This is a genomic window from Roseateles sp. GW835-FHT13E02 (assembly GCF_058794035.1).
The window spans coordinates 1-110,291 of sequence record NZ_JBXAGJ010000022.1 but is presented as its reverse complement, the minus strand read 5'-3'; the positions used below and the strand labels follow the sequence as shown (position 1 = coordinate 110,291).

86 protein-coding genes, 2 tRNA genes and 1 other RNA gene are annotated in these 110,291 nt (G+C 66.2%); 46 read left to right on the top strand and 43 right to left on the bottom strand.

Annotated elements, in window-relative coordinates:
• From AC1Q6P_RS19690 to AC1Q6P_RS19645, 10 genes are all read left to right on the top strand, one after another.
• Positions 1 to 329 (top strand): hypothetical protein (locus tag AC1Q6P_RS19690; RefSeq protein WP_492663043.1); only part of this gene is annotated, 329 nt, incomplete at its 5' end.
• Positions 330 to 402: 73 nt separating this feature from the next.
• Positions 403 to 1,389: an MBL fold metallo-hydrolase gene (locus AC1Q6P_RS19685; RefSeq protein WP_492663044.1), complete on the top strand. Its 987-nt coding sequence runs from the start codon at positions 403 to 405 to the stop codon at positions 1,387 to 1,389.
• 11 nt (positions 1,390 to 1,400) lie between these two features.
• The gene (locus AC1Q6P_RS19680; protein WP_492663045.1) at positions 1,401 to 3,314 is read left to right on the top strand and encodes an FAD-dependent monooxygenase; all 1,914 of its coding nucleotides are present in this window, start codon (positions 1,401 to 1,403) and stop codon (positions 3,312 to 3,314) included.
• Positions 3,311 to 4,600 carry a homogentisate 1,2-dioxygenase gene (gene hmgA / locus AC1Q6P_RS19675; protein WP_492663046.1) on the top strand — a complete coding sequence of 430 codons (1,290 nt, stop codon included), beginning with the start codon at positions 3,311 to 3,313 and terminating at the stop codon, positions 4,598 to 4,600. Before AC1Q6P_RS19680 ends, hmgA begins: the two co-directional genes overlap by 4 nt.
• Positions 4,601 to 4,643: 43 nt before the next feature.
• Entirely contained in the window at positions 4,644 to 5,975 is a 1,332-nt protein-coding gene (fahA, locus tag AC1Q6P_RS19670; RefSeq protein ID WP_492663047.1) for a fumarylacetoacetase, read from the top strand.
• Positions 5,976 to 6,622: 647 nt separating this feature from the next.
• A complete protein-coding gene (locus AC1Q6P_RS19665; RefSeq protein ID WP_492663048.1) occupies positions 6,623 to 9,247 on the top strand; it encodes a TonB-dependent receptor in 2,625 nt (874 codons plus the stop codon).
• A 176-nt stretch (positions 9,248 to 9,423) separates the two neighbouring features.
• Positions 9,424 to 10,788 carry a sugar MFS transporter gene (locus AC1Q6P_RS19660; RefSeq protein WP_492663049.1) on the top strand — a complete coding sequence of 455 codons (1,365 nt, stop codon included), beginning with the start codon at positions 9,424 to 9,426 and terminating at the stop codon, positions 10,786 to 10,788.
• A 204-nt stretch (positions 10,789 to 10,992) separates the two neighbouring features.
• Complete coding sequence (locus AC1Q6P_RS19655) at positions 10,993 to 11,445, top strand: BlaI/MecI/CopY family transcriptional regulator (protein WP_171827882.1); 453 nt, start codon at positions 10,993 to 10,995, stop codon at positions 11,443 to 11,445.
• A 32-nt stretch (positions 11,446 to 11,477) separates the two neighbouring features.
• The gene (locus tag AC1Q6P_RS19650) at positions 11,478 to 13,013 is read left to right on the top strand and encodes a M56 family metallopeptidase (protein WP_492663050.1); all 1,536 of its coding nucleotides are present in this window, start codon (positions 11,478 to 11,480) and stop codon (positions 13,011 to 13,013) included.
• Positions 13,014 to 13,294: 281 nt separating this feature from the next.
• Positions 13,295 to 14,518, top strand: coding sequence for a serine hydrolase domain-containing protein (locus AC1Q6P_RS19645; protein ID WP_492663051.1), 1,224 nt, complete (start codon positions 13,295 to 13,297; stop codon positions 14,516 to 14,518).
• A gap of 82 nt (positions 14,519 to 14,600) precedes the next feature.
• Here the strand turns inward: AC1Q6P_RS19645 and AC1Q6P_RS19640 are convergent, their stop codons facing one another.
• From AC1Q6P_RS19640 to prfB, 12 genes are all read right to left on the bottom strand, one after another.
• Positions 14,601 to 14,942 carry a YciI family protein gene (locus AC1Q6P_RS19640; RefSeq protein ID WP_492663052.1) on the bottom strand — a complete coding sequence of 114 codons (342 nt, stop codon included), beginning with the start codon at positions 14,940 to 14,942 and terminating at the stop codon, positions 14,601 to 14,603.
• A 20-nt stretch (positions 14,943 to 14,962) separates the two neighbouring features.
• Positions 14,963 to 16,510, bottom strand: coding sequence for a tryptophan halogenase family protein (locus AC1Q6P_RS19635; protein ID WP_492663053.1), 1,548 nt, complete (start codon positions 16,508 to 16,510; stop codon positions 14,963 to 14,965).
• A complete protein-coding gene (locus tag AC1Q6P_RS19630; protein WP_171827877.1) occupies positions 16,507 to 18,114 on the bottom strand; it encodes an ATP-binding protein in 1,608 nt (535 codons plus the stop codon). Before AC1Q6P_RS19630 ends, AC1Q6P_RS19635 begins: the two co-directional genes overlap by 4 nt.
• On the bottom strand, positions 18,104 to 18,820 hold the full coding sequence (locus AC1Q6P_RS19625) for a response regulator (RefSeq protein WP_102767334.1): 717 nt from the start codon (positions 18,818 to 18,820) through the stop codon (positions 18,104 to 18,106). Before AC1Q6P_RS19625 ends, AC1Q6P_RS19630 begins: the two co-directional genes overlap by 11 nt.
• On the bottom strand, positions 18,817 to 20,181 hold the full coding sequence (locus AC1Q6P_RS19620) for an ABC transporter substrate-binding protein (protein WP_492663054.1): 1,365 nt from the start codon (positions 20,179 to 20,181) through the stop codon (positions 18,817 to 18,819). The genes AC1Q6P_RS19625 and AC1Q6P_RS19620 overlap by 4 nt, the downstream gene beginning before the upstream one ends.
• A 640-nt stretch (positions 20,182 to 20,821) precedes the next feature.
• Positions 20,822 to 21,145 carry a hypothetical protein gene (locus tag AC1Q6P_RS19615; protein WP_102767332.1) on the bottom strand — a complete coding sequence of 108 codons (324 nt, stop codon included), beginning with the start codon at positions 21,143 to 21,145 and terminating at the stop codon, positions 20,822 to 20,824.
• 233 nt (positions 21,146 to 21,378) lie between these two features.
• On the bottom strand, positions 21,379 to 25,653 hold the full coding sequence (locus AC1Q6P_RS19610) for a PAS domain-containing hybrid sensor histidine kinase/response regulator (RefSeq protein WP_492663055.1): 4,275 nt from the start codon (positions 25,651 to 25,653) through the stop codon (positions 21,379 to 21,381).
• 48 nt (positions 25,654 to 25,701) lie between these two features.
• A complete protein-coding gene (locus AC1Q6P_RS19605; protein WP_243392735.1) occupies positions 25,702 to 26,067 on the bottom strand; it encodes a VanZ family protein in 366 nt (121 codons plus the stop codon).
• Between the two features lie 303 nt (positions 26,068 to 26,370).
• Positions 26,371 to 26,446: transfer RNA gene (locus AC1Q6P_RS19600), tRNA-Thr, on the bottom strand.
• Positions 26,447 to 26,471: 25 nt separating this feature from the next.
• Entirely contained in the window at positions 26,472 to 27,485 is a 1,014-nt protein-coding gene (locus tag AC1Q6P_RS19595; protein ID WP_492663056.1) for a class 1 fructose-bisphosphatase, read from the bottom strand.
• Positions 27,486 to 27,575: 90 nt separating this feature from the next.
• A complete protein-coding gene (gene pepN, locus AC1Q6P_RS19590) occupies positions 27,576 to 30,272 on the bottom strand; it encodes an aminopeptidase N (RefSeq protein WP_492663057.1) in 2,697 nt (898 codons plus the stop codon).
• Positions 30,273 to 30,379: 107 nt separating this feature from the next.
• Positions 30,380 to 31,484, bottom strand: a protein-coding gene (gene prfB / locus AC1Q6P_RS19585; RefSeq protein WP_492663240.1) for a peptide chain release factor 2 whose coding sequence is annotated in 2 segments (ribosomal slippage) — positions 30,380 to 31,402 and positions 31,404 to 31,484 — 1,104 coding nt in all. Because the reading frame shifts where the segments join, the coding sequence is not laid out codon by codon here.
• 211 nt (positions 31,485 to 31,695) lie between these two features.
• On the opposite strand from prfB, the gene AC1Q6P_RS19580 reads away from it, so the two are divergent.
• On the top strand, positions 31,696 to 32,001 hold the full coding sequence (locus AC1Q6P_RS19580) for a DUF4212 domain-containing protein (RefSeq protein WP_171827872.1): 306 nt from the start codon (positions 31,696 to 31,698) through the stop codon (positions 31,999 to 32,001).
• 18 nt (positions 32,002 to 32,019) lie between these two features.
• Here AC1Q6P_RS19580 and AC1Q6P_RS19575 read toward each other — a convergent pair whose 3' ends face one another.
• The gene (locus tag AC1Q6P_RS19575; RefSeq protein ID WP_492663058.1) at positions 32,020 to 32,985 is read right to left on the bottom strand and encodes an alpha/beta fold hydrolase; all 966 of its coding nucleotides are present in this window, start codon (positions 32,983 to 32,985) and stop codon (positions 32,020 to 32,022) included.
• A 123-nt stretch (positions 32,986 to 33,108) separates the two neighbouring features.
• On the opposite strand from AC1Q6P_RS19575, the gene AC1Q6P_RS19570 reads away from it, so the two are divergent.
• On the top strand, positions 33,109 to 33,597 hold the full coding sequence (locus AC1Q6P_RS19570; protein ID WP_492663059.1) for a GNAT family N-acetyltransferase: 489 nt from the start codon (positions 33,109 to 33,111) through the stop codon (positions 33,595 to 33,597).
• Between the two features lie 16 nt (positions 33,598 to 33,613).
• Here the strand turns inward: AC1Q6P_RS19570 and arsC are convergent, their stop codons facing one another.
• The 7 genes from arsC to AC1Q6P_RS19535 form a co-directional block, all read right to left on the bottom strand.
• On the bottom strand, positions 33,614 to 33,982 hold the full coding sequence (gene arsC, locus AC1Q6P_RS19565; protein WP_492663060.1) for an arsenate reductase (glutaredoxin): 369 nt from the start codon (positions 33,980 to 33,982) through the stop codon (positions 33,614 to 33,616).
• Between the two features lie 28 nt (positions 33,983 to 34,010).
• Positions 34,011 to 34,814, bottom strand: a complete 804-nt coding sequence (locus AC1Q6P_RS19560) for a hypothetical protein (protein ID WP_492663061.1) — start codon at positions 34,812 to 34,814, stop codon at positions 34,011 to 34,013.
• An 82-nt stretch (positions 34,815 to 34,896) separates the two neighbouring features.
• Positions 34,897 to 35,574: a hypothetical protein gene (locus AC1Q6P_RS19555; protein ID WP_171827868.1), complete on the bottom strand. Its 678-nt coding sequence runs from the start codon at positions 35,572 to 35,574 to the stop codon at positions 34,897 to 34,899.
• A complete protein-coding gene (locus AC1Q6P_RS19550; protein WP_102767322.1) occupies positions 35,571 to 35,819 on the bottom strand; it encodes a helix-turn-helix domain-containing protein in 249 nt (82 codons plus the stop codon). Before AC1Q6P_RS19550 ends, AC1Q6P_RS19555 begins: the two co-directional genes overlap by 4 nt.
• Complete coding sequence (locus AC1Q6P_RS19545; protein ID WP_492663062.1) at positions 35,819 to 36,415, bottom strand: DUF2975 domain-containing protein; 597 nt, start codon at positions 36,413 to 36,415, stop codon at positions 35,819 to 35,821. Before AC1Q6P_RS19545 ends, AC1Q6P_RS19550 begins: the two co-directional genes overlap by 1 nt.
• 132 nt (positions 36,416 to 36,547) lie before the next feature.
• Positions 36,548 to 37,141 (bottom strand): GNAT family N-acetyltransferase, encoded by a 594-nt coding sequence (locus AC1Q6P_RS19540; protein ID WP_492663063.1) that lies wholly within the window; start codon positions 37,139 to 37,141, stop codon positions 36,548 to 36,550.
• A gap of 8 nt (positions 37,142 to 37,149) precedes the next feature.
• Complete coding sequence (locus AC1Q6P_RS19535) at positions 37,150 to 38,076, bottom strand: dienelactone hydrolase family protein (RefSeq protein WP_492663064.1); 927 nt, start codon at positions 38,074 to 38,076, stop codon at positions 37,150 to 37,152.
• A gap of 219 nt (positions 38,077 to 38,295) precedes the next feature.
• On the opposite strand from AC1Q6P_RS19535, the gene AC1Q6P_RS19530 reads away from it, so the two are divergent.
• The 4 genes from AC1Q6P_RS19530 to AC1Q6P_RS19515 all read left to right on the top strand — a co-directional run bounded on the left by AC1Q6P_RS19530 (position 38,296) and on the right by AC1Q6P_RS19515 (position 41,755).
• Positions 38,296 to 38,877, top strand: a complete 582-nt coding sequence (locus AC1Q6P_RS19530) for a GbsR/MarR family transcriptional regulator (RefSeq protein WP_223696784.1) — start codon at positions 38,296 to 38,298, stop codon at positions 38,875 to 38,877.
• A gap of 4 nt (positions 38,878 to 38,881) precedes the next feature.
• The gene (locus AC1Q6P_RS19525; protein WP_492663065.1) at positions 38,882 to 40,255 is read left to right on the top strand and encodes a cytochrome ubiquinol oxidase subunit I; all 1,374 of its coding nucleotides are present in this window, start codon (positions 38,882 to 38,884) and stop codon (positions 40,253 to 40,255) included.
• Between the two features lie 11 nt (positions 40,256 to 40,266).
• Entirely contained in the window at positions 40,267 to 41,286 is a 1,020-nt protein-coding gene (locus AC1Q6P_RS19520; RefSeq protein ID WP_492663066.1) for a cytochrome d ubiquinol oxidase subunit II, read from the top strand.
• Positions 41,287 to 41,458: 172 nt separating this feature from the next.
• Positions 41,459 to 41,755: a hypothetical protein gene (locus AC1Q6P_RS19515; RefSeq protein ID WP_171827861.1), complete on the top strand. Its 297-nt coding sequence runs from the start codon at positions 41,459 to 41,461 to the stop codon at positions 41,753 to 41,755.
• Between the two features lie 89 nt (positions 41,756 to 41,844).
• On the opposite strand, the gene AC1Q6P_RS19510 is transcribed toward AC1Q6P_RS19515, so the two are convergent.
• On the bottom strand, positions 41,845 to 42,369 hold the full coding sequence (locus AC1Q6P_RS19510; RefSeq protein ID WP_171827860.1) for a GNAT family N-acetyltransferase: 525 nt from the start codon (positions 42,367 to 42,369) through the stop codon (positions 41,845 to 41,847).
• A 417-nt stretch (positions 42,370 to 42,786) separates the two neighbouring features.
• Here AC1Q6P_RS19510 and AC1Q6P_RS19505 point away from each other — a divergent pair, with 417 nt between their 5' ends.
• On the top strand, positions 42,787 to 43,287 hold the full coding sequence (locus AC1Q6P_RS19505) for an SET domain-containing protein (RefSeq protein ID WP_492663067.1): 501 nt from the start codon (positions 42,787 to 42,789) through the stop codon (positions 43,285 to 43,287).
• 66 nt (positions 43,288 to 43,353) lie between these two features.
• Here the strand turns inward: AC1Q6P_RS19505 and AC1Q6P_RS19500 are convergent, their stop codons facing one another.
• Both AC1Q6P_RS19500 and alaS read right to left on the bottom strand, forming a co-directional pair.
• Positions 43,354 to 44,076: a UPF0149 family protein gene (locus AC1Q6P_RS19500; protein ID WP_492663068.1), complete on the bottom strand. Its 723-nt coding sequence runs from the start codon at positions 44,074 to 44,076 to the stop codon at positions 43,354 to 43,356.
• 82 nt (positions 44,077 to 44,158) lie between these two features.
• A complete protein-coding gene (gene alaS / locus AC1Q6P_RS19495; RefSeq protein ID WP_492663069.1) occupies positions 44,159 to 46,801 on the bottom strand; it encodes an alanine--tRNA ligase in 2,643 nt (880 codons plus the stop codon).
• A 162-nt stretch (positions 46,802 to 46,963) separates the two neighbouring features.
• On the opposite strand from alaS, the gene AC1Q6P_RS19490 reads away from it, so the two are divergent.
• Positions 46,964 to 48,454 carry an NAD-dependent succinate-semialdehyde dehydrogenase gene (locus AC1Q6P_RS19490; RefSeq protein WP_271008781.1) on the top strand — a complete coding sequence of 497 codons (1,491 nt, stop codon included), beginning with the start codon at positions 46,964 to 46,966 and terminating at the stop codon, positions 48,452 to 48,454.
• A 131-nt stretch (positions 48,455 to 48,585) separates the two neighbouring features.
• On the opposite strand, the gene AC1Q6P_RS19485 is transcribed toward AC1Q6P_RS19490, so the two are convergent.
• Positions 48,586 to 51,870: a TonB-dependent receptor gene (locus AC1Q6P_RS19485; protein WP_271008782.1), complete on the bottom strand. Its 3,285-nt coding sequence runs from the start codon at positions 51,868 to 51,870 to the stop codon at positions 48,586 to 48,588.
• A gap of 778 nt (positions 51,871 to 52,648) precedes the next feature.
• Here AC1Q6P_RS19485 and AC1Q6P_RS19480 point away from each other — a divergent pair.
• Positions 52,649 to 54,229, top strand: a complete 1,581-nt coding sequence (locus AC1Q6P_RS19480; protein WP_171827853.1) for a bifunctional metallophosphatase/5'-nucleotidase — start codon at positions 52,649 to 52,651, stop codon at positions 54,227 to 54,229.
• Positions 54,230 to 54,323: 94 nt separating this feature from the next.
• Here the strand turns inward: AC1Q6P_RS19480 and AC1Q6P_RS19475 are convergent, their stop codons facing one another.
• From AC1Q6P_RS19475 to AC1Q6P_RS19465, 3 genes are all read right to left on the bottom strand, one after another.
• Positions 54,324 to 54,536: a hypothetical protein gene (locus tag AC1Q6P_RS19475; RefSeq protein ID WP_492663070.1), complete on the bottom strand. Its 213-nt coding sequence runs from the start codon at positions 54,534 to 54,536 to the stop codon at positions 54,324 to 54,326.
• Positions 54,537 to 54,758: 222 nt separating this feature from the next.
• Positions 54,759 to 54,832: transfer RNA gene (locus AC1Q6P_RS19470), tRNA-Gly, on the bottom strand.
• A 72-nt stretch (positions 54,833 to 54,904) separates the two neighbouring features.
• Positions 54,905 to 55,777: a dioxygenase family protein gene (locus AC1Q6P_RS19465; protein WP_492663071.1), complete on the bottom strand. Its 873-nt coding sequence runs from the start codon at positions 55,775 to 55,777 to the stop codon at positions 54,905 to 54,907.
• Between the two features lie 165 nt (positions 55,778 to 55,942).
• On the opposite strand from AC1Q6P_RS19465, the gene AC1Q6P_RS19460 reads away from it, so the two are divergent.
• Entirely contained in the window at positions 55,943 to 58,552 is a 2,610-nt protein-coding gene (locus tag AC1Q6P_RS19460) for an ABC transporter permease (protein WP_492663072.1), read from the top strand.
• A gap of 150 nt (positions 58,553 to 58,702) precedes the next feature.
• Here the strand turns inward: AC1Q6P_RS19460 and AC1Q6P_RS19455 are convergent, their stop codons facing one another.
• The 7 genes from AC1Q6P_RS19455 to AC1Q6P_RS19425 form a co-directional block, all read right to left on the bottom strand.
• Positions 58,703 to 60,742 (bottom strand): methyl-accepting chemotaxis protein, encoded by a 2,040-nt coding sequence (locus AC1Q6P_RS19455; RefSeq protein WP_492663073.1) that lies wholly within the window; start codon positions 60,740 to 60,742, stop codon positions 58,703 to 58,705.
• Between the two features lie 51 nt (positions 60,743 to 60,793).
• Positions 60,794 to 62,989 carry a methyl-accepting chemotaxis protein gene (locus AC1Q6P_RS19450; RefSeq protein ID WP_492663074.1) on the bottom strand — a complete coding sequence of 732 codons (2,196 nt, stop codon included), beginning with the start codon at positions 62,987 to 62,989 and terminating at the stop codon, positions 60,794 to 60,796.
• Positions 62,990 to 63,086: 97 nt separating this feature from the next.
• Positions 63,087 to 63,617 carry a chemotaxis protein CheW gene (locus tag AC1Q6P_RS19445; protein WP_102767287.1) on the bottom strand — a complete coding sequence of 177 codons (531 nt, stop codon included), beginning with the start codon at positions 63,615 to 63,617 and terminating at the stop codon, positions 63,087 to 63,089.
• 59 nt (positions 63,618 to 63,676) lie between these two features.
• Positions 63,677 to 65,530, bottom strand: coding sequence for a methyl-accepting chemotaxis protein (locus tag AC1Q6P_RS19440; protein ID WP_492663075.1), 1,854 nt, complete (start codon positions 65,528 to 65,530; stop codon positions 63,677 to 63,679).
• Positions 65,531 to 65,577: 47 nt separating this feature from the next.
• On the bottom strand, positions 65,578 to 67,704 hold the full coding sequence (locus AC1Q6P_RS19435; protein WP_102767285.1) for a chemotaxis protein CheA: 2,127 nt from the start codon (positions 67,702 to 67,704) through the stop codon (positions 65,578 to 65,580).
• Between the two features lie 25 nt (positions 67,705 to 67,729).
• Positions 67,730 to 68,092, bottom strand: a complete 363-nt coding sequence (locus AC1Q6P_RS19430) for a response regulator (protein WP_102767284.1) — start codon at positions 68,090 to 68,092, stop codon at positions 67,730 to 67,732.
• A gap of 49 nt (positions 68,093 to 68,141) precedes the next feature.
• Positions 68,142 to 68,597: a hypothetical protein gene (locus AC1Q6P_RS19425; RefSeq protein WP_333780326.1), complete on the bottom strand. Its 456-nt coding sequence runs from the start codon at positions 68,595 to 68,597 to the stop codon at positions 68,142 to 68,144.
• 293 nt (positions 68,598 to 68,890) lie between these two features.
• Between AC1Q6P_RS19425 and AC1Q6P_RS19420 the strand changes: the two genes are divergently transcribed.
• The 5 genes from AC1Q6P_RS19420 to AC1Q6P_RS19400 all read left to right on the top strand — a co-directional run bounded on the left by AC1Q6P_RS19420 (position 68,891) and on the right by AC1Q6P_RS19400 (position 74,832).
• On the top strand, positions 68,891 to 70,036 hold the full coding sequence (locus AC1Q6P_RS19420) for a hybrid sensor histidine kinase/response regulator (RefSeq protein WP_102767282.1): 1,146 nt from the start codon (positions 68,891 to 68,893) through the stop codon (positions 70,034 to 70,036).
• Positions 70,033 to 70,680, top strand: a complete 648-nt coding sequence (locus AC1Q6P_RS19415) for a response regulator (RefSeq protein ID WP_102767281.1) — start codon at positions 70,033 to 70,035, stop codon at positions 70,678 to 70,680. Before AC1Q6P_RS19420 ends, AC1Q6P_RS19415 begins: the two co-directional genes overlap by 4 nt.
• A gap of 156 nt (positions 70,681 to 70,836) precedes the next feature.
• Positions 70,837 to 72,255, top strand: a complete 1,419-nt coding sequence (locus AC1Q6P_RS19410; RefSeq protein WP_492663076.1) for a diguanylate cyclase domain-containing protein — start codon at positions 70,837 to 70,839, stop codon at positions 72,253 to 72,255.
• Between the two features lie 82 nt (positions 72,256 to 72,337).
• Positions 72,338 to 74,302 (top strand): TonB-dependent receptor plug domain-containing protein, encoded by a 1,965-nt coding sequence (locus tag AC1Q6P_RS19405; RefSeq protein WP_492663077.1) that lies wholly within the window; start codon positions 72,338 to 72,340, stop codon positions 74,300 to 74,302.
• A gap of 38 nt (positions 74,303 to 74,340) precedes the next feature.
• Complete coding sequence (locus AC1Q6P_RS19400) at positions 74,341 to 74,832, top strand: YfiR family protein (RefSeq protein ID WP_223696783.1); 492 nt, start codon at positions 74,341 to 74,343, stop codon at positions 74,830 to 74,832.
• A gap of 40 nt (positions 74,833 to 74,872) precedes the next feature.
• Here the strand turns inward: AC1Q6P_RS19400 and murI are convergent, their stop codons facing one another.
• Positions 74,873 to 75,718 carry a glutamate racemase gene (gene murI, locus AC1Q6P_RS19395; RefSeq protein WP_492663078.1) on the bottom strand — a complete coding sequence of 282 codons (846 nt, stop codon included), beginning with the start codon at positions 75,716 to 75,718 and terminating at the stop codon, positions 74,873 to 74,875.
• A gap of 176 nt (positions 75,719 to 75,894) precedes the next feature.
• On the opposite strand from murI, the gene AC1Q6P_RS19390 reads away from it, so the two are divergent.
• From AC1Q6P_RS19390 to AC1Q6P_RS19375, 4 genes are all read left to right on the top strand, one after another.
• Positions 75,895 to 76,647, top strand: coding sequence for an electron transfer flavoprotein subunit beta/FixA family protein (locus AC1Q6P_RS19390; RefSeq protein WP_102767278.1), 753 nt, complete (start codon positions 75,895 to 75,897; stop codon positions 76,645 to 76,647).
• A 31-nt stretch (positions 76,648 to 76,678) separates the two neighbouring features.
• Positions 76,679 to 77,611: an electron transfer flavoprotein subunit alpha/FixB family protein gene (locus AC1Q6P_RS19385; RefSeq protein WP_271008792.1), complete on the top strand. Its 933-nt coding sequence runs from the start codon at positions 76,679 to 76,681 to the stop codon at positions 77,609 to 77,611.
• A 101-nt stretch (positions 77,612 to 77,712) separates the two neighbouring features.
• Positions 77,713 to 79,506, top strand: a complete 1,794-nt coding sequence (locus AC1Q6P_RS19380; RefSeq protein WP_492663079.1) for an acyl-CoA dehydrogenase — start codon at positions 77,713 to 77,715, stop codon at positions 79,504 to 79,506.
• 14 nt (positions 79,507 to 79,520) lie between these two features.
• Positions 79,521 to 80,474, top strand: a complete 954-nt coding sequence (locus AC1Q6P_RS19375; RefSeq protein ID WP_492663080.1) for an NAD(P)H-dependent flavin oxidoreductase — start codon at positions 79,521 to 79,523, stop codon at positions 80,472 to 80,474.
• A 101-nt stretch (positions 80,475 to 80,575) separates the two neighbouring features.
• On the opposite strand, the gene ffs is transcribed toward AC1Q6P_RS19375, so the two are convergent.
• From ffs to AC1Q6P_RS19350, 5 genes are all read right to left on the bottom strand, one after another.
• Positions 80,576 to 80,672, bottom strand: an RNA gene (ffs, locus tag AC1Q6P_RS19370) — signal recognition particle sRNA small type.
• Positions 80,673 to 80,759: 87 nt separating this feature from the next.
• Positions 80,760 to 81,959: a serine hydrolase domain-containing protein gene (locus AC1Q6P_RS19365; protein WP_492663081.1), complete on the bottom strand. Its 1,200-nt coding sequence runs from the start codon at positions 81,957 to 81,959 to the stop codon at positions 80,760 to 80,762.
• An 81-nt stretch (positions 81,960 to 82,040) separates the two neighbouring features.
• Entirely contained in the window at positions 82,041 to 83,483 is a 1,443-nt protein-coding gene (locus tag AC1Q6P_RS19360; protein WP_492663082.1) for a sensor histidine kinase, read from the bottom strand.
• Entirely contained in the window at positions 83,480 to 84,145 is a 666-nt protein-coding gene (locus AC1Q6P_RS19355) for a response regulator transcription factor (protein ID WP_492663083.1), read from the bottom strand. Before AC1Q6P_RS19355 ends, AC1Q6P_RS19360 begins: the two co-directional genes overlap by 4 nt.
• Positions 84,146 to 84,220: 75 nt before the next feature.
• Entirely contained in the window at positions 84,221 to 85,354 is a 1,134-nt protein-coding gene (locus tag AC1Q6P_RS19350; protein ID WP_171827837.1) for an AIR synthase related protein, read from the bottom strand.
• Positions 85,355 to 85,434: 80 nt separating this feature from the next.
• On the opposite strand from AC1Q6P_RS19350, the gene dnaX reads away from it, so the two are divergent.
• From dnaX to AC1Q6P_RS19330, 4 genes are all read left to right on the top strand, one after another.
• Positions 85,435 to 87,750 carry a DNA polymerase III subunit gamma/tau gene (dnaX, locus tag AC1Q6P_RS19345; RefSeq protein ID WP_492663084.1) on the top strand — a complete coding sequence of 772 codons (2,316 nt, stop codon included), beginning with the start codon at positions 85,435 to 85,437 and terminating at the stop codon, positions 87,748 to 87,750.
• A gap of 85 nt (positions 87,751 to 87,835) precedes the next feature.
• The gene (locus AC1Q6P_RS19340) at positions 87,836 to 88,162 is read left to right on the top strand and encodes a YbaB/EbfC family nucleoid-associated protein (protein WP_102767270.1); all 327 of its coding nucleotides are present in this window, start codon (positions 87,836 to 87,838) and stop codon (positions 88,160 to 88,162) included.
• A 10-nt stretch (positions 88,163 to 88,172) separates the two neighbouring features.
• Entirely contained in the window at positions 88,173 to 88,775 is a 603-nt protein-coding gene (recR, locus tag AC1Q6P_RS19335; protein ID WP_492663085.1) for a recombination mediator RecR, read from the top strand.
• Between the two features lie 64 nt (positions 88,776 to 88,839).
• Positions 88,840 to 89,238 (top strand): MAPEG family protein, encoded by a 399-nt coding sequence (locus AC1Q6P_RS19330; RefSeq protein WP_492663086.1) that lies wholly within the window; start codon positions 88,840 to 88,842, stop codon positions 89,236 to 89,238.
• 82 nt (positions 89,239 to 89,320) lie between these two features.
• Here AC1Q6P_RS19330 and AC1Q6P_RS19325 read toward each other — a convergent pair whose 3' ends face one another.
• On the bottom strand, positions 89,321 to 91,003 hold the full coding sequence (locus AC1Q6P_RS19325; RefSeq protein ID WP_492663087.1) for a transglycosylase SLT domain-containing protein: 1,683 nt from the start codon (positions 91,001 to 91,003) through the stop codon (positions 89,321 to 89,323).
• Positions 91,000 to 91,830 (bottom strand): hydroxyacylglutathione hydrolase, encoded by an 831-nt coding sequence (gloB, locus tag AC1Q6P_RS19320; RefSeq protein ID WP_492663088.1) that lies wholly within the window; start codon positions 91,828 to 91,830, stop codon positions 91,000 to 91,002. The genes AC1Q6P_RS19325 and gloB overlap by 4 nt, the downstream gene beginning before the upstream one ends.
• 177 nt (positions 91,831 to 92,007) lie before the next feature.
• Between gloB and AC1Q6P_RS19315 the strand changes: the two genes are divergently transcribed.
• The 4 genes from AC1Q6P_RS19315 to AC1Q6P_RS19300 all read left to right on the top strand — a co-directional run bounded on the left by AC1Q6P_RS19315 (position 92,008) and on the right by AC1Q6P_RS19300 (position 97,813).
• A complete protein-coding gene (locus tag AC1Q6P_RS19315) occupies positions 92,008 to 92,805 on the top strand; it encodes a class I SAM-dependent methyltransferase (RefSeq protein WP_271008805.1) in 798 nt (265 codons plus the stop codon).
• A 75-nt stretch (positions 92,806 to 92,880) separates the two neighbouring features.
• Complete coding sequence (rnhA, locus tag AC1Q6P_RS19310; RefSeq protein ID WP_102767264.1) at positions 92,881 to 93,375, top strand: ribonuclease HI; 495 nt, start codon at positions 92,881 to 92,883, stop codon at positions 93,373 to 93,375.
• 144 nt (positions 93,376 to 93,519) lie between these two features.
• Positions 93,520 to 94,740 (top strand): efflux RND transporter periplasmic adaptor subunit, encoded by a 1,221-nt coding sequence (locus AC1Q6P_RS19305; RefSeq protein WP_492663089.1) that lies wholly within the window; start codon positions 93,520 to 93,522, stop codon positions 94,738 to 94,740.
• A 13-nt stretch (positions 94,741 to 94,753) separates the two neighbouring features.
• Complete coding sequence (locus tag AC1Q6P_RS19300) at positions 94,754 to 97,813, top strand: efflux RND transporter permease subunit (protein WP_492663090.1); 3,060 nt, start codon at positions 94,754 to 94,756, stop codon at positions 97,811 to 97,813.
• A gap of 673 nt (positions 97,814 to 98,486) precedes the next feature.
• Here AC1Q6P_RS19300 and AC1Q6P_RS19295 read toward each other — a convergent pair.
• Positions 98,487 to 99,218, bottom strand: a complete 732-nt coding sequence (locus tag AC1Q6P_RS19295) for a TetR/AcrR family transcriptional regulator (protein WP_442953001.1) — start codon at positions 99,216 to 99,218, stop codon at positions 98,487 to 98,489.
• Between the two features lie 193 nt (positions 99,219 to 99,411).
• On the opposite strand from AC1Q6P_RS19295, the gene AC1Q6P_RS19290 reads away from it, so the two are divergent.
• The 9 genes from AC1Q6P_RS19290 (at position 99,412) to AC1Q6P_RS19250 (ending at position 110,084) form a co-directional block, all read left to right on the top strand.
• Positions 99,412 to 101,025, top strand: a complete 1,614-nt coding sequence (locus AC1Q6P_RS19290; protein WP_492663091.1) for a carboxyl transferase domain-containing protein — start codon at positions 99,412 to 99,414, stop codon at positions 101,023 to 101,025.
• A gap of 119 nt (positions 101,026 to 101,144) precedes the next feature.
• Positions 101,145 to 102,317 (top strand): dienelactone hydrolase family protein, encoded by a 1,173-nt coding sequence (locus AC1Q6P_RS19285; RefSeq protein ID WP_492663092.1) that lies wholly within the window; start codon positions 101,145 to 101,147, stop codon positions 102,315 to 102,317.
• Positions 102,314 to 103,114, top strand: a complete 801-nt coding sequence (locus AC1Q6P_RS19280; protein ID WP_492663093.1) for an enoyl-CoA hydratase/isomerase family protein — start codon at positions 102,314 to 102,316, stop codon at positions 103,112 to 103,114. Before AC1Q6P_RS19285 ends, AC1Q6P_RS19280 begins: the two co-directional genes overlap by 4 nt.
• 19 nt (positions 103,115 to 103,133) lie before the next feature.
• On the top strand, positions 103,134 to 104,591 hold the full coding sequence (locus tag AC1Q6P_RS19275; RefSeq protein ID WP_492663094.1) for an aminotransferase class III-fold pyridoxal phosphate-dependent enzyme: 1,458 nt from the start codon (positions 103,134 to 103,136) through the stop codon (positions 104,589 to 104,591).
• Positions 104,581 to 105,810 (top strand): 8-amino-7-oxononanoate synthase, encoded by a 1,230-nt coding sequence (gene bioF, locus AC1Q6P_RS19270; RefSeq protein WP_492663095.1) that lies wholly within the window; start codon positions 104,581 to 104,583, stop codon positions 105,808 to 105,810. Before AC1Q6P_RS19275 ends, bioF begins: the two co-directional genes overlap by 11 nt.
• Positions 105,807 to 106,505: a dethiobiotin synthase gene (bioD, locus tag AC1Q6P_RS19265; RefSeq protein ID WP_492663096.1), complete on the top strand. Its 699-nt coding sequence runs from the start codon at positions 105,807 to 105,809 to the stop codon at positions 106,503 to 106,505. The genes bioF and bioD overlap by 4 nt, the downstream gene beginning before the upstream one ends.
• 24 nt (positions 106,506 to 106,529) lie before the next feature.
• On the top strand, positions 106,530 to 107,606 hold the full coding sequence (gene bioB, locus AC1Q6P_RS19260) for a biotin synthase BioB (protein WP_492663097.1): 1,077 nt from the start codon (positions 106,530 to 106,532) through the stop codon (positions 107,604 to 107,606).
• Between the two features lie 89 nt (positions 107,607 to 107,695).
• Complete coding sequence (locus AC1Q6P_RS19255; RefSeq protein ID WP_102769865.1) at positions 107,696 to 107,989, top strand: hypothetical protein; 294 nt, start codon at positions 107,696 to 107,698, stop codon at positions 107,987 to 107,989.
• A 97-nt stretch (positions 107,990 to 108,086) separates the two neighbouring features.
• The gene (locus AC1Q6P_RS19250; protein ID WP_492663098.1) at positions 108,087 to 110,084 is read left to right on the top strand and encodes an ATP-binding protein; all 1,998 of its coding nucleotides are present in this window, start codon (positions 108,087 to 108,089) and stop codon (positions 110,082 to 110,084) included.
• Positions 110,085 to 110,291 lie beyond the last annotated feature (207 nt).

The window sequence follows — 110,291 nt, the reverse complement described above, 5'->3', positions numbered from 1 at the left end:
GCCCGCCGACGGGCGATTTGTGCGCGGCCGAGGGCGCAGCGGAGCGGCTCAGGCGCGCGTACTCGCGCGCTTCAAGCACTGACTCGGCGCCACTGTTTGACCACAGTGAGCGCAGCGAACGGAGGGAGTTTGGCGCCGCTGAGCCGGGCAGTGAGCACCGAGGGAAGTCGGCTCACAGAGCCGACCCGCGAACCATGAGCCCGGCGGCGGGCCGAGCCACCGCAGCGAGAAAGAACAACACAGCCGAGGTCTGCAATGAGCCGAATCTTGCCCATCATGAATTTGATTTGCGGTTGCTGAATTTGTTAAATATAGACAAATTCATTTGACTTTGGTTAAATCGAGGCCTGCCGCTTTGTGCTGTTCCGGCGCCTGCGATGGCCCCTCACCGAGACCTTTGTCATGAGCCACCCGAACTCGACGAGCCCCAAGACCTTTGCTTCGCAAGCCGATCTGGAGGTCAAGAAGGTCAGCTTTGACCAGCTGTCGCCGCATGCCTACGCCTACACGGCCGAGGGCGACCCGAACACCGGCATCGTCATCGGCGATGACGCGGTCATGGTGATCGACACCCAGGCCACGCCGGTGATGGCGCAGGACGTGATTCGCCGCATCCGCGAGGTGACGGACAAGCCCATCAAGTACGTGCTGCTCAGCCATTACCACGCCGTGCGCGTGCTGGGCGCCAGCGCCTACCGGGCCGAGGGCTGCGAGCAGATCATTGCCAGCCAGGACACTTACGATCTGATCGTCGAGCGTGGCGAGCAAGACAAGGCCAGCGAGATCGGCCGCTTCCCGCGCCTCTTCAATGCCGTGGAGTCGGTGCCGCCGGGCCTGACCTGGCCGACCCTCACTTTCACCGGCAAGATGACGCTCTGGCTGGGCACCTTGGAAGTGCAGATCCTGCAACTGGGCCGTGGCCACACCAAGGGCGACACGGTGGTCTGGCTGCCGCAGGACCGAGTGCTGTTCTCGGGCGATCTGGTCGAGTTCGATGCCACGCCCTATGCCGGCGACGCTTACTTCCAGGACTGGCCCGCCACCCTCGACCGCCTGGCCGCGCTCAACCCCGCCAAGCTGGTGCCGGGACGCGGCGCCGCCCTGCAAACGCCCGAGCAGGTGCAGGCGGGACTGAACGGCACACGCGCCTTTGTCAGCGAGCTCTACGGAAGCGTCAAGGCCGGCGCCGCCGCGGGCCTGGACCTCAACGCCGTCTACCGCGAGACCTATGCCCGCTTGGCAGCGCGTTATGGCCACTGGGTGATCTTTGCCCATTGCATGCCTTTTGATGTGACCCGGGCGTTTGATGAGGCCAGCGGCCACGCCGACCCGCGCATCTGGACGGCCGAACGCGATGTGGCCATGTGGAAGGCGCTGGAAGGCGTCTGAGGCTCAAGCCCATGCGCGATCCCTACGTCTACCCGCAGTACGAGGCGCACATCAGCGCCGACGAACTGCACTGGCGCGCCACCGGCGAGGCGGTGCGCCGCCCGGTGGTGATCGTCGGCGCCGGGCCGGTGGGCCTGAGCTTGGCGCTTGATTGCGCGGCACGTGGCTTGGCCGTCGTGCTGCTGGACGACAACAACAGCGTCAGCATCGGCTCGCGCGCGGTCTGCTATGCCAAACGCACGCTGGAGATCTGGTCGCGCCTGGGCCTGGCTGAAGACTTGGTGGCTCAGGGCGTGAGCTGGCGTTTGGGCCGTGTCTTCCATGGCGAGGGCCTGGCCTACGAGTTCGACCTGTTGCCCCAAGCCGGCCACGAGCAGCCGGCCATGATCAATCTGCAGCAGTACCACCTGGAAGAGCGACTGGTGGCTGCCTGCATGGCCGAGCCGCGGATCGATCTGCGCTGGAAGCACAAGCTGCTGGCGCTGGCTGAAGAGGCTGGGGACGCCAGCGAGGAGGGCGGCCCGCTGCGCCTGCGCATCGAATCGCCTGAGGGGGAGTTTGAATTGCTCGCCGATTGGCTGCTGGCCTGCGACGGCGCCAGCAGCGATGTCCGCCGCATGGTGGGCGCGGAGTTCAGCGGCAAGGCCTTCCAGGACCGCTTCCTGATCGCCGATGTGCACATCCCCGAGGCCCTGGGCTTCCCGACCGAGCGGCGCTTCTGGTTCGACCCACCGTTCCACCCCGGCCAATCGGTGCTGCTGCATCGGCAGAGCCGCAACATCTGGCGCATCGATTTCCAGCTCGGCTGGCAGGCCGACCCCGAGCAGGCACGCCAGCCCGAGAACGTGCAGCGCCTGGTGCGTGCCATGCTGGGCCCGGACGTGCCATTCGAACTGGAGTGGGTCTCGGTCTACCAGTTCGCCTGCCGCCGCATCGACCGCTTCCGTCATGGCCGTGTGCTTTTCGCCGGCGATGCCGCGCACCAGGTCTCGCCCTTTGGCGCACGCGGCGCCAACAGCGGCGTGCAGGATGCCGACAACCTGGCCTGGAAGCTGGCCGCCGTGCTGCAAGGCTGCGCGCCCGAAGCCCTGCTGGACAGCTACCACGGCGAGCGCGCGGCCGCCGCTGACGACAACCTGCGCCAGTCCACCCGCTCGACCGATTTCATCACCCCCAAGACCGCCACTTCGCTGCAACTGCGCAATGCCGTGTTGGAGCTGGCCCGGCGCGAGCCGCTGGCCCGACCCCTGGTCAACAGCGGCCGGCTCTCCATGCCCACGGCCTACCGCGGCTCACCCTTGAACACGCCTGATGAGCCGGGTAGGTTCGATGCCGGCCCGGCACCGGGTGAGCCCGTGTCCGATGCGCCAGTGCGCTGTGCCGGCCAGCCCAGCTGGCTGCTGCGCGAACTGCACCGGGCGGGGGCGGGCTTTGTGCTCCTGAGCTTCGGCGCGGTGGCCGCGACAGGGGTGCCGGCTGAGTGTCATGCGCTCGTGGTGGGCGAAGACTTGATCGACGCCGAGGGCCTGCTGGCCGCCCGACTGGACGCCCGACCTGGCACCGTCTACCTGATCCGCCCCGACCAGGTGGTGGCGGCACGCTGGCGCAACTTCGACGCGGCGGCTGTGGCGCAGGCCCTGGACCGCGCCCTGGCGCGCAGCCCTGCGCCTGCACCGATCGCGTCACCCGCTGCGTCGACCGCGACTTTGAAACGCCAACCGAATCTGCAAGACCCCGACGGTTTTTACGAACACCTGATCGCCGCCCAGAGCGATCTGGACGAGGGCCAGGCCCAGCGCTTTCTGGCCAAGCTGAGCTTGATTCTGGCCAACCAGATCGGCGACAGCGCGCTGCTGCGCGAGGCGATCGAACTGGCCCGCGAACCCGAATCTCCGACTTTGACTTCCATCGAATCTGCACCATGAGTGAAGCCCTGAACTACCAAGCCGGTTTCGGCAACCAGCATGTCACCGAGGCCGTGGCCGGCAGCCTGCCCGTGGGCCGCAACAGCCCGCAGCAGGTGGCCCATGGCCTGTACGCCGAGTTGCTCTCGGGGGCGGCCTTCACCGCGCCGCGTGCCGAGAACCTGCGCACCTGGATGTACCGCCGCCAGCCCTCCGTCGTGGTGGGCAGTTATCAGCCCCTGAGCCATGACTTTCTGAAAACCGGTGCGGCCGAGGGCCAGGCCGCTCCGCCGGACCCGCTGCGCTGGGCGCCGACCGCCATCCCCGAGGCTCGCAGCGATTTCGTTGCCGGCCTGCGCACCCTGGTCGTCAACGGCGACCCCGATGCGCAAGTGGGCATGGCTGCGCATCTCTACCTGGCCAATGCCTCGATGGAGCGCAGCGCCTTCGTTAACGCCGACGGTGAGCTGCTGATCGTGCCGCAGCAGGGTGCTCTGCGCATCACCACCGAGCTCGGTCGCCTGGATGTGAAGCCGGGCGAGATTGCGCTGATCCCACGCGGCCTGGCTTTCAAGGTGGCGGTGGACGGCCCCTCGCGCGGCTATATCTGCGAGAACTACGGCGCGCCCTTCCGCCTGCCGGAGCTGGGCCCGATCGGCTCCAACGGGCTGGCCAATCCGCGCGACTTCCTGGCCCCGGTGGCGCATTTCGAAGCCGAGGCCGGCGCCTACGAGATCATCAAGAAGTTCGGTGGCAAGCTCTGGCGCGCCGAGCAGGGGCACACGCCCTTCAATGTGGTGGCCTGGCATGGCAACTTGACGCCCTACAAGTACGACACCGCGCATTTCATGACCATCGGCTCGATCAGCTTCGACCACCCGGATCCGAGCATCTTCACCGTGCTGACCTCGCCCAGCGACACCGCCGGCTGGGCCAATGTGGACTTTGTGATCTTCCCGCCGCGCTGGATGGTGGCCGAGGACACCTTCCGCCCGCCCTGGTACCACCGCAATGTGATGAGCGAGTTCATGGGCCTGGTGCTGGGCCAGTACGACGCCAAGCCCGAGGGCTTCAAGCCCGGCGGCTCCAGCCTGCACAATGCCTACGTGCCGCATGGCCCGGACACCGAAGCTTTTGCCAAGGCCAGCAGCGTGGACTTGGCGCCGCACAAGCTGGACCACACCCTGGCCTTCATGTTCGAGACCCGCTGGCGCCTGCTGCCCACCGAATTCGCCCTGAACGGTGGCGCGCTGGAAGCCAGTTATGCCCAGTGCTGGAGCGGCCTGCAAGACCGTTTCAGCGCCTGAACCGACTGCAGCAATATTGACCGATAGTTTGAGAACATCCTCCATGAGCTTGATCGACCACACCCACAGCCCCAGCGCCCAGTCCTGGGTGGACAGCGCCAATGCGGCCGACACCGACTTCCCCATCCAAAACCTGCCCTATGGCCTGTTCCGCCGCGCCGGCAGCAATGAGAGCGCCCGCGTCGGCGTGGCCATTGGCGAGCAGATCCTCGATTTGCGCTTGGCCGCCGCCGCCGGCAAGTGGAGCAGCAGCGTGCAGGTGCTGCTGCAGCCCCTGGCCGATGGCAATCTGAATGCCTTCATGGGCCAGCCCTCGGCCGCGCGCCTGGAGCTGCGCCATGCCTTGTTCGATGCCCTGCTGACCGGCTCCAAGCAAGAGGCCGCCCTGCGCGCCTGCCTGCTGGCCCAAGCCGAGGCGCAGATGGCCGTGCCCTGCCGCATCGGCGACTACACCGACTTCTACACCGGCATCCACCACGCCACCACGGTGGGCAAGCTGTTCCGTCCGGACAACCCGCTGCTGCCCAATTACAAATGGGTGCCCATCGGCTACCACGGCCGCAGCTCGTCCATCGGCGTGAGCGGCGGCACGGTGCGCCGCCCGCTGGGCCAGCTGAAAAGCCCCGATGCTGAAGTGCCGGTGTTGGCGGCTTGCAAGCGCCTGGACTATGAGCTGGAGCTGGGCGTCTTTGTGGCCAGCGGCAATGAGTTGGGCACCCCCATCCCGATGGAGCAGGCCGACGAGCACCTGTTCGGCGTGACCCTGCTCAACGACTGGTCGGCCCGCGATGTGCAGGCCTGGGAATACCAGCCGCTGGGCCCCTTCCTGGCCAAGAACTTCGCCACCACCATCTCGCCTTGGATCGTGACCATGGAGGCGCTGGAGCCGTTCCGCGTGCCCTTCTCACATCCGGCCGAAGACCCGCAACCGCTGGCTTACATCGATTCACCGCGCAATCGCAGCGAAGGCGGCTATGCGATCGAACTCGAGGTTTGGATCCAGACCGAGAAGATGCGCGCCGCCGGCGAGCCCGCCACACGCCTGATGCGCTCCAACTTCAAGCATGCCTACTGGACCCTGGCTCAGATGCTGACCCACCACGCCAGCAATGGCTGCAATCTGCAGCCGGGCGACTTGATGGGCACGGGCACCCAGTCCGGCCCCGATGCTGCGGAAGGCGGCTCGCTGCTGGAGCTGTCGCTGGGCGGCAAGCAAGCCCTGACCCTGCCCAATGGCGAGACGCGCACCTTCTTGCAAGATGGCGACTGCATCAGCCTGCGCGGCTATGCCGAAACCAGCAGCCTGGCCGGCGGTGCCCGCCGCATCGGCTTCGGTGACTGCTGCGCCACCATCGTGCCGGCGCCGCAGCTCTGAGCCTTTGCAGCTCAATCGGGGAGGGCGGTGTCGCGAGGCGCCGCCCTCTTTTTTACTGTTGGTGGGGAAGTTCAGGGTTTGGCTTGCCGGTTTCGGCACAAAGCAGTCGCTCAGATTGGGCTGTTGCCAAGGGTCGCCTGGCAAGTGCTTCCGCTCATGTCCCCCGGTCCGCGCTGCGCGCGGGCCTCCTCCTTAACTTCGCTTCAGCACTCACCCGACACCCCTTGTCATTTCAACCGGTCGGCGTCTTCGTCGAAGGGGCAAGGCCTTGCTGGATCGGGGCGGCTGGGTGCTCTGCGAAGTGAAGTAAAGGAGGAGGCGCCCGACACAGTCGGGCGACGGGGGACATGAACGGAGCAGAGTGCCCAGTCGGCCCGATCGCCGCCCAATTTGAGCGACGGCTTTGTGCCGCTTCCCGCCCTTCAAACCGCGGGTATCCCCGCGCTTCCGTCTTGCATCAGCCCCTGCTTTGTAAGACTGGTGCAATGAAGTCCTGCAAAACGCAACGTGCTGATCTGGCGCTGCGTCGGGCCGCTAAATTGCCGAGGTCGAAGCATGGGCCTGCCCGGCTTGCTGCGCTTTCATCGCAGCGGACTGATTCAACTTCATCAAGCAAGACGCAAAAGAAACTCTCGGAGACCTGTTCCATGAACCAGCCCTTGTCGTTCCAGAAGAAACTGCTGCCCCAACTGATCAGCGCTGTGATTGGCACGCTGGCCTTGCAAGCTGCCCATGCGGCAGATGAGCCGGCCAAGACCAATGAGCTGGAGAAGGTGGAGATCCGCGGTATCCGCGCCACGCTGAACAAGAACCTCGTGGAGAAGCGCGAGAACTCCAGCATCGTCGATTCGATTTCGGCCGAGGATGTGGGCAAGTTCCCTGACAAGAACGTGGCCGATTCGCTGCAGCGCGTGCCGGGCATCTCGGTGGACCGCAGCTGGGGCGAGGGCAAGGCCATCTTCGTGCGCGGCACGGACAAGAACCTCAACATGACCCAGCTCAACGGCCAGGCCGTGTCGAGCTCGGAGTGGTGGCTGAATGAAGCCCAGACCCGCAGCTTCAACTACGACGTGTTGCCGTCTGAAATCGTCGGCAGCCTCGATGTCTACAAGAGCCCCTCGGCCGATCTGGATGAAGGCAGCATCGGCGGTCTGGTCATCGTCAAGACCCGCAAGCCCTTGGCCTTCAAGGATGCGCTGACCCTGCAAGCCTCGGCCGAGGCCATCTACAGCCAGCTGCCGGGCAAGACCGATCCGCAGGCCTCCGGTTTGCTGAACTGGAAGAGCGCCGACAAGACCTTCGGTGTGATGCTGGCTCTCAGCAAGCAAACCCGAACCATGCGCCGCGATGGCCTGGAGATGTTCGATGACGGCAAGTACGAGGTCCAGCCGGTCGACAAGAACAATGTGCCCACCGGCGCGGCCTCGACCAAGGCCTATGCCGCATGGGGTGGCGGCTCGGCCATCTTCCGCCAGGATCGCGATCGAACCACCGGCAACCTGGCCCTGCAGTTCCAGCCCAACCAGCAGACCGAGATTGTCCTGAATTACATGAATTCGGACATGAAGATGGACAACAGCAACCAGAACTACCTCTGGCAGGCCAGCGGTCAGGCGGTGGATGGTGTCATCAAGGTTCAGAACCCCAGCTTCATCACCACCTCGGACGGCACCAAGGCCCTGGTCGGCGGCTCGATCGGCCCCACCAATGTGTCCTTTGAGCCCATCTACCGCGAGTCCTATGTGAAGGCCAAGGTGCTCGATCTGGACGGTACCTTCCGCACGGATCGCTGGACCTTCCACGGCCAGGCGGGCACCACCTCGTCGGAAGGCGGCAGCCGCCATGACCGGCATTTCTGGATGGAAGGCAATGCCACGGCCACCATCGATATGGGCCTGGACAAGTACGGCGTCAAGTACGACATGGACCCGCTGAGCTACAAGGGCCTGGTGCTCAAGCCCGGCGGCGGCACCAGCGATCGCGTTCGCCGCATGGAGAGCAAGGAGAACTATCTGCAGGGTGATGTGACCCTGGATGTGGACAATGGTTTCATCACCACCGTCAAGTTCGGTGGCAAGCACCGCGACAGCACGCAGCAGAATTTCCGCAGCCAGGGGACGGCCAACGGCGCCGCCGCCAGCTGGCAAAACCTGACCCTGGGCGATCTCTCCACCGGCCCATCGCCCCAGCTGAGCCAGGCCGCTGCTTCGCCCGGTGCGCTGACCCAGTACCTGTGGTTTGATGATGCGCTGGTGGCCAGCAAGGCCATTCCCATGTTCGACAAGAACATGACGTATGCCGACGTGCTGAACGAGCATTACAAGATCAAGGAAAAGATCTCGGCCGCCTATGTCAAGGCAGACTTCTCCAGCGGCAAGTGGCGCGGTGATTTTGGCGTCCGCTTCGTCAAGACCCAGCAGACCTCGAACGGTTTTGCCCAGGCGGCCGACAAGACCTTCAAGCCGATCAGCCAGGACAACAACTACACCGACACCTTGCCCAGCCTGAACGTCGCGTACTCGCTGCAGAAGGACCTGATCCTGCGTGGCGCCATCTCCAAAGCCATGGCACGCCAGACTTTCGACGTGCTCAACCCGGGCCTGACCCGCGACGGCACCGTGCTGACCAAGGCCAAGGCCGGCAACCCGCTGCTCAAGCCCATCCACTCCAACCAGGCCGAGCTGGGCGCCGAGTGGTACTTCGAGGAAGGCTCGCTGCTCTCGGGCACGGTCTTCATCAAGAAGCTGGACACCTTCAACTACACCGACACCAAGCAGGAAACCATCAACGGCGAGGTGCTCAATGTCTCGCGCCCCTTGAATGCCGACAACGGTGCCGACATCAAGGGCTTCGAGCTGCAGTGGCAACAGGCCTTCGGCCGCAGCGGCTTCGGCGCCACGGCCAACTACACCTTCACCGATGCGAAGGCGGGTGCTGTGGCCGGCCAGCCGCGCCTGCAGGTCGTGGGCAATTCGCGTGACCAGTACAACGCCAGCGTGTACTACGAGCGCGATGGCATCAGCGCCCGTGTGTCCTACAACTACCGTTCCAAGTCTTACGGTGGTACGAAGATGGGCGGTCAGGAAGTCAACAGCGCCTACGGCCAGTGGGATGCCTCGGCCAGCTGGGACATCACGCCCAAGGTCTCGCTGTTTGCCTCGGCGGTCAACCTGGGCAACGAGCTGGTGCGCAGCAATACCAGTGATGGCCTGCCCTTGGGCGTGTACGAGAACGGCCGCCGCTTCGGCATCGGTCTGCGCGCCAAGTTCTGACGGGCGTCGAACGCGCCTGAGCGTGCCCGCTCTGCCGGGCGGGCACGCTGGGGCCGTCGCAACGGGCCTCCCACCTTCAGCGGAGGGAGGCCTGTTGCCTTGTGGGCGGCCCTCGACGGGCGGCTTGATGCGGGGCGAAAGCGCCCGCAGCCTCTTGTGATCACCTGGATACCTTCATGAACCAGCAGCAGACCTCATCCGCCTCCCGCGCCGGCTCCACTGCCAGCAGCGTGGTTCTGGCCATGCTTTTCATCGGCCTGATGTTCTTCATCCTCGGCTTCGTCACCTGGCTCAATGGCTCGTTGATCCCTTTCCTCAAGATTGTTTGCGAGCTCAACAATTTCCAGGCGCTCTGGGTCACCTTTGCCTTCTACATCGCCTACACCGTGATGGCGCTGCCCTCGGCCGCCATCCTGGCGCGCACCGGCTACAAGCGCGGCATGACGCTGAGCTTGGCGGTCATGGCTGTGGGCGCTTTGCTCTTCATCCCGGCCGCCAAGGTCGGCCATTACGGGCTCTTCCTGTTGGCGCTGTTCACGCTGGCCTCGGGCATGACGCTGATGCAGACGGCCATCAACCCCTACATCGTCTGCATCGGCGCGCGCGAGAGCGCGGCCATGCGCATCAGCATCATGGGCTTGTTCAACAAGGGCGCCGGCATCGTCGTCCCCCTGGTGTTCTCGGCACTGATCCTCTCCGGCTTCGACCAGAAGGCGGCCGTCGACCTGGCTGCGTTGGAGCCTGCGGCGCGCGCCCTGGCCCGCGCTGAGCTGGCCTCGCGCCTGATCACGCCCTATCTGGTGATGGCCGGTGTGCTGCTGGTGTTCACCGCGGTCATCCATTTCTCTTCACTGGCCGAACCCGATCTGGACGACGCAGGCGACAGCGCGCCGGTGCGCCTGGGCGAGGTGTTTCGCTTCCCGCAGGTGGTGCTGGGTGCCTTGAGCCTGTTCGTCTACGTGGGTGTCGAGGTGATCGCTGGCGACACCATCGGCCTGTACGGCCAGCAGCTGGGGGTGGCGAACTATGCCGTGTTGACCAGCTACACCATGGCCGCCATGGTGATGGGTTACCTGGCTGGTGTGCTCTTGATCCCGCGTTTCATCTCGCAGAAGACGGCCTTGCAGGCCTCGGCTGCGCTGGGGGTGCTGCTGTCTGCGGCAGTCGCTCTGAGTTCCAGCCAGGACAGCGGGTTTTCACAGTTGTTGCTGGGCTGGGCTGGCGTGCCGGCCGTGCCCAACACCGTGTTCTGTCTGGCGGCTTTGGGCTTGGCCAATGCCTTGGTCTGGCCGGCCGTCTGGCCTCTGGCCTTGCAAGACCTGGGCCGTCACACCGCCAGCGGCTCGGCCTTGCTGATCATGGGCATCGCCGGCGGCGCCCTGTTACCCATGGCCTACGGCCATTTTGCGGACGCCAGTGGCCCGCAAAGTGCCTACTGGGTGATGCTGCCGTGCTATGTATTCATCTTGTTCTACGCCACCCTCGGCCACAAGCTGCGGCACTGGGGGGATGGGTCAGAGCGCGCGCTCAAGCGCGCCTGATCGAGCGGGGCGGAGCGCATTTCAGCCGGATCGTGGGGCGGGTCGCATCGACACCGCCCCTTTTCATTGGCCCGGGCGCGCCCCTCTGCGGACTCTTGCGGGTTCCATGGTCTGGAGCCGAGTTGCATTTCAATACTAAAGAATTAGTTGTCAGGATGACGTCTTTGAGCCAGAATAAAACTAATTAATTAGTAGGAGCGCTTCATGGCCCGCCCCAAGTCCACCGAACTGACCCCCGCAGAGCAGCGCATCATGCAGGTCCTCTGGCGCGGGCGTGCCATGACGGTGCGCGAGATTGCGGCGGAGCTGTCGACTGAGCATGAGCTTGCCTACACCACGGTTCAGACCCTGTGCCGCATCCTGTTGGACAAGGGGCATGTCAGCTGCGAGAAGCAGGGTAAGGCCTTTGTCTACCAGGCGCTCACGGTGCAGCAAGAAGCCCGAAGCCAGGCCTTGCTGGGCTTGTTGAAGAAATTCTTTGGCGGCTCGCCGACCTTGCTGGCCCAGCATCTGCTGAACCAGGAGGCCTTGTCACCTGAGGTGGCCAGTCAGTTGCAGGCCCAGATCGATCGGGCTGCAGCGCAAGCCGCGGCGCAGGATCCCTCTGCAGCCACCGCGGCCCAGCCTCAGCTCCACGCCAAACGCCCCCGCGGCTGAGGCCGCAACACAAGGCGGCGAGGAGGCGCGCGATGGATGCCACGGGCTGGGGTCTGTATGTCTTGTTGCACGGCTTGTTGAGCCTGGCGCTGCTGCCCATCTTGGGGTGGAGCCGCCGGCTCCAGGGGCGCGTGTCGCCGGGCGGCATGCTCGGCCTGTGGTGGCTTTGGGCCGGGGCCCTGTTCCTGCTGCCCTTGCTGATGTTGCAGCCTTGGGCCATGGATCGGCAATTGCTGCCCTGGTTTCATGCCAGTGTGCAGCCCTTGGGCGCTACGTCTTCAGCGCTTCCAGGGCCAGAGGCGGTTCTGGACCCCTTGGCCCCGCTCGCGATCAGCTGGCCTTTGAGTTCCGAGCTCCTGGCGAGGCTGGCTCCGCCGACCTGGTTGTGGTGGCTGCTGCCGATGGTGAGTGCTTTCAAGGCCGTGCGTCTGGGGCAAAGCTATCGCCGGACTCGCGCTCTGCGCCAGCAGGCCCTGAATTGGAAGGAGGCGCCGGCAGGCTGCCCTGTGCCTGTGCGGGTTCACCCCGGCGTGGACAGCGCCATGCTGGTGGGGCTGCGTCAGCCGGAAATCCTGCTGCCAAGCGCCTACCTGCAGCATCTGAATGCCGCGCAGCTGACCCTGATCGTGCAGCATGAGCTCTGCCATCAGCAGCAGGGTGATCTGCGCCAGCATGTGCTACAGCAAGCCTTGAGCTGCTTGTTCTGGTGGAGCCCGGCCTGGCGGATCGCGGCGCAAGAGCTGAGTCGCTGGCGCGAGCTTCGTTGTGATGCCCTGGTCAGCCGCCAGCAGGCGCAGCCGCATCGCTACGCACAAACGCTTCTGGATTGCGCTCTGCTGCAGCAGAAGCAGCCGGGGGATCGGGGACCGGGGCGCGCGCTGGCCCAGCGCTGGTGGCATGCGCCACTGCTTGCCTTGCGCATTGACGCAGTGCTGCGGCAGGAACAGCGCCCGCAGTGGCTGTGGCAGGGCGGGCTGCTGGCGCTGCTGCTCTTGGGCAGCAGCCTGTTTTTGACCCAGCACTTGCAGCTGGCCGACCTGCCGGCTCGCCATGCGCAGGTGAGCGTCAGCGAGCTGGGCCGATTGAGCGTGCTGCTGGAGCGCGTGGCGAGCCAGGATGTGCCGGGAGTGCAATCACTGCTGGCCGAGGGCGCGCCCTTGAATCTGGCCCGGCCTGGCGACGGAACGCCGCTGATGATGGCGGTACGCCGCCAGTCCCTCGCGTTGGTGGAACTGTTGCTCAAGGCCGGTGCCGACGCCAATATCAGCAGCCGGGGCGACGGCAATGCGCTGATCCTGGCTGCTCAGGGTGGCCAGCTGTCCATCGCCCAGCGCCTGCTGGACGCCGGTGCCGATGTCAATGCCGCCGTGCTGGGCGATGAAACGCCTTTGATCCAGGCCGCACGTCGGGGCGACCTGGCCATGGCCCAGTTGCTCCTGGCGCATGGCGCCCTGATCAATCTGCAGGTGCAGACCCCGATGTCCGATGGTCGGGTCTGGCGTTCGGCCCTGAACCAAGCGTCGACGCCCGCCATGCGCGAGCTGCTCTTGCAGCGAGGAGCACGCTGATGCTGCTGCTACCCCGCGTCCGAGGCCCCTGACTCCGGGCTGTGTCGGGCCGCGCAGGCATGCGCGGCGCTCCCGACCTTTGCCTCCCCGTCCTGTTCATCACCCTCGCGCAGCTTCGTGAGTGCGCCCATGGTGCCGCCGGCCGCCAGGGAGGCCTGCTGCCCAGTGTTCCGCCTTGACGCCGCGCCCTTTGTTGTTGTTCTGTCGACCCGGCCGCTTTTTCCTGAGTTCTCAACGTTCTCCTCAGTCTTCTCTTCTCTTCAACCCTCAAGGAACCCGTGATGCTGAAATTCAAACTCCGAAGCCTGGGCCTGCTGCTCTGTGTCGGCCTCGGTGGCTGCCAGCTGTTCCCTCGGGCGCTGCCTGTCCCTGCCGAGGCACCGCAGCAGTCCGAGGTCTATCAGCCGCAGTTCGCAAAAAGCGCGACCGAGGCCACCCAAGCGCTCGCGCAAGCGCGCACACAGCAGCGCTGGCCCGCCTTCACGGCGGCGGTGTCCTGGCGAGGCGATCTGGTCTGGGCGGCGGCGAGCGGCTATGCCGATCTGGAGCGCCAGGCGCCGGCAACGATTGAAACCCAGTTTCGCGTCGGCAGCACCTCTAAGGCCGTGACCGCCACCGCCATGGCCCGGGCCGTGACTCGATCCGAGCTGACCATGGACACTCCGATTGGGCAGTACAAGGCCGATCTGCCCAACCCTGCATGGCAAGCGATGACCCTGCGTCAGCTCATGTCTCATACCGCGGGGATGCCGGCTTATGCCGAGAACACGGATTGGTCAGGCAAGCTGCAAAGCTGGCTCAAGTGGGGGCGCTACACCGATGTGAATGAGGCCTTGGGCTTGTTTGACGACGCCCAGCTGCTCTCCGCCCCCGGGCAACGCTTCCACTACAGCTCCTTCGGCACGGTCCTGGCCAGTGCCGTCTTGCAGAGCGCCACCGCTCAGCCCTTTCTGTCCTATCTTCATGCCCAGGTCAGCGAGCCCTTGGGCCTGAGCTCGCTCGCAGCGGCAGAGCAGCCGCATGAACAGCAAGCGCGTTTCTATGAGACCCGCGGCGGCGTGGCGCGCCTGCACCGGCCGGTCGATCTGAGCCAGAAATGGGCTGGAGGCGGCCTGGCGGCCAGTTCGGTGGATCTGGCGAAGCTGGGCGCTGCCTGGTTGCGCCCGTCCTTCATTGCAACGCCGGTTCGGCAGGATTTCTGGACGCCCCAGCGACTGGCCGATGGGCGCGAGAACGAACAGTCCTACGCCTTGGGTTGGCGCCACTCCAACTTGCAGCACCTGTACTGCGACCGAGCCCATCCGCTCCAATCCGCCGTCAGCTATGTGCATCACGGCGGAGTGTCCGATGGCGCGCAAAGCTTGCTGATCATCTATCCGCAGTGGGACCTGGTCGTGGCCGCCAATATCAACACCCAAACGGCCGACTGGTGCGACTTCGCCCGCGAGGTCAGTCAGCTGACCAAGCCCTTCCTGCGTCAGCTCGCACCTGATTTGCTGAACTGAAGGCCCGGGGCTGCTCCTGATCTGCCGTGCCGCACGGTGTCTGGCCAAGGCGCCGCTGCCTGGCTCGACGCGGCAAGCGGGCTCAGGACTCCGGGTCGAACATGAAGACCCGCAGCTCCTGCTCGCAGCGGCAGGCGGCGGCCAGCCGCGTCGCCCAGGCCAGCGCGGCCTCACGCGAGGGCAGCTCCAGCACCGCAAAACCGCCGTCCAGCGTCGGGCTCGTGCTGCCCGCGCCTTCTCGAACCGAGCCATCGCTCGTCACCCGCAGCGGCGCCACGGCCGCGTCAATCCCACCCGCGAACACATACACCCCCGCTGCCTTGGCCTCGCGAATCACGGCATGGGCGGCCTCGGCCACCGCCGGCAACTCCTCGGCGGGCACAAGCATGGCTGCGGCGGGGAAGGAGATCAGGTACTTGCTCATGGGGCGCTTTCCTTGCGTGGTCAGGCGCTGGTGGCCAGCCGCCGCAAAGCTTCGCGGTGTGGCAGGAAGTGCTTTCGCGCCTGATCCACCAGGGAGGCCCGCGCCTGCAAGCCGCTGAGTGCCAAGGCCTGCGAGGGCGCCGCCCTGTGGCCAGGCGCGCTCGTCGGGAAGCGGCCCATGCCTGCCAGCAGGCAGTACCAGGAGGGCCGCTGGTACATCAGCGCGGCCTCATGCCGGCCCAGGGCCGCATCGAAGTCGGCGCCGGCGTCCCAGCTGGCCAGCAGCTCCGCCAGGCGATCCGAGCCGGGCTTCATCGCGCGGTTGGCGCGCCAGTACTCGGTGTCTTCGCGGCTGTTGAGCAGGTAGTGGGTTTGCACGTAGTCGCACACACCGTCGAACATGCGGTTGATCTCGGCGTTGTAGCGCTCACGCAAGGTCGCCGGGTCGTCGCCACCGGTTTGCAGCGCTTCGATCAAGTGCTGCACTGAGAACTGGATCAGCATCAGCGCGGTCGCTTCCAGCGGCTCGATGAAGCCCTGGGACAGGCCGATGGCCACGCAGTTGTGGCGCCAGTGGCGCGCCACGCGGCCCACGCGCATCTTCAGGCGCCGGGCAATGGCGCCCTCGGCCGCCGGGCCGAGGTGGGCGCGCAGCGCGGCTTCTGCCGCGTCATCGCTGATGAACTGAGAGCTGTAGACATAGCCGTTGCCGTAGCGATGCGTCAGCGGAATCTGCCAGGCCCAGCCGTGGCCCAGGGCGGTGGAGGTGGTTTCTGACGCAATGTCCTGATCCGGCTCCAGCGGCGTGGGGATGGCGATGGCGCGGTCGTTGAAGAGCCGGTCGCCCCAGGGGATGAAGGGCTCGCCCAGGGTTTCGTTGATCAGCAGGCCGCGAAAGCCGCTGCAGTCGATGAAGAAATCGCCCTCCAGGCGCTGGCCGCTGCTCTGCAGGCGCAGGGCGGTAATGTCGCCGCTCTCGGCGTGGCGTTCCACCGCCGCCACGGTGTCCACGCAGTGCTGCAGGCCCAGCCGCTCCTGCGCGTGGCGCTTCAGGAAGCTGCCCAGCAGGCCCGAGTCGAAGTGGTAGGCATAGTCGGTGGCCGGGTGCTGAGCCGGATGGACGTAGTGGGGCGCGCGGCGCTGACGCGCCAGTTCAGCGGCAAGAAAGAAATCTGCCGGGTTGGCATCCACATCCTCGCCGCACCGGCGCTGATTCGCTTGCTGGATGAAGGCCTGGCCCAGCGGACGGTCGGCCTCGTTGAAGAAGGGGTGGACGTAGCTCTCATAGCCCGGATGCGTGGACCAGCCGGGAAAGCGGATGCCGGCCTTGTAAGTGGCGTGGCAGGCCGGCATCCAGTCGCGCTCCGCCAGGCCGAGCTGGCGGAAGAAATCGCGCAAATAGGGTGTGGAGCCTTCGCCCACGCCGATGATGCCGATGTCGCTGGACTCGACCAAGGTGTAGCGGCAGGCCGGCCCCAGCTGGCGCGCCAGGAGGCAGGCGCTCATCCAGCCGGCCGTGCCGCCGCCGACGATGACGAAGTGGGGGGAGGCGGGGGGCGCGGAAGTCATGAAGCAGAGGATGCGGAAGAAGTAGCTGCCGCCGAATCGGCGCTGTCAGGCGGAGTCGCCAGGTCCGGCGGCGCCGCAGCGGCATGGCCAGGCAGGGCCAGCCTCACCTCAAAGCCGCCCTGCGGATGGTTGCGAAAGCGCAGGCTGCCGCCGTGGTCGGCCACGATGTCGCGCACGATGGACAGGCCCAGGCCCAGGCCTTCGCCGCGCAGCTTGGAGCCATGATCCAGCCGGGTGTAGGGTTGGCCCAGCTTGGCCAGGGCGCTCTCGGGCACGCCGGGGCCGTGGTCGCGCACGGTCAGCAAGACCTGACCCTCTTCTGCGCTGCCGGGCTCGCCCGAGGCCATCTCCAGCTCGGTGCGGTGCTGCTGGGCGCCGGCGCCGTAGAACATGGCGTTGTCCAGCAGATTGCCCAGTGCGCGCTTGAGGGCCAGCGGCTTGCCGAACACCGTCAGGGGCAGCTCTTTCAGCTCGATCTGCTGGCCGGTCATGCGGGCGTCGCGCACCATTTTCTGCAGCACCAGGTCGATGCGCACGGGCGCGCGGTTCTCGTGGATGTCGGTGTCCTTGACGATCTGCAGGGCGGTCTTGACCATCATGTCCAGCTCGTCCAGATCCTCGTGGAACTCGTCCTGCACGGCCGGGTCGTCCAGCAGCTCGCTGCGCAGGCGCAGCCGGGTGATGGGTGTGCGCAAATCGTGCGAGATGGAGGCGAACAGGCGCTCGCGGTCGCTGAGGTAGCGGCGGATGCGTTCCTGCATGTCGTTGAAGGCCTGGATGGCACGGCGCACCTCCGAGGTGCCGCTCAGGCGCAGCGGCTGCGGCGTGGTGCGGTGGCCCACCAGGGCGGCGGCCCGGCTCAGGCCGCGCAGCGGGCGGGTCAGCGCGCGCGCGGCGATCACGGTCAGGATCAGGGCCAGGCACAGGGTCAGCAGCTGCGGGGCTAGGCGTTGCCAGGTGAAAAAGTCCAGCTGCTCCAGAAAGTAGGGGTCGGGCATGGCGCTGGTCAGGTAGAGCCACTGGCCCGGCTCCGTCTCCACCTGGATCACCAAGAACGGCGCCGGCCGTTCACTGGCCAGCAGCGAGGGGTCGACCCAGCTGTCGGGCAGGTCGGCCAGCAATGCGCCGCTGGGCGCCACCTTGAGCCCTTGCGGTGAAGCCAGGGCGACCCGGATGGGCGTGCCGGGTGCCAGCTGGGCGCCGATTTCCTGGCGCACGATGGCTTCCACCGAGCGCGCCAATGGCAGATCGGGCAGGGCCCGGGTCGGCACCTCGCCCTTGTTGAGAAAGACCAGAAAGCGCGTGCCGCCCATGGTGCGCAGCTGCTCGATCACCAGCGGCCGGTAGGGCGCCGGCAGCTCGCGCAGGGCGCGCAGCGCGCCCAGCACGCCGCTGGCCACATGGTGGGCGGCCAGCTCGGCCTGGCGGCGCGTGCGCAGCTCGACCTGGCGATACCAGAGCAGATTGACCAGCAGCTGCACGATCACCAGGCCGGCCAGCATGGCCAGGGTGAAGCGGCCCTGCAGGCTGTCGAACCAGAAGCCCAGGCTGCGCCGCGGCCAGCTCTGGGTTTCTCCGCTCAGGCCCTGGGCCTCAAAGCGCATGCGAGGCGCTGACGGTGGTGGCAAAGACATAACCCGAACCCCGCACGGTCTTGATCAGGGCCGGCTGTTTGCCGTCGTCATGCAGGCGCTGGCGCAGGCGGCTCACCTGCACATCGAGCGAGCGGTCCAGGGGGCCGAGATCGCGGCCGCGCGTCACCTCGGCCAGGCGGCTGCGGTCCAGCACCTCGCCGGGGTGCTCCACCAGCAGCTTGAGCAGCTGGAAGTCCATGCCCGAGAGGGCCGAGGCCGCGCCTTCGGGGTCGATCAGGCTGCGCTCCAGCACATCGAGGGTGAAGCCGTTGAAGCGGAAGTAGCGCGGCGTCTGGCTGCGCTCCTGGCCGCTGCGGCGGTGGATGGCCTTGATGCGGGCCAGCAGCTCGCGCGGGTTGAAGGGCTTGCCGATGTAGTCGTCGGCGCCCAGCTCCAGGCCGACGATGCGGTCGGTTTCCTCGGCGCTGGCGGTCAGCATGATGACGGGCACATCGGAGCGGCGGCGCACCGCCTGGCACAGGGCAAAGCCCTCGGTGTCGGGCAGCATGACGTCGAGAATGCACAGGCTGATTTCGTCACGGAAGCGCTCGAATTCGGCCATGAAGCTGGCGCCGTCGTGGGCCAGGCGCACCTCGTACTGGTTTTTCTCGAGGTAGGTCTTGAGCAGGGTGCGGATCTTCTGGTCGTCGTCGACGAGCAGGATGGTGCGGGTCATGGCAAGGCTTTCGGGGGGCGCGGGCCGAGCGCGCGCAGCAGGGCCTGCAGGCGGCGCTGCGCGGCGGCGGGGGTCTGGTTGGGGTCGAGGGCAAAGCGGTGCACGGTCTCGATGAAGGCGTTCTTGCCGACTTCATCGAACGCCATGCGGTGCACCAGGCTGGGCACGCGCGGCGTGCCGGGGTTGGCGAACAGGCGGTAGGAGCGCTGGGCGCAGACATCGAGCTCGTCCACCGGCACATCGCGGCGCACCGGCACCGAGCCCTTGATGCGGTTGTAGCTGATCTGCAGCGTGGCATTGCCCAGCAGCTCGGCCATGCGCTCCTGCGCCGCCTGCTTGGCGTTGTCGCCGGCCAGCATGGCCAGGGTGTCAATGCTGAAGAGATGGGCTTGCGCTGTGCCAGGCACGGCCTTGCATTCGAAATCGCGCCCGCCTTCCTGGCCGAGCGCGCCCAGCTCGCCGCGCACCCAGTCGCCACTGATCAGCATGGCCGTGCGGCCGGCGGCAAAGTCGGCCACCAGCTCGGTCCAGCGGCGTTCGCCGGGGTTGGCGTTGCCGGGCTGGCTGCCGCTGCCTCCGGCGGCGCTGACCGGTGCGGCCAGATTGCGCCATTCGCGCAGGCGTTTGAAGCTGCGCTCCAGGGCCGGGTCGTCAAAGGCCTGGAGGTCGCGCTGCACCACCATGCGTTGGTAGAGGGCCGGGCCGGCCTCGCCCAGCAGCATGGCTTCGAACACCGTGGCCACCTGCCAGGGCTCGTCGCTGAAACCCACGGGCGTGATGCCGGCGGCGCGCAGGGCGCTGGCCGCCCGCATCACGCCGGCCCAATCGCTGGGCGGCTCGATCTTGAGCTGGCGGAACAGGGCCAGGTTGAGGTAGAGGTTGTTGATGCGATGGATGCCCAGGGGCGCGGCCACCACATGGTCGCGCACATTGAGTTGGCTCATCACCTGGGGGAAGAGGGTGCCGCGCCAGTCGCGCCGCTGTGCCACACCGTCCAGGCGCAGCAGCAGGCCCAGTTCGGCCCATTCGCGCAAGGCCTGGCCGTTGAGCTGGGCCACCTGCGGCGCCTGGCCGCGCAGGGTGCGCTCGTTCAACACCTTGATGGCACCGCCGCCGCCGCCGCCGGCCACGGCGCCATCGATCCAGCGCAGGCCTTGCTCGGCCATGCGAGCGGCCACATGGTCGGCCGCGGCCCGCTCGCCGGCCGAGGTCCACCAGTGCAGCACGTTCAGCTCTTGATTCAGCGCTGCATTGCTGGCATTGCCGGCACTGCTGCTGCCCGTGTTGCCGGATGCCGCGGGCGGCGCCGCCGGCACCGACACCGGCTGCAGCAGGGCGAGTGAGGTGACCAATGCAAGCATGGCCGGCATCTTGCCTCGCAGGGGCAGGCGCGGGGCCAAGGATTTGTTGGACTTCGGTGAGCTTGTGTAAGGCACGGGCGGACAGCGCGGAGAGGCTTGTGACAATTGTTCAGGCCCTCTGCGCACTTGGCGATTGGGGCTTTCGCGGCATCGGTCGCAGAGCGCCCGTGCGCCGGGGCTTGTGGCCACGTTAAATAACGTAACACGCGAAATCGGCGCCACGATGTCGACTCGCGCGCCGCTGCTCGATGACGCCAGGGCGAGCGCATATTCCTGCCCTGTTGCAGGCGGTTCGGGGTCGATGCCGGCGGGGAATTGCGTTACATGGCCTGCGGCCCTATCGTCGGGCCTGTGCCTTGGGGCAGGGTGGCTGCTGACGCAGCGCCGCCGTGCCCCATGCGGCGACAAGGCGTGCAGCGCGCATGCCAGGACCCGGGCCAGGGTGCGCTGGATGAGTCGTGCCGAGCCCGTGCTTCACAGGACTGCTCCTTGCCTGCGAGCGCCTCCCCCGCCAATGCGGAGGTGCTCGCAGGATCTTCTTTTCCTGGCCGCGCAGTGCTGGATTGGGCGGGGTTGCCCTCGGTGCTCGCCCAGCGAGGCAGCCGGGTCATCACGGCCCGGGCCGCGGTCCGCGCAGAGCTTACTGGGCGTGGTCTTGTCCTTCTTCGCCCTCGTCTTCGGGCTCCAGGTACTCGTCTTCGAGCTCGTCGTTGTCCAGCGTGGCGACTTCGGCGTATTGCACCCCGTGCAGCTGGTGGCGGTAGGCCAGATGGGCGTGGCGGGCGGTGGCTTCGTGCTCGCCGTCTTCGGCTGCTGCGGCGGCGGCCAGGTGGTGGTCGGCCGCGGCGGAGAAGTGTCGGGCAGCCAGGCGGTGGTAATCGGCCACGGTTTCGAAATCGTCCTCGTCCAGCAGTTCCTGGGTGACGCCTTCGGGCAGGTCTTGGAGGTCTTGGGCTTGGCTCATGGAAATCGTCTCTTCCTTCGTTCGTGCGCCCGAATCGGGGCGCGGTGGATGGAGCGTGAATGGCCGCTGGGCTCATGGGCGCTGCCGCCCGGGCCTGGGCTCAGACGGCAGCGCAGACCCAGCATCACCGCGGGCCGTGAAGCCTTGGTGACAGTGCGCGCGGTCTGTTTGGGGCGAACGAGGAGCGCGGAGCCGTGGTGGAGGTAAAAAAAGGGCGCTGAGGGCGGGCCGCGTCAGGCCGTGTCGGCGAGATAGTCCAGGGCGGCCTGACGGGCAGCGTCGAAGGCCAGACGAAAGTGTTGCAAGGCCTGCGCATAGGGCTGCTCGCCCTCGCTGCACAGCTGTTCCAGGGCCAGCGCGGCTTGGCTCAAGTCCTGCATGCCGAGGTAACCGGCGGGTGTCCCTGTGGCGTGGCCGAGTTGGGCCCAGCCCGCGCGGTCGCCGTCATCCAGGGCGTGCATGCGCACCTGGGTGTCGCTGAGGAAGCGCTGCAGCAGGCCTTGGAACTGGCCTGGCTGGCGGAATGCGGCCCGGCCTCGCTCGGCGTCGAAGGACGGCTTGGCCTCGGTGCCCGGCGGCGAGCTTGCGGGAGTTTCGGCCGGCGTGGCTGCCTCGCTGCTCCGGAGGCCCCCGGGTTCCGCGGCGTCGCCGTCGGCGCTGCGCCCCAGCAGGCGGTTGATGGTGCCGACCAGCTCATCCACATTGAAAGGCTTGGCGACGAAAGCATCCATACCAGCCGCCAGCGCGGCCTGGCGTTGCTGCTGGAAAGCGCCGGCGGTGAGGGCCACCACCTTGAGCCGCTGCAGCTGCGGCGTGGCGCGGATCTTCTCGGTGGCGGCATAACCGTCCATCACCGGCATCTGCACATCCATCAACACCAGGTCGATGGCTTCGCCTTCGCCGAGCAGGCGATTCAGGGCATCCAGGCCATCGACGGCCTGCAGCACCTCGGCGCCTTCGCCGCGCAGGATGTCCTGGGCCACATCGCGGTTGATCTCGCTGTCATCGGCCACCAGCAGGCGCAGGCCGCGCAGGCGCTGCTGTTGCTGCGGCGGCTGCAGGGCGTTGCCGAGCAGGGCGCCGCGCCGGCTCTTGGCCTCCAGCACCACGTTGTAGAGCGCCGAGGCGGTGACGGGCTTGGTCAGCACTGCATCCACCGCCTGGGCGCCGGGTTCGTCGCGCAGGTGGTCGCGGTCGTAGGCGGTGACCATGACGATGATGGGCGCGTCGGGGCGATCGCTGCCATCGGCGTCCTGATGCTGCTGCTCCCGGATCAGCACGGCTGCCGCCAGGCCATCCACCACCGGCATGCGCCAGTCGAGCAGGATCACGTCGTAGGGCAGCTGCGTGGCACGTTCGTGCACCAGCTTCAGGGCCTGGCCGGCCGAGTCGGCGGCATCGGCATGCCAGCCCAGGCTCTTGGCCGTGCTGCACAGCACCTGGCGGGCGATGGCGTGGTCGTCGGCGATCAGCACGCGCTGATGGACCATGGCGGGCAGTGAGTTTTCTGCCGGCTCGCTGAGCTGGAAGGGCAGGCGCACGGTGAAGGTGCTGCCCTGGCCCAGCCGGCTTTGCACGGCGATGCTGCCGCCCATCAGCTCGGCCAACTGGCGGCTGATGGTCAGGCCCAGGCCTGTGCCGCCGAAGCGGCGGGTGGTCGAGCTGTCGGCCTGGCTGAAGGCATGGAAGATATCGGCCAGCTTGTCTTCGGGGATGCCGATGCCGCTGTCCTGCACGCTGAATTCCAGGGTGATGAAGTCCGGGCCGCGCGGGTCCGGCAGGTCGAGCTTGCGCACCGCCACCACCACCTCGCCCTTGGGCGTGAACTTGATGGCGTTGCTCGCCAGATTGGTCAGCACCTGGCCCAGGCGCAGCGGGTCGCCCTTGAGGAAGAGTGCGCCGGCCGGCGCAGCACCCACCAGCACCTCGACCGGCTTGTTGCCCACGGCCGAGGCCATCAGGGAAGCCAGCTGGTCCAGCACATCCTCGAGCCGGAAGGGCATGTTCTCGATGTCCAGGCGGTGTGCCTCGATCTTGGAGAAGTCCAGGATGTCGTTGATGATGGTCAGCAGGCTGCTCCCCGATTGTTCGATCTTGCGCACCATCTGCAGCGTGCCGGCTTCCAGGGGCTGGCGTTGCAGCAGGTAGCACATGCCCAGGATGGCGTTCATGGGCGTGCGGATCTCATGGCTCATATTGGCCAGGAATTCGCTCTTGGCCTGGTTGGCCGATTGCGCTTGTTCGCTGCGTTCCAGCAGTACCAGGTTGAGTTCCTGCAGGCGCAGCTGGGCCTGCTTGAGGGCGCTGACATCGGTGATGAGCACAAAGAAGCCACGCACCTTGGCGGGCGGGCTGACGCCCTCGGCGTCGGTCTCCGGCTTGGCTGCGAGCTCCAGGTCGGGGATGAAATGGATCCAGGCCTCGCTGTGCCGGCCGTCGGCATGTTCGATACGACGCTCTGTCTGCTGGCTTTCGCCGCGCAGGGCGCCATCGACAAAGGGCTGGAACCAGGCCGAGCGTTCGGGCCCCAGCAGCTCGGCCATGGGCCGACCCTTGAGCTCCGCTTCGCCCAGGCCCAACCAGTTCTTGAAGGCGGCGTTGGCAAAGGCGCAGAGTCGATCGGGCGTGCAGTACAGCATCATCCCTGGAACGATGTCGAGCAGCGAATGCAGAAAGCGCTCGTTCTGCTGCAACTGCTGGCGCTGCTGGGTCAGCTCAGTGATGTCGTTGACGACGACGTAGAAGCCCTGCACCTCACCGTCGACCCAGTCGGGTAGGTACTGGGTCAGCGAGTGGCGCGAGCGACCGTCGAGGCTCTTGATGGTGCGCTCAAAGGTCTGCGCTTGTCCTTGCAGCGCCGCTTCGATGTGGCGGCGGTTGGCTTCGAAGAGCTCGGGCCCGAGCAGGGCCTGCAGGCTGCGGCCAGGCAGCTGTAGCGGGTCAATGCCGAACCAATCGGAATAGGCGTGGTTGGCCACCTGGTTGATCAGCTGCTTGTCCCAGTACCCGATCATGGAGGGCACGCCGTCCAGCACATTGCGCAGGCGGCGGCGTGCGGTTTCCAGCTCCTGGGTGCGCTCTTGCACCTGGCCCTCCAGGCTGGCGTTGAGCTGCAGGATGCGGGCCTCGGCCTGCTTTTGTTCGGTGATGTCGCGCGCGATCTTGGCCGCACCGATCACCTGGCCTTGAGCATCGTGGATGGGCGACACCGTGACCGAAACATCAACCCGGCTGCCGTCGGCTCGTTGGCGCACGGTGATGAAGTGGGGCACCCGCTCCCCTTTGGCGATGCGGCTCAGGATGTTGTGTTCTTCATCCTGCAACTCTGGCGGAACAATCAGTTCACCCAAGGGCCGATCCATGGCTTGTTCGGCGCGGTAGCCGAAGATGGCCTCGGCCGCCGGGTTCCAGCTGGTCACGCGTCCTTGCAGGTCCTTGCTGACGATGGCATCGCTGGAACCCGCCACGATGGTGGCCATGTGCGCGGCATCGGCCGCGGCCTGGCGGCGGCGCTGGCGGTTGCTGGCCAGCGAATGCAGCAACAAGGCCAGCAGGGCCGAGACCCCGGCTATGCTGATGCCCACCCAGGTGGGATTGAGCTGCGGCTGAAGCGCCAGAAAACCGGGCTGGGCACGCACTTCGACCAGCCATTGGCGGCCATAGAGCTGCAAGGGCAGGCGCAAGCTGAGCCCGGCCAGCGCTGGGGCACCGGGCCTGGAATCGAAGAAGGGCAGGGGTTCGGCCTGGTTGTCGGCATCCAGCAATCGCAGGGCGGCGCTGTCCTGACGCAGGTCCAGGCCGTTCAGCATTTCTTCCACCAGCAAGGGCGCGTAGGCCAGGCCCTGCACCTCGGCCTGACGCAGGGCCAGGCTTGTGGGTGTGCTGCCGCTGCGATAGATGGGCAGCATGAAGAGCAGGCCCTGGCCTGGTTTGCCGCTGGCTTGCAGCAAGGTGATGGGGCGAGTCAGGGTCGGCTGACCACTGTTGAGCGCGGCCAGCATGGCTTCGCGCCGCGAGGACTCGGAGGCGATGTCCAGGCCCAGGGCTGCGGCGTTGGGTGCCTCCGGTTCGATGAACTGGATCACCCAGCGCTCCTCGCGGTGAGGGCTCAGCGATTGGATGTGGAAGTCGGGTCGGATTTCCTGCTTCAGTCTGCGCAGAAATGCCGCTTCCTGCTGTGGCTGGATGCGGCGGATCAGGCCGAAGCCGCGTGCGCCGGGGAACTCGCGTTCCAGGTCGCGCGAGCGCATGTACTCCCGAAAGCCTTCGCGGCTGAGCTGATCCAGCCCCGCCGCCAGGGCTGCACCGCGGGCGCCACGCAGGCCGTATTCGTAGCTGCGCATGCGGGCTTGCACCTGCCCCAGGGTTTGCTGGGCCAAATCGGCGAAACGCCGTTCGGTTTGAGCCTCTTGCTGCCGCTGCAAGGCCAGGGTGGTGGCAAAGGCCAGCACGCAGCCTCCCAGCAGCACCGCCAGAGCCCAAGCTCCGGACTTGCTGCCTTGCTTCATGTGCGCTCCCTGCGGTCGGCCCGGGGAGGCGACCGCTTTGGAGCGAGACTAACCCATTTCCCGCGTAGCGGGCGCGCGCTGTGGGCGCCAGAGTACGCGGGCCGCGCGCTGCAGCGCAAAGGCCAGCAGCAGGCCCAGGGCCAGGCCCGCGCTGTCGGCCAGCAGGTCGGCCCACTCGCCGCTGCGCCCGGGCACCTGGCTTTGCAGGATCTCGATCGCGCCGCCGTAGGCCAGCAAACCGATCCACAGCGCCACCCTGCGCCGCGGCCAGGCCAGCAGGCCGACCGTGCACAGGCCCGCAAACGCGCTGGCATGGTTGAGCTTGTCCCAGCCCAGGGTCGCTTGCTTGGGCGGAGCCGGGCTCAGCGCCAGAAAGGAAATCACCGCGAGCATCAACAGGAACAATCCCAGCAAGGCGCGATGGAGCCAGGGCTGTTGCCAAAAATCCGGCTCGCCGAGGGGCGATGCGTGAGAAGCTGAGGCGGTGGCCAGAGGATCAGGTCGTGTCACGATGCGGCGCGAATTCAGTGAAGCCGGGAGTGTCGCCCGACCGGCATTGCATCGTGGCAGCTTTGTGTGACGCGCTGACAGGGCCGGACTGGCTTGCCACGTCGGCGCAGCCGCCTGCGTGTCCCGGCCGGCTGTGCGTGCAATCCCGTTCCAGCCCAGAAACAACAAAGCCCAGCTCTCGCGAACTGGGCTTTGCAGATTTTTTGATGGTGCCGGAGAGATGAATCGAACACCCGACCTTCTCATTACGAATGAGCTGCTCTACCGACTGAGCTACACCGGCATCAAGCCTTAAATTCTAGCAGGAATTATTTGGCCGAATCAAGATGGTAGGCGGTGACGCGCTCCACCTCGTTCTTGGAGCCCAGCACCACGGCCACGCGCTCATGCAATTGCGTAGGGGTCAGGTCCATGATGCGCTGGCGGGCGTTGGTGGCCGCGCCGCCGGCCTGCTCGACCAGGAAGGCCATGGGGTTGGCCTCGTACATCAGGCGCAGCTTGCCGGCCTTGTTGGGCTCGCGCCGGTCCCAGGGGTACATGAAGACGCCGCCGCGGGTCAGGATGCGGTGCACATCGGCCACCATGGAAGCGATCCAGCGCATATTGAAGTTCTTGCCGCGCGGACCTTCTTCGCCGGCCAGGCATTCGTCGATGTAGCGCTTCACCGGCGCATCCCAGTGGCGCATGTTCGACATATTGATGGCGAACTCCTTGGTGTCCTCGGGGATCTTCACGCCTTCTTGCGTCAGCACAAAGCTGCCTTGCTCGCGGTCCAGGGTGAACATGGCCACGCCGGCGCCGAAGGTCAGCACCAGGGTGGTTTGCGGGCCGTAGACGCAGTAGCCGGCGGCCACCTGCTGCTTGCCCGGCTGCAGGAAGTCGTCTTCCGACACGCCCTTGCTGCCTTCGGCTTTTTTGAGCACCGAGAAGATGGTGCCGATGGAGACGTTGACGTCGATGTTGGACGAACCATCCAGCGGGTCGAACATCAGCAGGTATTCGCCCTTGGGGAAGCGGTTGGGCACCAGGTAGATGCCTTCCATTTCCTCGGAGGCCATGGCCGCCAGATGGCCGCCCCATTCGTTGGCCTCGATCAGCACCTCGTTGGCGATGATGTCGAGCTTCTTCTGGATCTCGCCCTGTACGTTCTCGCTGCCGGCCGTGCCCAGCACCTCGCCGAGCGCACCCTTGGTGACGCTGATGGCGATGCGCTTGCAGGCGCGCGCCACCACCTCGATCAGGAGGCGCAGCTCCTGTGGGATGTGGCCATGCTGGCGCTGTTGTTCGATCAGGTATTGAGTCAGGCTGATGCGACGTGTCATGGTGACGGTCTTTCTCGGGGAAGTAAAAAAACGGGTCAGAACGCGGCAGACGAAGAAAAGGGGCCTCGCGGCCCCTTGTCATCTGCCCGTTCAGGCGGCGGCGTCGGCCGACTTGTCAGACTCCAGCGCGCGGTCGATGACCTCGCGCACATCGCTGGACAGGTCGGGCTTGGCGGCCACGCGGCGGATCGCTTCCAGGGCGGCGCTGCGGTAGGGCTGGGCCAGGGTGGTCCAGCGGTCCATGGCCCGCGCCAGGCGGCTGGCGATCTGCGGGTTGATGGCGTCCAGAGCCAGCACCTGCTCGGCCCAGAACACATAACCCGCTGCATCAGCGCGGTGGAAGGCGGCCGGGTTGAACATGCACAGCGAGGAGATCAGGCTGCGCGCGCGGTTCGGGTTCTTGAGCGTGAAGTCCGGGTGCTGGGTCAGCTGCTTGACGCGGGCGAAGCTCTTGCCATCCAGCTCCGGCGTGCGGCCTTGCAGGGCGAACCACTTGTCGATGACCAGGGCGTCGTCCTTGAACAGCTCATGGAAGCGGGCCAGGGCCGGCTCGGCCAGCTCGGCATGGGCGTTGACCAGGGCGCTCAGGGCGCCGAGGCGCTCGGTCATATTGACGGCGTCCTTGAAGCGCTGGTAGGCGCGGCCGGGCCAGACCGTGTCGCCGCTGCGGGCAGCGTCCAGCACCAGCATGCTCAGGGCCAGATTGGCCAGGGCGCGCTTGCCGGAGGACACCGGATCGGGCGTGTAGCCGCCCTGGATCTGGTTGGCCTCGAAGGCTTCGATCCAGTCCTCACGCAGGGCTTGCGCCAGTTGGCTGCGGGCGGCCTCCACGGCGGCGTGGATGGCTTGCGGGTCCACCACCTCCAGCTGCTCGGCGATATAGCCTTCGCCGGGCAGGGTCAGGGCCAGGTCCTTGAAGGCGGCGTCCAGCTCGGGATGGCGCAGCACGGCGCGCATGGCCTCGATGAAGGCGCTGTCCAGCTGCAGGGCGCTGCCGCTGCGTACGGCCGCGAGGATGCGGTTCAGCGCCAGGCGCTGGCTGGCTTCCCAGCGGTTGAAAGCATCGGCATCGTGCTGCAGCAGCACCAGCAGGTCGGCATCGCTGAGGCCGTCATCGAGCACCACCGGGGCCGAGAAGCCGCGCAGCAGTGAGGGCACGGGCTGGCTGGCCAGGTTGGTGAAGACGAAGCTCTGTTCGGCTTCGTCCAGCACGATCACGCGCTCCAGGCCGGCGGCTTGGTCTTCGCCCTGCAATTGCAGAGGCAAGGCCTGACCCTCAGCGCTCAGCAACCCCAGGGCCACCGGGATCACCTGGGGCAGCTTGTGCTCCTGGCCCGGGGTGGCGGGGTTGTGCTGCTTGAGCGTCAGGGTGTAGGTCTGGGCGGCCGCGTCGTACACGCCGCGGGCCTGCACGCGCGGCGTGCCGGCTTGCGAGTACCAGCGCTTGAAGTTGTCCAGGCGTGTGCTCAGGGCCGAGCCGGGGTTGGCGTCGGCGATGGCGGCGGCGAAGTCGTCGCAGGTCACGGCCTGGCCGTCATGGCGCTCGAAGTAGAGCTTCAGGCCCTTCTCGAAGCCGGCGCGGCCGACCAGGGTCTGGTACATGCGCACCACTTCCGAACCCTTTTCGTAGACGGTGGGGGTGTAGAAGTTGTTGATCTCGACGAAGGTGTCGGGGCGCACCGGGTGGGCCATGGCGCCCGAGTCCTCGGGGAACTGGCTGGCGCGCAGGGCGCGCACGTCCTGGATGCGGCAGACCGCGCGGGCGCTGGCGCCACCGGCCATGTCCATGCTGAATTCCTGGTCGCGGAAGACGGTCAGGCCCTCTTTCAGAGAGAGCTGGAACCAGTCGCGGCAGGTGACGCGGTTGCCGGTCCAGTTGTGGAAGTACTCGTGCGCGACGATGGACTCGATGCGGGCGAAGTCAGCGTCCGTCGCGGTGGCCGGCGAGGCCAGCAGGGCGCTGGTGTTGAAGATGTTCAGGCCCTTGTTTTCCATCGCGCCCATATTGAAGTCGGACACGCCGACGACCATGAAGCGCTCCAGATCCAGGGGCAGGCCGAAGCGCGCTTCGTCCCAGACGATGGAGGCGATCAGCGAGTTCATCGCGTGCTCGGTCTTTTCCAGGTCACCGCGGCGCACGAAGACTTGCAGCAGATGGTCCTTGCCTGCACGGGTGCGCACGCGCTGTTCGCGCGCCACCAGATCGCCGGCCACCAGGGCGAAGAGATAGCTGGGCTTGGGGAAGGGGTCGTGCCATTTGGCGAAGTGGCGACCGTTGTCCAGGTCGCCCGAGTCCAGCAGATTTCCGTTGGACAGCAGCACCGGGAACTTGGCCTTGTCGGCGCGCAGCAGCACGGTGTAGACCGCCATCACATCGGGGCGGTCCAGGAAGTAGGTGATGCGGCGGAAGCCCTCGGCCTCGCACTGCGTGAAGAAGCTGCCACCCGAGGTGTAGAGGCCGCTGAGCGCGGTGTTCTTGTCGGGCGCGCAGGTGTTGCGGATCTCGAGCGCGAAATCGGCATCGGGCACGTTGTCGATGATCAGCTCATGGCCTTCCTGGCGGAAGGACACGCTCTCGCCATTGATCAGCACGCGCAGCACATTGAGCTCTTCGCCGTGCAGGCGCAGGGCGCCGTGGGCGACGGCGGCATTGCGCTCCAGCTGCATCTTGGAGGTGACCAGGGTCTTGGCCGGGTCCAGATCGAAAGTCAGGTCGACGGTACGGATCCAGAACGCGGGCGCGCAGTAGTCTTCGCGGCGGATCAGGGTGGCAGTGCCTTCACGCATGGCGGGCATCCTTGGGTGGCAAGAGGTTTGAAGCCCCGCGCGGGTGGCGCGGGGTCAGAGGCAAGGCGGGGAACGGTCAGGGAAAGAGCCGGGCGGGCGTCTGGGTCTCAGACGCCTTGCTTCAGGCTCTCGGTGATGAAGGGATCGAGGTCGCCGTCCAGCACCTTCTGGGTGGCCGAGGTTTCGTAGTTGGTGCGCAGGTCCTTGATGCGGCTCTGGTCCAGCACATAACTGCGAATCTGGTGGCCCCAGCCCACATCGGTCTTGGTGTCTTCCAGCTTCTGCTGTTCTTCCAGGCGCTTGCGCATTTCATGGTCGTACAGGCGCGAGCGCAAGCGTTTCCAGGCCACGTCGCGGTTGGAATGCTGGCTGCGGCCGTCCTGGCACTGGACCACGATGCCGGTCGGGATGTGGGTCAGGCGCACGGCCGAGTCGGTCTTGTTGATGTGCTGGCCGCCGGCGCCGGAGGCGCGGAAGGTGTCGGTGCGCACATCGGCCGGGTTGATGTCGATCTCGATCGAGTCATCGACTTCCGGGTAGACGAACAGCGAGGCAAAGCTGGTGTGGCGGCCGCCCGAGCTGTCGAAGGGGCTCTTGCGCACCAGGCGGTGCACACCGGTCTCGGTGCGCAGCAGGCCGAAGGCGTATTCGCCCTCCACCTTGATGGTGGCGCTCTTGATGCCGGCCACGTCGCCGTCGGTCTGGTCTTCCAGCGTCGCCTTGAAGCCCTTGCGCTCGGCGTACTTCAGGTACTGGCGCAGCAGCATGCTAGCCCAGTCGCAGGCTTCGGTGCCGCCGGCGCCGGCCTGGATGTCGACAAAGCAGTTCAGCGGGTCGGCCGGGTTGTTGAACATGCGGCGGAATTCCATCTGCTCGACGATCTCCGTCAGCTTGGCCGCATCGGCCTCGATGGCTTCCAGGCCCGCGAAATCATCCTCGGCCTTGCTCATCTCGTAGAGCTCGGCGTTGTCGGCCAGATTGCTCTCGAGGTGGTCGACGGTGTTGACCACGTTTTCCAGCGTGCGCTTTTCCTTGCCCAGTTCCTGGGCGCGCTTGGGCTCGTTCCAGACGCTGGGGTTCTCCAGCGCGGCATTGACTTCGTTCAGTCGCAGTGCTTTGCGGTCGTAGTCAAAGATACCCCCTTAGCGCGGCAGTCCGCGCTGTCAGGTCGGCCAGGGTGCTACCGATGGTGTTGATGCGTTCGATGTCCATGTTCTTGGTTCCCAAGGAGTGCTTGCGGTGGGATGCGTGCGGTCTGGGGCGCACCGTGCGGGGCGCCTGGCGGGCCCCGCCACTTGCAGGACGCGGCCAAGCCCGGGTGCTCGCGCATCCGAACCCGCTATTTTCACATGCCGGCGCGCGCTGGCAGCAAAGCGCTTGCCCCAGGCCGCCTTCCGGGGGAAATGCTGCACACTGCCCAGCCATGAATCTGCATGATTTCGACCGCCCTGCGCCCCTGCCGGGATCGCTGCCGCACGCGCCGCCCAGCGCGCAGCAGCTGCGCTACTGGCAGCGCACCCGCCGCCTCACCGGTGTCTTGCTGCTGATCTGGCTGGGCGTGGCTTTCGGACTGAGCTACTTTGCCCGCGAGCTGAGTTTCGATTTCTTTGGCTGGCCCTTCAGCTTCTGGGTGGCCGCCCAAGGGGCGCTGCTGGTGTTCTGCCTGATCGTGGCCGTGTATGCCTGGGCCATGCACCGGCTGGACCAGCTCCATGCCGGGCCGGGCTGATCGGCCCCTGAGCTCGCTTCAGGCGAGCAGAAAGTCTTCCAGGCAGCGCGCCAGCGCCTCGGGTTGGTCGTGGTGCAGCATGTGGCCGGCCTCGGCAATGCGGTGTTTTTCCAGCTGGGGCACGGCGCTGAGCCGGGCTTCGAAATCGGCACGCGGGTAGCGGTCGCCCCAGAACTGGCTCAAATCGCTGGCTTCGCCCTCGACCCAGAGTGTGGGCGCGGTGATCAGCTTCCAGCCGGCCACGATTTCATCCTTGCGGTAGAGGATGGGGTTGGCGCGCTTGTGCGCCGGGTCAGCCAGCAGCTGCCAGCTGCCGTCGGCCTGCTGGCGCGACCAGTGCGGTGCCAGCCAGGCGGCCTTGTCCGGGCTCAGGCGCGGGTTGGTCTTCATCAAGCGTTGAGCCACGGCCTCGACGCTGGCGTAGGGGCGCAGCTGCGGTGCTTCCTTCAGCTCCTTCAGCCAGGTGGCCAGACGGCCCGGGGCCTGCTCGGGCTTGGCTTCCGGCAGGCCGAAACCTTCCAGATTGATCAGCCGCCGCACCCGCTCGGGCCGCACGCCGGCATAGCTCATGACGATGTTGCCGCCCATGCTGTGGCCCAGCAGATCGACCGGGGCCTCGGGGCTGAGTCGGTCCAGCAGGGCGTCGAGATCGGCCAGGTAGTCGGGGAACCAGTAGTTGCTGCCCGGGGCGTTGTCGCTGAGGCCGAAACCGCGCCAGTCCAGGGTCACGATGGGGCGGCGGTCGTTCAGCGCACTCAGCGCGTCGACCACGAACTGGAAGGAGGCGCCCACGTCCATCCAGCCATGGACCATCACCAACAGTGGCTGCGCGCTGGCGGTCGAATGCTCGCTTGCGGCCTCGCTGCGCCAGTGCATCAGGTGGTGGCGCAGGCCGCGCAGCTCCAGGAACTCGCTGCGGTGTGCGCGCTGCACCTGGTAATAAGGCTTGCGATCGGCGGCTTCGGTGCTTGGAGGGGGCGTCATGGCGTTCATGGCCTGCACTGTAGGCCGAATGGCGCTGCGCCGATGTAGCTGGCGCGACAGCGGGCGCTCAAGTGCGCGATCAAACGGCCGGGCCGCAAGACCTGCCCCCATTCCCCGGGCAGAATGGGGCGCATGATTTCATACACCTTGCGTTCCGCCGAGCCCCGAGATGTGCCGGCCATTGTGGGCCTGGTCAAGGAGTTGGCCGAGTTCGAGAACCTCAGCCATCTGCTGGAGCTGACGGCCGACAAGCTGCAACTGCACCTGTTCGGCCCCAAGCCTGTGGTCGAGGCCCTGGTCGGCGAGATCGGCGGTGAGGTGGTGGGCTATGCCCTGTTCTTCACCAACTTCAGCACCTTCCTCGGCAAGCCGGGCCTCTATCTGGAGGACCTGTACGTGCGCTCGGCGCACCGCCGCAGCGGCCTGGGCCAGGGCATCTTGACCCGCTTGGCGCAGATCGCCGTCGAACGCGACTACGGCCGCTTCGAGTGGACCGTGCTGGACTGGAACGAAGACGCGATCCGCTTCTACGAGCGCATGGGCGCCCATGTGCTGCCCGAGTGGCGCATCTGCCGCCTGGCCGGCCCCGATCTGCAGCGCTACAAAAAGTAGGCCGCAGCCTTCTTCTTCAGCCGAGCAGGGCCTTCAGCCGCTCGGGCGGCCGGGCGATCACGGCGCGCTGGCCATCGCTGACGATGGGGCGTTGCAGCAGCTTGGGATGAGCGGCCAGCGCCGCCAGCAGCTCTGCCTCCGTCAGTTCAGCCCTGCCCAGTTCGAGAGTTTGGTACTCCTCTTCACCGCTGCGCAGCAGTTCCCGGCCGTTGAAGCCCGGTTCGGCGGCGCGCAGCTGGCTCAGCAAGGCCTGCAGTGCGGGCAGGTCCAGCGGTGTTTTTTGATAGTCGGTCACCTCGACCTGGCGGCCGCTGTGTTCCAGCAGGGCCAGAGCTTCGCGCGATTTGGAGCAGCGCGGGTTGTGGAGCAGATGCAATGGGGTCATGGTTTCAGTGTAGAGGTGCGGCGCGCGCTCATTTAATGGAGAGGCCCTTGACGCTCAGTCGCGTATCGGCCGGAGCGATCAACCGCGCCTCATCTGGCCAGCTTTCTTGGCCATTCAAACTGGTGCAGCTGCGCGGTGGCTCGCCAGCCACGGCATCGGGGTCTTTGTCCTTGGGGTCAGCGCTCAGTGGCAGGCCCACGAGCTGACCTTTCTCTCGCCATTCGAGTTCCCAGGCCGGTTTGCTGCTGCAGATGCGAACGCCTTCGAACTGGGGGAACATAGGCTTCAAATACCAGGGCAGCAGTTCACTGCGCAGCTTGTGGGCTAGGCGTGTGATGCGTCGCACCTGGCCCATGGTCAACTGCTCGGCGCGGGTGGAAATACGCAGAGAACCCTGGATGCTGGCGCTGCCGCGCTTCCAGTTGCGCGCCAGATCGGCATCCTTGCCGAGTTCCAGTGGCAGCACTGGCAGGGTGAAGGTGCCGTCGGCGGCGATCGTGATGGGTACCGAGCCTTCGTTGTGGTACAGCGCCAGCTTGGGCGCGAAGCCGGCCGGTTTGGCTTCCTTGAAGCTGAGCTTGAACTCCATGTAGAACTGGGCTTCGCCATACTTTTGCATCAGGCTCAGGATCTCATTCATCTTGCCGTAGGGAATCAGCGATCCGTCGCGCTGCAGCGTCATGGAAACGGTCTCCAGCTGCACCGGGGTGCTGGCCGCATCGGCGGGCGGCGTTGTTAGGGCTTGGGCCTGGACCTGCAGGGCAAGCGCGCTCAGCGTGATCAACAGGGCCGCGGAGCGGCGAGAGAGCGGGGTTGCAGAGGTTTGGTTCATGGGCTTGTGGGCGGCGGATGTCTGTGAATGGAGCGTGGCGCAAGTGTGGGTCTGGTCCGGTGCGGCGTGACTCATTGCTTGCTTACTTCTTGCACGAGGACACCAACTTGGGTGCGCCTCGGGCCATCGGGTCGAATGCAAACAGCTGGCTGACGCGAGCGTCTTGCACGTCGTAGCAAGAGCTGCCTTGGCGGATGCGGGTGTGGCCGGGCGCAATCTGTTCCTCGGTCTGTTCGGGGGAGCCCAGCGCGCTGGCGATGCGCTCGCCCACATCGGGCCGGCGGGTGTTGCTGCGCGGGTCGAGGCGCGCCATCTCGGCGGGGCTGATCGCTGCGCCGATGGCCTGGCGCAGCGGGAGCTTGAGCTTCAAAGGCTCAGGGCTGCTGGCCGCGGGTTCGGGCGGCGGCGCCTGCGCCGCGAGGCGTGTGGTGATGGGCTCCTTGGGCGCTGTGATCGGAAGGGCTTGAGGCGTGGCGCTCTGGGCTTGGCGCGGCAAGCGGCCCGGCATTCGGATCTCGGGCGTCATGCGTTCTGGCTTTTTCTTCTTCTCCAGTTCTTGCGGACGCAGCGAGGGCCGATTGAACAAGCGCATGGTGACCCATCGCGCCTGCGGTTCGGCCTTCGCCGCGGCGTTCAGGCTGCTCTGGCGAGCCTGCAGAAACAAGGCGAGCAGCAACAGGTGCAGCAGGGCCACACCGAACCAGGCCCAGCGCCGGGTCGGGCTGCGCGGGTGGAGAAAGTCGGGGTGAGCGCGCTTCACGATTCGGCCTCGGCACCGTCGGGATCGGTGCCGGTCTCGGTGCCGGGCTCATAACGCAGCAGATCACCGGGCTGGCAGTCCAGGATGTTGCAGATGCGGCTCAGGGTGTCGAAGCGCACGCCGCGCACCTTGCCTGATTTCAGCAGCGAGAGATTGGCCTCGGTGATGCCCACCCGCTCGGCCAGCTCGCGCGAGCGCATCTTGCGCCGTGCCAGCATCACGTCCAGGGTCAGAACGATGGGCATCAGATGAACTCCGCGTTCTCTTCGGCCACCGCCTGCGCCTGCTGCATGACCTGGGCGATGCCCCAGATCACCAGGCCGATGAACAAGCTGATGAAGTGCTCGAAGCCCAGGCCCAGCACCAGCTGGCGCTGACCGGCCGGATTGCCCAGGGTCAGCGCCAGAACGGAGAGGGTGTGGGCGACCGGCTGAGCCAGGGCGTGCACCATCAAGGCCAGGGCCAAGCGGCGCAGCCGCCGTACCGGCTCTGCCGTGAAGACCTGGCCCAGGCGGTAGGCGCCGAACAGGCACCAGACCTGCCAGAGTGCGAACAGCAACACGGCGCAGGGCAGACAGCTGGCGGCCCAGCCCCAGGCGCGCGAGGCAGCGTCGAGTTGCAGCGGGATGCTGCTGTCGCTGACCCAATAGCTGCGCGCCACTTTTTCCACCCAATCGGCGCGGCTCCACAGCTGCGCTGGCACCAGCACCAGCATGGCTGCGCCGGCCGCGCACAGCAGCTGCACCCACAGCGCCAGGCGGCGCACGCGTTCCAGCGGCTGTATTCGGGCCGATTGAGGTCGGGCAGGGCTTGGGTGCTTGGAGGTGGTGTCGGGGCGCATGGCCGGCATTCTCTCTTGATAAATTTCTGTAAAACAATAATTTATCAAAGTCGGCCAGAAAATTCACCGGCACCGCGGCGTGATGCCGGCCGGAGCGTGAGGCGCACCCAGCTGGGCTGGGTGGCTGGTTGATCAGGGCGCTTGGTCATCCGGCCAGGCCGGGTTCACCAGGTCAAAGAGCTCATGGTCGCGCCAAGCGCCGGCGATGAAGAGGTAGCGACGGCTCAGGCCAATCGGGTTGAAGCCCAGGCGCTGCAGCACCGCGCGGCTGCGCCGGTTCTCGGGCCGCACGGCCGCCTGCAGCCGGTGCAGGCGCACGCGCGGGCCGAACAGCTCGGCGATGGCGGCTTGCAAGGCCTCGTGCATCAGGCCCTGACCCTGGGCTTGGGCATCCAGGCTGTAACCCAGGCTGGCATTCTGGAAGGGCCCGCGGCTCAGCTGCGAGATGCCGATCTGGCCGATCAGCACGGCCGGTGCCTCGCGGCGCGCGAACCAATAGCGCAGGGCGCTGCCGGCGACAAACTCATCGGCGCCTTGCTGCAGGCGGGCCAGCCCCACCTCGGGCGTCAGAAAGTCAGGCGGCTGGGGCGGGTCCCAGGGGGCGAGGTGTTCGCGGTTGCGCAGCTGGAAATCACGCACCGCCTCGCACAAGGCGGGGGAGGGCGCCCGCAAGAGCAGGCGGGGACTGTGCAGTTCAGTGCTGGCGCCTGCGTTTGTCATCGTCATCGTTGTCGTCATTTCAGCTGTTCGCGCAAAAAGCCCAGCATGGCCTCGCGCGAAGCGGCCCAGGCTTCGGCATTGCCGCCGATATGGACGCCGGCGCCGGGGTTCACTCCGTTGGGTACCTCGCGGCGCAGGCGCACCGGCGCGGCTGCATCGAAGCCGTGGTACGCGCCGGCGTAGGTCTGGAATTGAACGGTGGCGCCACCTGTCTGACCGCGGCTGTGGGCGGCCAGGGCTTCGCAAGGCGCTGCAGCGGTCCAGTCGTCGGCCCCGCCCAGCAGCATCAGCAAGGGCGCCTGAGCGCGGTAGCCGCGCTTGAGTTCGGCTTCGCAGCCCGGGTAGAAGGCGACGGCGGCTCGCGGCTTGGCCGGGTTGGCCTTCACCTCTTCATGGTCGGCGGCCGTGCTGGCCAGCACCGTGCTGCCGCCGTTGGACCAACCCAGCAAGGCGATGCGCGCCGGGTCCACCTCAGGCCGGGCAGCCAGCCATTGCAGGGCGCCCAGGGTGTCGCGGCGGCGTTCGCGCATGGTGACCTGGCGGCTGCCGATGCGCTGGGTGCAGAGCTCGCGCTCACCGCGCGGGCTTAAAGAGTCGAGCACCAGCACATGCCAGCCTTGCTGGTTCAGCAGCGCGCGGTAGCTCTGCATGCGTTCGGCCAGCTGATCCGCCTGGCGGCCCAGGGCGCCGCCGCAGCCGTGCAGCAGCAGCACGGCCGGCCGCGCCGGGGCTTCGACGCCGCTCGCGGCCGGAAACCAATAGCTGCTCAGGGCCAGGGGCTGGCCGTCCTGCTGCGGCAGGCTGGCGATCTGCACCCGCTGCGCGGCGTCGCTGGCCACAGCGGGCGTTGCGGCGCACAGGGTCAGCAGGCTGTGGAGCAGCAGGGGCAGAAGAAGTCGGGGGCGGCTGGGCATGGCGATCAGGTGGGTGGAGTCGGGCAAGGAGCGGGCAGGAGCGGGTAGGAGCGATGAGTCTGCCCAGCTTGCCTCGCATTATTGGTGCCCCACATGGCGCAACAACCTCGCTGCTCGCACGGTCAAGGACTTGTGGACTTGCTGAATTTTCAGGAATTCTTGAAAATTCAGCAAAATCTTGAAGCAGATCAAATTCCTCCACCCTCAAAAGACGCCGGCTTTGCGCTGGCGCAAGGACACACCGCCATGCAAGCCATGAGTCCCCTGGTTCGTAGTTTTGTCGCCCATTTCGGGGAAATGGGCAGCCGTTGGGGCATCAACCGCACTGTCGGGCAGATCTATGCCCTGATTTTTGTCTCGCCCCAGGCCATCAATGCCGATGAGATCGCCGAGAACCTGGAGTTCAGCCGCTCCAATGTCTCCATGGGCCTGAAAGAGTTGCAGGCCTGGCGCCTGGTGCGCTTGCGCCACCTGCCGGGCGACCGGCGCGAGTATTTCGAGGCGCCGTCGGATGCGTGGGAGATCTTCCGCACCCTGGCCGAAGAGCGCCGCCGCCGCGAGATCGAACCGACCCTGTCCATGCTGCGCAATGCCTTGCTGGAGGCGCCGACCTGCGAAGAGGACCGCGTGGCACAGGAGCGCATGCGCGGCATGCACGATCTGATCGAGCTGATGACGACCTGGTTCGACGATGTGCAGAAGATGGACTCGCAGACCCTGGGCCAGCTGATGAAGATGGGCTCCAAGGTGCAGAAGATGCTGGAGCTGCCGGGCCGCATCGGCCGCGCCGTCAGCGGTGTCGCGGGCAAGCCGGCTTCGGAGTTGTGAAGCCATGGACGCCCTTCATGCCCTCGATCCCCTGGTGCTGGCCCGCATGCAGTTCGCCGCCAACATCACCTTCCACATCCTGTTTCCCACCATCAATATCGCCCTGGCCTGGGTGCTGCTGTTCTTCCGCTGGCGCTGGTTGAGCACCCAGCAGGAGGCCTGGCTCCATGCCTACCGTTTCTGGACCAAGGTCTTCGCGCTGAGCTTTGCGCTGGGCGTGGTCAGCGGCATCACCATGAGTTTCCAGTTCGGCACCAACTGGCCGGGCTTCATGGAGCGGGCCGGCAATATCGCCGGGCCGCTGCTCGGCTACGAGGTGCTGACGGCATTCTTCCTGGAGGCGAGTTTCCTCGGCGTGATGCTGTTCGGCCATGGCCGGGTCAGCGAGCGGGTGCATCTGGCCGCGACCTTTCTGGTCGCCTTTGGCACTAGCCTGAGCGCCTTCTGGATCCTGAGCTTGAACTCCTGGATGCAAACGCCCCAGGGCTTCGAGATCGTCAACGGTGAGTTCCATGTGCTGAGCTGGACCGAAGTGATCTTCAACCCCAGCTTCCCCTATCGCCTGGCCCACAAGCTGCTGGCTTCGGGCCTGACCGTGGCCTTCTTGCTGGCCGGCCTGAGCGCCTGGCAGTTGCTCAAGCGCAAGAGCCAGCCCAGCACCTCCCGCGTGCTGCGGGTGGGGCTGACGCTGGGTGCGGTGCTGATCCCGCTGCAGATCCTGGTGGGCGATATGCACGGGCTCAACACGCTCAAGCACCAGCCGGCCAAGGTGGCGGCGATGGAAGGCGTCTGGCAGACCGAACGCGGCGCGCCCTTGCTGCTGTTCGCCTGGCCGAATGAGAAGTCGCGCAGCAATGACTATGCGATCGGCATCCCGAAGCTGGCCAGCCTGATCCTGACCCATGAAGCCGAGGGCGAGATCCGCGGCCTTGACGAGTTCAAGGGCGCGCATCCGCCGGTGGCCCCGCTGTTCTTCGGCTTTCGCATCATGGTCGGCACGGGCGTTCTGATGCTGGCCTTCAGCTGGGCGGGCCTGTGGCTGTACCGCCGCCGCGCCTGGGGGGCTGAGCAACTGCCGCGGCCGCTGCTCTGGGGTCTGAGCGGCATGGCGTTCTCGGGTTGGCTGGCCACCGTGTCCGGCTGGTATGTCACCGAGATCGGCCGCCAGCCCTTCATCGTCTACGGCCTCTTGCGCACCAGCGAGGTGGCCTCGACCACGCCGACGCCGCACATCGCCCTGACTCTGGCGGGCTATGTGACGTTGTATTTGTTCCTGATCGTGGCTTACGTCGGCGTGCTCAAGTACATGGCCGAGAAGCCGCTGGAGCATGGGCCGAGCACGCCCTCGCGCCTGACCCAGAGCCGCACTTTTGCCTGATGGAGGGCCTGATGAACTTTGCGAACCCGGATCTGAGCACGCCTGCCGGCTGGATGCCCTTGGTCTTTCTCGGCCTGATGGGCCTGTCCCTCTTGATTTACGTGGTGCTGGATGGCTACGACCTGGGCGTCGGCCTGCTGATGCTGGGCGCCAGCGATGCCCACAAGGACCAGATGGTGGCCTCGATCGGCCCTTTCTGGGACGCCAACGAAACCTGGTTGGTGCTGGGCGTGGGCATTTTGCTGGTGGCCTTTCCCAAAGCCCATGGCCTGATCCTGCAGGCGCTCTACATGCCGGTGGCGCTGATGCTGCTTGGCTTGATGCTGCGCGGCGTGGCCTTTGACTTTCGCGTCAAGGCGCCGGCTGAGTGGAAGCCCTTCTGGAACGGCAGCTTCATCTTCGGCTCGGCCCTGGCGGCCCTGTCCCAGGGCTGGATGCTGGCGCGCTACATCACCGGCTTTGCCGAGGGCCCGGGCTACACCGCTTTTGCCTTGTTGATTGCCCTGGCCTTGGCGGCCGCCTACGCCATGCTGGGCGCCGGCTGGTTGATCATGAAGATGGACGGCGCCGTGCAGGCCCTGGCCGTGCAGCGGGCCAAGCTGGCCTGGCCGGCGGTGGTCTTGGGTCTGGCGGGCGTGTCGCTGATGACGCCCTGGGTCAGTGCCACGGTCAGCGAGCGCTGGTTCCGCATGCCCGAGCTGATCGCCTTGCTGCCCATCCCGCTGATGACGGCGCTGAGCCTGCTGGCTTTGCGCGCCATGCTGAACTCGCACCGGGTGCGTGGCAAGCTGTGCTGGCTGCCGTTTGCCCTGATGGTGGCCGTGATGTTGTTGGGCGCCCTGGGCCTGGCTTACAGCCTCTATCCCTATGTGCTGATCGACCGCCTGACGGTCTGGCAAGCCGCCGCCGCACCCAAGTCCTTGACCGTCATCCTCTGGGGGGTCTTGGTCACTTTGCCGGCGATTCTGGTCTACACATGGTTTGCTTACCGGGTATTCTGGGGAAAGTCGAGTGAGCTTCGGTATGCTTGACGCCGATCAACCCGGGTTTCACCGGGTGTGGAGCGAAATTCAGGTGGCTGCACCGCTGCCTCATCGCCCAAAACTGCAGTTCGTCGCTTTTTACTGGAGCTGACCCTGCGCCTTGGTGATACTTCGCTCCATTGATGACAGATCGCCCAAAGCAGGCGGGGGAGTATTGGAAATGCAGCAACGTCAAAAGACACGGGCAAGGCACTCAGTCCAGCCCTTCTCTCGTGCCTGGGCCGCGCCCCTGGCGCTCAGCGCCGCTTTCCTGGGATTGGCTTTTCCGCCGGCACCGGTGCAGGCCAGCGAAGTGGTCAAGCTGGCGCGCCTGGTGGTGACGGGCAAGCGCCTGAGTTCCGCCCCGGTCGTTCGTGCCCCGGCCAAGCAACTGCCCAAGGTGGTGGTGGAAGGCCAGGCCACGCCGGAAGAGATGCGCATGGCCGATCTGCGCCGCGCACAGTTCCGCCCAATTTGAGTGAAACCGGCGCTTCTGGCGCGGTGATCATTCCTCATGCAAAAGGCCGCGTTCGCGGCCTTTTGCTTTTTCGGGCGCTTGAACCGTTATCAGTTCCAGCGCGGCGGATTGGGGTGCAGGCGCGCCATGGCCAGGGTGTCGACATAGACCCCGTTGCGCAGGGCGTAGGCGCGCATCAGGCCCTCACGCTGGAAGCCGAAGCTCTCGTAGAGCCGAATTGCCCGGGCGTTGTCGGCATAGACCGTCAGCTCGGTGCGCAAAACCTGACCCCAGTTGTCGGCATAGTCGATCAAGGCGGCCATCAGGGCCCGGCCGATGCCTTGGCCCTGCGCTTCGGCGGCGACCGAGATGCCCATGCCCATGGCGTGGCGGCGACGCAGCGAAGCGCCCGCCGGATGCAGGCCGGCGCTGCCAAGCACCTGGCCCTGAACCTCGGCCACCAAGGACAGATCGGTCTTGCCGGGCACGGCGTTGTCCTGCAGGCGGGCTCGCCAGAGCTCCTCGCTGGGGTAGGGCAGTTGCAGCAGGCCGGAGAAGACTTCAGGGTGGGACATCAGCTGGGCCATGGCGGCGGCGTCTGAAACCTGGCTGCGTCGGATCGTGATCTTCTCCATCGGGGGCTCCTAGAGTTGGAAAGCAAGCGCTTGTTGAAATGCGCGGGGCGAGAAAAGAAAAAGCCCGCTGGGTGGCAGCGGGCTTTTCGGGGGAATCAGGCTTGTGTGGTGAGGCCGGGCCTTCAGCTGTGAGGGGCTGCCCGCTGTTGCAGCCCCACCAGGTGTCCATGTGCATGGGCCAATAGCATGGCGCCCACGCAGGACGGCATCCGGCCCACCACCATGGCACGCTGCTGCATGGGGTGATGCTTGACGCGGCTGCGTTCAGCGTTGCGGCGAGCGGAAATGGCGGCGGAGGTCATGCGACCCAGTATGTCGGCCCGCCCGGCCCTGGGTCAAGCGCGAGGCGATGGGCGCCGATGCAAAGCGGGTGAACTGCGGCGCGGCAGCGACAGGGGCTGCGACAATCGCGCCACCATGCCGCGCCTCTCTGCTTTGCCCACCGAGCCCCGATCTGTGACCCAGGAGGCGCCGCCCGCCGACGCAGCAGCGGCGGGCAAGCGCCCGCCCTTGCCGGCCGAGCGTTTCGCCTTGCGCGTGGGCGAGAGCCCCATCGATGGCTTGGGTGTGTTTGCAGCCGAGCCGATTCCGCATCGGCGCAAGATCGGCGAGCTGCGCGGTGAGGCCATCTCGGTGCGCGAGGCGCGCCGCCGGGCCAAGGGCCGCGAACGCATCCACATCGTCGAGGTTTCCGAAACCCGGGCGGTGGATGCCACTTTGTCCACCGACGCGCTGCGCTGCATCAACCACAGCTGTGCCGCGAACGCGGTGCTGCGCATCAGCCAGGGGCGGGTGGAGTTCTATGCCTTGCGCGATATCGAGGCCGGCGAAGAGCTGACCTGCGATTACGGCGAAAGCCACCACGAGGGGCGGCTGCGCTGCCGCTGTGGCGCGCCCAACTGCGCTGGGCGTTTGTGAGCTGACCCTGCAGCGCCGTCGCCGGCGAGTCTGAGCTCGCCGCCTTCAGGTGCAGGGTGTCAAGCCTCAGGCATCAGGGCCTTCGGCGTCGTTGGCTGCTTCGTCCCGGTCGGCTTGCTGCACCCAGAACAGGCGCAGGTCCTGGGCCGAGAACAGGGCGTCGTCCAGCAACACGTCCTGGTCGACTTCTTCGCCTTCGTCGTAGGCTTCGGCGATATAGGCTTCGCGCTGCTCGCCCGGGGCCATGGCCACGGCGGCCACGGACATCAGCATGGCGTCCAGCATCTGGCCTTCTTCGCTTTCGCTGTCGAAGACGTACCAGGCTTCTTCGAAGTCATCGACGGCTTGCATGAAGCCTTCGACCCACATCAGTCCATTGGGCGGCAGCTGTTCCAGTTGTTCGGCCGTCAGCACGCCCTGGCTCAGCAGGTCGGCCTTGGTGGCCTCGTCGAACTCGGTGATCAGCGGCGTCAGCTGCATGGCTTCCGGGTGGGCGGCCAGAGCTTCGGGGTTGAGGCTGTCGGCGATCTCGTTCCAGCGCTCGTGCAGCACACTCATGAACTCTTCGGTCGCGTCCTGCTCGTCCAGGGCATCGGCCCAGTCTTCGCCGAACAGCGCGTCCATGGCCTGGATGGGCGTGACCACCACCGGGCCGCAGATCAGCGCGGTCAGGTAGCCGTCGAGCATGTCGATGGGCACGGCGGTTTCGTCTTCGGGGGTGGCGGCCACGAGGATCTGCAGGAGAGCGGCCAGGCGCTCGGCGTTTTGGTGGTCAATGGTGTCGCTCATGCGGACTCCTGGTGGGGTGCAGCTGAAAAGAACAAGGGCCCATTCGCTTGGGCCCTTGCGTGTGGGGAGGATGGTAGGGGGTTTACAGGCGTTCTGCCACCCAGGCCTGGACCGAGGCCAGCGCGGCCGGCACGGCCGCCGGCTGCGTGCCGCCGGCCATGGCCAGATCGGGCTTGCCGCCGCCCTTGCCGCCGCATTGCTGGGCGACGAAGCTGACCAGCTCGCCGGCCTTCAGGTCACGGGCGATGTAGTCGGCGGTGACGCCCGCCGACAGGTGCACCTTCTCGCCTTCGATGGCGGCCAGCACGATCACGGCCGAGTGCATCTTGTCGCGCAGCTTGTCGATGGTTTCGCGCAGGGTCTTGGCATCGGCGCCGTCGAGGGTGACGGCCAGGACCTTGGCACCCTTCACATCGATAGCTTGAGTCAACAACTCATTGCTCTGCGCGGCGGCCAGGCGGCTCTTGGCCGTGGCCAGGTCTTTCTCCAGGGCCTTGACCTGGTCCAGCACGGCTTGCAGGCGCGGCTCCAGATCGGCCGGCGCGGTCTTCAGAGTCTGGGCGGCGCGGCTGACCGTGCCTTCCAGCTGCTGCAGATAGGCCAGGGCGTTGTCGCCGGTGACGGCCTCGATGCGGCGCACGCCGGCGGCCACGCCGCCTTCGGACACGATCTTGAACAGGCCGATGTCACCGGTGGCCTTGACGTGGGTGCCGCCGCAGAGTTCCTTGGAAGAGCCGATGCTCAGCACGCGCACGGTCTCGCCGTACTTCTCGCCGAACAGCATCATGGCGCCGCTCTTCTGCGCATCATCGAGCGCCATGACCTCGGCCTTGGCGCCGGCATTGGCCAGGATCTCGGCGTTGACGATGGCCTCGACCTTGGCGATCTGCTCGGCGGTGACCGGGGCGTTGTGGGCAAAGTCGAAACGGGTGCGCTCGGCGTTGACCAGCGAACCCTTTTGCTGCACGTGGGCGCCCAGCACTTCGCGCAAGGCTTTGTGCATCAGGTGGGTGGCGCTGTGGTTGCGCACGGTCTTGGCGCGGGCTTCGGCGTTGACGCGGGCGACAAAGCTGTCGCCGGCCTTGATGCTGCCTTCCAGCACCCGGCCGTGGTGGCCAAAGACATCGGCCTGGATCTTCAGCGTGTCTTCCACGGCGAAGCGGCTGCTGTTGTTGCGCAGCTCGCCGGCATCGCCGGCCTGCCCGCCGCTCTCGGCGTAGAAGGGCGTGTGATCCAGCACGACGACGGCGTCATCGCCGGCATTCGCCTGCTCGACCAGGGCACCGTCCACGTAGACGGCCGTAACTTTGCTGCTCTCGCAGACCAGGTGCTCGTAGCCGTGGAAGGCGGTGGGCTGGCCCTTGTACTCGAGGCCGGCGGCCATCTTGAACTTGCCGGCGGCACGGGCTTGCTCGCGCTGGCGCGTCATGGCGGCGTCGAAGCCGGCCTGGTCGACGGTCACGCCGCGCTCGCGGCAGACGTCGGCGGTCAGGTCGGCGGGGAAGCCGTAGGTGTCGTGCAGCTTGAAAGCCGTTTCGCCGTCGAAGACGGTGCTGCCGCTCTTGCCCATCTCGACCAGGGCGGCTTCCAGGATTTCCATGCCGTTGGCGATGGTCTGGAAGAAGCGCTCTTCTTCCTGCTTGAGGACCTCGGTCACGCGCGCTTGCGCTTGGCGCAGCTCAGGGTAAGCCTCGCCCATCTGGTTCACCAGCTCGGCCACGATCTTGTGGAAGAAGGGGGTGCGGGCGCCCAGCTTGTAGCCGTGGCGGATGGCGCGGCGGGCGATGCGGCGCAGCACATAACCGCGACCTTCATTGCCCGGGATCACGCCGTCGACGATGGTGAAGCTGCAAGCGCGGATGTGGTCGGCGATGACCTTGAGCGAGGCGCTGTCCTTGTCGCAATCCTGAGCGCCCGAGCTGTCCACGGCCGCCTTGGCTGCGGCCAGCAGGGCCACAAAGGTGTCGATCTCGTAGTTCGAGTGCACATGCTGCAGCACGGCGGCCAGGCGCTCCAGGCCCATGCCGGTGTCGACGCTGGGCTTGGGCAGGCGGTGCATCACGCCGTCTTCAGTCCGGTTGAACTGCATGAAGACGTTGTTCCAGATCTCGATGTAGCGGTCGCCGTCTTCGTTCGGGCTGCCCGGAGGGCCACCAGCGACATCGGGGCCGTGGTCGTAGAAGATTTCGGTGCAGGGGCCGCAGGGGCCGGTGTCGCCCATCATCCAGAAGTTGTCGGACATGTAGCGGCCGCCCTTGTTGTCGCCGATGCGCACGATGCGCTCGGCGGGCACGCCCACCACCTTGTTCCAGATCTCGTAAGCCTCGTCGTCTTCGGCGTAGACGGTGACCCAGAGCTTCTCGGCCGGCAGCATGAACTTGGTGGTCAGCAACTCCCAGGCGTAGGAGATGGCGTCATGCTTGAAGTAGTCCCCGAAGCTGAAGTTGCCCAGCATTTCGAAGAAGGTGTGGTGGCGCGCGGTGTAGCCGACGTTGTCCAGGTCGTTGTGCTTGCCGCCAGCGCGGATGCACTTCTGGCTGGTGGTGGCACGGCTGTAGGCGCGCTTGTCGAAGCCCAGGAACACGTCCTTGAACTGGTTCATGCCCGCGTTGGTGAACAGCAGCGTCGGGTCATCGCCAGGCACTACGGGGCTGGACGCCACGATCTGGTGACCTTTGGATTCAAAAAACTTCAGAAACGTCTGGCGAATTTCAGCTGCTTTCATTCCGTGGCTTTCTGCGGGCAGCCCTGTCTTTCGAACAGGGTAAATGCTTGATTTTTGTGGACTTTTGATTATAGGTCGCGGGCCGCACCGTCCGGGCGAGCGGTGGCGGCGAAGCAGGTAGAGTGTGGCCCCAAGAAGCCACGAACCTAGGAGACCTCTGCAATGGACCACAGCAAGAATTCACCCCTGGCCGCACTCGATGACGCCAGCCTTCTGCGCACCCAGGCCTTGATCAACGGCGAGTGGGTGGCCGGCAGCGAACGCTTTGCCGTCGTCGACCCGGCCACTGGCGCGCAACTGGCCGAGGTGGCCAATCTGGGCGCCGGCGATGCGGAAGCGGCGATTGCCGCGGCGCAGAACGCCTTCGGCCCCTGGCGCAGCAAGACGGCCAAGGAGCGCGCCGCCATCCTGATGCGCTGGTCGCAGCTGCTCCACAAGCATGCCGACGACCTGGCCCGCATCATGACGGCCGAACAGGGCAAGCCGCTGGCGGAAGCGCGCGGCGAAGTGGTCTACGGTGCCAGCTTCATCGACTGGTTTGCCGAAGAGGGCAAGCGGGTCTACGGCGAGACCATCCCGACCACCGACAACAACAAGCGCTATCTGGTCATCAAGCAGGCCATGGGTGTGTGCGCGGCCATCACGCCCTGGAATTTTCCGATCGCCATGATCACCCGCAAGGTGGCACCGGCGCTGGCTGCCGGCTGCACGGTGGTGATCAAGCCGGCCGAAGCGACGCCGCTGTCGGCCCTGGCCGTGGCCGAGCTGGCGCAGCGCGCCGGCATGCCGGCCGGTGTGCTCAATGTGCTGACGGCGGACGCCAGCAACTCCATCGCCATCGGCCATGTGCTGTGCGAGAGCGATGTGGTGCGCCATCTGTCCTTCACCGGTTCGACCGAGGTCGGCCGCATCCTGATGCGCCAGTGCGCGCAGACGGTCAAGAAGCTGTCCCTGGAGTTGGGCGGTAACGCGCCTTTCATCGTCTTCGATGACGCCGATCTCGACAGCGCTGTGGAAGGCGCCATCGCCAGCAAGTACCGCAATGCCGGCCAGACCTGCGTTTGTGCCAACCGCCTGTATGTGCAGGCCGGCGTGTACGAGGCCTTCCTTGACAAGCTCAGCGCCAAGGTTGCCGCGCTCAAGGTGGGCAACGGCTTTGAGCCGGGCGTGAACGTCGGCCCGCTGATCGACGAGCAGGCCATGGCCAAGGTGGAGTCGCATGTCAACGACGCGCTGGCCCTGGGCGCGCGACTGCTGAGCGGCGGCAAGCGTGCCAGCGAGCTGGGTGCGCAGTTCTTCGAGCCCACCTTGCTGGCGGATGTGACGCCGCAGATGCTTTGCTCGCGCGAAGAGACCTTTGGCCCGGTGGCGCCGGTGTTCAAGTTTCAGACCGAGGCCGAGGCCATCGCCCTGGCCAACAACACCGAGTTCGGCCTGGCCAGCTACTTCTACAGCCGCGATATCGGCCGGATCTTCCGGGTCGGCGAGGCGCTCGAGTACGGCATGGTGGGTGTCAACACCGGCCTGATCGCCACCGCCGAGGTGCCCTTCGGCGGCGTCAAGCAGTCGGGCCTGGGCCGCGAGGGCGCGCACCACGGCATGGATGATTACGTCGAGATCAAGTACCTCTGCCTGGGTGACATCCAGAAGTGAGCTGAGTTGCTGTGAGTCGCCGAGCTCCCGCTGGAGTCGGCGATCATAAAAAAAGGGGCCGCGTGAGCGGCCCCTTTTGCATTCGCTGACTCCCCAAGGCTGCAGGGCCAAGGAGAGGGCTTTGTGGGTTCTTAGAACTCGTACTTCAGGGTCACTTGCAGTGCCCACTGAGATTCGCCCTTGTTCTGGCGGGTGGTGTAGTCCTCAACGTCCACGGTGTTGTAGACGTACTTGCCATCCTTCATGCCGGCGAAGTTGACAAAGCTGCGCGGGTTGGCGCCGCCCGAACCGCTGGTCGAGCTGCCTTGGAACAGGATCTCATCCACACGGCCCCAACGCTTGTTCAGCAGATTGCCCACGTTCAGGATGTCGAAGGTGAAGACACCCTTGTGCTTGCTGCCAAAGCCCGGAACTTCCTGGCTCACACGCAGATCGAAGCTGTGCACGAAGGGCATGAAGCTGCTGTTGCGCTTGATGACGCTGCCGCGGGCCGCACTCAGGTCCGGGTTGCTGTTGACCACAGCCCAGAAGCGGGCCTCATTGGCTTGGCGTTCAGCGTCAGTCTTGCCGTGGAACAGAACTTCACCCGAGCCCGGAGCTTTGGGGATGTACATCAGGTCGTTGCCGAAGATGCCATCGCCGTTCATGTCGTTGTTGAAGGTCCAGCTGTAGGGCTTGCCTTGACGGCCTTCGTAGAACAAACCGACGGTCGTCTTGTAGCTGCCGACGAAAGCCTTGCTCCAGTTCACCGCGGCGCTGAGGCGATCGCGGATGAGGTAGCTCGAATTGGCTGTGACATCTTCGTTCGGGTTCAGCACCGAGCGGGCGTAGTAGTTGGAGCCGGCGGTGGACGAGGTCAGCGGGCTGACTTCGGTGGCGCTGGTGCGGGTATAGGCTGCTTGCCAGCTCCAACCCTGGTTCTGCTGCGACAGCGACAGAGTCAGTGCGTTGCCGTCACCCTTGGATGTGCGCTCTGCCAGCAGGACATTGCCGAACTTGGTGTTGGCATTGCCGCGAACCTTGCCGCCGCAATTGCTGATCAGCGTGGATCCGCCGTCCCAGCAACTGGTGCCCAGTGCGGCAGCGTTGTAGTAGATCTCACGGCCATCGCTGCCAGTCAGCGTGGGGGTTCCCAGGTTCAGGTGGCGGAAGTAGATGCCGTCCTTGTTCTTGGTGTGGATCCACTCGGCACCGGCTACCAGTCCGTACCAAGGCAGTTCAGTGTCATAGGCCAGATTGAACTTCCAAACCGAGGGCTGCTTGGCGTTCGGTGACAGGATGTCGACGTTGGCAATGGGAGCTTGGCCCGCGATCACGGGTTGCTTGTCCGGGTCTGCACTGAACTTGACCGTGTTGCAGGGTGTGCCGGTGTTCGCGCAGGCAATCTGAGCGGTGGCCATGCCCGTGTTTTGGTAAGGATTGGTCAGCCACACATTGGCGGCTGAGCCTTGGAACAGGCCGAAGCCGCCACGGACTTGCGAACGCTTCTTCTCGACGGCGTCCAACGAGTAGTTGAAGCCAAAACGGGGCTGGATCAGCTTTTGGCCGTCGATGTTGACGGAGTTGTCATAGCCGAAAGCGGTTTTGACATCCGGGTTGTTGATCGGGCGATCGTTGGTGTTGGCCTGGTCGATGCGAAGACCTGCCACGATGGACAGCTTCTTATTGATGGTCCAGGTGTCTTGGGCGAACAGACCCACATTGCTCAGCGTCCAGTTCGCAGCACCGTCAGCCAGCGTTTTGCTGCTGTCCTTGGGCAGTTGCACCGAGTAGCTGGTCGGGATGCCCTTGGTGAACAGATCCACAGGATCCGTACCTTGGAACACATACGCGCCCTTGGTTTGCTGCAGGAAGGCGTTGAAGATCTCATTGCGGCTGTAGTCCGCACCCGCCTTGATTTCGTGGTCGCCCAGAATCAGGTTGCCGGCCACATAGCCGTCCAGGGTCTTGGTCTTCAGTTCATTGAAGTGGCGGCTGGCCTCGGTTCCGAACAGCAGCGTACGGTTGCCGCCTTGGGTGCCCGCCGGAGAGGGCGTAGTCCAGATCAGCGAAACCTGTGGCAGGTTGGAGTTGTTGAGGAAGCCCTTGCTGTAATCGCGGTTCGAGAGCTTGACTTCGGTCGAGAAGTCCGAGGTCCAGTCGGCAAACCATTGGCCCACCAAGGTTTCCAGAACCTTGGACTCCGAGCTCCAATGAGAGTTCAGCGCCAACGAGCGGTTGTTCACGCCGTAGAACAGCGGTTCTTTCTGGTCGGTCTTGGAATAGCGCAGGTTGGCGCGGTGGCTCTCGCTGATGTTCCAGTCCAGCTTCAGCAAGGTGTCCTTGACAGACAGCTCAGTGCCTGCCGGCACTTCAGCAGTGCCCACGTCCATGCCCTTGGCTTTGGCCGCTGCAGTGGCCGCGCTGATTTGCTCAGGGGTGATGCCGACGTTGGTCAAGCTGCTGCCCAGCGGGCCGAACGACGGCGTGGTGCGCGAGCTGTGCAGCTCCTCATAGCTGCCGAAGAAGTACAGCTTGTCCTTGATGATGGGGCCGCCCAGGGTGAAGCCCTTGGTGTCTTCCTTGAACTCCGGCGTGTTGGTGTACAAGCCGCTGGCGCGGCTGTAGCGTTGGCCGGTCAGCTTGTCGTTGCGGTAGACGTAGTAAACGCTGCCCTTGAAATCGTTGGTGCCCGACTTGGTCACCGCATTGATGTTGGCGCCGGTGTAGCCTTGCTGGGTGACATCGAAGTTCGAGATGTTCACCTGAACCGACTGGATGGCGTCGATCGAAATGGGCTGCTTGGCCGTCGGCAGACCATTGGACTCGAGACCGAAGGTGTCGTTGGTACGAACGCCGTCAATGGTCACGGCATTGAAACGAGCGTTCTGACCCAGCGCCGAAATCTCACCACGCTCTTTGTCGGTTTGCGAAATGCGCGGGTCGGTACGTGCGTAGTCCTGCAGATTGCGGGCAATCGAGGCGTAGGCGTCGAGTTCCTTGCGGCTCAGATTGCTGCTGGCACCTTGGGCACCGGCGTTGAACTTGGTGGCTGCGCTGCCGGTCACGGTGACCGTGCTCAAGACATTGCCGCCCAAGGTGAAGTCCAGTGCGGCGGTTTCAGCCAGTGCCAGGAAAACGTCATCGCGTGTCTGTTTGTCAGCGCCCTTGCTCACAACGATGACGTAAGGGCCGCCCACGCGCAGGCCACGGGCTGCGTAGCGACCGTCGGCGTCGGTCACGAGATTGTTGACCGAGCCAGACTCCAGATGACGCACCACGACCGCTGCGCCAGCGACCGGTTTGCCATCAGCGCTGGTGATGCGCCCCGAGATGGCCGAGGTCGTGTTCTGTGCCATTGCCGGAGCGGCCGCCACGATGGCGACTGCGACGCTCAGCGCCGTCCGGGAAAAATCTGACCAATGCCTGCTGCTCATCGTGATTACTCCAATAAAAGCGCTGAAATACGCGTAAAAAATTTGTCACAAAAATGTACATCGAAGGCAGTCGCAAACGTTTACTTGCGACTGATTTCCGCATCGAAGCCACAATGGATTCGGTTTGCAGAGAGTCCTTCTTGTCAAACGTCGGGCCTTGTGTCTGACACTTTCTTCCCGGCCTGAGCTCGCGGAGCTTTCATTCGAAAACGTTTGCGCGCGGGTTCAAAAAAAAGCGGTAGACGGGGCAGAATGTTCAATTGTCGTTCCAGCTTGGGCCTGGGGCCGCATGGGAACTAGATCGCATGACCCAATTTTCCAGCTCCCGAGCGCCTTGGCGATATCCGGGTGCACCCGGAAGTCGGGGGTGTTCGAAGCTCAAAACCGGCCAAATCTGTCTCCAGGACGGACTGTGCCGAGGGGATGTTGAAGTTCCGTGACACCTTCTGTGGCCTGCGTTCTGCGTTGTGAATTCGCGACGAAAGCTCATTGGCCGGGTCTTGGAACACGTGGGCGCGCTGTCACGACGCTTTTTTACGATGACGGTGCTGGTGAAATTCTTGTCGGCCGAGACCGCTCGCGGTCGGATCGGTCTGTTTGCTGCTTTGGGGAGTCTGCCTTGTCTTCATTCATGCACCTTGCCGCTCACGCGCCGGGCCGCGCACGCGCTCAGGGTTCGGCGTCGCGCTGGACAGGCTTGTCCTCTTTGAGCCTGTTGGCGCTTGCCCTGGCGGGCTGTGCTGCGCCCGTGGCGCCGGTCGCGACGACACCTCGCGAGTTGAGCATTTTTTCGATCAACGATTTCCACGGGCATATTCAGCCCAAGTCACCCACGCCTCTGATGCCACGGCTGCCGGATCCGCAGACGGGTGAGATCAAGCCACAGCCCGCTGGTGGCGTGGCCTATCTGGCCGATGCCCTGCAAAAGCTTCGCGCGCCGCGCCAGCACTCGGTGTTTGTGGCTGCAGGCGATTTGATCGGCGCTTCGCCGCAGCTCTCGTCCCTGCTCAAGGATGAGCCGACCCTGAGTGCGCTGGGTGAACTTGGCCTGGTCGCCACATCGTTGGGCAACCATGAGTTGGATGCAGGCCTGCCTGAGCTGATGCGCAAGGCGCGCGGCGAATGCCCCGCGAATGGCTGCGTCTGGCCCGAATTCAAGGGCCCGGGCTTTCCGTACCTGGCGGCCAATCTCCTGGATGCCAACAGCGGCCGGGCCCTGCTGCCCAGCCATGTGATCAAGGAGGTGGGCGGCTACAAGGTCGCTTTCGTGGGTGCTGTGACCCGCGACACACCCCTGGTCGTGGTGCCGCGCGCCATCACTGGCCTGCGCTTCGCTGACGAAGCGGACACCCTGAACGCCTTGGTGCCACAACTGCGTGCCGAGGGCGCGCAATTGCTGGTGGCGGTGATGCACGAAGGCGCCACCCAGGCCGGGGGCGCCAATGATCCGAGCTATGCCTGCCCGGGCATTCAAGGGCGTGGTGTGGACATCGCCAACCGGCTGGATCCGGCCTATGCCCTGATCATCAGTGGCCACACCCACCAAGCCTACACCTGCAAGATCAAGGGCCGCCTGCTGGTGCAAGCCGGCAGCTACGGCGGATGGATCACCGAAAGTCGCCTGACCTTGGACGCCGAAGGCAAGGTGCTGGATGCGCAGGCGGTCAACCATCCGGTGCTGCAATCGGCTTACCAGCCGAATCCGGCGTTTGTGGCCCTGGTGCAGCGCGCGGCGGCCCTCACGGCCGCGGTGCGTACCAAGCCGGTGGCGACTCTGAGCCAAGGCGCTCAGCGCAGCACTCGCGCGCCGTTTGGCGATGGCACGCTGGGCAATCTGGTGGCCGACTCTCAGCTGGCCTACGCCAAAAAGCGTGGTGCAGCGGACATCGCCCTGATGAACCCGGGTGGCATTCGCGCCGACCTCACAGTGGAGCCTGGTCGACCCGTGACCATGAGCGATCTGTTCGCCATCCAACCCTTCGCCAACGAGCTGGTGGTGATGAGCCTCAGCGGCGCACAGTTGCAGGAGCTCTTGCAGCGCCAATTGCCCAAGGGTGATGCCCCGCCGCGAATGCTGCAGATTTCCCACAGCTTGCGCTACCAGTGGACGCAGGATGCCGATGGCAGTTCTCGCCTGACCGAGGTCAAAGTCGACGGCCAACCCCTGGACCTGCAGCGCAACTACCGCGTCGTGGTCAACAACTTCATGGCCGATGGCGGCGATGGCCTGAGCGTGTTGCGCCAGGGCAAGGACCGCGTGCCTCTGGGCGTGGACATCGACGCCATGGTCGAGTGGCTGTCCGAGAACCCTGCGGGCGCCATGGCGCAGATCGAGCCGGGGCGCATTCGCAAGCAGTAAGTTTCGGGCCTACGGCGTCAGAGTCGGAGACGGCCACTTGGTCTTGGCACCCCGTGGCGTCAGTGCGCTTTGCGCGCGTCGCGATCAAATCAAGTCAGCGCTTGTCCCCGCTCATCGTCAGCTGCGCAAAGGCGGCGGCCCAGACATCGAAGCTGGATTCGCTGACCTCCAGGCCATCCAGCCCGCAGCTCGAGAGCTCGGCGCTGGCGCCGGGCTCAAGCCTTGCTGGCTGGGCCGGTGTTGGCAGAGAGTTTGAGGCGCGGCCGGCAAGGGCGAAGGGATTCATGTCGGGCTTGGGGAGTTCCATGCCGACAGCATCGCCCGATTGCCGGGTTTCAACCATCCTCCTGGAGGGGGTGGGCCGCAGCCCCGCCATGCGGGGCTTCCTCCCGATGGGGGTGGGTGCTGGAACTGCGCTAGGAAAACCATTCCAGGCCAGACCCAACACATGGCGGATGGGCTGGGGGGGGGGGCAGAAGGCGCAGTGGAGCAAGACTGACCCCACCAAGGATCAGCAATGGGTGAAAGTTGGAGCGGGCGAAGGGAATCGAACCCTCGTCTTAAGCTTGGGAAGCTTCAGCTCTGCCATTGAGCTACGCCCGCTTGGTGGTGGTGTGCATCAGCTGTACGCTGATGCGCGCGCAAGTATAGCGAGCCGCGCTGGCGAGCCCCGACTCAGCACTTGCCCGATGCCAGGGCCTGCGCCAGGCTGTCAGCGCCCGGACCGAAGGCGTAGGCATCCATGCCGAGGCTGCCGTAGGTCAGGGCGCTGTGGATGCGTCGCGGCGCGTGCAAGCGCCCCTCGGCACCTGCGGCAACAAACCAGGGCAGGAGATGCTCGTCCGTGGGGTGCATCTCCAGCGCGTGCGGCGCTTGTTGGCGGTAGTCCAGCAAGGCCTCCCAATCGCGAACCCGACTGCGAGCCTCCCACCAGGCGCGGAAGGTGGCCGAGGCGGGCAACTCGGGGGCGTCGATCGGCGGCATCTGGCCGCCGGCGAATACCAAGCTCAGGTTGTGGGTCAGGCTGCCGCTACCCATGATCAGCGCGCCGTGGGTTTCGCTCAGGGACTGAAGTGCTTCGCCCAACGCGAACTGCTGGCTCGGGCTTTGGCTGGGCACGAAGGCCAGTGGCAGCACGGGGACGTCGGCGTCTGGATACATGGCTCGCAAAGGAACCCAGATGCCATGGTCCAGGCCGCCCTGAGGCAAGGAATGTACGGTGAGGCCTGCTTTGGCTGTCAGTGCTTGCACCTCGCGGGCCAGCGATGGTGCACCCGGCGCGTCGTAGCGCAAGCAGCGCAGTCGGGGGTCGAAGCCGCCAAAGTCGTAGATGGCCTCATGCCGGGGGCCGGCCAGCAAGACAGGCTGCCGAGCCGCGGTGTGCGCCGAGACGATGAGAATGGCTTCGGGGCGGCCGTGGCGCGCGTCCAGGGTGCGCCCCAACTGCTGCCAGAAGAGGCCAGTTTCATGAGCCTCCAAGGCCGTCATGGGGGAACCGTGGGACAGAAAGAGGCAGGGGAAGCGGCGTTTCGGTGCGGCGATGTTCATGCGTTGATTGGACGCCCGTCCGCCAGGTTCAGGGCTGCAAGCGCCTGAACACAGCATTCAGCGCGATTGCATGGCGTTCTGCTTCAAGGCCCACCAGCCGGCCTGAGTGCTGCCAGAAGGCCTGACGAACAGCAGTGCTCTCGGGGACTCGCTACAGTGCGCCTCATGAATTCAAGCACCACCGCCTCCGCTGCCCCCGGACTGTTGACGCTGCCCACGGCACGGCCACCCCATGTCATGCACATGGCCTGGCGCCAGCTCTGGCGAGATTGGCGCGCCGGCGAGCTGCGCCTGCTGATGGTGGCCGTGGCATTGGCCGTGGCGGCCTTGTGTGCGGTGAGTTTTCTCTCCGACCGTTTGGAGCAGGGCTTGCGCCGTGATGCCGCGCAGCTGATTGGCGGCGATGCCGTGCTCCTGGCCGATCAACCGGTGCCCCAGGTTTTGCAGGATCTGGCACAGGAGCTGGGCCTGACCCCAACGTTGAGTGCCAACTTCCCCAGCATGGCGCGCGCCACCGAGGCCCAGGGTGGGCGCAACCGACTGGTGGCGGTGAAATCGGTAGGGGCGGCCTATCCCCTGCGCGGCCATTTGCTGCTGGCCGATGGGCGGCGGGTCGGCGCACCCAAGCCGGGAGAGGTCTGGGTGGATGCTGCGGTGCTGGATGCGCTGCAGATCCGGCTCGGTGACAGCATTCTGCTCGGTGATGCATCGCTCAAGGTCGGCGGCGTCATCGTCACCGAGCCTGACCGAGGGGCAGGTTTTTTGAACTTTGCGCCACGTCTGATGATGTCCGATGCCGATCTGGCAGCCACGGCCCTGATTCAGCCCGGCAGTCGCGTGACCTATCGCTTGGCCGTGGCGGCCCTGTCTCGCGCCGAGCGGCCGGCGCCTCCGGCTCAGGCGGTGGCTCAGTTTGTGGAGCGGGCCAAAGCCTTGATCGAGGCTTCGGCCTGGCGCGGCGTGCGGCTGGACTCCTTGGACAGTGGCCGCCCCGAGATGCGTCAGACCCTGGACCGGGCGACCAAGTTTCTCAAGCTGGTGGCCATGCTCTCGGCCCTGCTGGCCGCGGTGGCCGTGGCCCTGGCCGCGCGTGATTTCGCCGGCCGGCATCTTGACGACTGCGCCATGCTGCGCGTCTTGGGCCAGGCGCAGCGCCGCATTGCCTGGGCCTACAGCATCGAGTTTGCCTTGGCCGGCCTGACGGCCAGTGTGATCGGTGTGCTGCTGGGCTTGGGCTTGCATTTCGCCTTCGTGGGTTTGCTCTCGGGTTTGTTTGAGGTCAGCCTGCCCGCGCCTTCGTTCTGGCCCGCGGCCTTGGGCCTGGGCCTGGGTTTGAGCCTCTTGATGGGTTTCGGTCTGCCGCCGGTGTTGCAACTGGCGGCGGTGCCGGCGCTGCGCGTCATCCGGCGCGATATGGGCGGTCTGAAGGCCGGTTCGACGCTGGTGCTGGTGGCCGGCGTGTTCGGCTTCGCGGGCATCTTGATGGTGCTGGCCGGTGAACTCAGCCTGGGTTTGATTGCCGCCGGTGGCTTTGCGCTGGCGTTGGGACTGTTCGCCGGCATGGCTTGGCTGGCGGTGCGTGTGCTCAAACGCTGGGTGCCCTTGAGTGGGCAGGCGGCTGGCAGTGCAGCCGTGCCGCGTTGGCTGCTTCTGGCCACACGCCAGGTGGCGGCGCGGCCGGGCTTTGCCGTCGTGCAGGTGTCGTCCTTGGCCGTGGGCTTGCTGGCTTTGGCGCTGTTGGTGCTGCTGCGCACCGACCTGATTGACAGCTGGCTCAAGGCCACGCCGGCCAATGCGCCCGACCGCTTTGTGATCAATTTGCAGGGTGATCAGGTGCCGGCCTTCCGCGCGCAGATCGAGGGGGCGGGCGTCAAGACCTACGACCTCTTTCCCATGATTCGCGGCCGCCTGCTCAGCATCAACGATCAGACCGTCAAGCCCGCCATGTACAAGGACGAGCGGGCGCAGCGCCTGGTGGAGCGCGAGTTCAACCTCAGCCACAGCGCCGAGCTGATGTCGCACAACAGCGTGGTTCAAGGTCAATGGGTGGTGGACGAGGCCGATGGTCTGAGCGTGGAGCAGGGCCTGGCCGAAACCCTGGGGCTCAAGCTCGGTGATCGCCTGCGTTTTGATGTCGCCGGCCTGCCGGTGGAGGGGCGCATCACTTCCATACGCAAGGTCGATTGGTCCTCCATGCGGGTGAACTTCTTTGTGCTGTTTCCGCGCAAGACCATGGCCGACCTGCCCGCCAGCTGGGTGTCGGCCTTCCATGCGCCGGCCGAATCGAGCCTGGACCGCGAGCTCAGCCGTGCCATGCCCAATCTGACCGTGGTTGACGTCTCAGCCCAGCTCAAGCAGGTGCAGTCGGTGCTGAACCAAGTGATCCAGGCGGTGCAGCTCTTGTTCGGCTTCACGCTGGCCACCGGCCTGGTCGTGCTGCTGGCCTCGGTGGGCAGCACGCGCGAGGCCCGCACCCGCGAGTTTGCCTTGATGCGGGCGCTGGGTGCCAGCTCCCAGTTGCTGGCCCGGGTGCAGCGCGCCGAATTGCTGGGGGTGGGCGCTCTGGCCGGCTTCTTGGCCGGCGCGGTGGCCGTTTTGCTGGGCGCCTTGCTGGCGCGTTTTGTCTTCGGTTTTGCCTGGAGTTTGAACTTCTGGGTGCCGTTGTTCAGCATGCTGGCCGGTGCCGTGCTGGCCCAGTTGGCGGGATGGTGGAGCCTGCGCGGCGTGCTGCGCCGGCCGGTGATGCAGACCTTGCGCGAGGCCGACACACAGTAGCTGCGAACGCAGGGCAGGGCGGGGCAACCGCTTCCAGGGGCTTCCTCGTTTATGCCGGGCCGGAAATGACTGCGGGCCGCTTGATGCGGCCCGCTTTGATGATTCTGATGTTGGTGCTGCCGCTGCGCTGGCTCAGCCAGCGGCAGGCACTCAGAAGGACTGCCAGTCGTCGTCGTTGTCCGTCGGCTTGGCTGCAGGAGCCGGCGCGGGCGTGCTGCTGCTTGCCGAAGGTGTTGGCCGCGCGGCAGGTTTGGCCGCAGGGGCCTTGGCAGCAGCGGGCTTGCTGGTGAAGTGTGCGCTGCCATTGTGGCTGCTGCTGCTGGCGCTACCGGCCGACTTGCTGGCCGGGCGTGGGGCGCTGGCGGCGCTGCGCGCATGGCCCTCATCGCTGCCCAGACGGAACACCGAAACCACCTCGGTCAGGCGATGGGCTTGATCCTTCAGGCTTTCCGCGGCAGCGGCGGATTCTTCCACCAGGGCTGCGTTCTGCTGCGTCATCTGATCGAGCTGCACCACGGCGCCATTGACCTGACCGATGCCATCGCTTTGCTCGCTCGCGGCCGCGGTGATCTCGCCGATGATGTCGGTCACGCGCTGCACGCTGGAGACGATGTCGTTCATCGAGGCGCCGGCCGCTTCAACCAGCTTGGAGCCCACTTCGACTCGGTCGACGCTGGCGCCGATCAGGCCCTTGATTTCCTTGGCGGCTTCGGCCGAGCGCTGAGCCAGGCTGCGCACTTCGCTGGCCACCACGGCGAAGCCGCGGCCTTGTTCGCCGGCTCGTGCTGCTTCCACGGCCGCGTTCAAGGCCAGGATATTGGTCTGGAAGGCGATGCCATCGATCACGCCGATGATGTCGCTGATCTTCTTGGAGCTGTTGTTGATCTCGTCCATGGTGGTGACCACTTGGCTGACCACCTCACCGCCTTTGGCCGCGGCCGAGGAGGCCGAGGAGGCCAGCTGATTGGCGGTCTGCGCGGCATCGGCCGTCTGGCGCACGGTGCCGGTCAGTTGCTCCATCGACGAGGCCGCCTGTTGCAGATTGGAGGCGGTTTGCTCGGTGCGCTGCGACAGGTCTTGGGCGCCCAAGGCGATCTCGCTGGAGGCCGTGGAGATGGAATTGCTGGCGGAGCGCACATCGAGCAGGATGCGCTGGATCTTCTCGGCAAACATATTGAAGGAGCCGGCAATGCGCGAGATCTCGTCGCGGCCGGCCTCGGGCAGGCGCTGCGTCAGATCGCCGCCACCGGCACTGATTTCGTCGAGCGCGGCGCGCACACGGTCCAGGCCACTGAGCATGGTGGAGATCACCGTGGTCATCAGCGCGCCTGCCAGCACCATCACCACGATCAGCACGATGGCCGCGGTGCGCAGCAGCGAGCTCAGCGAGGCCAGAGCTTCGCTGCGATCGGCTGCCACCACCAGCACCCAGTCGGTGTTGGGAATGGCCACGCCGCGCAGCAGGAAGTCCTGGTTGCCGATGGTGGCATCGACCCAGGGTGCGCCGGCTTCCTGCACCTGTTTCAGGGCCTTGGCATCCAACTGCGGGGAGAGCTCGCTGACCGGCTTCAGGGCCAGTTCGGCATTCGGGTGGGCGACCAAGGTCCCCTTGCTGGACATCAGGAACGCAAAGCCATTCGGCGTCGGCTTGATGGCCTTGACCGTGGCCGAGACCTCGTTCAGGAACACATCGGTGGCCGCCACAGCCTTGGTGCTGCCGCCTTCCTTGACGGCCACGGCGAAGGTCACCACCAGCAGCTTGCGCGCGGCGTCCATATAGGGCTCGGTGATCACCGGACCGCTGGCATTGGAGGCCAGGGTGTACCAGGGGCGGCCGGTCGGGTCATAGCCGGGCGGCAGTTCCTGGGGGGTGTTGAACAGCATGCGCTTGTCGGCATGGCCGATATAGCTTGCCTCCAAGCGGCCTGACTTGGCCGCCTGCACCAAATAGGGCTTGGGGTCGGCCTCGGCCGCGGCCGGCACCATGGAGGTGACGATGTCGCGCTGCATGGTCACCCATTGGTTGATGGCCGCCGCGCGACCCGCCGCCAAGGCATCCAGGCTGGCCAGCTCGGTGGTGTAGGTGTGACCGCGGACGATCACATAGTTGGCGATCGTGGCCAGGCTCAGGGTGAGCACCACCACCACAATGCTCAGCGCGGTCAAGCGTGTCTTGATGGAATCAAACATGAAGAAGAGTCCTTGCTGGAGATGCGGGGGAACGACGAAACGGATGCAGGCTCAGAAGCTTTCCCAGTCTCCTTCTTGAGCGGCTGGGGTCGAAGCACGTGGAGCGGGCGCGGGTGCCGAGCGGGCTGAGGGCGCTGGGGCCGGGGCAGGGGGGCTGGTGTTCTCACCGCCGGTCGGCTTGCTGGTCGCTTTTGCCGTGGTGCTCGTCTTGTTCGAAGCACGATGCGAAGTTGAGGCTGCCGGTTTCGCCTTGGCAGGGGCCGTGGCATTGGCTGTGGAGCTTTGCGGTGCAGGTCGACGGCTCGGCGCTGTGCTCGCTACATGGTGGCCTTGTGCCAGGCGGAACACCGACACGGCTTCGATCAGGCGTTGGGCCTGATCGCGCAGGCTTTCGGCCGCGGCGGCGGACTCCTCCACCAGGGCGGCGTTCTGCTGCGTCATCTGGTCCAGTTGCACCACCGATTGGTTGACTTGGCCGATGCCCTCGCTTTGCTCGCTGGCGGCCGCGGTGATCTCACCAATGATGTCCTGCACGCGCTGCACGCTGGAGACGATGTCGGTCATCGAGCTGCCGGCCTCGTTGACCAGGCGCGAGCCCACTTCGACGCGCTCGACGCTGGCGCCAATCAGGGTCTTGATCTCCTTGGCTGCTTCGGCGCTGCGCTGGGCCAGGCTGCGCACCTCGCTGGCCACCACAGCGAAGCCGCGACCTTGTTCGCCCGCGCGCGCCGCTTCCACGGCCGCGTTCAAGGCCAGGATATTGGTCTGGAAGGCAATGCCATCAATGACGCCGATGATGTCGTTGATCTTGCGCGAGCTGGTGTTGATCTCGTCCATGGTGGCCACCACCTGGCCCACCACCTGACCACCCTTGGCTGCGGCGCTGGCGGCCGAGGATACGAGCTGGTTGGCCGTCATGGCGGAGTCGGCGGTCTGCTTGACTGTGCCAGTCAGCTCGGCCATGGAAGAGGCGGCCAGTTGCAGGTTCGACGCCGTTTGTTCGGTGCGTTGGCTCAAGTCCTGGTTGCCCGAGGCAATCTCGGCGCTGGCCGTGCCGATCGAGTCGGAGGACTGGCGCACGGTACCGATGGTCTCTGCCAAGCGCCCGCGCATGGCTTCGGTCTGCTGGATCAGCAGGCCGATTTCGTCATGGCGCTGGCTGCTCACCGAGGCCGACAAATCACCCTGGGCGATGGAGCTGATCGCCTCGGTCAAATCGCTCAGCGGCTTGCTGACCCAATTGCGCATCATCCAGAACAGGCCGAAGCCGAGGCCGGCCGTGGTCAGGGTCAGCATGATCCAGAAGGGCACCATGGTGGCCCAGTGCGAGGCCATGGACTCGCTCGGCGATACCTGGGCAATGATCCAGAAGCCGCCCTGCGGGTTGCGGCGCCCGACGGCGAAATAGCTTCCGCCCTTGCCATTGAGCACGTCAGGTGCGTCCTCAACGACGCCGTCCTTGGAGGCGATCAGGGCCGCCATGAACTTGTCGAACTCGGGGCTCACCTCGCTGGCCAGCTTGTTCTTGGCCGTGGGGTGGGAGACCAGGCGGGCATTCTTGCCGTCGGCATCGGCGGCCACGGCATAGGTACCCCCCGATTCGAAGAACTTGGCATCAGCCGCCATCTTGTCCATGGCCTTCTGGAAGCCCTCCATATCGAGGGCAATGGCCAGCAGACCGATGATCTTGCCTGCCTCGCTCTTGATTGGGTCGTAGTAGGCCATGTAAACCTTGCCCTCCAGCACCACCCGGCCGGCGAAGGGCTTGCCCTGCATCAGCGTGGCATAGCCGGGGTGGCTTTTGCCCAGCGGCGCCGTGTTGCGCTCGCCGGCTGTGTTCTTCAACGAAGAGGTGATGCGGATGAAGTCATCACCCTTGAGGGCGAAGATCGACGCCGCACCGCCTGTGGTGCCGGCGAATTTGTCGACCTGGGTGGTGTTGCCGTTGAGCTTGGGGCCCCAGTCGCGCAGGTCGCCGGTGCTTTCGTCGAGCTGGAAGACCGGACCGAACTCCTGGCGGAAGGTGCCATAGCTCTGCTGCACCATGGTCTTGGCCACATCATCCATGGCCGTCATCGAATCGACCAGAGACTGGGTCTTGTCGCCAACCCAGCTGGTCACCCGGTCATGGGCAACCTGGGTGAGGAGGATGCTGACAGCGCCGCTGACCGTCAGAAGTGAGGCGGCCAGGGCGATCACGCCCACCAGAGAGACGCGCCGTGCGATCGAGGTCACACCTGATGCCATTTTGCTGCTCCAACGAAGTCTTCGAAGAGTGGTGCGCCGCTGCGTGATCCGGCAGCGGGTCATGGCATCCCGCTACCTGGGCCGGCGCGGGATAGGCTTACATGGCCAGGGAGTCCATCAAGCCCATGTCGGCGCTGCTCATCAGGCCTTCGATGTCCATCAAGATCAACATGCGCTCGCTGACGGTGCCGATGCCGGTGATGAAGCTGGTGTCGACCGAGGCCGAGCTCATTTCTGGCGCCGGGCGGATCGCATCTCGATTCAGTTCGAGCACATCGCTGACCGAGTCGACCACCGCGCCGACCACGCGGTTGCGCACATTGAGCACGATCACCACGGTGAAGCTGTTGTACTCGGCGCTGGGACAGCCCAGCTTCAAGCGCAGATCAACGATGGGCACGATGACTCCGCGCAGATTGACCACGCCCTTGATGAAGTCCGGCGCATTGGCGATGCGGGTGGGCGGTTCATAGGACCGGATTTCCTGAACCTTCAGGATGTCGATGCCGTATTCCTCGGCACCCAAACGGAAGGTCAGGTATTCGCCACTGGCCGGGCCGTGCGCTTTCAGGGCCAGGTTGCCAGTGTCCTGGCGCAAGGCCGGCACGTTGTCTCGGGTGGTTTCCATGGCTTACCTCGTGTGGTGTGCGGGTTTGACAAATTGCTCTTGAATCGAGGAGGCGGTGATCAGAAAGATTCCCAATCGCCTTCGGCCTGTGCCGGCTGCGGGGCCGGTGCGCGGGCCGGGGCCGGCGCACGAGCCGAGGCTGGAGCCGTGCTCGTGGCCGATGTTGCTGGGCGCGGGCTGGCTGAGGTCTTGCTCGATGCCTGCGTTCCATGGTGGCTGGAGCTTGCCCCGCTCCTGGCCCCCAGGCTGCCGCCCGAACTGCTCGCAGCAGGTTTGTTGCCGGAAGATTTCACGCTGCCCAGCGATTTGCCGGCGCCGAAGCCGGTCGCCGAGCCGGGTTTGGCATCGGCATTGACCTTGAAGCGATCGACCGCTTCGGCCAGGCGTTCGGCCTGGTCCTTGAGGCTTTCCGCCGCCGCCGCCGACTCTTCGACCAGGGCCGCGTTCTGCTGGGTCATCTGGTCCAGCTGTACCACCGACTGATTGACTTGACCGATGCCGTCGCTCTGCTCGCTGGCCGCGGCCGAGATTTCGCCAATGATGTCGCTGACGCGCTGCACGCTGGTGACGATGTCGGTCATGGAACTGCCGGCTTCCTGCACCAGACGCGAGCCGGTTTCCACTCGCTCGACGCTGGCCCCGATCAGGGTCTTGATCTCGCGTGCAGCCTCGGCGCTGCGTTGTGCCAGGCTGCGCACTTCGCTGGCCACCACGGCAAAGCCGCGGCCTTGCTCACCGGCACGCGCTGCTTCCACGGCGGCGTTCAGGGCCAGGATGTTGGTCTGGAAGGCGATGCCGTCGATCACGCCGATGATGTCGCTGATCTTCTTGGAGCTGGCGTTGATCTCGTCCATGGTGGCCACGACCTGGCCCACCACCTCGCCGCCCTTGGCCGCGGCGCCCGAGGCCGAGTTGGCCAATTGGTTGGCGGTGCGTGCCGAGTCGGCCGTCTGTTTGACCGTGCCGGTCAGCTGAACCATCGAAGACGCGGCCTGCTGCAGGTTGGAGGCGGTCTGCTCGGTGCGGCCGGACAGGTCCTGGTTGCCGGTGGCAATCTCGACCGAAGCGGTGCGAATGCTGTCCGCCGAGATGCGCAGATGGCCGACCAGGCTTTGCAGGGCCTGCTGCATGTTCTGCAGCGAGTTCATCAGGTGCGAGGCCTCATCCTGCCCCACCACCTCGCGAGCGCTCATGGTCAGATCGCCCTTGGCAATCGCATCGGCCAGCGCACCGGCTTCGGCCAGGGGCGTACAGATGCTCTGCATGTTCAGCAGGGTCAGCGGTACCACGATCACCGAGCTGAGAATCAGCACGGCAATGAACACGGTGAACACAGTGCTCTGGGTGGACTCGCTGGCCTGCAGCGATTTCGCCGTGTCCTGCTCAAGAGACTGGCGCAGCTCGTTCAGCAGCTTCTCTGCTTCTTGGGCATGGTCCTTGGCTGCTTTCAGTGCGTTGTTCGCTTCAGCCGCGCTGGTGACGCTGCCGGTTTCAAGCTGGGCCAGAACCGGTTGAGCCTTGGCAACATAGTCCGTCATCAGAGGCATGATCTGACCCATGACGCGGTTGTTGGCGTCATCGTGGCCGACCATCAAGGCCTTGATGTTTTCTTCCAGGGCCTTGCGACCCTCGTCCCACTTCTGGTGATAGCTTTTGACCTCATCGGGTTGGGCATGGGTGATGACCATGTCCTTCTCAAAGCGCCGCAGATTGCCCATGGCCTGGACCATCAGGGTCATGTGCTTGGCATCCACCACGGACTTGTCGGCCAGCTGCTTGCTTTGACCGCGCAGCGAGTTCATGCCGTACAGACCGACGCCGCCGACGATCACCAGCAGTGTCAAAACCATGGCGATGGCTCCGATCATGCGGGTGCGGATGCTGAACATGCGGAGCATGGCGCTCAGGTTCATCGATTACCTCTATCGTTCATTTCGAAAAAGCGCTCAGGCCCGGGCATTCAGTGCCGCGAGCGGCGCACTAGGCTGCCAACGTCCAGAATCAGCGCCACCCGTCCATCGCCCATGATGGTGGCGCCCGAGACGTCATTGACCTTGCGGTAATTGGCTTCCAGGTTCTTGACCACCACCTGCTGCTGGCCGAGCAACTCGTCCACCAGCAGGGCCACACGTCCGCCTTCAGCCTCAACCACCACCATGATGGAAGAGACATGTTCGAAGTCGAAGCGGGGCACGTTGAAGATGGTCTCCAGGCCGATCACCGGCATGTACTCGTCGCGCACCTCAACCACGCGGCCGGAGCCGGCCACCGTCTTGATGGTGTCGGCTTGCACCTGGAAGGACTCGACCACCGAGGACAGCGGCAGGATGTAGACCTCTTCGCCCACGCCCACGCTCATGCCGTCCATGATGGCCAGGGTCAGCGGCAGACGCACCGAGACCTTCATGCCGTAGCCTTCGGCGGAGTCGATCTCGACCGTGCCGCCCAGCGAGGTGATGTTCTTCTTCACCACGTCCATGCCCACACCGCGGCCGGACACATCGGTGACCTGGTCGGCAGTGGAGAAACCAGGTGCGAAGATCAAGCCCCAGACCTCGGCATCGGTCATGGTGTCGGGGGCGTCGATGCCTTTTTCGCGGGCCTTCTTGATCAGCTTCTCGCGGTTCAGACCACGGCCGTCGTCGCGCACTTCGATGACGATGGAGCCACCCTGGTGCGAAGCGACCAGGGTGATGGTGCCTTGCTCGGGCTTGCCCTTGGCGATCCGGTCGGCCGGCTGCTCGATGCCGTGGTCGCAGCTGTTGCGCACCAAGTGAGTCAGCGGGTCGGTGATCTTTTCGACCAGGCTCTTGTCCAGCTCGGTGGCTTCACCCTGGGTGACCAGCTCGACCTTCTTGCCCAGCTTGGCGGCCAGGTCGCGCAGCATGCGCGGGAAGCGGTTGAACACGACCGACATGGGAATCATGCGGATCGACATCACCGACTCTTGCAAGTCGCGGGTGTTGCGCTCCAGATCGGCCAGGCCCGAGGCCAGCTGCTGGTACAGGCCCGGCGCGAGGTCGCGGCTGTTCTGCGCCAGCATGGCTTGCGTGATCACCAGCTCGCCGACCAGGTTGATCAGCTGGTCCACCTTCTCAATGGACACACGCAGGGTGGATTGCTCCATGCCTGCGGCCGCCGGGCGTGCCTCGGCCTTGACGGCTGGGGCCGCGGCCACCACCGGCTTGGCGACTTCGGCCTGCACTTTGAGTTCGGTGCTGGCTTCCGGTGCATCGGGCACGCCAGGGGCGTTGTCGAAGAAACCGTAGCCGGGGTCGTTGTCCTTTTCCTCGGCCGCGGGAGCGCCAGGCGCGTCGGCGTGGAAGCCGAAGCCGGGGCCGAAGGGCGTCAGCTTGACCTGTTCACGGGCGACGTGGAAGGTGAAGAGATCCAGCAGGTCGTTGTCCGAGCTGCCGGTCAGGATCTTGAAGCGGCGGATGCCGTCCGCGGCCACACCACCGTCCAGCGGCTCGATGGTGCCGAGGTCGGTGATTTCCTTGAACAGCTCGACCAGGTTGTCGGCCAGGCTCAAGTCGCTGAGCGGGCCGACTTGCAGCTCGAGCTCGCGCGCGGTCGGTTTGGCCGGCGCGGCGGCCTTGGGCGCGGGCGCTGGTGCGGCTTTGGGTGCTGGAGCGGGAGTGGCGGCCGGGGCGGGGGCGACCTGCTCACCTTCAACAAAGCTGCGGATGCTGGCCAGCAAATCGCTGGTGTCCACCGCGTCCGCGCCGGAGCCCTGGTGGCGACCGAGCTGAGCGCGCAAAGCGTCGCCCGACTGCAGCAGCACATCGACCATGGGCGAGGTGGCTTGCAGCTCGTGGCGACGCAGCTTGTCCAGCAGCGTTTCCATCTGGTGGGTCAGCTCCGCGACATCGCTGAAGCCGAAGGTGGCGGCGCCGCCCTTGATCGAGTGGGCGCAGCGGAAGATGGCGTTGAGCTCTTCGTCGTCGGCGGTTTCGACATTCAGGTTCAGCAGCAGCTGTTCCATGGTGTCGAGGTTCTCGGCCGCTTCCTCGAAGAAGACTTGATAAAACTGGCTCAGGTCAATGCCGGCGCTCAGGCTAGCGCCCTCGGAGGTCATATCTCCCATGCTTTACTCCAGTGTGGTGAGCGCATCAACGAATGACTTTGCCGATGACTTCGATCAGCTTGGCCGGATCAAAGGGCTTCACCAACCAGCCCGTGGCACCGGCGGCGCGGCCGGCTTGCTTCATCTGATCGCTGGACTCGGTGGTCAGGATCAGGATCGGCGTGGTCTTGAACTTCGGGTTGTCACGCAGCTTCTTGGTCAGGCTGATGCCATCCATGCGCGGCATGTTCTGGTCGGTCAGCACCAGGTCGAAGTCGCGCGTGCCGGACTTTTCCAGGGCGTCTTGTCCGTCCACAGCTTCCACCACATTGAAGCCTGCGTTCTTCAACGTGAAAGAGACCATCTGGCGCATCGAGGCCGAATCGTCCACAGCAAGAATTGAGTGCATTGTTGTTTCTCCGGGTATCAAGCTGGTTTCGGAAAATTTGTGAGCTTCTTTAGAACAATTCGATAGAACCGGCGTCCATCTCATCCTGTGTGACCGGATTCGGTCGCAGAGGTGCGATTTCGACCACCGTGGCCCCGTCTTCGTCATCGCCAAAGGTGTCGCGTGCCAGTTGGTCGGCGCAGTTGCGCAGGCGTTGGCTGGTGTGGGCGATCAATTGGGTGGCCATGTCCTGGAACTGCAGGGCGGTGATGGCCCCGGCGATGTCCAGCATGACTTTCTGCAACACCGGTGCGTGGGCGTCGCCGCCCTCGCTGGCGCCGTTCAACAAACCATGCACATGGCTGGAGGCGCTGTAGAAGTGGGTGGACAAGGCCTCTCCGGCGTCGTCCAGAAGGCGTTGCAAACGCTCCAGGTCATTGGTGACCGTCATCAGGTGATCCTGGAGCTCGGCCGCAGCCAGCAGCGGCGTCATTCCCAGCTCGGGTGGGTCAGGCGTTTCATTCATCAGCATCTTTGCTCCACGCTTATGGACCTGTCGGAGCGCAAGACCTGACCCTGTGCGGGGATCAAGTCCGGGCTCGTCAGGGTGACCGGTTCTTGCAGGCATCTTCGGCATTTCCTGCGGAACTGTCGACAGGACAATGGACGCATAAGCGGCCTATTTGTGTGATTCGACCAGGTCTGGATGGGAAATATAAGGGTAAACCCTTGGGTGGCGTGGCTTCTCTGCAGATTCGTTCGCATCACACAGGCCACACGGGCCGGGACGGTCATGCAATCCCGGCATACTCGCCCCCCATGACGATCTCTACTGCTGATCGCCGGCTGCGCGTGCTGCACATCGAGGACTCCGAGCTTGATCATCAATTGATCATGGCCCAGCTGCGCCGTGCCGGTCTGGATTTGGAATTGCACCGGGTGGACACCCTGGCCGAGGTGAGCCGTGCGCTCGAGGGCAACTGGGATGCCGTGATCTCCGACTACAACCTGCCGGGCTTTTCGGGCCTGCTGGTGCTGGACATGCTCAAGGAGAGCAAGCGCCTCCTGCCTTTCATCCTGGTCTCCGGCGAGATCGGTGAGGACACGGCCGTAGCGGCCATGCGCACGGGTGCTTCGGACTATCTGCTGAAGAAAGACCTCGCCCGCCTGGCGCCGGCGCTGCTCCACGCCATCGAGGCCTGCGAGTCCGAGCGCGCGCGCATCGAGGCCGATCGCGAGCTGCTCAAGTCCAAGCAGCGCCTGCACGAGTTGGCCGGCCATCTGCAAACCAGTGTGGAGATGGAGCGCGCGGCGATCGCGCGCGAGATCCATGATGATGTGGGCGGCTCGCTCACCGCCTTGAAGTTCGATCTGGCCTGGATCAACCGCCATGCGCAAGACCCGGCCGTGCAGCAGCGCGTGCAGTCGGCGCTGGAAACGGTGACCTCGGCCATCGAGGCCAGCCAGCGCATCATGCACAACCTGAGGCCGGCCATCCTGGAGCAGGGTCTGGTGGCCGCGGTGCAGTGGATGGCGGCGCGCTTCGAGCGCCGCACCGGCATCATCACGACCATGCGCACCAGCCATGAGCAGATGCAGCTGCCGGCCGGCGTGCCTCTGGTGGCCTACCGCACGGCGCAGGAGGCGCTGACCAATGTCTCCAAGCATGCGCAGGCGACGCGGGTGCATATCGAGCTGAGCGTGGACTCGGGCGTGCTAACGCTGGAGCTCAGCGACAATGGCGTGGGCATTGCAGCCGGCGCCTTGGCCAAGGCGCGCAGCTTTGGAATTCGCGGCCTGCATGAGCGGGCTGCCACGGTAGGAGGATGGGTGGACTTGAGCAGCAACAGCAAGGGCACGAGCCTGATTCTTTCGGTGCCTCTGGAGGCCGACAGCCTGGACCGTTTCGGAGGTGAAGACCATCCCGCCGTCACCCACGACCCTTCGGCCTGGGGTGGCGCATGATCAAGGTCATTCTTTGTGACGACCACGCGCTGATCCGCCGCGGCATCCGCGACACCTTGTCCGATGTGCCCGACATCGAGGTCATCGGCGAGGCCGGCGACTACGGCGAGCTGCGCAGCCTGCTGCGCGATCTCGGCCCCAGCGCGGCGGTCGATGTGCTGGTGCTGGACATCAATATGCCGGGCCGCAGCGGCCTCGATGTGCTGCATGTGATGAAGGACGAGGGCACCTCGATCCGCACCCTGATCGTCTCCATGTACCCCGAGGACCAGTACGCCATCCGCGCCTTGCGCGCCGGGGCCTACGGCTACGTCAACAAGGGCGGTGACCCGCAGGTGCTGGTGCAGGCGGTGCGCACCGTGGCGCAGGGCCGCAAGTACGTGACGCCCGAGATCGCGCAAATGCTGGTCGAGAGCCTGACCGCGCCGGTCAATGAGCAGGCGCACCAGAAGCTCTCCGACCGCGAGCTGCAAACCCTGGTGATGATCGCCTCCGGCAAGCGCCTCTCGGACATCGCCGAGGAGCTGATGCTCAGCCCCAAGACCGTCAGCGTCTACCGCGCCCGCGTGCTGGAGAAGCTGGGCCTGGCCAACAACTCCGAGCTGACGGTCTACGCCATCCGCAACGGCCTGGTCGCCAGCTGAAGAGGGCTCCGGCCGCTGCAGCAGCGGCCCAGGCCGTGGACGGCTCATTAACGACGCTCTCGCGCCCTTGTTTTTGCGATAGACCGGTGGCGGTCGATGGTAAAAAATGCCTTTGCGCTGGCTGCGCTGTGCGGCCGGCTGAGCATGGGCAGATCGATGAGCGTAGCGGCCAGTAGCAGCAGCGACCAGCAGAGCGCCACCGCCAAAGCGGTGGAGGCCGAGGCCCCGCCCGGCAGCAGCAAGCCAGCGCCTGCCAGCCCCACCGAAGTGCGTTCTGGGGAGCTCCAGCATTCGCTGGTTCGCCGCCTGACCCGGCTGAATCTTCAGGTGCTGTCCAGCGCCATGGTGCTCAGTTTCGGGCTGATCGCCGCCATCCTCTGGTTGGGCGCGCGCGAGCGCCAGGCCCAGGCCGCTGAGCTCAGCGCGCAACTCTTGGCCAACAGTCTCGCGCCCATGCTGGTGTTCGAGGATCAGGCCGCAGCCAGTGCCGAACTGGCCGCCTTCGTGCGGCGGGGCGAGGTGCTGGAAGTGCGCGCCTTCAATGCCGCGCTCAAGGTGTTTGTGCAGTGGCAGTCGGCTTCTTCGTCTCCGCCGATGCCTGGGGCCTCGATGGCGGCAGCGGCGGCGGCCTTGCCGGCGGGCATGGATCATGGCCAGGGCCTGCGTTTCATGCGCGCGGCCGAGGTGGAGGTCTGGGTGCCGATTCGGCTCAAGGGTGAGCTGGTGGGCAGCCTGGTGCTGCGCGAGAGTTTGCAGAATCTGCAGATGTTGCTGCTCAAGCTGATCAGTGCGGCGGCGCTCTTGATCGCCGTGGCCATCGCCATCGCCTGGCGTGTCCTGCGTCGGGTGCAACAGCGCGCCCTGGCCCCCATTGTGGAGCTGTCGCGGCTGGCCGAGCAGGTCTCGGTGGATCAGGATTTCACACGCCGGGCCACCGTGCATTGGCCCGATGAAGTGGGGCGTTTGAGCGAGCGCTTCAACCAGATGCTGCAGCGTGTGGAGACCACGCAAGCGGAGCTCAATCTGCGCTTGCGCCAGGAGCAGGAAGCCGGGCAGCAGTTCGAGCAACTGGCCCACCGTGACGCCCTGACCCAGCTGCCCAACCGCTTGTATTTCCAGTCGGCGCTGGAGCGCCACATGGCCGCCAGCTGCCAGAACGTCGAGCTGATGGCCTTGATGTTCATTGATCTCGACAACTTCAAGTCCGTCAATGACAAGCATGGCCATGAGGCTGGTGACGAAGTGCTTCGCGAAGTGGCGCGGCGCATGAGTCGGGTCTTGCGCGGCAACGATGTGCTGTGCCGTTTGGGCGGCGATGAGTTCGGTCTGATCCTGCCGACCTTGCCCAATGACACAGCCGCCGAGCAACTCGCCGTGCGCCTGATTGCGGCGGTTCGTGAGCCCTTGTATGTGGGTGAGCACCTGATGCCGATTGGCGCCACGGTCGGCCTGGCTTTTTGTCCGACCGACGAAGTCGATGCAGCCCATCTGTTGGTGGCCGCCGATGTGGCCATGTATGCCGCCAAGCGTGCCGGCAAGAACACGTTCAGGCGGGCCAGTCATGCGGGCAGCTGAGGTACATGTTCGGCCGCGCCGTGCCAGGCCTCTAGTCTGGGGTTGGGGTTTGCTGATCGCGGCATTGTGTTCAGGCGGGGCGATGCCGCCTGCATGGGCCGGCGAACCTGGCCTGGCCGTGGCCGAAGCCAATGCCGGCCTGGATCTGGGTTTGGAGGACTTGCTGCGCCAGGGCCTCAAGGCCGTGCCGCAAGCGGTGCAGGTGTCCACGGCCTCGCGTTTCGCGCAAAGCGCCGAGCAGGCCCCGGCGCAGACCTATGTGCTCACCGACGCCGAGATCCGCGCCTATGGCCTGCGCAGCATGGCCGACATCCTCAACTGCCTGCCGGGCCTGTTCACCACCAGCAATGGCAATTTCGTTTACGTGGCTGCGCGCGGCCTGGGCCGGCCCGGTGATTTCAACGCCCGTCTGCTTTTGATGATCGACGGCGTGCGCGTGAACGAGAACATCTTCGACGCCGCCCTGATCGGGCCCGAGTTTTACGTCGATGTGGATTTGATCGACCGGGTTGAGTTCACGCCCGGTCCGGGCTCGGCCTTGTATGGCAATAACGCATTTTTTGGTGTGATCCAGGTGCAGACTAAGCGGGCCGACAAGCTAGCCGGCCTGCGCGCCCGCCTGGCGCTCGATTCACTGCGTGGTGGCAGCTGGCAGGCCAGTGCCGGTCAGCGTCTGGACAGCGGCGCCGAGGGCTGGATATCGATCTCGGGCTTTCAGCAGGACCGCATTCCTTTGAACAGCCCGGCGCCTGCCGAAAGGGTCGATCGTCTGCGTGATCACAACTGGGACCATGGCACCCGCCTGCTTGCCCGCGCCAGCATGGCGGGCTGGAGCTTTCGTGCCGGCCACAGCGAGCGCGTGCGCGGCAATGCTTCGCCGCTGGACCCGACGCGGCCCGGCTCGGGCATCGGTCAAGGCCGCTCGATCTACTTCAACCAGTTCGCAGCTTTGGGTTACGAAGGCGCGCTGGGGGCCAATTGGGATTTGACGGTCGAGGCCTCCAGCAAGGTCTTGCAATCGCGTCGCCGTGACCCGCTGGAGCAGCCGGGGCGGCCGCCTCTGGAGCTGGAGACCTTGTCCGAGGGGCAGTGGGATGAATTTGCCCTGCGCCTGGGCAGCTCTGCCTGGCGCGGGCACTATGTTCTGGGCGGCTTGGAGTGGCAGCGTGACCGGTTGCAGCGCATCGCTCTGGGTGCGAGAGGCCTGCCGCCGGATCTGGATTTCACCTCCGCGTCCGAGCGCCTGGGCGTGTTTGTGCAAGACGAGTGGCAGCTTCACGCCCAGCACCGTCTGGTGCTGGGCCTGCGGTGGGACCATGACCGCCGCGCCGATGGCAGCCGCCTCAACCCCCGCCTGGCCTGGGTGTGGCAGCTGAGCCCGGAGGCCAACCTCAAGCTCATGCAGGGCAGTGCCTACCGGGCGCCGAACTTCTACGAGTTCCGCAGCAACCAGGCGCCGGGCTTGCCAGTGCTGGAGGCCGAGCGCACGCGCAGCCTGGAGCTGGCGCTGGAGCATCGCCTGACCCCACAGCTGCAGTACCGAGCCTCGCTCTACCGTGCACGCATGAGCGGCTTGATCAGCCAGGTGCTCAAGCCGGATACGGGGCTGAGTTTTGTCAACAGCGATGTCGTGCGCAGCCGCGGCCTGGAGCTGGGCCTGGAAAAGCGCTGGGACGGAGGCGCGCGCCTGCAGTTGGGCTTGTCGCTGCAGCGCAGCCGCGAGCTGGGCAGTGGCGCCGAGCTCGACAATTCGCCGCGCCGCCTGTTCAAGCTGGCTTACAGCCAGCCGCTCTGGCGTGATGACTTGCAACTGGGCTGGCAGACCCAGGCCATGAGCCGCCGCCAGGTTCCTGCCGGCAGCTTGCCCGGCCAGGTCTTGCATCACCTGCACCTGCTGTGGCGCCAGAGCGCGGACAGCGAATGGTCGTTGGGCCTGCGCAACCTCACGGGTGTGAGCTATGCCGACCAGCCCGATGTGGGCTTGCCGCCGCTGCGCCAGGAAGGGCGTGTGCTTCGCCTGCAGTTCAAGCACCGGGTGGGCTCATGAAGCGCGCGCGGAGTTCTTGGCTGGCTTGGCTTCGGCTCTTGCCTTTGCTCTGGGCTGCGGGTGCGGCCTGGGCGCATCCGGGCCAGGAGGAGGCGCAGCTCAAGGCCGCCTTTATCTACCGCTTTGCCCAGTTCACGCAGTGGCCGCCACCGCCGCCGGGTCGCGAGTTCAACTACTGCGTGGCGGGCGACCGCGAGCTGCAAGACGCCTTGCGTGTGGTGGCGCAAAAGCCCATGGGTCAGGCTGCCGGGCGGGTCCTGGTGCTGGGCTCACCGGCCGAGGCCGGGCCTTGCCATGTGCTGGTGCTGGGCTTTGCCGGTCGCCAGGAGCTGCAGCTCTGGCTGGACGCCCTGGCCGACAGTCCCTTGCTGGTGGTCGGCGCCAGCGCCGAGGCCTTCCGGGCCGGCGCCATCATCGCCCTGGTGCTGGAGCCCAATGGCATGGCCTTTCGCATCAACCACAGCGAGGCCAAGCGGCGCGGCCTGATGCTCAGCTCGCAGATGCTGAAGCTGGCGCGCGAGGTGAAGTAGGCCTCGGGCCTGTTCCTCTCCGGCATGCTGCAAGAGGCCCTCAGGCCTGCACGCGGGCGGCCTGAGCGTCCGGCCAGGCCAGGACTTGGCGCACAAAGTCCTGCAGCCGGGCGGCCTCGCCGGTGGTTTCCAGCCGCAGGGCGGGGCGGGCTTCGGATTCCACGTCCTGCCTGCCCCACAAGGCTGCCGCGCGCTGGGCCACGGCGGTTTCGATATTTAGCAGCTGTACCTGAGGGCCCAGGGCGCGCTGCAGGGCTGGCTGCACCAGTGGGTAGTGGGTGCAGCCCATCAGCACCGTGTCCACGCCGGCCTCGCGCAGAGGTTGGCAGAGCCGGTCCAGCAGGGCGTGAAGCTCGGGCGTGTCCAACTGTCCCCGCTCGATCAGGTCGACCAGGCCGGGGCAGGGCTGGCTGAACACCTCGATGCCCTCCGCATGCCGGCTGATCAAGTCCTGGTAGCGCGCGCTGGCGATGGTGGCCACGGTGGCAAGCACGCCGATGCGTGAGCCTCGCTGGCCCTTGGTGCGCGCCAGGCTGGCCGCGACCGCCGGTTTGATGCCCGGCTCGGTGCCGACGATGGGCAGCGCGGGCCAGCGTTGGCGCAGTGTGGCGATGGCGTGGGCCGTGGCGGTGTTGCAGGCAACGACCAGCATGCCCGCGCCCTGGCTCACCAGGTAGTCGGCCAGGCGCAGGCTGCGTTCGCGGATGAAGTCGGGGCTGCGCGGGCCGTAGGGCGCGTGGGCGGCGTCGGCCACGTAGTGAAGGGCCGCCTGGGGCAGCGCTTGCTGCAGGGCGCGCAGCACGGTCAGGCCGCCGACGCCGGAATCGAAGACGCCGATGGTGGCCGAGGGCGACCGTGCCGCGGCGAGGGGAGGGCTGCTGCTCATGCTCATTGGGGGCTGCAGTCTAGCGGCAGCCTGACGCGACTCTGGCTTCATGCTTAGAATAGAACGATCGTGCTTTTTTGGCTGCATCTCCGATGTTGGCAAAGATGCCCCAACCGCCTTCGGGTGGCCCCTTAGAATCTGATTAACGTTAACGTCAATTAGCCTTGGAGTAATCGATGAAGGTCTTGGTCCCAGTCAAACGCGTGGTCGACTACAACGTCAAGGTGCGCGTCAAGAGCGACGGCAGCGGTGTGGACACCGCCAACGTCAAGATGTCGATGAACCCCTTCGACGAGATCGCCATCGAAGAAGCCGTGCGCCTGAAGGAAAAAGGTGTGGTCACCGAGGTGATCGCGGTGTCCTGCGGTGTCACCCAGTGCCAGGAAACCCTGCGCACCGCCATGGCCATTGGCGCCGACCGCGCCATCCTGGTCGAGACCGATGCCGAACTGCAGCCCCTGGCCGTGGCCAAGATCCTCAAGGCCCTGGTCGACAAGGAACAACCCCAGCTGGTCATCCTCGGCAAGCAGGCGATTGACGACGATTGCAACCAGACCGGCCAGATGCTGGCGGCCCTGACCGGCCTGCCGCAAGGCACCTTCGCCAGCAAGGTGGAAGTGGCCGATGGCGCCGTGTCCGTCACCCGGGAAGTCGATGGTGGCCTGGAAACCGTGAAGCTGAGCCTGCCGGCCGTCATCACCACCGACCTGCGCCTGAACGAGCCGCGCTACGTCACCCTGCCCAACATCATGAAGGCCAAGAAGAAGCAGCTGGACACCGTCAAGCCGGCCGATCTGGGTGTGGACGTGAGCCCGCGCATCAAGACCCTCAAGGTCGAAGAGCCGCCCAAGCGCAGCGCCGGCATCAAGGTGGCCGATGTGGCCGCCCTGGTCGACAAGCTGAAGAACGAAGCCAAGGTCATTGGCTGAACCCAGATCAGAAGAATTCGGAGAAAACACAATGACTGCTCTCGTGATTGCTGAACACGACAACGCCTCCATCAAGGGCGCGACGCTGAACACCGTGACCGCTGCGGCGGCCGTGGGCGGCGATGTCCATGTGCTGGTGGCTGGTTTCAATGCCGGCGCCGCGGCCGCTGCTGCGGCCCAGATCGCTGGTGTGAGCAAGGTGCTGCATGCCGATTCCGCCGCGCTGGAAAACGGCCTGGCCGAAAACCTGGCCGCCCAGGTGCTGGCGATTGCCGGCGGCTACAGCCACATCCTGTTCCCGGCCACCGCCTCGGGCAAGAACGTCGCGCCGCGCGTGGCCGCCTTGCTGGACGTGGCACAGCTGAGCGACGTCACCAAGGTCATCAGCGCCGACACCTTCGAGCGCCCGATCTACGCCGGCAACGCGATTGCCACCGTGCAAAGCAGCGATGCCACCAAGGTGCTGACCGTGCGTACCACCGGTTTTGACGCCGCCGCCGCCCAAGGCGGCAGCGCCGCCGTGGAAACCGTGGCCGCCGCCGCCGACAGCGGCAAGAGCAGCTTCGCCGGCCGTGAAGTGACCAAGAGCGACCGCCCCGAGCTGACCGCCGCCAAGATCATCGTTTCCGGTGGCCGTGCCCTGGGTTCCAACGACAAGTTCATGGAAGTGCTGACGCCTCTGGCCGATAAGCTGGGCGCTGCCCTGGGCGCCTCGCGTGCCGCCGTGGATGCCGGTTATGCCCCGAACGACTGGCAGGTCGGCCAGACCGGCAAGATCGTCGCGCCCCAGCTCTACATCGCCTGCGGCATCAGCGGCGCGATCCAGCATCTGGCCGGCATGAAGGATTCCAAGGTGATCGTCGCGATCAACAAGGACGCCGAAGCGCCGATCTTCTCGGTGGCCGACTACGGCCTGGAAGCCGATCTGTTCACCGCCGTGCCGGAGCTGGTGGGCAGCCTCTGAGCCCGCGCGCAGCCCCCACTATCGAGTGAGCCCCAGGGCGCCCGACTCACGGTCGCGGCGCCCTTGTTGTATCTGAATCTGAGATCGCTGGAGACAAAGCCATGACTTACCGCGCCCCCGTCAAGGACATGCTGTTCAATATGCAGGAGCTCGCCGGCCTGCAAGCCCTGACCGAGCAAATCCCTGCATTCGCCGATTTCGGCATCGACACCGCCCAGGCCGTGCTGGAAGAGTGCGCCAAGTTCAACGAGGACGTGGTCGCACCGCTGAACTGGGAGGGCGACAAGGCGCCGTCCTACTGGAAGGACGGCGAAGTCTTCACCACCACCGGCTTCAAGCAGGCCTTCAAGCAGTTCGCCGAAGGTGGCTGGCAAGGTCTGCAACACCCCGCTGACTTCGGCGGCCAGGGCCTGCCCAAGACCATCGGCGCCGCCTGCGGCGAGATGATCAACAGCGCCAATCTGAGCTTTGCGCTCTGCCCGCTGCTGACCGATGGCGCCATCGAAGCCCTGCTGACGGCCGGCTCCGAGGAGCAAAAGAACACCTTCATCCCCAAGCTGATCGACGGCAGCTGGACCGGCACCATGAACCTGACCGAGCCGCAAGCCGGCTCGGACCTGGCCCAGGTGCGCACCCGCGCCGAGCCTCAAGGCGACGGCACGTACAAGATCTTCGGCACCAAGATCTTCATCACCTACGGTGAGCACGACATGGCCGAGAACATCGTCCATCTGGTGCTGGCCCGTGTGGTCGGTGCGCCGGAAGGCGTGAAGGGCATCAGCCTCTTCATCGTGCCCAAGTTCCTGGTCAATGCCGATGGCTCCCTGGGCGCCCGCAACGACGCTCACTGCGTGTCCATCGAGCACAAGATGGGCATCAAGGCCAGCCCAACCTGCGTGCTGCAGTTCGGCGACCATGGCGGCGCCATCGGCACCCTGGTCGGCGAAGAGAACCGCGGCCTCGAGTACATGTTCATCATGATGAACGCCGCCCGCTTCGGCGTCGGCGTGCAGGGCATCGCGGTGGCCGAGCGCGCCTACCAAAAAGCCGCCAGCTTCGCCCGCGAGCGCATCCAGTCGCGTCCGGTGGACGGCTCTCTGCCCAGCGCCGGCCCCATCCTGCACCACCCCGATGTGCGCCGCATGCTGATGACCATGCGCGCCCTGACCGAGGGTTGCCGCGCCATGTCCAGCGTGGCCGCCGCGGCCTACGATGCGGCCCACCACCATGCCGATGCCGAAATCCGCAAGCAGAGCCAGGCCTTCTACGAGTTCCTCGTGCCCCTGGTCAAGGGCTACAGCACCGAGATGAGCCTGGAGGTCACCGACCTGGGCGTGCAGGTGCATGGCGGCATGGGCTTCATCGAGGAAACCGGCGCCGCCCAGCATTACCGCGACGCCAAGATCCTGACGATTTACGAAGGCACGACCGCCATCCAGGCCAATGACCTGGTCGGCCGCAAGACCGCACGCGACGGTGGCGCCTTTGCCCGCTCCATTGCGGCCATGGTCGAGGCCACCGAAGCGCAGCTGCTGACACGCGACAGCGCCGCCGCCCGCGCGGTGCAAAAGCGCCTGACCGCGGCCCGTCTGGCCTTTGTGGATGTGGTGAACTTCATCGCTGCCAACGCCCGCAGCAACCCGAACGCGAGCTACGCCGGCTCCGTGCCCTATCTGATGCTGGCTGGCAATCTGGTCGCCGGCTGGCAGCTGGCGCGCTCGCTGCTGGTGGCCGAGGACAAGCTGGCCGCCGGTGAAGACGCCGCCTTCATGTCGGCCAAGATCGCCACCGCGCGCTTCTATGCCGAGCACATCCTGAGCCGTGCCGGTGGCACGCGCGATGCCATCGTCGAGGGCGCCGACAGCGTCACCGCCCTGGCGCTGGATGCCTTCTGATCGGGCGCGGCACGATGGCACTCCCTGAGATCCTGAAGCAGCTGCCGCTGCCCATCATCGGCTCGCCCCTGTTCATCATCAGCAACCCCAAGCTGGTGATCGCGCAGTGCAAGGCCGGCATCGTTGGCTCCATGCCGGCGCTCAATGCCCGGCCGGCCGAGCTGCTCGATGAATGGCTGAACGAAATCACCACCGAACTGGCGGCCTACAACCGCGCCAACCCGGACAAGCCGGCGGCGCCTTTCGCCATCAACCAGATCGTGCACAAGAGCAATGAACGGCTCGAGCACGATATGGCGGTGTGCGCCAAATACAAGGTGCCCATCATCATCACCTCGCTGGGCGCGCGCGAGGATGTCAACCAGGCCGTGCACGCCTGGGGCGGCATCGTGCTGCACGACGTCATCAACAACAAGTTCGCCAAGAAAGCGATCGAGAAGGGCGCCGACGGCCTGATCGCCGTCGCGGCCGGTGCTGGCGGCCATGCGGGGGTCAAGAGCCCCTTCGCGCTGATCCAGGAAATCCGGGAGTGGTTCCAGGGCCCGGTGGCCCTGTCCGGCTCCATCGCCAGTGGCGACGCGGTGCTGGCCGCCCAGGCCATGGGCGCGGATCTGGCCTATATCGGCTCGGCCTTCATCGCCACCGAGGAGGCCCGCGCCGCCGAGGATTACAAGCAGATGATTGTCGACAGCAACAGCGACGACATCGTCTACAGCAACCTCTTCACCGGCGTGCACGGCAATTACCTGCGCGGCTCCATCGTCAAAGCCGGCATGGACCCGGATCACCTGCCCGAGAGCGATCCGAGTGCGATGAACTTCGGCGGCAGCTCCAGCAAGGCCTGGAAAGACATCTGGGGCTGCGGCCAAGGCATCGGCGCCATCCGCGCCGTGGTGCCGGCGGCCGAGCTGGTGGCGCGCCTGGGCCGTGAGTACCAGGCTGCGCGCGAGCGCCTGCGTCTGGGCTGAAACACTCACGCTCGGGCGGTGCAGGCCGCCCGAGCCGCTGGGCTTCCACACAAGAAAAAAGCCCGCTGAGCAGTGCGCTCAGCGGGCTTTTTGGTGTTCGGGTTGACGAGCCCTGCCTCGGCACTGGTCACAACGGCTAGGGCTGCTTGGTTCCCCACCTGACCCGGTTGGCCGCGCTTCCATGCGAGGAGGCCCGTCAGCGTGCATTGTAAACGATGCGCGGCATGTTCTCCTTCAAGCCTTCGCCGGGTCAATCCTTGAAACCGGGCTCGATTCCCTTGGCGCTCAACGGTCGGCAGCTTGCAAAACGCCGTGGTTCAGCGCATCCAGCACCCAGCTGTCGCCGACCTCGTTGTTGCCCTCGGTGTTGCTCAGGCCGAAGCAGGCTCGCTTGCCGTCGAGTTGGAGAAGCACCATGCCCATGAAGCCGGCATAGGCGCCGGTGTGAACCAGGCTTCGCTTGCCTTTGATTTCCATGGCCACCCAGCCCAGGCTGTACTCGCCTGCGGGCAGCTGGCGCAGGGCTTGAATGTAGTCGGGTGCCAGCCCATGGCTATGACCCTGAAAGGCACACTGATGCTCGGCCAGCCAACGGCCGTAGCCCGCCGCGCTCAGCCAGACATTGCCCGAGGGTTGCAGCGCGCCGTCGACCCAGACCGACCATTCCGGCGCCAGCGCCTGGTAGGGCTTCAGTGCCTGCGGCTTCGGGCCGACATGGCCTTGCGGGGCATGGGTGGGCGGGCTCAGCGCGAAGTCCAGACCCAGGCCACGGGCCCAGTGGAGCAGCAGGGTGTTGAAATCCTGGCCGCTCGCCGCCTCCAGCATGGCCCCAGCCAGGGTGTAGCCGGCGTTGGAGTACAGCAACTCGCCTCCCGGCGCAGTGGCGGGAGGGCGTGCCAGCACCCAGCGGGCCAAGAGCCGCCGGCGCTCACGGTCAGTCTGGGGCAGGGGCTCCGTCTGAATGGCCAGGTAGTCCGCCAGCTCGGCAAGCTCGCTCGGCTCCTGAAATGCCGGCATGCCGCTGCGGTGGTCCAGCATCTGGCGCAGGGTGATGTTGGCATAGCCCGGATGCAGGATGGGCGCGAGATCGGGGAGCAGCTCGGCGGGCCGGCTGTCCCAGCGCAGCTTGCCCTGGCGCACCAGCTCGGCCGCCAATGCTGCTGTCATTGATTTGCCGAGAGATCCCAGCTGCATGGCATGGTGGCGGGACAGGGCTGTGTTTTGGCCTTGCTGGCTCAGACCGGCGCAGCCGAGGTAGAGCTTGTGCGCGCCTTCAAATTGACTGCCGAACATCGCACCCACCAGGCCAGTCGCGACTGCGGCCTGCGCCAGCTCGCTCAGACGGGCTTCCTCTTGCAGCAGTTCGGGGCGCAGCAGCTCCTCGCGTTCGGCGCTGCCGCCACAGGCACTCAGAACGGCGGCGGGCAGGAGGCAGGCGGGCAGGAGCGGCAGGAAGGCGCGGCGGCGCAGATGGGGGGTGGACATGGCGAACGAGGACTCCAGAACTTGAAGTCGGCGATTCTTGGCAGCCCACGCTAAAGAACTGCTAAAGCTCTTGGGCCTTCCTCAGGCACTCTCGGCCGGGGCCTGAGCCGCGCTGCTTGCGGGTGCATCAGGCAGTACCAGCTCGAAGCCGATGCCCCGCCCATGCAGGCCCGGGCCGACGCGCAGCTCCGCCCCCAGCTGAAGTGCCGCCTGTGCGGCGATGGCCAGGCCGAGGCCGCTGCCCGGCTCCTGCATGTGCTCCTGCGCTTGATCGCCGCGCCAGAAGCGCTCGAACATGCGCGCCTGCGCTTCGGGTGCGATGCCCGGGCCGTCATCACGCACGGCCAGCAGCAAGCGGCCTGCCGCCCGGGCCTGCAGCTCAAGTCGCAGCTCCCGTGCGCCGTAGCGCAGGCCGTTGTCCACCAGGTTTTGCAGCAGGGATTGCAGGGCATGACGAGAGCCTTGCCAGGGCCAGTGTTCCGGGGCTTCCAAGGCCAGGCTGACGGCGCGCTGCCGGGCGGCCGGATGGGCCTGCTGCAGCACCCAGGCGCAGAGCTCGACCAGGTCGAAGCGCTCGTGCGCTGCTGCGGAAGCTGCAGGGTCCAGCCGCGCCAGATCGAGCAACTGCTGGGACAGGTGCGCCGTGCGCTCCACGCCTTGCTGCAGGGCCTGGGCGGCGCGCTGACGGCCGGCTTCGTCGAGGCTGTGTAGCAGCACATGCGTCTGGGCGCCCAGAGCGGCCAAGGGGGTGCGCAGCTCGTGGGCGGCATCGTGAACAAAAGCACGCTCATGGGCGCGTTGCGCGCTCAGCTGGCTCAGCAAGCGGTCGAATGCCTGGGCCAGGGGTTGCAGCTCGGCATAGCGCAGGTCCAGCTGCAGCGGGGCCAGGTCTTGCCTCAGATCCAGGCCTGCGATGCGGGCGGTGAACTCGCGCAGCGGGCGTAGGCCGGTGCGCACGGCCAACCACAGCGTCAGCAGCAGCACCGGCAAGGCCAGGGCCAGGGAGGGCCCCAGCTCACCCAGCAGCCAGCCGAGCAGGATCCGATCGCCGGGCAGGGGGTCGGCGATGCGCAGCTGCCAGCGGGCATCCTGGGCGCCAAAGGTGGACTGCATGCGGCCATTCCAGGGCCGCAGGGCAGGGCCCGAAGGCCATGCTTCAGCTTGCAGCCAGGCGTCGAGTGGCGGGCCGCTGCGGTAGAGCAGCCGCCCCTCGGCCGTCCGCAACTCCACGCTCATGGCGCCGTTTTCCCAGGCCATCTCCTGGCGCAGCTGGTTGTACTCGGCAACAAAACCCTGCAGCACGGCCCGGGCGCTGTCCTCTTGCTCAAGTGATTCGATGCTGCGCGCCAGCAGGCGGCCCAATTGGTGGGCCTGCGATTGCTGCGCGAGGCTGTGCTTCACGCTCCAGTAGTTGAGCGCCAGCAGGGCCAGGGTGATGACGACAAAGGCCAGCAGCAGGGCGCCTACCGTGCGCCGCCCCAGGCTGCGGCTTCGCAGCTGCACCCACCGGGTCGGGGGCCTCACGACAGTGACTCCAGCCAGTAGCCGACGCCCCGCAAGGTACCGATGCGCTGCGCGCCGATCTTGCGGCGCAGATTGCTCAGATGCACCTGCAGGGCCGTCATGTCCAGGGCCTCGCCCAGCGGTTCCATGGCCTGGGCCAGCTTGTGCTTGTTCACCACCTGACCGCCGGCTTCGGCCAGGGCCAGCAGCAGCTGGAACTCGCGCGGTGTCAGGTCCAGAGGGTCGCCGTTCAGACGAGCCATGGCCTGGCGTGGCAGCACGCACAGTGCGCCAAACGTCCACTCCTCGCCGCTGCTTTGCGCGGCCTGGCGCCGCCGCACCGAGCGCAGGCGCGCCAGCAATTCAGGAATGGCAAAGGGCTTGACCAGATAGTCGTCGGCGCCGGCGTCCAGGCCGGCCAGGCGCTGATCGAGCTCGCCCTGGGCGGTGATCAGCAAAATGGCGGTGGCGTCGTTTTGGCCGCGCCAGCGCTTGAGCAGTTCAAGCCCGCTGCCATCGGGCAGGCCCAGATCCAGCAGCACCGCGGCGCAGCCAGCATCGCCGAGCCGATGCGGTGCATCGCCGGCGCGGCGCAGCCATTGCACGCTGAAGCCCTCCAGCTTCAAGGCCTCCAGCAGCGCCGAGCCCAGGGAGAGATCGTCTTCGATCAGCAGGATGTGCATGGCCGGAAGAACCTCAAGGAAGCCAAAAGCAAAGGCGGCCGGGGCCGCCTTGTGTCGATGGCCGCTGCGCTGCGATCAGCGCAGTTGCAGGTCGTCGTCGCTGAAGCGGATGTTCAGAGGCTCGATCAGCAGTTGCTTCTCGCCTGCTTCCAGGCTGCCGGCGACCCAGGCCTCGATGCCGCAGGCCTTGGCCACTTCCACCGTGCGGGCGGCGTCGGCCGCGGGCACGAAGATGGCGAAGCCGGCGCCCATATTCAGCGTGGAGTAGGCCTCGCGGTCGTCCTGCTTGGCATGCTCTTGCATGAACTTCAGCACCGGCGTGACTGGGGGCACGGTGTGGATGCGGTAGGTGAACTGGCCCGGGTGGCGCAGCAGCTTGCGCCAGCCATGGCCGGTGATGTTGGCGCAGTAGTGCGGCTGGATGCCGGCCTTGTAGAGCGCCTCGGTCACCGGCGAATACAGCACGGTGGGGGCGAGCAGGGCCTCGCCATAGCTCAGGCCCGGTGCGATTTCGGTCAGATAGCCTTGCGGCAGGCGCTCGACCAGCTTGCGTGCCAGGCTCAGGCCGTTGGCATGGATGCCGCTGGAGGCCAGCAGCACGATGGCGTCACCGGCGCCCAGCTTGTCGCCCACCGAGAGGCGTTCCTTGGGGTTGATCAAGCCGGTGCAGGAGGCGGCCAGGTCGATGCGGCCGCTTTCGACGATGCCGGCCAGGGCGGGTGTCTCGCCGCCGCCCCAGGCCACTTGGCAGGTGTCGCAGGCGCGCTTCCAGCCTTCCACCAGGCTTTGTGCCCGGCCCTTGTCGCCGAACCAGTCCGAGCCGCCCGCGGCCCAGTAGGCCTGCACCACCAGGGGCGTGGCGCCGACGGTGATCAGGTCGTTCACCGCCATGGCGATGGTGTCCTGGGCGATGCCGTCGTAGTAGTTCTTGCCGGTCAGCTGGCGCATCTCGTCGGCCACCAGGGTCTTGGTGCCCAAGCATTCGACGATGGAGGCGATGTAGAAGGGGCCCACATCCACGACATAGGCCGACTCGCCGCGCGAGGCCAGCACCTCGGTGAAACCATGGGCGGCCAGGTGGGCGCCGGTGGCGGCCGCGGCACGCTGTGCGCTGATCTTCAGCGGGTCGATCAGGTCGTAATTGACACCGGCTTGTTCGTAGCTGAGGGTGTCGGGCGAGGAAGAGGTGTGGGATGCGGGCGTGCTCATGGGCCAGGATTATCGCCTGTCCGCGCGCCGGCCGGCCCTGGCGCCCGGCGGGGCGGCTGGTGGCCCGTAGAATGCCGCGCATGAGCTACCAGGTCCTCGCGCGCAAGTACCGCCCCCACAGTTTTGAAGAGCTGGTGGGCCAAGAGCATGTGGTGCAGGCCTTGGCCAATGCACTGACCCAGCAACGCCTGCATCACGCCTACCTCTTCACCGGCACCCGCGGCGTGGGCAAGACCACGGTCTCGCGCATCCTGGCCAAGAGTCTCAACTGCACCGGGCCCGACGGCACGGGCACCATCACCGCCACGCCTTGTGGCGTCTGCGAGGCCTGCCAGGCCATCGATGCCGGCCGTTTTGTCGACTACATCGAGCTCGATGCCGCCTCCAACCGCGGCGTCGAGGAAATCAGCCAGCTGCTGGACCAATCGGTCTACAAGCCGGTCATGGGCCGCTTCAAGGTCTACATGATCGACGAAGTCCACATGCTCTCGAACACCGCCTTCAACGCCATGTTGAAGACGCTGGAGGAGCCGCCGGATTACCTGAAATTCGTGCTCGCCACCACCGACCCGCAGAAGGTGCCGGTCACCGTGCTCTCGCGCTGCCTGCAGTTCAATCTGCGGCCCATGGCGCCGCAGACGGTGCTCAGCCATCTGACGCAGGTGTTGAAGCAGGAAAGCGTGCCGGCCGATGCGGGTGCGCTGCGCCTGCTCTCTCGCGCGGCGCGTGGGTCCATGCGTGATGCGCTTTCGCTGACCGATCAGGCCATCGCCTTTGGCGCCGGTTCGCTGGTGGAAGAAGGCGTGCGCCAGATGCTGGGCACGGTCGATCGTGGCCATGTGGTGGCCATCATCGACGCCCTGGCTGCCGCCGACGGTGCGGCCGTGGTGGCCCAGGCCGATGGCCTGCGCGCCCTCGGCCTGTCGGCTGCAGGCACCCTGGAAGATCTGGCCGGCCTCTTGCAGCAGATGGCCGTGGCCCAGGCGGCCCCCGGTGCTCTGGACGAGACCGACCCGGACACGGCCGAGGCCGAGCGCCTGGCGGCCCTGCTGCCGGCCGATGAGATTCAGCTGATGTACAGCATGGCCTTGCACGGCCGCGCCGAGCTGGCCCTGGCGCCCGATGAATACGCCGGCCTGCTGATGGTGCTGCTGCGCATGCTCAGCTTTCGTCCCGCCGGTGCGGCCGGCCAGACGCTGAACAAGCCCGCTGCGGCTGTGGCAAGGCCGGCACGACCGGCGCCGACGGTGGCTGCGCCCAGAGTCGCCTCAAATGCGACGCCTGTGGTTGCATCTGTTGCTGTGCCTGTCGCTGTGCCTGTTGCTGCGCCGGCTCACACGGCAACCGCGCCGGATCCGCTGCCTGTCGAGCCCGCGTCGCCTGTGGTTGCGCAAGCAGCGCTAGCGACCGAGGCGCAACCCGACGCTGAGCCCGAACCTGAGCCTGCAGTCGAATCCGAGCCTGCACCTGTTGCCGCGGCGGCAGCGCCGGTTCGTTCTGTGGCCGAGCCCAGTGCGCAAACGCAGGCTGAGCCCGAGATCGAAGGCCAGATGGAGCCCGAGGCTCCCGCCCTGCAGGCGTCCGAGCCTGAGGTCGGCTACGACGCTGAAGTGGCGACAGCCCCGCCTCCTGCACCTGTGGCTGCACATTCGGCTGCACATTCGGCTGCAGCTGTACCCGCGTCCGTGCCTGCACCGGCAGTGCCTCCCCGCGCCCCCAGCCCGGCCGCCGGCGATTACAGCGCCCGCCTGCGCCCCCGCCCGGTGGTTCATGCCGAGCCCGAGCCCGAGGATGAGGTCGTCGGTGATGGCCGGCCCACGGACGATGGCGAACCGCCGCCGTGGCTGGATGCGCCCATGTCGGACGATGACGCTGGCGGCGCATCCGCCTCACACGGCGCCGATGGCGACGATTTTGGAGCCAGCGCCGCCCCGCGCGCCGGCCGCCCGGCACCGAATCGCCAGGGCTATGCCTCGACCGCCGGCGAGGATGTGCCGCTGCAGCCCACCGAGCTGGGCGCGCAATGGGCCGAGCTGGTGGCGCCGCTGGGTTTGCTGGCGCTGACGCGTGAGCTGGCCGTGCGATCGGAATGCGTGGGTCTGGAGAACGGCCCGGCCGGCTTGATGGTGCGCCTGCGCGTGGAGCGCGAATCGCTGCGCCAGCCGGCGCTGCGCGACAAGCTGCAGGTGGCGCTCGAAGCCGGCTTGCAGATGCCGGTGCAGATCGAGCTTGAGGCCGGCGTGCCCCAGGACTCTCCGGCGCTGCGCGATCTGGCACGCATCCAGGCGCGCCAACGTGAGGTGGAGCAGATCGTGATCAACGATCCTTTTGCCCAAACCTTGATGGCCCAGTTCAAGACGGCGCGCATCGTGCCCGGTTCGATCCGCTCGCATTGAGCGTTTGGACCGCAGCCGGGCGATGGCGCACCCAAGGCAAGACAACTTTCCAACGAACACCCCCTGACACTGAGGAGTATTGAAAATGATGAAGGGTCAACTCGCGGGCTTGATGAAGCAAGCCCAGGCCATGCAGGACAACCTGAAGAAGGCTCAGGACGAGCTGGCCAATGTCGAAGTGGAAGGCCAGTCCGGCGCCGGCCTGGTCAAGGTCGTCATGACCTGCAAGAACGCGGTCAAGCGCGTCACCATCGACCCCAGCCTGCTGGCGGACGACAAGGACATGCTGGAAGACCTGGTGGCCGCGGCCTTCAATGACGCGGTGCGCCGCGCCGAAGAAGTCAGCGCCCAGAAGATGAGCAAGCTGACCGCCGGCATGCCCCTGCCGCCGGGCATGAAGTTCCCGTTCTGAGCTCGACGCTTTGACAGCGTCCTCTCCCGCAGCGGGCGCTCTGGAGGCGCTGATCGAGGCGCTCAAGCGCCTGCCCGGCGTGGGCCAGAAATCGGCCCAGCGCATGGCCTACCACCTGCTGCAGCATGACCGCGAGGGCGCGCGCCTGATGGCGGAGGCCTTGCGGGCCGCGGCCGAAGGCATCGGCCATTGCGAGCGCTGCCACACCTTCAGCGAGACCGCGCTCTGCCCGGTTTGCGCCGACCCCGAGCGCGATGCGCGCCTGCTCTGCGTGGTGGAAACACCGGCCGATCAGGCGGCGCTGGAGCGCACCAACTCCTACCGCGGCTACTACTTCGTGCTGCTCGGCCGGGTCAGTCCGCTGGACGGCGTCGGCGTGCAGCAGATCGGCGCGGCCGAGTTGCTTGCGCGTGCGAGCGAGGGCGGGGTGGAGGAGGTGATCCTGGCCAGCAGCTTCACCGCCGAGGGTGAGGCCACGGCCCATGTGCTGGCCGAGGCGCTGCGCTCGCGTGGCATCCGTGCCACCCGCCTGGCGCGCGGCGTGCCCGTGGGCAGCGAGCTGGAGTATGTCGATCTCGGCACCATCGCCCACGCCTTGGTGGACCGTCGCTGACGGCCTTCATCTCCTTCGCCCCAGTTCTCCCCCGTTCCGTTTCCCCTCGACAAGGTCGCCCCTCATGACACTCGCCAACACCTGCATCATCGTCGCCAGCCTGCTGCCCATCGTCTGCGCCGGCATCGCCAAGTCCCGCGGCTTCGGCAAGCGGCGCCGGGATGGCGGCTACGACAACCACCAGCCGCGCGCCTGGCTGTCGGGTCTGAGCGGCTGGCAGGCGCGCGCCAATGCGGCCCAGGCCAACAGCTTTGAGGCCTTGCCGCTGTTCATCGCCGGCGTGCTGGTCGCCCAGCAGATGCAGGCCCCGCAGGCCACAGTGGATGCCCTGGCGCTGGGCTTCATCGGCGCCCGCATCGCCTACATCGCCGCTTATCTGGCGGACCAGGCCACGCTGCGCTCGTTGATCTGGGCTGCGGGCCTGGCTTGCAGCATTGCGCTATTTTTCGTGGGCGGCCCATGAGTCGGCGCAGCAGGTGCAGCGAGCCCTGCAACTTGAAATGAAAACGGGGCCTGCGAGGCCCCGTTGTTTTTGTGCGCTGCTGTCAGCGCTTGATCGAAGCTCGCACCGCCGTCTCCGGCGCTGCGGCCACCGTCACGCCGCGCGATTTGCTTTGGGATTTGGCAGCGTTGCCATTGCTCTTGCCGCTGGATTTGGCCGATGCCACGCGCGTGCCGCCCTTGCTGCTGACACCGGCCTTGCCCGATTTGGCCGCCAGCTGCGTGCCGCTGCGCGCGGCCGGCTTGTTGGGCACGTAAACGGCCAGGGCCTGGCCCGGCTTGAACTTGGCGCCGCTGGCCACCTTGTTCCACTGCGCCACCTGGTCGGGGCTGACGCCATAACGCGCCGCCACCGTGGTGACGCTGTCGTTGCGGCCAGCCTTGATCTTGAGTTTGCGCAGCGGGGGCACATCGGGCGCCAGGCTGATCGAGGCGTTGTCGGCCAGATGGCTGGAGACGTCTTCGCTGCGCTTGGCGCTGCGTGGCACCAGCAGGGTCGAGCCCTGCTTGACCAGCATGCGCGGTGGGATCTTGTTGACCTCGCGCAGCTGGTCTTCGTCCATGCCCACCTGCTTGGCTGCCACCGAGGGGTGCATGGTCTTGGGCACCACCCAGGCGGTCCAGCTGGCCAGCGGGCCGCGGTGGGCGCTGAGGTTCAGGGCAAAGGCCTTGGCGTTGTCGTAGGGCAGCAGCAGCTGGTTGCTGCCGGCGGCCAGCATCACCGGCTTGTTCATCTGAGGATTGAACTGCTTGAACTTTTCCAGCGTGATGCCGGCCAGACGGGCGGCGGTTTCCAGATCGATGTCGCGGTCGATGCGCACGGTCAGGAAGTAGGGGTGGTTCTCCACCGGCGGCAGGGACAGCCCGTACTTCTCCGGGTTCTGCACGATGTTCTTCACCGCCTGCAGCTTGGGGATGTAGTAGCGCGTCTCCTCCGGCATGCGCAGGCTCTCGTAGTCGGTCGGCAGGCCGGCCTTCTGGTTGCGCGCGATGGCTTTCTGCACATTGCCCTGGCCCCAGTTGTAGGCCGCCAAGGCCAGGCGCCAATCGCCGAACATCTTGTGCAGGCGGCCCAGGTAGTCGAGTGCAGCGCGGGTGGAGGCCAGCACATCGCGGCGGTCGTCGCGGAAGATGTTCTGCTTGAGCGAGAAGTCACGGCCGGTGGCCGGCACGAACTGCCACATGCCCGAGGCCTTGGCGGTGGACATGGCCTGCGGGTTGAAGGCGCTTTCCGTGAAGGGCAGCAGGGCCAGCTCGGCCGGCATGCCGCGCTTTTCGACCTCTTCGATGATGTGGAAGAGGTAGCGGCTGCCACGCTCGGTCATGCGCTGCACATAGTCGGGGCGGGCGCTGTACCAGGCCTCGGCGCGGCGCACACCCTCGTTCTCCAGGTCTTCCAGCTGGAAGCCGGCGCGCAGGCGATTCCACAGGTCGTTGCGCGCGGTCGGGGCGTCCAGATCGATCTTCATGCCCGGGCGCAGGCTATCTTCCAGCTCGGGGGCACCCAGGGCTTCGTCCTGCCTGGTGGCCGGGCTTGGCACGGCTGTGGCCTCGGGGGTGTTCGATAGGGCCAGGCTGCCGAAGCTGCGCGGCAGGGCATTGCGTTCGCTGGGGGCTGCGGTTTCGGCCACGGGGGTCGGGCCGCTGGCGCAGGCGGCCAGCAGGGCGGCCAGAGCCAGGGTGGACAGGGCTTGCAGGCCGCGGCGCGGGGTAGGGCTTGGGGTCATCGGTAGTCGTTCTTCCATTGCCGCAGGGCGGCGAAGACAGCGAGGGATTCGGGGGGCAGGTCTTGCGGCGCCTCACCCGGCCGGGGGCGCTGGGTGGGCGAGAAGCTGGTGTGGCGGCGCGCTGCAGCCTGAACGCTGGGTTCGGTGCAGCGTAGAAAGGGGTTGATCTGCAGCTCCAGTCCAACGCGGGAGGGCAGGGTCGGTTGACCTTGGGCACGCTGCCCTTCGCACCAGGCCTGGTATTCGGCCAGGGCGCGGTTGTCGGGTTCGATCTCGCGGGCGAAGCGCAGATTGGACAGGGTGTACTCGTGCGTGCAGCAGACGCGCGTCTCGGCGGGTAGGGCGGTGAAACGCGCCAGCGAGGCTTGCATTTGCGCCGGCGTGCCTTCGAACAGGCGGCCACAGCCTCCCGAGAACAAGGTGTCGCCGCAGAACAGCAGGGGCGCCTGGCCGCCGCCCGGTTGGCGCAGCACAAAGGCAATGTGGCCGGCCGTGTGGCCGGGCACCTCCAGCACCTCGAAGTCCAGGCCGAGCAGGGATACGTGCTGGCCCTCGCTCAGCGGCGTGAAGGGCGCGGAAATGCGCTCGCGTGCCGGGCCCCAGACCTGACCCTGGCCGTCCTTCAGCCAGGGGCGCAGGGCGTCGATGCCGCCAACATGGTCGCCATGGTGGTGCGTCACTAGAATGCCCCGCAGGTGCAGGTCGCGCTCGCGCAAGGCGGCGATCACCGGCTCGGCCTCGCCGGGGTCGACGACGAGGGCGTCGCGCCCGACGCTGAGCATCCAGATGTAGTTGTCCGTGAAAGCGGGAAGGGCTGTCAGTTCCATGCGCAGGTTTTCATTCGGCCGTACTTCATTCCGCCGCACTTCATTCCGGAACCACCCTTCCATGACGGCCGGCCCCTCGGGCCGGGTGAGGCGCGTGGGGACTCAAGACCTGACCCCCTGCGGCCTGCTGCAAGCCCGTGGCCGTGACAGCCTTGGCCTTCAGGAATCGACAGCCGCATGACGCGCGAAGCTTCGATTATAGAGTTGGCCACCTGGCTGCAGACGCCGCCGGGCCAGTACCTGCTGCGCTGGGAACAGCAGCAGCTCGATGCCGCCGTGGCCGATATTTTTGGCTTCCATGCCCTGCAGCTGGGCCTGCCCGAGTTGCCGACGTTGCGCGCCAACCGCATGCCGCACCGCTGGCTGGCGCTGGACCCCGCTGCCCGCTCCGGGCCGCAGGGCCTGCCCTTGCTGCTGACCGAGTTCGATGCCCTGCCTTTTGAGAGCAACAGCCTGGACCTGGTGGTGCTGCCGCACAGCCTGGAGCTGGCGCCCGACCCGCACCAGACCTTGCGCGAGGTCGAGCGGGTGCTGCGGCCAGAGGGGCGGCTGATCATCCTGGGCCTGAATCCGGCCAGCCTCTGGGGCCTGAGGCAGAATCTCGGCCGCTTGCTGCCCGGCGAGCAAAAGCTCTACCTGCCTTTGGCGGGCGAGTTTCTGGGCTACTGGCGCTTGCGCGACTGGCTGCGCTTGCTGACCTTTGAGGTCGAGGCGGCTCGCTTCGGTTGCTACAGCCCGCCGCTGCGCAGCGAGGTCTGGCTGGAGCGCTGGCGCGGTATCGAACCCATCGGCGCGCGTTGGTGGCCGGTGCTCGGCGCGGTGTATTTCATCCAGGCGGTCAAGCGGGTGCATGGCATGCGCTTGATTGGATTGCAGCGCTCGCGCAAGTTCGGCCGTGCTGCGGCTCCGGCCGTGGTGACGCAAAGCGGCAATGCCCGGCCCTGGCAGGGCGAAGGGCGGCCGCCCGAGCGCTGAGTGCCGGCGCGCCAAGCCGCCCGTTCCGTCCGTTTGTTTCTTTTTCCATCTCTCACCAGCGATCCGCACCCCTCCATGAATGCAGCAGTTCCCCCGTCCACCCCCGAAGCCAAGCCGCCGGTCCATATCGCCAAGCCGGTGGTGGTCATCTACACCGACGGGGCTTGCAAGGGCAACCCGGGCACAGGCGGCTGGGGTGCCTGGCTGAGTGCAGGCGGGCATGAGAAAGAGCTGTTCGGCGGCGAGCGCAACACCACCAACAACCGCATGGAGCTGACGGCCGTGATCGAGGCCCTGGCCTCGCTGAAGCGCAGCTGCCAGATCACCATCTACACCGACAGCGAGTACGTGCGCAAAGGCATGACCGAGTGGATCAGCGGCTGGCAGCGCCGTGGCTGGAAGACGGCCGACAACAAGCCGGTCAAGAATGCCGAGCTCTGGCAGCGCCTGGATGCGCTGCGCAAGCTGCACCAGGTGGAGTGGCGCTGGGTCAAGGGCCATTCCGGCGACCCGGGCAATGAGCGCGCCGACGCCCTGGCCAACCGCGGCGTGGCCTCGGTCGGCCGCTGAATCGACCGGCTGATCCCAAGCCTGGAGGCGCGCGCCGTGCGATTGGCGCCCGCCGACCGTCACTGACACCCCTCAGTCCGTGCTTCATGCCCTGAGGCCTGCACGCGACCGGAGCCGCCGCTAGAGTGCAGGCTCGGAGAACCCATGAGCTCGAAAAAACTGCACCGTTTTGTGGCCATTGCGGCCTTGTTGGGATTGAGTGGCGCCGCCTGGTGGTGGCAGCACCGCGTGCCGGTGGGCGAGGCCATGGCCGCGCAAACCGAGGGCAAGGGTGCCGCCGCCAAACCCGGTGACAAGAAAGACGCCAGGGATGGCAAGCCGGCCGGCCCCATCCCCGTGGAAGCCGGCCGCGTGCAGCGTGCCGACCTGGCGGACGAAGCCCAGGCCGTGGGCAGCTTGCGTGCGGCCCAGGCCGTGATGCTCAAGCCCGAGGTCAGCGGCCGCATCGTCAAGCTGGGCTTCGGCGACGGCCAGATGGTGCGCCAGGGCCAGCTGCTGGTGCAGCTCGATGATGCCTTGCAAGTCGCGCAGCTGCAGCAGGCCGAGGCGCAAGCCGGCATCGCTCGCACCCAGCTGCAGCGCAACCGCGAGCTGCTGGCGCAGAACTTCGTCAGTGCCAATGCCGTGGATCAGGCCCAGGCCGCCCTGCAGGTGTCCGAGGCGCAGGTGGCGTTGAACAAGGCGCAGCTGGCGCGCATGCAGGTGCGCGCGCCCTTCAGTGGCCGCGCCGGCATCCGTGCCGTCAACCTGGGCGATTACATCAAGGACGGCAGCGATCTGGTCAGCCTCGAGGACGCCTCCTCGATGTGGGTCGATTTCCGCCTGCCCGAACGCTATGTGCCGCGCCTCAAGGCCGGCCAGCAGGTCGAGGTCTCGCTGGACGCCTGGCCGGGCCGCAATTTCAATGCCCGCATCGAGGCCCTGGACACGGCGCTGGATGCCGCCGGCCGCTCGCTGCTGGTGCGTGCGCGAATCCAGGGTACGGCGCCGGAGCTCAAGTCCGGCCTGTTCGCCCGTGTGCGCGTGGTGCTTGCCACCCATGCTGGCGCTCTGCTGGTGCCCGAAGAAGCCTTGGTGCCGCTCGCCGGCAAGCAGTTCGTGATCAAGCTGGTCGAAGAAGAGGGCCAGCTCAAGGCCCGCCGCATCGAGGCCAAGCTGGGCCTGCGCCTGAACGGCCAGGTCGAGTTGCTGGAAGGGCTGAAGGAGGGCGATCGCGTCGTCACCGCCGGTCAGGCCAAGCTGCTGCGCGGCGATGGCCAGGCGGTCAAGGTGGTGGATGTGGACAGCAAGAAGGCGGGCAAGCCTGCGGGTGCAGCCTCGGCGCCGGCCGCGTCATCGCCGGCGTCCTCCGCCGCCAGCCGCTGAAAGCCCACCGGCCATGAAGATTTCTGAAACCTCCATCCGTCGCCCGGTTTTTGCGACGGTGATGTCCTTGCTGCTCTTGCTGGTGGGCCTGGTGTCCTTCGGCAAGCTCTCGCTGCGCGAGTACCCGCGTATCGACGAACCGGTGGTCACCGTCAGCACCCGGCTGGTGGGCGCCTCCTCCGAGGTGATCGAAAGCCAGGTCACCAAGCCGCTGGAAGACTCCATCTCCGGCATCGAGGGCGTGGACATCGTCACCTCGATCTCGCGCTCGGAATCGAGCCAGATCACGGTGCGCTTCAAGCTCGAGAAGAACCCCGACAACGCCGCCGCCGATGTGCGCGACCGCGTGGCCCGCGTGCGTGGCCGCTTGCCCACGGCCGTGGACGAGCCGGTGGTGGCCAAGGTTGAGGCCGATGCCCAGCCCACGCTGCGCATTGCCTTCACCAGCGAGACCCTGGACCCGCTGCAGGTCACCGATGTGGTCAATCGCATCGTCAAGCCGCGCCTGCAAACCATCCCCGGCGTGGCCGATGTGGAGATCGGCGGCGACCGCCGTTATGCCGTGCGCGTCTGGCTGGATGCCGCGCGCCTGGCGGCCTACAAGCTGACCGTGCAGGATGTGGAAGACGCGCTGCGCCGCCAGAACCTGGAGGTGCCGGCCGGCCGCATCGAGAGCCAGCAGCGCGAGTTCAACGTCACCGCCCGCACCGACCTCAACACCGTGGCCCAGTTTGCCGAGGTCACGCTGCGCCAGGTGGCGGGCTACACGGTCAAGCTGCGCGATGTCGCCCGCATCGAAGAGGCCGCCGCCAGCGAGCGTTCGCGCGTGCGCCTGAATGGCCTGCCTTCGGTGTCTCTGGGCGTGATCAAGCAGGCCACGGCCAACCCGCTGGACGTGTCGGCCGCCGTCACGGCCATGATGCCGCGCCTGCAGCAGGATCTGCCTGCCGGCATCACCGTGCGCCCGGCCAGCGACAACGCGCTGTTCATCGAGCGTTCGATCGAATCGGTCTATCACACCATCGCCGAGGCGGTGGTGCTGGTGGCCCTGGTGGTGTTCGTGTTCCTGCGCACCCTGCGTGCGTCCATCATTCCGCTGGTGACGATTCCGGTCAGCTTGATTGGCGCCTTTGCCATCATGGCCGCCGCTGGCTTCACCGTGAACACCTTGACCCTGCTGGCCCTGGTGCTGGCCATCGGTCTGGTGGTGGACGATGCCATCGTGGTGCTGGAAAACATCTTCCGCCACATCGAGGAAGGGTTGGAGCCTTTCCAGGCGGCGCTCAAAGGTGCCAAGGAAATCGGCTTTGCCGTGGTGGCCATGACGCTGACCCTGGTGGCGGTGTTCGCACCGCTGGCCTTCACGCCCGGCCGTACCGGCCGCATCTTTGTCGAGTTCGCGCTGACCCTGGCAGGCGCCGTGCTGGTCTCGGGCTTTGTGGCGCTGACGCTCACGCCCATGATGTGCTCCAAGCTGCTGCGCCATAACGCCAAGCCCACACGCTTCGATGCTGGCATGGAGCGGGTGCTGGTCTGGATCAGCGAGCGCTATGCCGCCGCACTGCGCATGGCCCTGCGTCAGCGCTGGGTGGTGGTGCTGGTGATGCTGGCCTCGGCCTGCGGCACGGGCTGGCTGTACCTCAATGCCAAGTCCGAGTTGGCGCCGCAGGAAGACCGCGGCGTGATCGTGCTGCCCATCAGCGCGCCCGACGGGTCCACCATGGCCTTCACCTCGCGCTACCTCGATGCCATCGAGGACATCGCCGCCACTTACCCCGAGTTCGATCGCCGTTTCGTGTTCTCCGGCGGCGGCAATGTGGCCGGCGGCCTGGCGATTTTCCGCACCGTGGATTGGGACCAGCGCAGCCGCTCCACGGCCGAACTGGCGCGTGCCATGGTGCCGCAGATGAACCTGTTGCCCGGCGTCAGCGCTTTCCCCATCACCCCGCCGAGCCTGGGCCAGGGCTTCACCTCGCGGCCGATCAACTTCGTCATCGTCACCGGCGACAGCTACACCAATCTGGCCAAGGTCACCGCTGATTTCAGCGCCGCCCTGGCCAAGAATCCGGGCTTGGTGCAGATCGACAACGATCTGCGCCTGAACAAGCCCGAGCTCTTCCTGGAGGTGGACCGCGAGCGTGCCGCCGACCTGGGCGTGCCGGTGGACCAGATCGCCCGCACGGTCGAGACCATGCTGGGCAGCCGCGCGGTGACGCGCTACAAGCGCGACGCCGAGCAGTACGACGTGCTGGTGCAGACCGAAAGCCAGAACCGCACCACACCGCAGCAGATCGAGCAGCTCTATGTGCGCGGCAAGGGCGATGCGCTGGTGCCTCTGTCCAGCTTGGTCAAGGTCAACGAGGCCGTCAGCCCGCGCGAGCTCAATCACTTCAACCAACGTCGCTCGGTGGCCATCAGCGCCGGCTTGGCGCCGGGCTACTCGTTGGGCGAGGCGCTGGACTTCATGGACAAGACGGCGCAGCAGATCCTGCCGGCCGGTTATGCGACCGAACTGAACGGCGTGTCGCGCGAGTACAAATCCAGCAGCGGTGCGTTGAGCCTGGTCTTCGTGCTGGCGCTGCTCTTCATCTTCCTGGTGCTGGCAGCGCAGTTCGAGAGCTTCATCGATCCGTTTGTGATCCTGCTGTCCGTGCCCCTGTCCATGGTCGGCGCGCTGGCGGCCCTGCAATGGGCGGGCGGCACGCTCAATGTCTACTCGCAGATCGGCCTGATCACGCTGGTGGGCCTGATCACCAAGCACGGCATCCTGATCGTCGAGTTCAGCAACCAGCTGCGCCAACAAGGCAAGGCCACGCTGGAGGCCGTGGTCGAAGCCTCGGCCCTGCGCCTGCGCCCCATCCTGATGACCACCGGCGCCATGGTGCTGGGCGCCTTGCCCCTGGCCCTGGCCACCGGCGCCGGCGCCGAAAGCCGCCAGCAGATCGGCTGGGTCATCGTCGGCGGCATGAGCCTGGGCACGCTGCTGACCATTTTTGTGGTGCCCACCATGTACACCTTGTTTGCCCGCAAGAGCATCCCGGGGGAGATCACGACGCCCGCGCTGGCGGGCTGAGCGCGACTGGCGCTTCACCGGCAGTGGAGGTGGGCCGGCGTCGGTGATCGGCACGAAGCAGCCTTTGGTTTTACTCGTGAGGCCCTGCAGCCCGCGCCGCCACCGGGCTCATGGTTCCGGGGTCAGCCCTGATGGGCCGACTTCCCTGCGCTGCTCGCACCTCGGGGCTGGCGCATAACTCACTTCGCTCCCTGCGTTCGCTTCGTTCAGACAGAAGCGCCAAGTTAGAACTTGAAGCGCACGGGTACGTGCGCGCCCCGAGGCGCTGTGCTGCTCGGCCCTGCACAAATCGCCCGGCAGCGGCACGGGCTGCAGGGCGCTTGCATCGCGATCGATCTGCCCCATCAACGGTGGAACACGCCACATCCGAAGGTGGCTCGGCCCGCCGTTGGGCGATTTGTGCGCGGCCGAGAGCGCAGCGAAGCGGCTCAGGCGCGCGCCGAAGTTTGCTTCAAGCGCGCTTCAAGCTCTGACTCGGCGCCACTGTTTGACCACAGTGAGCGCAGCGAACGGAGGGAGTTTGGCGCCGCTGAGCCGTGCAGTGAGCAGCGAGGGGAGTCGGCTCGCAGAGCCGACCCGCGAACCATGAGCCCGGCGGCGGGTCGAGACACCGCAGCGAGAAAGATCCAGACAGGCGAGGTCCGCAATGTGCGGAAAGCAGCCGACGCGCAGATCAGCCCAGGGCCAGTGCTGCTTCCAGTTGTTGACGCAGGGCGCGCAGCCGCTGCAGTTCCTGCTCCGGCGCTTGCAGGGCGGGCCAGAGCAGGGCGACCAGGTCGCGGGCGCTGCGGTCGGTGTCGATCTGGCGGCCGGTCAGGATGACTTCCCAGAGCATGTGCTCCATGGGCCCGAAGACCAGGGAGCGCAGCAGGCGCAGCGGGATGTCGGCGCGCAGCTCGCCGCTGGCCTGGCCGCGGGCCAGCAGGTCCATCAAGGGCGCGGTGTAGCGGCGCTGTAGTTCGACAAACCCATCGCCGAGCTTGTCGTCGCCGCTGCGCCGGCCTTCCGAGAGCACCAGGGCACACAAGCCCGTGCCTTGGATCAGAAACAGGCGCAGATGGGTGTGAACCATGAACTCCAGCTGCTCGCGCACCGACGCCTCGCGCGGCAGGCCGGCCTCGATCTCGCCAATGATCTCGTCGTACCAATCGGCGATCACCCGCATGCACAGCTCCCGCTTGCCGCGGAAGTAGGTGAACACGGTAGCCTCGGACACGCCCAGACGCTCGGCGATCTCGGTGGTGGTGGCGCGCTCGAAACCGCGTTCGGCGAACACCTCGCGGCCCACGCGCAGTATGTCGCGCACGCGCTGCTCGGCCTTGGCGCCGGCGGGGGCGCGGCGAACCGGGGCCTTGGCGGCAGCGGTCCTGACGGCTGGAGAGGGGGAGGGCTTGGGTGGGCTCACATCGCGATTCTGCGCAATAATTGAGTGAAACTCAAGTCGGGCTTGCCAGCCTTCGTGCTCTGGCCTATTCTTCGCGCCTCGGTGTGCCTGGCTGAACGCAGGCACGCTTGGATACAGAATTTGAGTTGAACTCATCCGCGACCGGATCGAGCGATTGTTTTCTCGATTCAGGCTGCTGTTTTTCGGAGACCCCATGGCCCAGCTGACCACCAAGCTCAATGCCCGCTCGGCAGATTTCAAATCCAACGCCGAGGCCATGCGGGGCCTGATTGACGACCTCAATGCCCGGTTGGTGCAGATCGCCCAAGGCGGCGGTGAGGCCGCGCGCGCCAAGCACACCGCCCGCGGCAAGCTGCTGCCGCGCGACCGGGTCGAGATGCTGCTGGATCCAGGCACGCCGTTTCTGGAGCTGGCACCCCTCGCCGCGCTGAATATGTACGACAACGCCGCGCCTGGCGCCGGCATGATCGCTGGCATCGGCCGCGTTTCGGGTGTGGACTGCATGATCGTCTGCAACGACGCGACGGTGAAGGGCGGCACCTACTACCCCATGACGGTCAAGAAGCATCTGCGCGCGCAGGAGATCGCGGCACAGAACCGCCTGCCTTGCGTCTATCTGGTGGATTCGGGGGGCGCCAATCTGCCCAACCAGGATGAGGTCTTCCCGGATCGCGATCACTTCGGCCGCATCTTCTTCAATCAGGCCAATCTCAGCGCCGAAGGCATTCCGCAGATCGCTGTGGTGATGGGCTCTTGCACGGCCGGTGGCGCCTATGTGCCGGCCATGAGCGACGAGACCATCATCGTCAAGAACCAGGGCACCATTTTCCTGGGCGGCCCGCCGCTGGTGAAGGCGGCCACCGGCGAGGTGGTGACGGCCGAAGACCTGGGCGGCGGCGATGTGCACACCCGGCTCTCGGGCGTGGCCGACCATCTGGCCCACAACGACACCCATGCCCTGGCCCTGGCCCGGCAGTCGGTGGCGGCGCTGAACTGGCGGAAGCTTGGCGCACAGCAGCAGCGCCTGCAAGCACCGCGCGAGCCGCTGTTCGATGCGGCCGAGCTGCACGGCGTGATCCCCACCGACACCCGCAAGCCCTTCGATGTGCGCGAGGTCATTGCCCGCATCGTCGATGGCTCCGAGTTCGACGAATTCAAGGCCCGCTACGGCGCCACCCTGGTCTGCGGCTTTGCGCACATCGAGGGCATGCCGGTCGGCATCGTCGCCAACAACGGCATCCTGTTTGCCGAGAGCGCCAACAAGGGCGCGCATTTCATCGAGCTCTGCTGTCAGCGCAAGATCCCGTTGGTGTTCCTGCAGAACATCACCGGCTTCATGGTCGGCCGCAAGTACGAAAACGAGGGCATTGCCCGCGCCGGCGCCAAGATGGTGACCGCCGTGGCCTGTGCCCAGGTGCCCAAGTTCACCATCATCATTGGCGGCAGCTTTGGCGCCGGCAACTACGGCATGTGCGGCCGCGCTTACTCGCCGCGCTTCCTCTGGATGTGGCCGAATGCGCGCATCTCGGTGATGGGCGGCGAGCAGGCGGCTTCGGTGCTGGCCACGGTCAAGCGTGATGGCATCGAAGGCAAGGGCGGCAGCTGGAGCGCCGAGGAAGAAGAAACCTTCAAGGCGCCCATTCGCCAGCAGTACGAGGACCAAGGCCACCCCTACTACGCCAGCGCCCGCCTCTGGGATGACGGCGTGATCGACCCGGCCGACACCCGCCGGGTGTTGGCCCTGGGCCTGTCGGCGGCCATGAATGCGCCGATTGGCGAGACGAAGTTCGGCGTCTTCCGCATGTGATGGGCCGCAAGGCTAGGCAAGACCTGACCCTCTTCAACCCCATGGCCCAGTTTGAACGCCCGCGGTGCCGCGCTCTTCTGCCGGGAGCTCTGAAGTGCCTTCTGGCAGCTTCGCTGCTGGTGGGCCTGAGCCTTGCGCATTCGCAAGCCAGCGACACCGCGGTCGCAGCTCCCGCTGCGGACGCCGAGCGCCTGCATCTCGATGTGCGCGAGCAGATCCTGCGCGTGCCGGTCGAGGTGCAAGACGCGTTTGGCAAGCCCAGCAAGGGCGAGCTGCTGGTCACCACCTTCAGGCCGGCCGGCCCGGGGCCTTTCCCCCTGGTGCTGATCAGCCATGGCCGTTCGACCGACAAGCGTGCCGAGTACAAGCGCCCGCGTTTCGAGACGGCCGCCCGCTACTTTGTGCGCAAGGGCTTTGCCGTGGCCGTGCCCCTGCGCCTGGGTTACGGTGAGCTGGCCGAGGCGGGTGACCCGGAGAGCAGCATCTCCTGCCGCGAGCCGCGCTTTGCGCCGGCCCTGGCGGCGGCGGCCTCACAGATCTTGGCCGTGGCGGCTCACATGCAGCAGCAGCCGGACATCGATGCCAAGCGCGTGGTGCTGCTCGGGCAATCGGTCGGCGGCATCTCGACCATGGCCGCCACGGCGGCCGGTCTGCCGGGGCAGGTGGCAGCCATCAATTTCGCCGGCGGCCATGGCGGCGACCCGGACAAACATCCCGGTGAGCCTTGCGGCGGCACCCAGCTGCGCCAGATCTACCAGGCCTATGGCGAGCTGATCGCACAGAACTCGCCCCAGCTCAGATCGCTCTGGGTCTACGCCGAGAACGATCGCTACTTCGGTCCGCGCTTCAGCCGCAGCTGGGCCAAGGCCTTTGCCGAGGCTGGCGCCGCGCTGGACTACCGGCTTTTTCCCGCCTTCGGCGAAGACGGTCATACGCTGTTCAGCGCCGGCAGTGACAGCTGGCAGCCCCTGGTCGAGGAGTTTCTGGCCCAGCTGGGCTTCAGCACCCCCGGTGTGATCGCCTTGCCGCCGGTCAATGCCGAGCTGGATGTGCAGGACGAATCGGCCTTGCCCTTGAGCGGCAGCGCTGCCAAAGACAGCTACCGAAAATTTCTCGCCGCAAAGAAGCCGCGCGCCTTTGCCTTCAATGCGCAGGGTCGCACCGGTTATGCCTTCGGCGATGCGGCCACGTCGCGGGCCCTGGCGTTTTGTCAGCGCTACAGCAGCCAAACCTGTCAGTTGTACGCGGTGGACGACGCCGTGGTGTGGAACAGAAAGAAGCAGCAGCCATGAGTGAACAGCAGAGCAGCCTCAAGATCGAACGCAGCGACCCCTCGGGCCAGATCGCCCGCGTCACCCTGAACCGCCCCGAGGTGCGCAATGCCTTCAACGAAGGCGTGATCGCCGAACTCACAGCTGCGTTCGCGGAACTGGGCCGGGACCCAGCTCTGCGCGCCATCGTGCTGGCCGCCGAGGGCAAGGCCTTCTGCGCCGGCGCCGATCTCAACTGGATGAAGGCCATGGCCGGCTACAGCTGGGACGAAAACCATGCCGACGCCTCCCGCCTGGCCGAGATGCTGTGGACGATTTACAGCTGCCCGGTGCCGGTGATCGCCCGCGTGCAGGGCGATGTCTACGCCGGTGGCGTGGGCCTGGTGTCCGTCTGCGATGTGGTGGTGGCGGTGGACACGGCCGGTTTCTGCCTGTCCGAGGCCAAGCTGGGCCTGCTGCCGGCCACCATCGGCCCCTATGTGGTGCGCGCTTTGGGTGAACAGGCCTCGCGCCGCTACTTCATCACCGCCGAGCGCTTCAGTGCCGCCGAGGCCTATCGCCTGGGCCTGGTCCACGAGCTGGCCACGGCCGAGAGCCTGGACGACAAGGTCGAAGCCCTGCTGTCCGCCCTCTGCGCCAACGGCCCCGCCGCGGTGCGCGCCTGCAAGCGCCTGGTGCAGGACGTCGCACACGCGACAATCACGGCTTCGCTGCGTGATGACACCGCGCGCCGCATCGCTGACATCCGTGCCAGCGACGAGGGGCGTGACGGTGTGCAGAGCTTTCTGAACAAGAGCCGGCCGAGCTGGCTGGCTTGAGTTCACGTCGATTCCCTTGATGACTTCCAGCAGTACTCCGTTGACTCCCCAGCAGGACTGGCAGCGCCGCAGCGTGGCCGCCGTCTGGCACCCCTGCACGCAGATGGCGCGCGCCGAAGTGGTGCCTCCCCTGCCCATCGCCCGTGGTGCCGGCCCCTGGCTCTACGACTACGAGGGCCGGCGCTATTTCGATGCCAACAGCTCCTGGTGGGTCAATCTTTTCGGCCATGCCGATGCCGGCCTGAACGCGGCCATCAAGGCGCAGCTCGACACCTTGCCCCATGTGATGCTGGCGGGCTGCACCCACGCGCCGGCCGTGCGCCTGGCCGAGCGCCTGAGCGCGCGCACCGGTGGCGCCCTGGGCCATGTGTTTTTCGGCAGCGACGGCGCCAGCGCGGTGGAAATCGCGCTCAAGCAGAGCTTCCACAGCTGGCGCAACCGCGGCCGGGCCGAGAAGCGCGAGTTCGTCTGCCTGAAGAACGGCTACCACGGTGAGACCATCGGCGCCCTGGCCGTGACCGATGTGAAGGTGTTCCGCGACGCCTACGACCCGCTCCTGATGCGTGCGCATATTGTGGAGTCGCCCGATTCTCGGTTGGGCAATGAGGCCACCGCCCTGGCCGCCATGCGCGCGCTGCTGAGCGAGCGCGGCGAGCACATCGCCGCCGTCATCATCGAGCCCCTGGTGCAAGGCGCCGCCGGCATGGTGATGTACGACGCGGCCTATCTGCGCGGCCTGCGGGCCTTGTGCACCGAGTTCGAGGTGCACCTGATCGTTGACGAGATTGCCATGGGCTGCGGCCGCACGGGCACTTTTTTCGCCTGGGAACATGCTTTTGTCGAGGCGGAGCAAGCCAGCGCCGGGCCGCCCCAAGCTGGCGGCGCCCCCTCGGGGGGCAGCTCGTGTACCCACGAGCGTGGGGGCGTGTCCATGTGGCCTGACTTTATGTCCCTGTCCAAAGGCATCACCGGCGGCACCATGCCCCTGTCCCTGGTGCTCACGACCGAGGCGGTCTACCAGGCCTTCTGGAGCGAAGACGTCAGCCGCGGCTTCCTGCATTCGCATTCCTACACCGGCAATGCCCTGGCCTGTGCCGCCGCCAATGCGGTGTTGGACCGCTTCGATGCCGGCCAGCTGCAGGCCAATGCCGAGCAGGCCCAGCTCTTGAAGGACGCCTTCGCGTCGCTGCCCTCGCACCCGCGCGTGGCCCATCTGCGCCAGCAAGGCATGGTGCTGGCCTTCGATGTGAGCGAGCCGGGCCTGCGCTTTGCCGAGCGTTTCCATCTGGCCGCGCGCGCCCATGAGCTGCTGATCCGCCCGATCGGCGGCACCGTGTACCTGATGCCGCCCTATCTGATCGATGCCGAAGCGGCCGCCTTCCTGGCCCGCGCCGTGCGCCTGACGCTGGACGAGGTGTTGTCCGAGTCGACCGAGGGCAGTGCCCAGACCCTGAGCAAAGAAGTCCATGTTGCTTGATCATCTGAGCGCCAAGCTGCGCACCATCGAAGCCCAGAGCCTGACGCGTTTTCTGCGCCAGGCCGAGAGCGGCACTGCGCCGCGCCAGCAGGTGCGCGGCGCCGACGGCCGCACGCACGAGCTGCTGATGTTCTGCTCCAACGACTACCTGGGCCTGGCCGCCGAGCCCGCGCTGCGCGAGGCCTTGATCGAAGGCGCCCAGATTTACGGCGGCGGCTCCGGCGCCTCGCCTCTGATCAGCGGCCACAGCCGCGCCCATGAGCAGGTGGCTGAAACCTTGAGCCGCTGGCTGGCGCCCCACATCCCCGAAGCACGTGCTCTGGGTTTTTGCACCGGCTATATGGCCAATCTGGCCGTCGTCACCGCGCTGGGCGATGAAGAGGCCGAGATCTTCTCCGAGGCCTGGAACCATGCCTCGCTGATCGACGGTACCCGCCTGGCACGCGCGCAAGTGAAACGTTATGCCCATGGCGACGTGGCGGCGCTGCGCGAGCTGTTGGCCGCCAGCACGGCCAAGGTCAAGCTCATCGTCAGCGATGCGGTCTTCAGCATGGACGGCGATCTGGCGCCGCTGCCGGCCTTGCTGGCCCTGGCTGAAGAGTTCGATGCCTGGCTGATCGTCGACGATGCCCATGGTTTTGGCGTGCTGGGCGAGCACGGCCGTGGTTCGCTGGAACACTTCGGCCTGCGCAGCGAGCGCCTGATCCTGGTCGGCACCCTGGGCAAGGCGGCTGGTCTGGCCGGTGCTTTCGTCGTGGCCCATGCCACGGTGACCCAGTACCTGCTGCAGGCGGCCCGCAACTACATTTTTTCCACCGCCTCGCCGCCAGCCCTTGAGCACGCGCTGCTGAGCAGCTTTGCTCTGATCGAGGGCGATCTGGGCAAGGCCCGGCGTGCCAACCTGCGCCATTTGCAGGCACGGCTGCGTGCCGGTGTCCAAGCTTTGCTGGCCCGCCACCCGGCCCTGGGCTGGCGCCTGGCACCGTCGGACACCCCTGTTCAGCCCTTGATCGTCGGCGGCAATGCCGAGGTCATGGCATTGGCCGCGCGCCTGGAACGCGAGGGCATCCGCGTGCCCGGCATCCGCCCGCCCACCGTGCCCAAGGGCGAGGCGCGGCTGCGCATTACCTTGTGTGCGACGCACAGCGAGGCGGATGTGGACCAACTTCTCGCTGCATTGGCTGAAGCCGCCGCCGACATGGACAAGGTGGCCGCATGAGAGGTTTTTTCATCACCGGCACCGACACCGAAATCGGCAAGACCTGCATCACAGCCGGGCTGACCCATCTGTTGGCCGAAGCCGGCCTGCGCGTGGCGCCGGTCAAGTCGCTGGCCGCCGGCCAGGAGTTGGTCGACGGTCAGTGGGTCAACGAGGATGTGCAGGGCCTGCAGGCGGCCCAGCGTCTGGGCATGCGCACTGAGCAGATCGGGCCTTTGCAGTTCCGCGCCGCCTGCGCGCCGCACATCGCCGCCGCCCTGGAAGGGCAGCGCATCGAGCGTGCGCCGCTGCTGGCCGCCGTCCGCGCCAGCGCCGCCCTGGGCGATCTGGCCTTGGTCGAAGGGGTGGGCGGCTTCCGCGTGCCCCTGGGCGAGGGCTTTGACACTGCCGATCTGGCGCAGGACCTGGGCCTGCCCGTGGTCCTGGTCGTGGGCTTGCGACTGGGTTGCATCAACCATGCCTTGCTGACGGCGGAAGCCGTGCGCGCGCGCGGCCTGCGCTTGGTCGGCTGGGTGGCCAACACCGTGGACACCGCCATGCCTTATGTGGCGGACAATCTGGCCGCGCTGGACGCGGCCCTGGCCGCGCCCTGCTGGGGTCATGTGCCCCGCCTGTCTGACCCTTCCGCCGCGGCCGTGGCCGCCCATCTGAATCTTGAGCGCGTGCAAGCCTCGCTTGCCGCCTCTGCCACCTGACACCTGCTGTTTTTCGGAATCGCCATGAGCCACTCTTCCCACACCCAAACCACCAACCAGATCCAATCGCTGACGCCGACCACGGACGCCGACCGCCAGAACGCCAAGCCCTGGACCGTCAACGAGGTGGTGGCCTTGTTCGATCTGCCCTTCAACGACTTGCTGTTCAAAGCCCAGCAGGTGCACCGCGAGAACTTCGACGCCAATGCGGTGCAGCTGTCCACGCTGCTGTCCATCAAGACCGGCGGTTGCGAAGAGGACTGCGCCTACTGCCCGCAGTCGGCCCATTTCGACACCGGCCTCAAGGCCGAAAAGCTGATCCCGCTGCAAGAGGTGCTGGAAGCCGCCCGCGCCGCCAAGGCCAATGGCGCCACGCGTTTCTGCATGGGCGCCGCCTGGCGCTCGCCCAAGGAGCGCCATCTGGAAGCCATCGGCGAGATGGTCAAGGAGGTCAAGGCCATGGGCCTGGAAACCTGCCTGACCGCCGGCATGCTGGGTGACGGCCAAGCCGAACAGCTGGCCGAAGCCGGCCTGGACTACTACAACCACAACCTCGACACCTCGCCCGAGTTCTACGGCCAGATCATCACCACCCGCACCTACCAGGACCGCCTGGACACGCTGGACCGCGTGCGCAATGTCGGCCTCAAGGTCTGCTCAGGCGGCATCGTCGGCATGGGTGAAACCCGCCGCCAGCGAGCCGGCCTGATCGTGCAGCTGGCCAATCTGAACCCCTACCCGGAATCGGTGCCCATCAACAACCTGGTGCAGGTCGAAGGCACGCCGCTGGCCGACAAGGGCACGGAGGCGCTCGACCCCTTTGAGTTCATCCGCACCATCGCGGTGGCTCGCATCACCATGCCGCGAGCCATGGTCCGCCTTTCGGCCGGCCGCGAAGAAATGCCCGAGAGCATGCAGGCCCTGTGCTTCCTGGCCGGCGCCAACAGCATGTTCTACGGCGACAAGCTGCTGACCACCAGCAACCCGCAGGCCGAGAAAGACCGCGCCCTGCTGAACCGCCTGGGCATGCGTTGCGCCAGCGAGGCGAATTTGGTGCCGCAAGAAGCAGCATGCGAGAAGAAGGGCTGCTCCTCGCATTGAGCGAGGAGGCGTGGGCTCTCCTTGGCTGTTGAAGGGCCAAGTCTGGATCTCTCGTGGGTCGTGAGTGGGTTGTGAATCGGGAGCTTGGTATGTTGGATTGGAAAACCCTGGGTATCCGGGAGCGAATCATTGGAAGCTTCTTTTCCGTGTTCGCCCTCGTCGTGACACTGGCGCCCTTGCTCGTGAAGGGAGCTGATTTCCAAGCTGTCTTGGGAGCCCTGTTTGTGGGTTGTGTCGTTTCGTCTTTCGTGCTGAATCCGGCTTCCTTCAAGCGCCCGCGGGCGCTGTTGGTTTGGGAGCCCATGCCACGCCTGTGCAAGTTGTTGGCCTACGGAGCAGGACTTGCTTTGGCACTTCGAGGCGTGATGGTGCTGTTGGCTTAGGCCTGCCGATTGAATTGCTTGGCTTGTGAGTTGACCGGAGCGAGCCAAGGTGGCCCTCGCCACCGCCCGATCAAAAGAGACCCAGGAGACATTTCAGATGTTCAGAAAAATCTTGATTGCCAACCGCGGCGAGATCGCCTGCCGCGTGGCCGCCACCGCGCGCCGTCTCGGCGTGAAGACCGTGGCCGTGTATTCCGAGGCCGATGCCCAGGCCCGCCATGTGCAGGCTTGTGACGAAGCGGTGCTGATCGGCGGCCCGGCGCCCAAGGATTCCTACCTGCAGTGGCAGCGCATCATTGACGCGGCCAAAGCCACGGGCGCCGAGGCCGTGCACCCTGGCTACGGTTTCTTGAGCGAGAACGAAGAGTTCGCGCAGGCCTGCACCGCGCATGGCCTGGTCTTTATCGGCCCGCCGGCCAGCGCCATCCAGGCCATGGGTTTGAAGGCCGAGTCCAAGCGCTTGATGGAAGCGGCCGGTGTGCCCCTGGTGCCCGGCTACCACGGTGCTGATCAGGACCCGGCCCTGCTCAAGGCCGAGGCCGTGCGCATTGGTTTCCCGGTGCTGATCAAGGCCAGCGCCGGCGGTGGTGGCAAGGGTATGCGCGCGGTCTACAGCGCCGATGAGTTCGATGCCGCCCTGGCCTCGTGCAAGCGCGAGGCGATCAACAGCTTCGGTGACGATGCGGTGCTGATCGAGCGTTATGTGCAGCGCCCGCGCCATATCGAGATCCAGGTCTTTGGCGACAGCCAGGGCAACTGCGTTTATCTCCTCGAGCGCGATTGCTCGGTGCAGCGCCGCCACCAGAAGGTGCTGGAAGAAGCGCCCGCCCCGGGCATGACGGCTGAGCGCCGCGCCCAGATGGGCGGTGCGGCGGTGGCCGCGGCCAAGGCGGTGGGCTATGTGGGCGCGGGTACCGTGGAGTTCATCTGCGAGCAGGACGGCCGCTTCTATTTCATGGAAATGAACACCCGCTTGCAGGTTGAGCATCCGGTGACGGAAGCGATCACCGGCCAGGATCTGGTCGAGTGGCAGCTGCGCGTGGCCTCGGGCGAGCCCTTGCCGCTGCAGCAGGACGAGCTGCGCATGCACGGCCATGCCATCGAGGCACGCATCTGCGCCGAGAACCCCGAGGCCGGGTTCCTGCCCGCCACCGGCGCGCTGAACGTGGCACGCTGGCCGGCCCATGTGGCCTTCGAGCGCGGCCCGGTTCGCATCGATGCGGGCGTGGGGGAGGGCGATGCCATCAGCCCCTTCTACGATTCCATGGTCGCCAAGCTGATCGTCTGGGGCGAGGACCGCGAACAGGCTCTGGCCCGCTTGGACGCCTCGCTGCGCGACACCCACATCGTCGGCCTGCAAACCAATGTGGCCTTTCTGCGCCGCTGTGCCGCCACGGCGTCGTTTGCCACGGCCGATCTGGACACAGCCCTGATCGAGCGCGAGCGCGCCGCTCTGTTCGAGCAGCCCGGCTTGCCGCTGCAGATCAGTGCGGCGGCCGTGGTGGCCCACACCCTGGCGGCTGAGGCCCAATCGCAGGATGCCGACCCCTGGAGCCGCCGCGATGGCTGGCGCCTGTTCGGCGCCTCGGCGCGCCGTTTCGATCTGGAGGTGGCCGGTCAGCGCCATGCGGTGCTGCTCTCGCGCCACCACCAGGGCGGCATGCAGCTGAGCATCGACGGCGGCGAGGCCTTGGCATTTGCCGTCAACTCCAGCAGCCTGGAGCAGCATGAGCTTCTGCTGGGCTCCGGCCTGGCACAGCAGCGTGTGCGGGTGAACAGTTATGCCGATGGTGAGACCGTGGCTGTCTTCGCACCGCAAGGCAGTGCCTATCTGACCGAGATCGACGCCCTGGCCCATGCCGGAGACGGCGCCGCGGAGGCTGGCCGCCTGACGGCGCCCATGCCCGGCAAGCTGGTCAGCTTCCTGGCGGCGGTGGGCGACAAGGTCAGCAAGGGCCAGCCCCTGGCGGTGATGGAAGCCATGAAGATGGAACACACCATCAACGCGCCCAAGGACGGGGTGGTGGCCGAGCTGCTGTTCGCCGTGGGCGACCAGATCGGCGACGGCGCCGAGTTGCTTCGGCTCGAGGCTTGAGGCGACGGGGCGGGCGATGAGCTTCGGGGCGCCGGGGGCCACAAGTGGCACATGGCCGTCGGTCGCTTGTTCTCGTGTGGCCCTGCAGCCCGTGCCGCTACCGGGCTCATGGTTCCGGTGTCGGCCCAGTCGGGCCGACTTCCCTGCGCTGCTCGCGCCTCGGGGCTGGCGCATAACTCACTTCGCTCCCTGCGTTCGCTTCGTTCA

Bases quoted from the DNA above. Each gene is read 5' to 3' on its own strand.
- AC1Q6P_RS19685 (WP_492663044.1), top strand. From the start codon at position 403: ATGAGCCACCCGAACTCGACGAGCCCCAAGACCTTTGCTTCGCAAGCC.
- AC1Q6P_RS19680 (WP_492663045.1), top strand. From the start codon at position 1,401: ATGCGCGATCCCTACGTCTACCCGCAGTACGAGGCGCACATCAGCGCC.
- hmgA (WP_492663046.1), top strand. From the start codon at position 3,311: ATGAGTGAAGCCCTGAACTACCAAGCCGGTTTCGGCAACCAGCATGTC.
- fahA (WP_492663047.1), top strand. From the start codon at position 4,644: ATGAGCTTGATCGACCACACCCACAGCCCCAGCGCCCAGTCCTGGGTG.
- AC1Q6P_RS19665 (WP_492663048.1), top strand. From the start codon at position 6,623: ATGAACCAGCCCTTGTCGTTCCAGAAGAAACTGCTGCCCCAACTGATC.
- AC1Q6P_RS19660 (WP_492663049.1), top strand. From the start codon at position 9,424: ATGAACCAGCAGCAGACCTCATCCGCCTCCCGCGCCGGCTCCACTGCC.
- AC1Q6P_RS19655 (WP_171827882.1), top strand. From the start codon at position 10,993: ATGGCCCGCCCCAAGTCCACCGAACTGACCCCCGCAGAGCAGCGCATC.
- AC1Q6P_RS19650 (WP_492663050.1), top strand. From the start codon at position 11,478: ATGGATGCCACGGGCTGGGGTCTGTATGTCTTGTTGCACGGCTTGTTG.
- AC1Q6P_RS19645 (WP_492663051.1), top strand. From the start codon at position 13,295: ATGCTGAAATTCAAACTCCGAAGCCTGGGCCTGCTGCTCTGTGTCGGC.
- AC1Q6P_RS19640 (WP_492663052.1), bottom strand. From the start codon at position 14,942: ATGAGCAAGTACCTGATCTCCTTCCCCGCCGCAGCCATGCTTGTGCCC.
- AC1Q6P_RS19635 (WP_492663053.1), bottom strand. From the start codon at position 16,510: ATGACTTCCGCGCCCCCCGCCTCCCCCCACTTCGTCATCGTCGGCGGC.
- AC1Q6P_RS19630 (WP_171827877.1), bottom strand. From the start codon at position 18,114: ATGCGCTTTGAGGCCCAGGGCCTGAGCGGAGAAACCCAGAGCTGGCCG.
- AC1Q6P_RS19625 (WP_102767334.1), bottom strand. From the start codon at position 18,820: ATGACCCGCACCATCCTGCTCGTCGACGACGACCAGAAGATCCGCACC.
- AC1Q6P_RS19620 (WP_492663054.1), bottom strand. From the start codon at position 20,181: ATGCTTGCATTGGTCACCTCACTCGCCCTGCTGCAGCCGGTGTCGGTG.
- AC1Q6P_RS19615 (WP_102767332.1), bottom strand. From the start codon at position 21,145: ATGAGCCAAGCCCAAGACCTCCAAGACCTGCCCGAAGGCGTCACCCAG.
- AC1Q6P_RS19610 (WP_492663055.1), bottom strand. From the start codon at position 25,653: ATGAAGCAAGGCAGCAAGTCCGGAGCTTGGGCTCTGGCGGTGCTGCTG.
- AC1Q6P_RS19595 (WP_492663056.1), bottom strand. From the start codon at position 27,485: ATGACACGTCGCATCAGCCTGACTCAATACCTGATCGAACAACAGCGC.
- pepN (WP_492663057.1), bottom strand. From the start codon at position 30,272: ATGCGTGAAGGCACTGCCACCCTGATCCGCCGCGAAGACTACTGCGCG.
- AC1Q6P_RS19580 (WP_171827872.1), top strand. From the start codon at position 31,696: ATGAATCTGCATGATTTCGACCGCCCTGCGCCCCTGCCGGGATCGCTG.
- AC1Q6P_RS19575 (WP_492663058.1), bottom strand. From the start codon at position 32,985: ATGACGCCCCCTCCAAGCACCGAAGCCGCCGATCGCAAGCCTTATTAC.
- AC1Q6P_RS19570 (WP_492663059.1), top strand. From the start codon at position 33,109: ATGGGGCGCATGATTTCATACACCTTGCGTTCCGCCGAGCCCCGAGAT.
- arsC (WP_492663060.1), bottom strand. From the start codon at position 33,982: ATGACCCCATTGCATCTGCTCCACAACCCGCGCTGCTCCAAATCGCGC.
- AC1Q6P_RS19560 (WP_492663061.1), bottom strand. From the start codon at position 34,814: ATGAACCAAACCTCTGCAACCCCGCTCTCTCGCCGCTCCGCGGCCCTG.
- AC1Q6P_RS19550 (WP_102767322.1), bottom strand. From the start codon at position 35,819: ATGCCCATCGTTCTGACCCTGGACGTGATGCTGGCACGGCGCAAGATG.
- AC1Q6P_RS19545 (WP_492663062.1), bottom strand. From the start codon at position 36,415: ATGCGCCCCGACACCACCTCCAAGCACCCAAGCCCTGCCCGACCTCAA.
- AC1Q6P_RS19540 (WP_492663063.1), bottom strand. From the start codon at position 37,141: ATGACGATGACAAACGCAGGCGCCAGCACTGAACTGCACAGTCCCCGC.
- AC1Q6P_RS19530 (WP_223696784.1), top strand. From the start codon at position 38,296: ATGCAAGCCATGAGTCCCCTGGTTCGTAGTTTTGTCGCCCATTTCGGG.
- AC1Q6P_RS19525 (WP_492663065.1), top strand. From the start codon at position 38,882: ATGGACGCCCTTCATGCCCTCGATCCCCTGGTGCTGGCCCGCATGCAG.
- AC1Q6P_RS19520 (WP_492663066.1), top strand. From the start codon at position 40,267: ATGAACTTTGCGAACCCGGATCTGAGCACGCCTGCCGGCTGGATGCCC.
- AC1Q6P_RS19515 (WP_171827861.1), top strand. From the start codon at position 41,459: ATGCAGCAACGTCAAAAGACACGGGCAAGGCACTCAGTCCAGCCCTTC.
- AC1Q6P_RS19510 (WP_171827860.1), bottom strand. From the start codon at position 42,369: ATGGAGAAGATCACGATCCGACGCAGCCAGGTTTCAGACGCCGCCGCC.
- AC1Q6P_RS19505 (WP_492663067.1), top strand. From the start codon at position 42,787: ATGCCGCGCCTCTCTGCTTTGCCCACCGAGCCCCGATCTGTGACCCAG.
- AC1Q6P_RS19500 (WP_492663068.1), bottom strand. From the start codon at position 44,076: ATGAGCGACACCATTGACCACCAAAACGCCGAGCGCCTGGCCGCTCTC.
- alaS (WP_492663069.1), bottom strand. From the start codon at position 46,801: ATGAAAGCAGCTGAAATTCGCCAGACGTTTCTGAAGTTTTTTGAATCC.
- AC1Q6P_RS19490 (WP_271008781.1), top strand. From the start codon at position 46,964: ATGGACCACAGCAAGAATTCACCCCTGGCCGCACTCGATGACGCCAGC.
- AC1Q6P_RS19485 (WP_271008782.1), bottom strand. From the start codon at position 51,870: ATGAGCAGCAGGCATTGGTCAGATTTTTCCCGGACGGCGCTGAGCGTC.
- AC1Q6P_RS19475 (WP_492663070.1), bottom strand. From the start codon at position 54,536: ATGGAACTCCCCAAGCCCGACATGAATCCCTTCGCCCTTGCCGGCCGC.
- AC1Q6P_RS19465 (WP_492663071.1), bottom strand. From the start codon at position 55,777: ATGAACATCGCCGCACCGAAACGCCGCTTCCCCTGCCTCTTTCTGTCC.
- AC1Q6P_RS19460 (WP_492663072.1), top strand. From the start codon at position 55,943: ATGAATTCAAGCACCACCGCCTCCGCTGCCCCCGGACTGTTGACGCTG.
- AC1Q6P_RS19455 (WP_492663073.1), bottom strand. From the start codon at position 60,742: ATGTTTGATTCCATCAAGACACGCTTGACCGCGCTGAGCATTGTGGTG.
- AC1Q6P_RS19450 (WP_492663074.1), bottom strand. From the start codon at position 62,989: ATGGCATCAGGTGTGACCTCGATCGCACGGCGCGTCTCTCTGGTGGGC.
- AC1Q6P_RS19445 (WP_102767287.1), bottom strand. From the start codon at position 63,617: ATGGAAACCACCCGAGACAACGTGCCGGCCTTGCGCCAGGACACTGGC.
- AC1Q6P_RS19440 (WP_492663075.1), bottom strand. From the start codon at position 65,530: ATGAACCTGAGCGCCATGCTCCGCATGTTCAGCATCCGCACCCGCATG.
- AC1Q6P_RS19435 (WP_102767285.1), bottom strand. From the start codon at position 67,704: ATGGGAGATATGACCTCCGAGGGCGCTAGCCTGAGCGCCGGCATTGAC.
- AC1Q6P_RS19430 (WP_102767284.1), bottom strand. From the start codon at position 68,092: ATGCACTCAATTCTTGCTGTGGACGATTCGGCCTCGATGCGCCAGATG.
- AC1Q6P_RS19425 (WP_333780326.1), bottom strand. From the start codon at position 68,597: ATGAATGAAACGCCTGACCCACCCGAGCTGGGAATGACGCCGCTGCTG.
- AC1Q6P_RS19420 (WP_102767282.1), top strand. From the start codon at position 68,891: ATGACGATCTCTACTGCTGATCGCCGGCTGCGCGTGCTGCACATCGAG.
- AC1Q6P_RS19415 (WP_102767281.1), top strand. From the start codon at position 70,033: ATGATCAAGGTCATTCTTTGTGACGACCACGCGCTGATCCGCCGCGGC.
- AC1Q6P_RS19410 (WP_492663076.1), top strand. From the start codon at position 70,837: ATGAGCGTAGCGGCCAGTAGCAGCAGCGACCAGCAGAGCGCCACCGCC.
- AC1Q6P_RS19405 (WP_492663077.1), top strand. From the start codon at position 72,338: ATGCCGCCTGCATGGGCCGGCGAACCTGGCCTGGCCGTGGCCGAAGCC.
- murI (WP_492663078.1), bottom strand. From the start codon at position 75,718: ATGAGCAGCAGCCCTCCCCTCGCCGCGGCACGGTCGCCCTCGGCCACC.
- AC1Q6P_RS19390 (WP_102767278.1), top strand. From the start codon at position 75,895: ATGAAGGTCTTGGTCCCAGTCAAACGCGTGGTCGACTACAACGTCAAG.
- AC1Q6P_RS19385 (WP_271008792.1), top strand. From the start codon at position 76,679: ATGACTGCTCTCGTGATTGCTGAACACGACAACGCCTCCATCAAGGGC.
- AC1Q6P_RS19380 (WP_492663079.1), top strand. From the start codon at position 77,713: ATGACTTACCGCGCCCCCGTCAAGGACATGCTGTTCAATATGCAGGAG.
- AC1Q6P_RS19375 (WP_492663080.1), top strand. From the start codon at position 79,521: ATGGCACTCCCTGAGATCCTGAAGCAGCTGCCGCTGCCCATCATCGGC.
- AC1Q6P_RS19365 (WP_492663081.1), bottom strand. From the start codon at position 81,959: ATGTCCACCCCCCATCTGCGCCGCCGCGCCTTCCTGCCGCTCCTGCCC.
- AC1Q6P_RS19355 (WP_492663083.1), bottom strand. From the start codon at position 84,145: ATGCACATCCTGCTGATCGAAGACGATCTCTCCCTGGGCTCGGCGCTG.
- AC1Q6P_RS19350 (WP_171827837.1), bottom strand. From the start codon at position 85,354: ATGAGCACGCCCGCATCCCACACCTCTTCCTCGCCCGACACCCTCAGC.
- dnaX (WP_492663084.1), top strand. From the start codon at position 85,435: ATGAGCTACCAGGTCCTCGCGCGCAAGTACCGCCCCCACAGTTTTGAA.
- AC1Q6P_RS19340 (WP_102767270.1), top strand. From the start codon at position 87,836: ATGATGAAGGGTCAACTCGCGGGCTTGATGAAGCAAGCCCAGGCCATG.
- AC1Q6P_RS19330 (WP_492663086.1), top strand. From the start codon at position 88,840: ATGACACTCGCCAACACCTGCATCATCGTCGCCAGCCTGCTGCCCATC.
- AC1Q6P_RS19325 (WP_492663087.1), bottom strand. From the start codon at position 91,003: ATGACCCCAAGCCCTACCCCGCGCCGCGGCCTGCAAGCCCTGTCCACC.
- gloB (WP_492663088.1), bottom strand. From the start codon at position 91,830: ATGGAACTGACAGCCCTTCCCGCTTTCACGGACAACTACATCTGGATG.
- AC1Q6P_RS19315 (WP_271008805.1), top strand. From the start codon at position 92,008: ATGACGCGCGAAGCTTCGATTATAGAGTTGGCCACCTGGCTGCAGACG.
- rnhA (WP_102767264.1), top strand. From the start codon at position 92,881: ATGAATGCAGCAGTTCCCCCGTCCACCCCCGAAGCCAAGCCGCCGGTC.
- AC1Q6P_RS19305 (WP_492663089.1), top strand. From the start codon at position 93,520: ATGAGCTCGAAAAAACTGCACCGTTTTGTGGCCATTGCGGCCTTGTTG.
- AC1Q6P_RS19300 (WP_492663090.1), top strand. From the start codon at position 94,754: ATGAAGATTTCTGAAACCTCCATCCGTCGCCCGGTTTTTGCGACGGTG.
- AC1Q6P_RS19290 (WP_492663091.1), top strand. From the start codon at position 99,412: ATGGCCCAGCTGACCACCAAGCTCAATGCCCGCTCGGCAGATTTCAAA.
- AC1Q6P_RS19280 (WP_492663093.1), top strand. From the start codon at position 102,314: ATGAGTGAACAGCAGAGCAGCCTCAAGATCGAACGCAGCGACCCCTCG.
- AC1Q6P_RS19275 (WP_492663094.1), top strand. From the start codon at position 103,134: ATGACTTCCAGCAGTACTCCGTTGACTCCCCAGCAGGACTGGCAGCGC.
- bioF (WP_492663095.1), top strand. From the start codon at position 104,581: ATGTTGCTTGATCATCTGAGCGCCAAGCTGCGCACCATCGAAGCCCAG.
- bioD (WP_492663096.1), top strand. From the start codon at position 105,807: ATGAGAGGTTTTTTCATCACCGGCACCGACACCGAAATCGGCAAGACC.
- bioB (WP_492663097.1), top strand. From the start codon at position 106,530: ATGAGCCACTCTTCCCACACCCAAACCACCAACCAGATCCAATCGCTG.
- AC1Q6P_RS19255 (WP_102769865.1), top strand. From the start codon at position 107,696: ATGTTGGATTGGAAAACCCTGGGTATCCGGGAGCGAATCATTGGAAGC.
- AC1Q6P_RS19250 (WP_492663098.1), top strand. From the start codon at position 108,087: ATGTTCAGAAAAATCTTGATTGCCAACCGCGGCGAGATCGCCTGCCGC.